The sequence below is a fragment of the Halopseudomonas salegens genome (assembly GCF_900105655.1).
GTDB classification, from domain to species: Bacteria; Pseudomonadota; Gammaproteobacteria; order Pseudomonadales; family Pseudomonadaceae; genus Halopseudomonas; species Halopseudomonas salegens.
On sequence record NZ_LT629787.1, the window covers coordinates 3,331,836 to 3,445,251 of the forward strand.

Annotated in this window: 115 protein-coding genes and 1 pseudogene (2 of these 116 only partly in view); 54 read left to right on the forward strand and 62 right to left on the reverse strand. The window is 57.1% G+C overall.

Annotated elements, in window-relative coordinates; translation table 11 throughout:
• The 5 genes from BLU07_RS15415 to BLU07_RS15435 all read right to left on the reverse strand — a co-directional run.
• Positions 1–213, reverse strand: the beginning of a protein-coding gene (locus tag BLU07_RS15415) for a hypothetical protein (protein WP_092388694.1). It extends 726 nt beyond the left edge of the window; the window shows 213 of its 939 coding nt (coding positions 1–213); the start codon lies at positions 211–213; its stop codon lies off the left edge, out of view.
• Positions 204–1,244: an isopenicillin N synthase family dioxygenase gene (locus tag BLU07_RS15420; RefSeq protein ID WP_092388696.1), complete on the reverse strand. Its 1,041-nt coding sequence runs from the start codon at positions 1,242–1,244 to the stop codon at positions 204–206. The genes BLU07_RS15415 and BLU07_RS15420 overlap by 10 nt, the downstream gene beginning before the upstream one ends.
• 218 nt (positions 1,245–1,462) lie before the next feature.
• On the reverse strand, positions 1,463–4,546 hold the full coding sequence (locus BLU07_RS15425; RefSeq protein WP_092388698.1) for an efflux RND transporter permease subunit: 3,084 nt from the start codon (positions 4,544–4,546) through the stop codon (positions 1,463–1,465).
• Entirely contained in the window at positions 4,543–5,634 is a 1,092-nt protein-coding gene (locus tag BLU07_RS15430) for an efflux RND transporter periplasmic adaptor subunit (protein ID WP_092388700.1), read from the reverse strand. Before BLU07_RS15430 ends, BLU07_RS15425 begins: the two co-directional genes overlap by 4 nt.
• A gap of 77 nt (positions 5,635–5,711) precedes the next feature.
• Positions 5,712–6,509 (reverse strand): TlpA family protein disulfide reductase, encoded by a 798-nt coding sequence (locus BLU07_RS15435; RefSeq protein WP_157719224.1) that lies wholly within the window; start codon positions 6,507–6,509, stop codon positions 5,712–5,714.
• A gap of 218 nt (positions 6,510–6,727) precedes the next feature.
• On the opposite strand from BLU07_RS15435, the gene BLU07_RS15440 reads away from it, so the two are divergent.
• Positions 6,728–7,768: an MBL fold metallo-hydrolase gene (locus BLU07_RS15440; protein WP_092388704.1), complete on the forward strand. Its 1,041-nt coding sequence runs from the start codon at positions 6,728–6,730 to the stop codon at positions 7,766–7,768.
• A 175-nt stretch (positions 7,769–7,943) separates the two neighbouring features.
• Here the strand turns inward: BLU07_RS15440 and BLU07_RS15445 are convergent, their stop codons facing one another.
• From BLU07_RS15445 to BLU07_RS15465, 6 genes are all read right to left on the reverse strand, one after another.
• Positions 7,944–8,330 (reverse strand): hypothetical protein, encoded by a 387-nt coding sequence (locus tag BLU07_RS15445; RefSeq protein WP_092388706.1) that lies wholly within the window; start codon positions 8,328–8,330, stop codon positions 7,944–7,946.
• A 321-nt stretch (positions 8,331–8,651) separates the two neighbouring features.
• The gene (locus BLU07_RS15450; protein ID WP_157719225.1) at positions 8,652–9,062 is read right to left on the reverse strand and encodes a hypothetical protein; all 411 of its coding nucleotides are present in this window, start codon (positions 9,060–9,062) and stop codon (positions 8,652–8,654) included.
• Between the two features lie 52 nt (positions 9,063–9,114).
• Positions 9,115–9,501: a hypothetical protein gene (locus BLU07_RS15455; RefSeq protein ID WP_092388710.1), complete on the reverse strand. Its 387-nt coding sequence runs from the start codon at positions 9,499–9,501 to the stop codon at positions 9,115–9,117.
• Positions 9,502–9,718: 217 nt separating this feature from the next.
• The gene (locus BLU07_RS17655; protein WP_157719226.1) at positions 9,719–10,114 is read right to left on the reverse strand and encodes a hypothetical protein; all 396 of its coding nucleotides are present in this window, start codon (positions 10,112–10,114) and stop codon (positions 9,719–9,721) included.
• Complete coding sequence (locus BLU07_RS15460; protein WP_092388712.1) at positions 10,105–11,130, reverse strand: LysM peptidoglycan-binding domain-containing protein; 1,026 nt, start codon at positions 11,128–11,130, stop codon at positions 10,105–10,107. Before BLU07_RS15460 ends, BLU07_RS17655 begins: the two co-directional genes overlap by 10 nt.
• 269 nt (positions 11,131–11,399) lie before the next feature.
• On the reverse strand, positions 11,400–12,377 hold the full coding sequence (locus tag BLU07_RS15465; protein WP_092388714.1) for an AraC family transcriptional regulator: 978 nt from the start codon (positions 12,375–12,377) through the stop codon (positions 11,400–11,402).
• 285 nt (positions 12,378–12,662) lie between these two features.
• On the opposite strand from BLU07_RS15465, the gene BLU07_RS15470 reads away from it, so the two are divergent.
• From BLU07_RS15470 to BLU07_RS15515, 10 genes are all read left to right on the forward strand, one after another.
• Positions 12,663–13,988, forward strand: coding sequence for a flavin-containing monooxygenase (locus tag BLU07_RS15470; protein ID WP_092388716.1), 1,326 nt, complete (start codon positions 12,663–12,665; stop codon positions 13,986–13,988).
• Positions 13,985–14,923, forward strand: a complete 939-nt coding sequence (locus BLU07_RS15475) for a bile acid:sodium symporter family protein (protein ID WP_092388718.1) — start codon at positions 13,985–13,987, stop codon at positions 14,921–14,923. The genes BLU07_RS15470 and BLU07_RS15475 overlap by 4 nt, the downstream gene beginning before the upstream one ends.
• Positions 14,920–15,852, forward strand: a complete 933-nt coding sequence (locus BLU07_RS15480) for an SDR family oxidoreductase (protein WP_092388720.1) — start codon at positions 14,920–14,922, stop codon at positions 15,850–15,852. Before BLU07_RS15475 ends, BLU07_RS15480 begins: the two co-directional genes overlap by 4 nt.
• Positions 15,853–16,047: 195 nt before the next feature.
• Positions 16,048–16,833 (forward strand): SDR family oxidoreductase, encoded by a 786-nt coding sequence (locus BLU07_RS15485; RefSeq protein WP_092388722.1) that lies wholly within the window; start codon positions 16,048–16,050, stop codon positions 16,831–16,833.
• Positions 16,834–16,923: 90 nt separating this feature from the next.
• Positions 16,924–17,667, forward strand: a complete 744-nt coding sequence (locus tag BLU07_RS15490) for a sulfite exporter TauE/SafE family protein (RefSeq protein ID WP_092388724.1) — start codon at positions 16,924–16,926, stop codon at positions 17,665–17,667.
• 43 nt (positions 17,668–17,710) lie between these two features.
• Positions 17,711–18,586, forward strand: a complete 876-nt coding sequence (locus BLU07_RS15495; RefSeq protein WP_092388726.1) for an ankyrin repeat domain-containing protein — start codon at positions 17,711–17,713, stop codon at positions 18,584–18,586.
• Positions 18,587–18,684: 98 nt separating this feature from the next.
• A complete protein-coding gene (locus tag BLU07_RS15500) occupies positions 18,685–19,014 on the forward strand; it encodes a hypothetical protein (protein ID WP_092388728.1) in 330 nt (109 codons plus the stop codon).
• A 92-nt stretch (positions 19,015–19,106) separates the two neighbouring features.
• The gene (locus BLU07_RS15505) at positions 19,107–19,685 is read left to right on the forward strand and encodes a pyridoxine/pyridoxamine 5'-phosphate oxidase (RefSeq protein WP_092388729.1); all 579 of its coding nucleotides are present in this window, start codon (positions 19,107–19,109) and stop codon (positions 19,683–19,685) included.
• Between the two features lie 49 nt (positions 19,686–19,734).
• The gene (locus BLU07_RS15510; protein ID WP_092388731.1) at positions 19,735–20,283 is read left to right on the forward strand and encodes a hypothetical protein; all 549 of its coding nucleotides are present in this window, start codon (positions 19,735–19,737) and stop codon (positions 20,281–20,283) included.
• 54 nt (positions 20,284–20,337) lie between these two features.
• Positions 20,338–20,661 (forward strand): hypothetical protein, encoded by a 324-nt coding sequence (locus tag BLU07_RS15515; protein WP_092388733.1) that lies wholly within the window; start codon positions 20,338–20,340, stop codon positions 20,659–20,661.
• Here the strand turns inward: BLU07_RS15515 and BLU07_RS15520 are convergent.
• A complete protein-coding gene (locus tag BLU07_RS15520) occupies positions 20,649–21,539 on the reverse strand; it encodes an alpha/beta hydrolase family protein (RefSeq protein WP_092388735.1) in 891 nt (296 codons plus the stop codon). The two genes, BLU07_RS15515 and BLU07_RS15520, sit on opposite strands and share 13 nt — an antisense overlap.
• Positions 21,536–21,970, reverse strand: coding sequence for a MarR family winged helix-turn-helix transcriptional regulator (locus BLU07_RS15525; protein WP_092388737.1), 435 nt, complete (start codon positions 21,968–21,970; stop codon positions 21,536–21,538). The genes BLU07_RS15520 and BLU07_RS15525 overlap by 4 nt, the downstream gene beginning before the upstream one ends.
• Before the next feature lie 184 nt (positions 21,971–22,154).
• Between BLU07_RS15525 and BLU07_RS15530 the strand changes: the two genes are divergently transcribed.
• Positions 22,155–22,931: an SDR family oxidoreductase gene (locus BLU07_RS15530; RefSeq protein WP_092388739.1), complete on the forward strand. Its 777-nt coding sequence runs from the start codon at positions 22,155–22,157 to the stop codon at positions 22,929–22,931.
• Positions 22,932–22,998: 67 nt separating this feature from the next.
• Positions 22,999–23,676, forward strand: a complete 678-nt coding sequence (locus BLU07_RS15535) for a cytochrome b/b6 domain-containing protein (protein WP_092388741.1) — start codon at positions 22,999–23,001, stop codon at positions 23,674–23,676.
• A gap of 146 nt (positions 23,677–23,822) precedes the next feature.
• Here BLU07_RS15535 and BLU07_RS15540 read toward each other — a convergent pair whose 3' ends face one another.
• Genes BLU07_RS15540 through BLU07_RS15565 form a run of 6 tightly spaced genes read right to left on the reverse strand, consistent with a single transcriptional unit; the run spans position 23,823 to position 27,476 of the window.
• Complete coding sequence (locus tag BLU07_RS15540) at positions 23,823–24,290, reverse strand: c-type cytochrome (protein WP_092388743.1); 468 nt, start codon at positions 24,288–24,290, stop codon at positions 23,823–23,825.
• 42 nt (positions 24,291–24,332) lie between these two features.
• Positions 24,333–24,527 (reverse strand): YgaP family membrane protein, encoded by a 195-nt coding sequence (locus tag BLU07_RS15545; protein ID WP_092388745.1) that lies wholly within the window; start codon positions 24,525–24,527, stop codon positions 24,333–24,335.
• Positions 24,524–26,275 (reverse strand): SulP family inorganic anion transporter, encoded by a 1,752-nt coding sequence (locus tag BLU07_RS15550; RefSeq protein WP_092388747.1) that lies wholly within the window; start codon positions 26,273–26,275, stop codon positions 24,524–24,526. Before BLU07_RS15550 ends, BLU07_RS15545 begins: the two co-directional genes overlap by 4 nt.
• Complete coding sequence (locus BLU07_RS15555) at positions 26,275–26,700, reverse strand: DUF6691 family protein (RefSeq protein WP_092388749.1); 426 nt, start codon at positions 26,698–26,700, stop codon at positions 26,275–26,277. The genes BLU07_RS15550 and BLU07_RS15555 overlap by 1 nt, the downstream gene beginning before the upstream one ends.
• 3 nt (positions 26,701–26,703) lie before the next feature.
• Positions 26,704–27,138: a YeeE/YedE family protein gene (locus BLU07_RS15560; RefSeq protein ID WP_092388751.1), complete on the reverse strand. Its 435-nt coding sequence runs from the start codon at positions 27,136–27,138 to the stop codon at positions 26,704–26,706.
• The gene (locus BLU07_RS15565) at positions 27,135–27,476 is read right to left on the reverse strand and encodes an ArsR/SmtB family transcription factor (RefSeq protein WP_092388753.1); all 342 of its coding nucleotides are present in this window, start codon (positions 27,474–27,476) and stop codon (positions 27,135–27,137) included. The genes BLU07_RS15560 and BLU07_RS15565 overlap by 4 nt, the downstream gene beginning before the upstream one ends.
• Positions 27,477–27,637: 161 nt before the next feature.
• Here BLU07_RS15565 and BLU07_RS15570 point away from each other — a divergent pair, with 161 nt between their 5' ends.
• The 6 genes from BLU07_RS15570 to BLU07_RS15595 are packed head-to-tail and all read left to right on the forward strand — an operon-like array spanning position 27,638 to position 35,545.
• The gene (locus tag BLU07_RS15570; protein WP_092388756.1) at positions 27,638–27,850 is read left to right on the forward strand and encodes a sodium/glutamate symporter; all 213 of its coding nucleotides are present in this window, start codon (positions 27,638–27,640) and stop codon (positions 27,848–27,850) included.
• 34 nt (positions 27,851–27,884) lie between these two features.
• Positions 27,885–28,658 carry an SDR family NAD(P)-dependent oxidoreductase gene (locus tag BLU07_RS15575; protein ID WP_092388757.1) on the forward strand — a complete coding sequence of 258 codons (774 nt, stop codon included), beginning with the start codon at positions 27,885–27,887 and terminating at the stop codon, positions 28,656–28,658.
• Positions 28,659–28,664: 6 nt separating this feature from the next.
• Positions 28,665–32,357 (forward strand): ATP-binding protein, encoded by a 3,693-nt coding sequence (locus BLU07_RS15580; RefSeq protein ID WP_092388759.1) that lies wholly within the window; start codon positions 28,665–28,667, stop codon positions 32,355–32,357.
• A gap of 44 nt (positions 32,358–32,401) precedes the next feature.
• The gene (locus BLU07_RS15585) at positions 32,402–32,788 is read left to right on the forward strand and encodes a response regulator (protein ID WP_092388761.1); all 387 of its coding nucleotides are present in this window, start codon (positions 32,402–32,404) and stop codon (positions 32,786–32,788) included.
• The gene (locus BLU07_RS15590; protein ID WP_092388763.1) at positions 32,781–34,427 is read left to right on the forward strand and encodes a diguanylate cyclase; all 1,647 of its coding nucleotides are present in this window, start codon (positions 32,781–32,783) and stop codon (positions 34,425–34,427) included. Before BLU07_RS15585 ends, BLU07_RS15590 begins: the two co-directional genes overlap by 8 nt.
• The gene (locus BLU07_RS15595; RefSeq protein ID WP_092388765.1) at positions 34,424–35,545 is read left to right on the forward strand and encodes a response regulator; all 1,122 of its coding nucleotides are present in this window, start codon (positions 34,424–34,426) and stop codon (positions 35,543–35,545) included. The genes BLU07_RS15590 and BLU07_RS15595 overlap by 4 nt, the downstream gene beginning before the upstream one ends.
• Here the strand turns inward: BLU07_RS15595 and BLU07_RS15600 are convergent.
• The 5 genes from BLU07_RS15600 to BLU07_RS15620 form a co-directional block, all read right to left on the reverse strand.
• Entirely contained in the window at positions 35,542–36,576 is a 1,035-nt protein-coding gene (locus BLU07_RS15600; RefSeq protein WP_092388767.1) for an NAD(P)H-dependent flavin oxidoreductase, read from the reverse strand. The two genes, BLU07_RS15595 and BLU07_RS15600, sit on opposite strands and share 4 nt — an antisense overlap.
• On the reverse strand, positions 36,567–38,516 hold the full coding sequence (locus BLU07_RS15605; protein WP_092388769.1) for an acetoacetate--CoA ligase: 1,950 nt from the start codon (positions 38,514–38,516) through the stop codon (positions 36,567–36,569). Before BLU07_RS15605 ends, BLU07_RS15600 begins: the two co-directional genes overlap by 10 nt.
• The gene (locus tag BLU07_RS15610) at positions 38,513–41,857 is read right to left on the reverse strand and encodes a bifunctional diguanylate cyclase/phosphodiesterase (RefSeq protein ID WP_092388771.1); all 3,345 of its coding nucleotides are present in this window, start codon (positions 41,855–41,857) and stop codon (positions 38,513–38,515) included. The genes BLU07_RS15605 and BLU07_RS15610 overlap by 4 nt, the downstream gene beginning before the upstream one ends.
• A gap of 124 nt (positions 41,858–41,981) precedes the next feature.
• Positions 41,982–43,010, reverse strand: a complete 1,029-nt coding sequence (locus tag BLU07_RS15615) for an aminopeptidase (protein WP_331457068.1) — start codon at positions 43,008–43,010, stop codon at positions 41,982–41,984.
• Complete coding sequence (locus BLU07_RS15620; RefSeq protein ID WP_092388775.1) at positions 42,998–43,888, reverse strand: LysR family transcriptional regulator; 891 nt, start codon at positions 43,886–43,888, stop codon at positions 42,998–43,000. Before BLU07_RS15620 ends, BLU07_RS15615 begins: the two co-directional genes overlap by 13 nt.
• A 99-nt stretch (positions 43,889–43,987) precedes the next feature.
• Between BLU07_RS15620 and trpB the strand changes: the two genes are divergently transcribed.
• Both trpB and trpA read left to right on the forward strand, forming a co-directional pair.
• Positions 43,988–45,196: a tryptophan synthase subunit beta gene (trpB, locus tag BLU07_RS15625; RefSeq protein WP_092388777.1), complete on the forward strand. Its 1,209-nt coding sequence runs from the start codon at positions 43,988–43,990 to the stop codon at positions 45,194–45,196.
• On the forward strand, positions 45,193–46,017 hold the full coding sequence (gene trpA / locus BLU07_RS15630; RefSeq protein WP_092388779.1) for a tryptophan synthase subunit alpha: 825 nt from the start codon (positions 45,193–45,195) through the stop codon (positions 46,015–46,017). The genes trpB and trpA overlap by 4 nt, the downstream gene beginning before the upstream one ends.
• A gap of 477 nt (positions 46,018–46,494) precedes the next feature.
• Here the strand turns inward: trpA and aroE are convergent, their stop codons facing one another.
• The 5 genes from aroE to BLU07_RS15655 all read right to left on the reverse strand — a co-directional run bounded on the left by aroE (position 46,495) and on the right by BLU07_RS15655 (position 51,109).
• Positions 46,495–47,301, reverse strand: a complete 807-nt coding sequence (gene aroE / locus BLU07_RS15635) for a shikimate dehydrogenase (protein ID WP_092388781.1) — start codon at positions 47,299–47,301, stop codon at positions 46,495–46,497.
• Entirely contained in the window at positions 47,301–48,224 is a 924-nt protein-coding gene (gene hemF / locus BLU07_RS15640) for an oxygen-dependent coproporphyrinogen oxidase (RefSeq protein WP_092388783.1), read from the reverse strand. The genes aroE and hemF overlap by 1 nt, the downstream gene beginning before the upstream one ends.
• A 20-nt stretch (positions 48,225–48,244) precedes the next feature.
• Complete coding sequence (locus tag BLU07_RS15645) at positions 48,245–48,802, reverse strand: L-threonylcarbamoyladenylate synthase (RefSeq protein WP_092388785.1); 558 nt, start codon at positions 48,800–48,802, stop codon at positions 48,245–48,247.
• A 74-nt stretch (positions 48,803–48,876) separates the two neighbouring features.
• Positions 48,877–49,992 carry a DNA-processing protein DprA gene (gene dprA / locus BLU07_RS15650; RefSeq protein ID WP_092388787.1) on the reverse strand — a complete coding sequence of 372 codons (1,116 nt, stop codon included), beginning with the start codon at positions 49,990–49,992 and terminating at the stop codon, positions 48,877–48,879.
• 91 nt (positions 49,993–50,083) lie between these two features.
• Complete coding sequence (locus BLU07_RS15655; protein WP_092388789.1) at positions 50,084–51,109, reverse strand: LysM peptidoglycan-binding domain-containing protein; 1,026 nt, start codon at positions 51,107–51,109, stop codon at positions 50,084–50,086.
• Between the two features lie 136 nt (positions 51,110–51,245).
• Here BLU07_RS15655 and def point away from each other — a divergent pair, with 136 nt between their 5' ends.
• The 5 genes from def to BLU07_RS15680 are packed head-to-tail and all read left to right on the forward strand — an operon-like array spanning position 51,246 to position 56,955.
• Positions 51,246–51,758, forward strand: a complete 513-nt coding sequence (gene def / locus BLU07_RS15660; protein WP_092388791.1) for a peptide deformylase — start codon at positions 51,246–51,248, stop codon at positions 51,756–51,758.
• Positions 51,759–51,815: 57 nt separating this feature from the next.
• Positions 51,816–52,775, forward strand: coding sequence for a methionyl-tRNA formyltransferase (fmt, locus tag BLU07_RS15665; protein WP_092388793.1), 960 nt, complete (start codon positions 51,816–51,818; stop codon positions 52,773–52,775).
• Positions 52,772–54,112: a 16S rRNA (cytosine(967)-C(5))-methyltransferase RsmB gene (gene rsmB / locus BLU07_RS15670; protein WP_092388795.1), complete on the forward strand. Its 1,341-nt coding sequence runs from the start codon at positions 52,772–52,774 to the stop codon at positions 54,110–54,112. Before fmt ends, rsmB begins: the two co-directional genes overlap by 4 nt.
• Positions 54,109–55,482, forward strand: a complete 1,374-nt coding sequence (gene trkA / locus BLU07_RS15675) for a Trk system potassium transporter TrkA (protein WP_092388797.1) — start codon at positions 54,109–54,111, stop codon at positions 55,480–55,482. Before rsmB ends, trkA begins: the two co-directional genes overlap by 4 nt.
• Positions 55,483–55,515: 33 nt before the next feature.
• Positions 55,516–56,955, forward strand: coding sequence for a TrkH family potassium uptake protein (locus BLU07_RS15680; RefSeq protein WP_092388799.1), 1,440 nt, complete (start codon positions 55,516–55,518; stop codon positions 56,953–56,955).
• A 31-nt stretch (positions 56,956–56,986) separates the two neighbouring features.
• Here the strand turns inward: BLU07_RS15680 and BLU07_RS15685 are convergent, their stop codons facing one another.
• The 3 genes from BLU07_RS15685 to BLU07_RS15695 all read right to left on the reverse strand — a co-directional run bounded on the left by BLU07_RS15685 (position 56,987) and on the right by BLU07_RS15695 (position 59,101).
• Positions 56,987–57,256, reverse strand: a complete 270-nt coding sequence (locus tag BLU07_RS15685) for a PilZ domain-containing protein (protein WP_092388801.1) — start codon at positions 57,254–57,256, stop codon at positions 56,987–56,989.
• Between the two features lie 22 nt (positions 57,257–57,278).
• Positions 57,279–58,166, reverse strand: a complete 888-nt coding sequence (locus tag BLU07_RS15690) for a lysophospholipid acyltransferase (RefSeq protein ID WP_092388804.1) — start codon at positions 58,164–58,166, stop codon at positions 57,279–57,281.
• An 80-nt stretch (positions 58,167–58,246) separates the two neighbouring features.
• Positions 58,247–59,101: an acyl-CoA thioesterase gene (locus BLU07_RS15695; RefSeq protein WP_092388806.1), complete on the reverse strand. Its 855-nt coding sequence runs from the start codon at positions 59,099–59,101 to the stop codon at positions 58,247–58,249.
• A 189-nt stretch (positions 59,102–59,290) separates the two neighbouring features.
• Here BLU07_RS15695 and glyQ point away from each other — a divergent pair, with 189 nt between their 5' ends.
• The 5 genes from glyQ to BLU07_RS15720 all read left to right on the forward strand — a co-directional run bounded on the left by glyQ (position 59,291) and on the right by BLU07_RS15720 (position 64,791).
• Positions 59,291–60,238 (forward strand): glycine--tRNA ligase subunit alpha, encoded by a 948-nt coding sequence (glyQ, locus tag BLU07_RS15700; RefSeq protein WP_092388808.1) that lies wholly within the window; start codon positions 59,291–59,293, stop codon positions 60,236–60,238.
• On the forward strand, positions 60,238–62,292 hold the full coding sequence (glyS, locus tag BLU07_RS15705) for a glycine--tRNA ligase subunit beta (RefSeq protein ID WP_092388810.1): 2,055 nt from the start codon (positions 60,238–60,240) through the stop codon (positions 62,290–62,292). The genes glyQ and glyS overlap by 1 nt, the downstream gene beginning before the upstream one ends.
• Positions 62,293–62,306: 14 nt before the next feature.
• On the forward strand, positions 62,307–62,840 hold the full coding sequence (gene gmhB / locus BLU07_RS15710; RefSeq protein WP_092388812.1) for a D-glycero-beta-D-manno-heptose 1,7-bisphosphate 7-phosphatase: 534 nt from the start codon (positions 62,307–62,309) through the stop codon (positions 62,838–62,840).
• Positions 62,841–62,842: 2 nt separating this feature from the next.
• Positions 62,843–63,580, forward strand: coding sequence for a lysophospholipid acyltransferase family protein (locus BLU07_RS15715; RefSeq protein WP_092388814.1), 738 nt, complete (start codon positions 62,843–62,845; stop codon positions 63,578–63,580).
• Positions 63,581–63,660: 80 nt separating this feature from the next.
• Positions 63,661–64,791 carry a PilT/PilU family type 4a pilus ATPase gene (locus BLU07_RS15720; RefSeq protein ID WP_092388816.1) on the forward strand — a complete coding sequence of 377 codons (1,131 nt, stop codon included), beginning with the start codon at positions 63,661–63,663 and terminating at the stop codon, positions 64,789–64,791.
• A 14-nt stretch (positions 64,792–64,805) separates the two neighbouring features.
• Here BLU07_RS15720 and BLU07_RS15725 read toward each other — a convergent pair whose 3' ends face one another.
• The 6 genes from BLU07_RS15725 to dnaA all read right to left on the reverse strand — a co-directional run bounded on the left by BLU07_RS15725 (position 64,806) and on the right by dnaA (position 72,016).
• Positions 64,806–65,114, reverse strand: a complete 309-nt coding sequence (locus BLU07_RS15725; protein WP_092388818.1) for an AzlD family protein — start codon at positions 65,112–65,114, stop codon at positions 64,806–64,808.
• The gene (locus BLU07_RS15730) at positions 65,104–65,820 is read right to left on the reverse strand and encodes an AzlC family ABC transporter permease (protein ID WP_092388820.1); all 717 of its coding nucleotides are present in this window, start codon (positions 65,818–65,820) and stop codon (positions 65,104–65,106) included. The genes BLU07_RS15725 and BLU07_RS15730 overlap by 11 nt, the downstream gene beginning before the upstream one ends.
• A 72-nt stretch (positions 65,821–65,892) precedes the next feature.
• Entirely contained in the window at positions 65,893–68,307 is a 2,415-nt protein-coding gene (gene gyrB, locus BLU07_RS15735) for a DNA topoisomerase (ATP-hydrolyzing) subunit B (RefSeq protein ID WP_092388822.1), read from the reverse strand.
• Positions 68,308–68,325: 18 nt separating this feature from the next.
• A complete protein-coding gene (gene recF, locus BLU07_RS15740; RefSeq protein WP_092388824.1) occupies positions 68,326–69,420 on the reverse strand; it encodes a DNA replication/repair protein RecF in 1,095 nt (364 codons plus the stop codon).
• A 9-nt stretch (positions 69,421–69,429) separates the two neighbouring features.
• Positions 69,430–70,533 (reverse strand): DNA polymerase III subunit beta, encoded by a 1,104-nt coding sequence (dnaN, locus tag BLU07_RS15745; protein ID WP_092388826.1) that lies wholly within the window; start codon positions 70,531–70,533, stop codon positions 69,430–69,432.
• Positions 70,534–70,576: 43 nt separating this feature from the next.
• The gene (dnaA, locus tag BLU07_RS15750; protein ID WP_092389925.1) at positions 70,577–72,016 is read right to left on the reverse strand and encodes a chromosomal replication initiator protein DnaA; all 1,440 of its coding nucleotides are present in this window, start codon (positions 72,014–72,016) and stop codon (positions 70,577–70,579) included.
• 595 nt (positions 72,017–72,611) lie between these two features.
• Here dnaA and rpmH point away from each other — a divergent pair.
• The 21 genes from rpmH to BLU07_RS15860 all read left to right on the forward strand — a co-directional run bounded on the left by rpmH (position 72,612) and on the right by BLU07_RS15860 (position 91,601).
• Positions 72,612–72,746 carry a 50S ribosomal protein L34 gene (rpmH, locus tag BLU07_RS15755; protein WP_092388829.1) on the forward strand — a complete coding sequence of 45 codons (135 nt, stop codon included), beginning with the start codon at positions 72,612–72,614 and terminating at the stop codon, positions 72,744–72,746.
• Positions 72,747–72,760: 14 nt separating this feature from the next.
• Positions 72,761–73,159, forward strand: a complete 399-nt coding sequence (gene rnpA, locus BLU07_RS15760) for a ribonuclease P protein component (RefSeq protein WP_092388831.1) — start codon at positions 72,761–72,763, stop codon at positions 73,157–73,159.
• A complete protein-coding gene (gene yidD, locus BLU07_RS15765) occupies positions 73,152–73,412 on the forward strand; it encodes a membrane protein insertion efficiency factor YidD (protein WP_231701651.1) in 261 nt (86 codons plus the stop codon). Before rnpA ends, yidD begins: the two co-directional genes overlap by 8 nt.
• A complete protein-coding gene (yidC, locus tag BLU07_RS15770) occupies positions 73,409–75,121 on the forward strand; it encodes a membrane protein insertase YidC (RefSeq protein WP_092388835.1) in 1,713 nt (570 codons plus the stop codon). Before yidD ends, yidC begins: the two co-directional genes overlap by 4 nt.
• A 66-nt stretch (positions 75,122–75,187) precedes the next feature.
• Entirely contained in the window at positions 75,188–76,555 is a 1,368-nt protein-coding gene (mnmE, locus tag BLU07_RS15775) for a tRNA uridine-5-carboxymethylaminomethyl(34) synthesis GTPase MnmE (RefSeq protein WP_092388837.1), read from the forward strand.
• Positions 76,556–77,028: 473 nt separating this feature from the next.
• A complete protein-coding gene (gene mnmG, locus BLU07_RS15785) occupies positions 77,029–78,927 on the forward strand; it encodes a tRNA uridine-5-carboxymethylaminomethyl(34) synthesis enzyme MnmG (protein ID WP_092388841.1) in 1,899 nt (632 codons plus the stop codon).
• A 5-nt stretch (positions 78,928–78,932) separates the two neighbouring features.
• A complete protein-coding gene (gene rsmG, locus BLU07_RS15790; protein ID WP_092388843.1) occupies positions 78,933–79,577 on the forward strand; it encodes a 16S rRNA (guanine(527)-N(7))-methyltransferase RsmG in 645 nt (214 codons plus the stop codon).
• Between the two features lie 9 nt (positions 79,578–79,586).
• On the forward strand, positions 79,587–80,390 hold the full coding sequence (locus tag BLU07_RS15795; protein ID WP_092388845.1) for a ParA family protein: 804 nt from the start codon (positions 79,587–79,589) through the stop codon (positions 80,388–80,390).
• Between the two features lie 23 nt (positions 80,391–80,413).
• Positions 80,414–81,283, forward strand: coding sequence for a ParB/RepB/Spo0J family partition protein (locus BLU07_RS15800; protein WP_092388847.1), 870 nt, complete (start codon positions 80,414–80,416; stop codon positions 81,281–81,283).
• A 193-nt stretch (positions 81,284–81,476) separates the two neighbouring features.
• Complete coding sequence (locus BLU07_RS15805) at positions 81,477–81,881, forward strand: F0F1 ATP synthase subunit I (RefSeq protein WP_092388851.1); 405 nt, start codon at positions 81,477–81,479, stop codon at positions 81,879–81,881.
• 14 nt (positions 81,882–81,895) lie between these two features.
• Positions 81,896–82,774 carry a F0F1 ATP synthase subunit A gene (gene atpB / locus BLU07_RS15810; RefSeq protein ID WP_092388853.1) on the forward strand — a complete coding sequence of 293 codons (879 nt, stop codon included), beginning with the start codon at positions 81,896–81,898 and terminating at the stop codon, positions 82,772–82,774.
• Between the two features lie 70 nt (positions 82,775–82,844).
• Entirely contained in the window at positions 82,845–83,084 is a 240-nt protein-coding gene (gene atpE / locus BLU07_RS15815; RefSeq protein ID WP_092388855.1) for a F0F1 ATP synthase subunit C, read from the forward strand.
• An 89-nt stretch (positions 83,085–83,173) separates the two neighbouring features.
• Positions 83,174–83,644: a F0F1 ATP synthase subunit B gene (locus tag BLU07_RS15820; protein WP_092388857.1), complete on the forward strand. Its 471-nt coding sequence runs from the start codon at positions 83,174–83,176 to the stop codon at positions 83,642–83,644.
• Positions 83,645–83,656: 12 nt separating this feature from the next.
• Positions 83,657–84,193 (forward strand): F0F1 ATP synthase subunit delta, encoded by a 537-nt coding sequence (locus tag BLU07_RS15825; RefSeq protein WP_092388859.1) that lies wholly within the window; start codon positions 83,657–83,659, stop codon positions 84,191–84,193.
• Positions 84,194–84,208: 15 nt separating this feature from the next.
• The gene (atpA, locus tag BLU07_RS15830; protein WP_092388860.1) at positions 84,209–85,753 is read left to right on the forward strand and encodes a F0F1 ATP synthase subunit alpha; all 1,545 of its coding nucleotides are present in this window, start codon (positions 84,209–84,211) and stop codon (positions 85,751–85,753) included.
• Positions 85,754–85,827: 74 nt separating this feature from the next.
• Complete coding sequence (gene atpG, locus BLU07_RS15835) at positions 85,828–86,688, forward strand: F0F1 ATP synthase subunit gamma (protein ID WP_092388862.1); 861 nt, start codon at positions 85,828–85,830, stop codon at positions 86,686–86,688.
• A gap of 34 nt (positions 86,689–86,722) precedes the next feature.
• Complete coding sequence (gene atpD / locus BLU07_RS15840) at positions 86,723–88,102, forward strand: F0F1 ATP synthase subunit beta (RefSeq protein ID WP_092388865.1); 1,380 nt, start codon at positions 86,723–86,725, stop codon at positions 88,100–88,102.
• A gap of 42 nt (positions 88,103–88,144) precedes the next feature.
• Positions 88,145–88,588 (forward strand): F0F1 ATP synthase subunit epsilon, encoded by a 444-nt coding sequence (locus BLU07_RS15845; RefSeq protein ID WP_092388867.1) that lies wholly within the window; start codon positions 88,145–88,147, stop codon positions 88,586–88,588.
• A 246-nt stretch (positions 88,589–88,834) separates the two neighbouring features.
• Positions 88,835–90,202, forward strand: coding sequence for a bifunctional UDP-N-acetylglucosamine diphosphorylase/glucosamine-1-phosphate N-acetyltransferase GlmU (glmU, locus tag BLU07_RS15850; RefSeq protein ID WP_092388869.1), 1,368 nt, complete (start codon positions 88,835–88,837; stop codon positions 90,200–90,202).
• An 86-nt stretch (positions 90,203–90,288) separates the two neighbouring features.
• Positions 90,289–91,143: a flagellar brake protein gene (locus BLU07_RS15855; RefSeq protein ID WP_092388871.1), complete on the forward strand. Its 855-nt coding sequence runs from the start codon at positions 90,289–90,291 to the stop codon at positions 91,141–91,143.
• A complete protein-coding gene (locus tag BLU07_RS15860; RefSeq protein WP_092388873.1) occupies positions 91,140–91,601 on the forward strand; it encodes a DUF192 domain-containing protein in 462 nt (153 codons plus the stop codon). Before BLU07_RS15855 ends, BLU07_RS15860 begins: the two co-directional genes overlap by 4 nt.
• Here the strand turns inward: BLU07_RS15860 and BLU07_RS15865 are convergent.
• The 7 genes from BLU07_RS15865 to BLU07_RS15895 all read right to left on the reverse strand — a co-directional run bounded on the left by BLU07_RS15865 (position 91,595) and on the right by BLU07_RS15895 (position 97,371).
• Positions 91,595–91,969, reverse strand: a complete 375-nt coding sequence (locus BLU07_RS15865) for a hypothetical protein (protein WP_092388875.1) — start codon at positions 91,967–91,969, stop codon at positions 91,595–91,597. The genes BLU07_RS15860 and BLU07_RS15865 overlap by 7 nt on opposite strands.
• Before the next feature lie 55 nt (positions 91,970–92,024).
• Positions 92,025–93,008, reverse strand: a complete 984-nt coding sequence (locus BLU07_RS15870; RefSeq protein ID WP_092388877.1) for a CobW family GTP-binding protein — start codon at positions 93,006–93,008, stop codon at positions 92,025–92,027.
• An 11-nt stretch (positions 93,009–93,019) separates the two neighbouring features.
• The gene (locus BLU07_RS15875; protein WP_092388879.1) at positions 93,020–93,397 is read right to left on the reverse strand and encodes a DUF3301 domain-containing protein; all 378 of its coding nucleotides are present in this window, start codon (positions 93,395–93,397) and stop codon (positions 93,020–93,022) included.
• Positions 93,384–94,952 carry a GGDEF domain-containing protein gene (locus BLU07_RS15880; RefSeq protein ID WP_092388881.1) on the reverse strand — a complete coding sequence of 523 codons (1,569 nt, stop codon included), beginning with the start codon at positions 94,950–94,952 and terminating at the stop codon, positions 93,384–93,386. The genes BLU07_RS15875 and BLU07_RS15880 overlap by 14 nt, the downstream gene beginning before the upstream one ends.
• 117 nt (positions 94,953–95,069) lie before the next feature.
• The gene (tsaA, locus tag BLU07_RS15885) at positions 95,070–95,783 is read right to left on the reverse strand and encodes a tRNA (N6-threonylcarbamoyladenosine(37)-N6)-methyltransferase TrmO (RefSeq protein WP_092388883.1); all 714 of its coding nucleotides are present in this window, start codon (positions 95,781–95,783) and stop codon (positions 95,070–95,072) included.
• Positions 95,780–96,709: an alpha/beta hydrolase gene (locus BLU07_RS15890; protein WP_092388885.1), complete on the reverse strand. Its 930-nt coding sequence runs from the start codon at positions 96,707–96,709 to the stop codon at positions 95,780–95,782. The genes tsaA and BLU07_RS15890 overlap by 4 nt, the downstream gene beginning before the upstream one ends.
• Positions 96,710–96,846: 137 nt before the next feature.
• A complete protein-coding gene (locus tag BLU07_RS15895; protein WP_092388887.1) occupies positions 96,847–97,371 on the reverse strand; it encodes a DUF3299 domain-containing protein in 525 nt (174 codons plus the stop codon).
• Between the two features lie 193 nt (positions 97,372–97,564).
• On the opposite strand from BLU07_RS15895, the gene arsB reads away from it, so the two are divergent.
• Positions 97,565–98,629 (forward strand): ACR3 family arsenite efflux transporter, encoded by a 1,065-nt coding sequence (gene arsB / locus BLU07_RS15900; protein WP_092388889.1) that lies wholly within the window; start codon positions 97,565–97,567, stop codon positions 98,627–98,629.
• Here the strand turns inward: arsB and BLU07_RS15905 are convergent.
• The 14 genes and pseudogenes from BLU07_RS15905 to BLU07_RS15965 all read right to left on the reverse strand — a co-directional run bounded on the left by BLU07_RS15905 (position 98,565) and on the right by BLU07_RS15965 (position 110,707).
• Positions 98,565–99,599, reverse strand: coding sequence for an HD domain-containing phosphohydrolase (locus tag BLU07_RS15905; protein ID WP_092388891.1), 1,035 nt, complete (start codon positions 99,597–99,599; stop codon positions 98,565–98,567). The genes arsB and BLU07_RS15905 overlap by 65 nt on opposite strands.
• Entirely contained in the window at positions 99,596–102,142 is a 2,547-nt protein-coding gene (locus BLU07_RS15910; protein WP_092388893.1) for a sensor histidine kinase, read from the reverse strand. The genes BLU07_RS15905 and BLU07_RS15910 overlap by 4 nt, the downstream gene beginning before the upstream one ends.
• Before the next feature lie 122 nt (positions 102,143–102,264).
• Positions 102,265–102,792: pseudogene (locus BLU07_RS15915) on the reverse strand (ATP-grasp domain-containing protein); the annotation flags it as partial.
• Positions 102,793–103,434: 642 nt separating this feature from the next.
• Entirely contained in the window at positions 103,435–103,914 is a 480-nt protein-coding gene (locus BLU07_RS15920; RefSeq protein ID WP_157719227.1) for a hypothetical protein, read from the reverse strand.
• A gap of 21 nt (positions 103,915–103,935) precedes the next feature.
• On the reverse strand, positions 103,936–104,502 hold the full coding sequence (locus tag BLU07_RS17660; RefSeq protein WP_157719228.1) for a hypothetical protein: 567 nt from the start codon (positions 104,500–104,502) through the stop codon (positions 103,936–103,938).
• Between the two features lie 116 nt (positions 104,503–104,618).
• Positions 104,619–105,014, reverse strand: coding sequence for a hypothetical protein (locus BLU07_RS15925; RefSeq protein WP_157719229.1), 396 nt, complete (start codon positions 105,012–105,014; stop codon positions 104,619–104,621).
• A gap of 34 nt (positions 105,015–105,048) precedes the next feature.
• The gene (locus tag BLU07_RS15930; RefSeq protein WP_092388898.1) at positions 105,049–105,264 is read right to left on the reverse strand and encodes an MHYT domain-containing protein; all 216 of its coding nucleotides are present in this window, start codon (positions 105,262–105,264) and stop codon (positions 105,049–105,051) included.
• Positions 105,265–105,328: 64 nt separating this feature from the next.
• Positions 105,329–106,432 (reverse strand): 5-(carboxyamino)imidazole ribonucleotide synthase, encoded by a 1,104-nt coding sequence (locus tag BLU07_RS15935; RefSeq protein ID WP_092388900.1) that lies wholly within the window; start codon positions 106,430–106,432, stop codon positions 105,329–105,331.
• Positions 106,433–106,442: 10 nt separating this feature from the next.
• Positions 106,443–106,934 carry a 5-(carboxyamino)imidazole ribonucleotide mutase gene (gene purE, locus BLU07_RS15940; protein WP_092388902.1) on the reverse strand — a complete coding sequence of 164 codons (492 nt, stop codon included), beginning with the start codon at positions 106,932–106,934 and terminating at the stop codon, positions 106,443–106,445.
• A 143-nt stretch (positions 106,935–107,077) separates the two neighbouring features.
• Positions 107,078–107,380 (reverse strand): P-II family nitrogen regulator, encoded by a 303-nt coding sequence (locus BLU07_RS15945; RefSeq protein WP_092388904.1) that lies wholly within the window; start codon positions 107,378–107,380, stop codon positions 107,078–107,080.
• A gap of 10 nt (positions 107,381–107,390) precedes the next feature.
• Entirely contained in the window at positions 107,391–108,323 is a 933-nt protein-coding gene (locus tag BLU07_RS15950) for a sodium-dependent bicarbonate transport family permease (RefSeq protein WP_092388906.1), read from the reverse strand.
• Between the two features lie 99 nt (positions 108,324–108,422).
• Entirely contained in the window at positions 108,423–108,614 is a 192-nt protein-coding gene (locus BLU07_RS15955; RefSeq protein WP_092388908.1) for a PA3496 family putative envelope integrity protein, read from the reverse strand.
• Positions 108,615–108,712: 98 nt separating this feature from the next.
• Positions 108,713–109,099: a diacylglycerol kinase gene (locus BLU07_RS15960; protein WP_092388910.1), complete on the reverse strand. Its 387-nt coding sequence runs from the start codon at positions 109,097–109,099 to the stop codon at positions 108,713–108,715.
• 18 nt (positions 109,100–109,117) lie between these two features.
• Positions 109,118–110,707, reverse strand: a complete 1,590-nt coding sequence (locus tag BLU07_RS15965; RefSeq protein WP_092388912.1) for an ABC-F family ATPase — start codon at positions 110,705–110,707, stop codon at positions 109,118–109,120.
• A 191-nt stretch (positions 110,708–110,898) separates the two neighbouring features.
• Between BLU07_RS15965 and pmrG the strand changes: the two genes are divergently transcribed.
• Positions 110,899–111,558, forward strand: coding sequence for a lipopolysaccharide core heptose(II)-phosphate phosphatase PmrG (gene pmrG / locus BLU07_RS15970; protein WP_092388914.1), 660 nt, complete (start codon positions 110,899–110,901; stop codon positions 111,556–111,558).
• Between the two features lie 6 nt (positions 111,559–111,564).
• Here the strand turns inward: pmrG and BLU07_RS15975 are convergent, their stop codons facing one another.
• The 3 genes from BLU07_RS15975 to hexR form a co-directional block, all read right to left on the reverse strand.
• The gene (locus BLU07_RS15975) at positions 111,565–112,761 is read right to left on the reverse strand and encodes an MFS transporter (RefSeq protein WP_092388916.1); all 1,197 of its coding nucleotides are present in this window, start codon (positions 112,759–112,761) and stop codon (positions 111,565–111,567) included.
• A 69-nt stretch (positions 112,762–112,830) separates the two neighbouring features.
• Complete coding sequence (locus BLU07_RS15980; protein ID WP_092388918.1) at positions 112,831–113,154, reverse strand: antibiotic biosynthesis monooxygenase family protein; 324 nt, start codon at positions 113,152–113,154, stop codon at positions 112,831–112,833.
• Between the two features lie 56 nt (positions 113,155–113,210).
• On the reverse strand, positions 113,211–113,416 hold the 3' portion of the coding sequence (hexR, locus tag BLU07_RS15985) for a transcriptional regulator HexR (RefSeq protein WP_092388920.1). Its footprint extends 670 nt past the window's final position; the window shows 206 of its 876 coding nt (coding positions 671–876); its start codon lies beyond the right edge, outside the window — the gene reads right to left on this strand; the stop codon is at positions 113,211–113,213.

The window sequence follows — 113,416 nt, forward strand, 5'->3', positions numbered from 1 at the left end:
AGCCCAGGCTTTGGCGGCCAAGGGTTCCGGACCCGGGGGCAAACGCAAATCCAGCGTAAAACCGCCGCACTGCAACCAGTACACTTGCGTCTGCTCATCGCTCAAACCATTGGCAAAGCTGATGCAACGGCGACGAAAGCAGCCGAGCATCCAATCCGGTACCTGGCTGTTGAATGCTGCCGGCAGTTCTTCCAGTAATTGATTCAGTCGCATATTCCAGCCTCCGGCCGCTGGCCAAAACTGGATACCGGGCGAGACGCTGCCGGTAATACCAGTTCACCACTGGCAAGACGCGACTTCAGATAAGTGAAGGTTTGCGCGGTCTGGGCAAACAGATGCTCTCCGCAGACCAGAGCCGGATAACGAGCTGGTCGGCTGGCACTGACAAACTCTGGCAAGGGTTCAATAACCGTGTCGTAGTCCAGATTACAGAACAGCGGAAAGGCGTAACGCTCTTCGGCAACCTTGCGCACGCGGTGCTGGGTAGCAACGAACTCGCCATTGCTCAGTGCCTCGAGCATATCGCCGATATTGATCACAAAGGCATCGGGCAGCACCGGTGCATCAATCCATTCGCCAGCACCGTTGAGCACTTCCAGACCCGGGGCGGTGGGCAGCAAAATGGTGAAGCACTCGTAGTCTGTATGGGCGCCGATACCGGGCTGATCAGCCGGCGCATCGGGATTGTACGGGTAATGGATCAGGCGCAACTGACTGGGCGGGGTACTGATGTGGCGGGTAAAGCGGTCTTCATCCAGCCCCAGCGCGAGGGCAAAACCGCGAAACAGCAGATTGCCCAACGCCAGCGCCGCGCGATAGTAGGCTTCAACATCGGTCCGGAAACCCGGCAACGCGGTCAGTTCCGGCCACTGGGTTCGGCCCAGCATGGGGCGTGGGTCATCACGGCCCAGGTCATAGTTGATGTCGTAAGCCTCTTTGTAATCAACCACCCCGGGATAAACCTCTTCCTCGCCCTGGGGCACATATCCACTGTGATTGCGTGACTGGCCCACATGAAAGCGCTCCTTGCTGGCCAGCGGCAATTCGAACAGGGCCTGCGCCTGACGGCGAAGGCCGGCGATCAACGCCGGATCAACGCCATGCCCGGTGACATAGAGAAAACCCGCCGCACGGGCAGCTGCACCGAGTTTGTCGGCAGTCGCCTGGCGTTCAGCCGGATCGGTGGAATACAGGCCGTGAATATCCACGACCGGGAGCTCGGTAAAAGCGGTATGTGCAGACAAGGCAACCTCCGGACAGCTTGGCTGAGTTGTCTGGTCGTCCAGAGACAGGCGCTGGCAGCGAATACAGCCAGCGGCCGGGTCGTCCCGGCAGCGTATGCGTCATACCATGTCTAGCGAAATTCATGCCAGCAGCCTGTCCCCTGCCACCGGGGCATAACGAGTTGAAACCGGGAAGCGGATGCACCAGAACAGGGACAACCGCACCCGGCTGGTGCTGCTCAGCCAGTCTCGCCGAGCGCATGTGCTTCGACATCAATGCCGTACAGCAGACTGTAAATCACCGGCAAGATCACCAGAGTCAGCAAGGTCGCAAAGCCAAGACCAAACATGATCACCACCGCCATACTCTGGAAGAAGGCATCGAACAACAGCGGTGCCATGCCCAGAATGGTGGTCAGCGCGGCCATGGCGACCGGCCGTGCCCGGCTGACTGCCGCATCGACCAGCGCCAGCCCGGGCTCCTTGCCGGTTTCCAGCTGTATCTTGATCTCATCGACCAGCACGATGCCGTTTTTCACCAGCATCCCGCTCAGGCTGAGCAGACCCAGCAAGGCCATAAAGCCGAAGGGAATGCCGGTGAGCAAGAAGCCGATGGTCACGCCGATGATCGCCAAAGGGACCACCAGCCAAATGGCCGCAGCTCGCTTGAACGAATCGAACAGCAAAATGGTGATCAGGAACATCGCCAGATAGCCAAGGGGCAGGCTGCCGAATACCGCTTTGCGGGCATCGCGGGAGCTTTCGAATTCACCGCCCCATTCCAGCTGGTAGCCACGCGGCAGCTCAATTGCTTCAATCTGCGGACGCAGGCGCTGGAACAACTGGTCGGCAGTCTGGCCACTGAGCAGACTCGGATCGGCCTGCACCGTCAGGGTACGCCGGCGATCCTGGCGCATGATCAAGGGGTCCTCCCATTCGGTAACAAAGCCGGTGACCACCTGTTCAATGGAGACATAGGTGTCCCGCGCTGTGCTCCAGACCATCAGGTCATTCAGGGTGCCCGGATTCAGCCGTTCCTCATCCGGAGTGCGGGCAACAATCGGCAGCAACCGGGTGCCGTCGCGGTATAGCCCCAGGGTCAGGCCACTGAAATTCATTTTCAGCAATGCATCCAGGTCACGCTTGTCGACCCCCAGTTCACGCGCCTGCGCCTCAGCGAACTGTGGGCGCACCAGCTTGGTCCGCTCCCGCCAGTCATGCATGACCGCGCTGGATACTGCATCAGCCCGCATGATGGTCTGGGCTTGCGCACCCAGCTGACGCAGCACCTGCGGATCAGGCCCCGTAAAGCGCGCTTCGATCTTGCTATCGGCTCCTGGCCCGAGCATCAGTTGCTTGAGTTTGGCCTGTACATTGGGGTGCTCTTGCTGCAAGTAAACTTCCAATTGCTCGATCAGGGGTACCACCTGATCCAGGTGCTCGGTGCGAACCAGCAACTGGGCAAAGTTGTTGTGCTGGCGCTGCGGGAAATAGGTCAGGATAAACCGCAACGCGCCCTGGCCAACGGTCGAGGTCACCGCCGTGACGCCGTCCTGCTCCAGTACGTACTGGTCGATTGTGCTGACTACCTGCTCGGTGTAACGAATGTCACTACCCTTGGGCAGCCAGAGATCGACAAAGAACATCGGGGTGTTGGACGGCGGAAAGAAACTCTGGCGTACCTGAGTAAAGCCCCAGGCACTGGCCAGCAGCAAGACCACCATCAAGGCCAGGGTCAGCGTACGCTGACGCAGAGCCGTGCCCAGCAACCGCCGATACAGGGTGAACAGCAGGCCCTGGTAGGGGTCCGAATCGCTTTGGCTATTGTTCTCAGGGGTATTCCCGAACAGCAAACTGGCAAAGAAGGGCGTCAGGGTAATCGCCGTAACCCAACTGAGCAGCAGGGAAATCAGCAACACCTGAAACAGTGACAGGCAATATTCCCCGGTCGCATCCTCGGACAGACCGATGGGCGCAAAAGCGATAATGGCAATTGCAGTGGCGCCGAGGAGCGGGAACTTGGTCTGGGTGACCACCGCGCGCGCGGCTTGCAGCGTAGACTGACCACGCTGCCGACCAACCAGAATGCCTTCGACAATCACGATGGCATTGTCCACCAGCATACCCAGGGCAATAATCAACGCGCCCAGGGAAATACGCTGCAATTCGATACCCAGAAGGTGCATGAAAATAAAGGTACCGAGCACTGTGAGCGCCAGAATCAGACCGATCAGCAGGCCGCTGCGCAGCCCCATGAAGAGCAACAGCACAACCACAACGATAACCACCGCCATGATAAAGCTGAGCACAAAACCACTGACCGACCCCTGCACCTCGGTGGCCTGATCGTAAAACACATCCAACTGCATACCGGCCGGGCGGTCGCCATCCAGTTCCGCCAGTCGCGCTTGTACCGCGTGGCCGACATCGACCACATTGACGTGATCAGCGAAGGCTACCCCCAGCGCCAGGGCGCGCTCGCCCTGAGCGTGATAGAGATTGCTCGGTTGATCGGTAAAGCCGCGCCGCACCTCGGCAATATCGCCCAGATAAATCCGTTGCGCGGTACCCGGATCGCTGATGATCAAGCGCTCCAGTTCGCCAATGTCGGTAAACTCACCGGTCGGGTGCAAACGCACTGACTCGCTGCCGATCCAGATGCTGCCGGCATCGGAGACGACGTTCTGGTTGCTCAACAGTTGCTGCAAGCGCACGGGCGCAACACCCAGGCTGGTCATGCGGGCACGGGATATTTCCAGAAATACCTGTTCCTGGGGTTCGCCCGCCAGCGCCACTTTGCCGACACCGGGCACCAGAATCAGCTCGCGGCGCAAATAATTGGCAAAATCGCGCAATTCCCGGTAACTATAGCCATCACCGCGCAACAGCAGAAAAGTGCCGTATACGTCGCTGAAGTCATCCTGAATCCGCGGTGCTTCCACCCCCGGTGGCAAATGCGGCCGAATATCATTGATCTTGCGGCGCATTTCATCCCAGATCTGGGGTAATTGATCCGCGCCATACTGGCTCTTCATTTCTACCGTGATCTGCGACAACCCGGCACCACTGATCGAGCGAATGCTGTCAACATACGCCAATTGCTGGATGGCATTTTCCAGCGGATAGGTCACCTCCTCCTCAACCTGTTGCGGCGAGGCGCCAGGGTAAGGGGTTACCACCATGGCCATTTTCAGCGTGAAGTCGGGATCTTCCAGGCGACCAAGATCAAGGAAGGCAATGATGCCGCCGATGCCCAGGAGCAGGGCGATCAGCCAACTGGTGACCTTGCGCTGAATGAAGTATCCGGCAATATCCGTACTCACAAGCCGCGCTCCCGCTCCCAGGGGCGTACCTGCTGCCCTTCCGACAACTCGGAGGACCCTACGGCAACAATCTGCTCACCGGGTTCCAGGCCACTGAGTATCTCGATGCCATTGGCCGTCAGCTGGCCAACGGTGACGTCGCGGGCAGTCACCCGCAAGGTCTCATCCTGCACCTCGGCAACCCAGACCTGACGGACCTCTGGTCCCTGTTCATCCGGGCTGAAAACAGCCTCCACCGGCACCAGCAAGGGTAAATCCCCGGTATTGCCAAGACGGGCAAAATCCACCACCACGGTAGCGCTCATCCCCGGCAACAGCACCACTCCCGGGGGCAGCGGCATACCCAGGGTGACCTCATAAGTCAGGGTGCGCGGATCAGGCTGACTGGCGTGTTCCTTGTAATGTGCCAACACATCCAGACCCGGCAGGCTGTCGATGCGAACTCTTGGTTGGTAGCTGGTTGGCGACGTATCCGGACGCAGATTGGCCAACAGGCTTTCCGGCAACTGAAACACCACATCCATGCTCTCGCCTGCATAGAGTGTGACAATCGGTTGATTGGGCTGGACCGTCTGATAACGCTCGACATGCGTACGTGCCACCAACCCGGCAAAAGGGGCCTTGAGTTGCGTGTACGCCAGCTCCTGGCGAGCCAGATTCAAGGCAGCCTCGGCGGAATTGAACTGTGCCTGGCGCTCTTCAAATTCGGCACGCGACACCACCTGGCGGTCAACCAGGGTGCGCATGCGTTCCAGCTGGCTACGGGTCAGCTCATAGGTCGCTTCACGGTCCTGCAGGCGCAGCCGATAATCGGTGTCATCCAGCTCGGCAATCAGGTCACCCGCCTCGACCTTGCGGCCCTCGCGCGCATGCAGCTCGCGCAATTCACCGCCAAGACGGAAGGACAGCTGCGCCTCTTCCGGCGCTTGTAGACGCGCCGGAAACTCGCGCAGCCGCTGGGCTCCGGGATCAGTGACGGTAAAGAGTTTTACCGGTCGCACCAGCTCGACCGGATCCGGCGCCGGATCGGCACACGCAGCCAACAACAACAAAACGGCCAACAGACCGGCGGGAAACAAAACGCGCATGGCAAGCACCCTGACAAGAGATTATGCAGGGATTATAGGGCTATCTGTTGCCCGTTGCCGAGAATCCACCCACAGCCTTAGCGCAAGCGCTGTATTGCCCGCTGCAGGCCAGCCGCTGACAGCTCGCCAAGATGTGCATCCGCCAGGCTACCGTCACTGTGATAGAACAAGGTTGTCGGCAGCGCGCGGGAGCCAACGGCCAGGCCGAGTGCATTGTCCGGGTCACGCCAGAGGTTATCCAGCTCCAGTCCCTGTGAGGTCAGAAAGTGGGCAATCTCGGCAGTACTCTCACCAGCGTTGACCAGTACGATGGTGACGCCATCCTGTTCCTGTTGCGCCTGTTGCAGTACCGGCATCTCCCGGCGACAGGGCGGGCACCAGGTGGCCCAGATATTCACCACCATGGGCCCTTCGATGTCAGTTAATTGCAGCGGCGCGCCAGCCAGGCTGTAAAAGCTCAACTCCGGCACTTGCTGGCTGTGTTGCAACTGCGAGAAGGCGACGAGACTGAGCAACCAGAAACCGCCACCGACCACTGAGGCCAGTAACAGGGGTCGCCGTACGGCCACCTGCTGCCAGGCGCGCCAACCCGCATAGATGGCTGCCGCCAACAAGCCCGGCCAGAGCAGAAAGCCTCCGTCGCGAATATCCAGCCAGCCCAGACTGAACAGCTGATAATGCTCATGATAGAACAGCACAAAACTCAATCGCGCTACCACCAGTGCCAGCAGCAACAGGCTGCTGAGCAGATCAACGATACTGACATTACGCCCGCGCCCGGCCAGCCAGCCGACCAGCAACGCCAGAGCAAAAGCCAGCGCCGCGAGAACACGCTCGGTGGATAACGCCAAAAAACCCAGTTCGGTAGACAGCACTCGAGCTCCCTCGCGGTAAAGAATGATTGGATCAGTCCATATTCTTAATCGTTCTATGCATAGACCATAAATATCTAATATGCTGGGCACCTAGATACCTATAGGGGTATTAAAGCTGCTATAGATTAAAGGCGCATCAAGCATACCGGGTAACGGCTCATCAAACCCGGCGCTTGTTGCCTCTGCCAGCTCCCCAGGCCGCTATTTCCGGAGGACTCATGCTATTTCGCCAACTGTACGATGCCACTTCTTCAACCTATACCTACCTGCTTGCCGACGAAAGCAGCCAGCAGGCGCTACTGATCGACCCGGTATTCGAGCAAGTGCAACGCGACCTGGCCCTGCTGCAGGAGCTGGGCCTGACCCTGAAGCTGGTGGTAGACACCCACGCGCATGCCGACCATGTCACGGCTGCCTGGCTGCTCAAGCAGAAAACCGGCTGCGCCATTGCCTCAGCAGCCGTGATCAATGCCGACCACGTCGACCTGCCCCTGAAGCATGGCCAGCGCTTCGGCGTGCAAGGGGTCGAACTCGAGGCCCGCGCAACGCCCGGGCACACCGACGGCTGCATGAGCTATATCTTGAGTGACCAGTCGATGGTATTTACCGGCGACACGTTACTGATTCGCGGCTGCGGACGCAGTGACTTCCAGCAGGGTAATGCCAGCACCCTGTATCACTCGATCACCGAGCAACTGTTCAGTCTGCCGGACACCTGTGCCGTGTTCCCTGCGCATGACTATAACGGACGTACCCAAAGCACCATCGGCGAGGAAAAACAGTTCAACGCCCGCGTCGGCGGCCAGGCCAACGAAACCGATTTTGTTGGCTACATGAAAGCCATGCAGCTACCGCACCCGAAAAAGATCGACGAAGCCGTACCGGCCAACCTGCGCAGCGGCTGCCCGGAAGACGGCAAGGTACCCGGCGAGGCCGACTGGGCCGACCTGCGCATTACCTTCGCCGGCGTGCCGGAAGTAGAGCCGGAATGGCTGATCCAGAATCAGCCCTCGGTCAGCGTGCTCGATGTACGCGAGCCCGATGAAGTCATCGAGGGTGAATGCCCGCAGGGTCTGCACAGCCAACATATCCCGCTGGGCCAATTGCGCGACCGCGTTGATGAAGTAGCACAGGACAAGCCCGTGATTACCCTGTGCCGCTCCGGCCGCCGCTCAGCGATGGCCGTCAGCATCCTGAAAGAACATGGCCGGGAAAAGGTGGCGAGCTTGCGAGGTGGGTTGTTGAAGATGAATGCCTGAGCGTCCCTGGACGATCAGTACCGCGACAAGTCAGACGAGCCAGCTGGCTCTGTATCAGTATCCAAGTGCAACAATCTATCCAAGTTGTTGCACTTGGACCTTGAGGCCGCAAGTCCAGCTCATTATTAAACCCTGTGCAAGCTGTAAAGACAGCCTTCATTCAATACGGCTTCAGCTATGTGTCAAGTACAGCCACAAGAGCAAAAAAAAGCCCCAAAACAACTATCGATGGAAACAGTACCAGCAAAATTCTGATCATGACTTTCGATATGCGGCGAAACCATATTGGCGCCAACAAGTAGGCTTCGGTCATCCCCCGTCGTTTTCCGCTACTCGGCCAGCCGGCTAGCCGCATAAACATGGCGACCCTGAAGAAATTAAGAGGAAAGGCACTAAACACCGCTATTTCAGTGCGAGAGAAATAAGGCTCTTTGAAGTACTTGTCAAACATGGCTTTAGGTATAAAAAAACTCATAACAAACATAATAAATAGCCATATAATGACTGCCAAAAAAACAAAAAATGATAGATATGCAAGATAACGGAGCAGCTCTATCGGCATATTGAATCCACCCCCATTCCAGATACAAAATCCACTTTAGTACCAGAAGTTGTATAAGCATATCGAAGACCGCTGCCAGCGCCATAACTAATCGCCGCACTACCCGCAGCCAAAACCAACGCCGCTCCCCAACCCAGAGGAGTTGATATCAAAAACAATGTGGCAACTGCGCCAGCAAATGCACCAACGGAAGTATTCACAATCACAGTCACACATATCTCATTATTGTCTTGGTGGCTGGCACAGCTTGCACACAGAATGGAGTCAGGCACATCGTCGCTGTGAAACACAAGACATCCCCCGTTAATAGCAATGACAAACTCAAAGCGCAATAGCTAAAATAAGCCCCAAAATAACTACCAACGGGAAGAGCACCAGCAAAATGCTAAACATGACTTTCGATATGCGGCGAAACCATATTGGCGCCAGCAAGTAAGCTTCGGTCATCCCCCGTCGTTTACCGCTATTGGGCCAGCCGGCTAGCCGCATAAACATGACAACCCTGTAGAAATTAAGTGGAAAGGCACTAAACACCGCTATTTCAGTGTGAGAGAAATAAGGCTCTTTGAAGTACTTGTCAAACATGGCTTTAGGTATGAAAAAGCTCATAACAAACATAATAAAAAGCCATCCAATGATAGCCAATATAATAAAAAAATACAGGTATGCAAGATAACGGAGCAGCTCTATCGGCATATTGAATCCACCCCCCAGGCCAGATACAAAATCCATGTCATTAAACCGGTGAAAACCATTAGCAAGCCTTGATAAAACACAGTTTCAGCTATTTATCAAGCACGGCTGCAATAGCAAAAACACCCCCCAAAATAACTACCGACGGGAAGAGCACCAGCAAAATACTAATCATGACTTTCGATATGCGGCGAAACCATATTGGCGCCAACAAGTAAGCTTCGGTCATCCCCCGTCGTTTTCCGCTACTCGGCCAGCCGGCTAGCCGCATGAACATGATGACTCTAAAAAAGGTGAACGGGAAAGCACTAAAAATCGCTATTTCAGTGTGTGAGAAATAGGGTTCTTTGAAGTACGCTTCAAACATGGCTTTAGGTAAAAATAAACGCATTACACACATAGCCGACATCAATATTATGAGACCCAACACAAGAAAAAATGATAGGTATGCAAGATAACGGATAAGCTCTAACGGCATATTGAATCTATCCCCATTCCAGATACATAATCTACTTTACTACCATATCGTGTGTAAGCATATCGGCCCCCATAACCAAGGTCATAGCTAACCGCCGATGCGAACGGAACGCAAGACATTGCCCCGGGTAGCATGTGCCACCTACGATGATTACAAGTAACCAAATTACCTTCGCCCTACAAGAAAATTTAGTTTCTGGGCGGGACAGGTAAACCACTCAACAACGACCGTGGAAAACACAAAAAGAAAAATACAAAAAAATTCCCAGCATAAACATTGGTACACTGACTGCCACAAAAATTAAAACGAAGATTATAGATGTGCGTCGAAACCAAGAAGGCGATAGCTTATAAGCTTGGGTTAGCCCCCGTTTTTTTCCGCTACTTGGCCAGCCGACAACCCGCATGAACATGACTGTTCTTATGTAACCAAAAGGAAATCCGGTAAAAAATTCAATTTCCTTGGGCGAAAAATAGGGCTCTTTGAAATAAGTAGCTATCAAAACTTTAGGTACAAAAAAATGTATTACAAATATCACAACAAAACATAACATGGCTGCTACAAAAAGTGCCGTCCATAAGTAAGACCATAAAATCAAAGTATCTATCGACATACCGCATCTACTCCCGCGCCAGATACAAGATCTACTTCGGTTCCAGACAGAGTGTAGACTGTTCCAGCTATCCGACCGCCGCCAAAACTTACCGCTGCACTACCTGCAGCTATAATCAAAGCAGTTCCCCAGCCCACCGGATTAGACGCCAGATATAAACCCACAATAAGACCTCCAACCAAACCAACCCCAGTACTCGCAATCGTCTCCACAAAGATCTCATTTTTCTCGTGACGGCTGCTGGCTGCAGCAATTTGCAGACAGGAGGCCGTCAGGCCGACGCCCGTAAGAAGATAGCCGCCATACCTGCCGTAGCTGGCCAGGCGCCTGAGACGATTGCGATGTTGAATGATGTTCTGGTTGGCGGGTACGCCACCACCACGGGCAATACGAATGGCCTGATGGGTTGTCTGATTGCCAAACAAGAGGCGCTCCATCGGGCCAATGTTGGCTCTCAATTGATTGAGCGCTTTTCGGCGCTGATAAGCGTACTGATTTTCCTGGATTTGACCGGTCTTGTATTTCACATACAGGTCATCAACCCGCTCAATCAAGGCGATGTTGGCCGGGCTTAGCAGATTGGTTTTGGCACCAAGAGCAACACTGCCAGGCACGACCAGGTAGTTTGTATTCTCTGCGAACCAGCTCAACACCCAGTAGTCGAGTTCGTCCTGAGGGGGAACATCCTCGAGCATGAAATTCCGGGGAGCCGTTTGAATCGGCCTGATCGGGATAATCGGCGTGAAGGCGGGTTCCACTATCGGCCGATGTGGCAAACGATCAAGAGGAATCGGCGGTGCAAAAGTTATCGGCCCTGGGCTGGTGGTCAAACGCAGAATCGATCCTGCGCGAATCAGGTCCGGATCTCTGATATGGGGGTTCATGGACAGTATTTGGTGGAGGTACCCGCTATAGCCGGGGCAGCGCGGGCTAACTGCATAAAACCGGCTCATAATCATCGACAGGCTATCGCCCGGTTTGACACGGTATTCGAGATAGTCCGTTGAGTTGACCATATAAAATCCCTTTCAAAAGTCGTTGCTATCGTTCAATGCTGCTGGAGGCTCATTCCGTTGCTCCATCCAGGCAGGTAAAGGCAGGCATCGCTGCAGGCAGAATCCTACGATAGCTTGTGAACCTGAACAATTGGGTTCTGTCTGTTATGTGAACCAGTTAACGAAATATATTGTTAGCCACTTCGCGGATACCTGGGGAGATGCCAACTGGATGGCTACTGTGGAACTGTAGACGACAGCAGAGGAGAGCTGAATACGAATAGTGCTCACTACCCATCGACACTGTTGCGAAAACGCGAAGGCGTCACCCCTTGCCAGCGGCGAAATGCCCGCACAAAGGCGTTCTCATCGGAAAAGCCCAACTGCTCGGCAATCTCGCTGATCCGCTGCGGCCCACGCAAGGCCTGGCAGGCCATCTGCTGCAGGACACTCTCACGCAGGCTCTTGAACGACAGCCCTTCCTCCGCCAACTTGCGGTTCAGGTGCCTCCCACTCAGATTCAACTGCTCCGCCACCCGCTCCTTGCCCCAGCGCGGGTTGCCCCGCACCAGCCGCTGCACTTCGGCACTCACACTGTGCTGGCCCATTTCCGCCAGGGTGAAGTCCGCCAGCTGTCGCAAGTGGTCACGCAGTGCCGCATTGGCCTGAATCTGCGGCAGTGACAGTTGTGAGGCGGCAAAGCCCAGGTGGTTACAGCCGGCATTGAACTGCACCGGGCAGCCGAGCAACTGTGCATACTCGGCCTCCGGCGCCTGTGGCGCATGGGCCAGACTGATGCCCGTGGTCTGAAACCGACCACCGGTCGCCCAGCGGGTCAAACTGAGCATGCTCGCCAGCACCGCCTCCACCCGCTCGGCGACCCGCACCTGCAGGTGCGGCTGATAGTCGATACACACCTGATCCTGCTCGCGGTGCAGATGAAACTCGCCGCCATCGCCAATGACCGGCGCGTATTCAATCAACTCCTCCAAGGCTTCGCCAAAGGTCTCGCAGGTCACCAGCAGCATGCCGACGCTGTCCAGATGGCCAATCTGTACCTGCAGGCCCAGCTTCAGGCCGATCAAGGGATCATCACTGGCCTGACAGAAGGCCTCCCACAGCTCATCCTGCCAGGCAATCGGCACCCGCTGCACACCCTGCAAACGCGCCACCAGCGGCTCCGGCAGCCGCAACCCCAGTTGCGTCGCCATCTGCACAATAGCCTGGCTGTAGCGCGGCGTTACGCTGTGTTCTGCACAATCATGCATGGCCTGAATTGCCGGCTCCCTGTCCCGTTTGAGCCGATACCACTGCTTGGCATTCGGCTAGACTGGGCATCATAAACTGCAACCTGGCTTGAGTGTTACGGGATGAGCGCACAATGTTCGCAGGCGCTGCTCCGTAGTCCCTTGGTCAGACCGTCGATGCACAAGGATGTGCATCGTCGAGCCCCAGGGATGGCTTGTAGCGTGTCTGACCAAGGGGCTACGGAGCAGCGCAGGCACTAAGACCGGCGCAAGCAGTGTTAAAACAAATATAAAAGAGGAACACCCATGTACGCAGTCATCGGTGCCGGCCCCATGGGCCTGGCCGCAGCACGCAACCTGCAAAAGCTCGATATCCCCTTTGTCGGCTTTGACCTGCACAGCGATGTCGGCGGCCTGTGGGATATCGACAACCCGCACAGCACCATGTACGACAGCGCACACCTGATCTCTTCCAAACGCATGACCGAGTTCGCTGAATTCCCCATGCGCGACGATGTCGCCGCCTACCCGCACCACAGCGAAATGCGCCAATACTTCCGCGACTACGCCGAGCATTTTGGCCTCAAGGAACACTACGAATTCAACACCCGTGTGCTCGACCTGGCCCCCGACGGCGACGGCTGGCTGCTGACCAGCGAACGCAATGGCGAACAGCAACAACGCCGTTTCGACGGCATTCTTATCGCCAATGGCACCCTGCATACCCCAAACCGACCCTCAGTGCCCGGCGATTTCAACGGCCAGCTGATGCATTCCGCCGAGTACCGCAGCCCGGAGGTATTCAAGGGCAAGCGTGTGCTGATTCTCGGCTGCGGCAACTCCGGCGCCGATATCGCCGTGGACGCCGTACACCAGGCTGCCAAGGTCGATATGAGCTTGCGCCGTGGCTACTACTTTATTCCCAAATTCGTCAAAGGCCGGCCGGTCGATACCCTGGGTGGCAAAATCAAACTGCCGCGCCCGCTCAAACAACGCCTGGACGCCGCACTGATCCGCTTCCTGGTCGGCAAACCCTCGGATTACGGCTTGCCCGACCCTGACTATCGCATGTACGAATCACACCCGGTGATGAACTCACTGATCCTGCATCACCTGGGTCATGGGGACATCACCCCGCGCCGTGACATCGCTCGCATCGATGGCCAGACCGTGCACTTTACCGATGGCGAAAGTGCCGATTACGATCTGATTCTGATGGCCACCGGGTACCAACTGGATTATCCCTTTATCCAGCGCCAGCACCTGAACTGGCCCTCGGAACAAGACGCTCCGCAGCTGTATATGAATGTCTTTCACCCCGAGCACCACAACCTGTTTATGCTCGGCATGATCGAAGCCTCTGGTCTGGGTTGGGAAGGGCGCAACCAGCAAGCACGTCTGGTGGCCCTGTATATCCAGCATCAGTTGGCGAAAAGCGCCGCAGCCAGCAGTTTCAACCACCTCAAGCGCGAGCGCGCCAGTCAGGCAATTGATGGTGGCTACGATTACATCAAGCTGGCGCGCATGGCTTACTACGTCAACAAGGATGCTTACCTGGCCACACTCAAGCACCACATCGACGAGCTGGAACAAGCGTTGCCCAACGAACAGGCGCAACCGGTGAGCGCATGAATGACGCGCTGCCAATCGCGTTCGATCCGGCCAGCCTGATTGCTCTGAACGTCATCATGGCCTGCATGATGTTCGGTGTGTCGCTGAGCTTGCGGCTGGACGACTTCAAGCGTATTGCCCTGGCTCCGGTAGCCCCGCTGGCCGGATTGTTCGCCCAGTTTTTGCTGTTGCCGCTGGCGACCTGCCTGCTGACCTGGGCGCTGGCGATTGAACCGGAACTGGCTCTGGGCATGCTGTTGGTTGCCTCCTGCCCCGGTGGCAGCTTTTCCAACATCATGACCTGGCTCGGCCGCGGCAGCGTCGCCGTTTCAGTCAGCATGACCGCCGTCTCCAGCCTGGCGGCCACGGTAATGACCCCTCTGAACTTTGCCCTCTACGGTTGGCTCAACCCCTACACCCGGGATTATCTGACCCAGATCAGCCTGGAACCAGGGAGCATTCTGCTGTTGGTTCTCCTGGTGCTGGCCGTGCCATTGATTCTGGGCATGACCGCCGGACGGCGTTTTCCGAGACTGGTGGCGCGCAGTGAAAAACCGCTGCGCATGGTGTCGCTACTGGTGTTTCTCGGCTTTGTCGCGATTGCCTTTTCCAACAACCTCGACCTGTTTGTCGAGCGTTTCCACAGCTTCTTCTGGCTGGTGGTCGGGCACAACCTGCTGGCGCTGTCGCTGGGCTACGGCATGGGGCGGTTGCTCAAACTGCCGGTCGCCGACCGCCGTGCCGTAACCATGGAGGTGGGTATCCAGAATTCCGGCCTCGGCCTGGTGATTCTGTTCACCTTCTTTCCCCAGGCCGGCGGCATGATGCTGATCACCGCCTTCTGGGGCGTCTGGCATCTGGTCAGCGGTATTACCCTGTCGCAGATCTGGGCCCGTTTGCCGGTGCCCGACACCCCGGTTTCCACTCTTTCCAGAGCACAAGAACAACAACCATGACCCAACGCATACTGATCACCGGCGCTGCCGGTTATATCGGCCATCAACTGGGCAACCGCCTGGCGGCAGACTTCCACGTCCTCGGCACGGACATTCGCCCCCGCGATGACCTCGCTTTCCCGGTCGAGCAACTGGATATCCGTGACCCGGCACTGGCCGGCCTGCTGCAACGCGAGCAGATCACTCATGTGGTGCATCTGGCTTCGGTGCTGCAAGCCTCGAAAGACCGTGCCCGGGATTATGATATTGACGTCAATGGCATGCGCAATGTGCTCGACTGTTGTCGACTGGCCGGGGTGCAGCATCTGACGGTGACCAGTTCCGGCGCCGCCTACGGCTATTACGCCGACAACCCGGCATGGATCGATGAGGATGACGCCTTGCGCGGCAACCGCGAGTTTGCCTATTCCGATCATAAACGCCAGATCGAAGAGTTACTCGTCGAGTACCGCCAGCAACACCCGGAACTCCAGCAACTGATTTTTCGCCCCGGTACCGTGCTCGGCAGCAACACGCGCAACCAGATCACCGGGCTGTTTATGGCACCGAAGATCCTCGCCCTCAAGGGCAGCGATTCGCCTTTTGTTTTTATCTGGGATCAGGATGTCATCGGTGCCATGGAAATGGGCATCCGTGAAAACAAGACCGGCATCTACAATATGGCCGGCGACGGCGCCCTGACCATGGCCGACATCGCCCAGCGGCTGAACAAACCACTGGTGCGCTTGCCCGTCTGGCTGGTCAAAGCTGGCCTTCAGGTCGCCAAATGGCGCGGTAAACCCACCGGGCCCGAGCAGATCAACTTCCTGCGCTACCGTCCGGTGCTGAGCAACCGCCGGCTGAAAGAGGAGTTCGGCTACCCGCTGGCCAAGACCTCGGCCGAGGTGTTCGAGTATTTTGTCGAGCAGAATGGGTTACGCAAGCCGTAAGATTATGGCTTGCGAAAGTAGACGGTTTGCTTGCGGGCCCGCTGGCGGCTGTTCATCCGCTGTGGATTGCCACCGGCCTGGAGCCCTGGCATTGACGATAGCGGTATCCCGCGTGTGGTGTCATCCCTGAACCGTCCTTGTGCAGAGCGCAGCGACCCATGGAGCAACCCGAATGACCAACCCAGGCAACACACTATGACCACTACCCTGATTACCGGCGCCGCCTCTGGCCTGGGCTGGGCCATGGCCCGGCACTGGTTTGCCGCCGGGCACAACCTGGTGCTGGCGGATATCGACACTGCCGGGCTGAGCCAGCGCGCCAGCGAACTGAACGACCCGCAGCGCGTGTTGACGGTCACCTGCGATATCACCCGGCCGGAGGATATCGGCTATCTGCTGGATGAAACCCGGGCCCAGTTCGGCGCTCTCGATCTGCTGGTCAACAATGCCGGCATTACCCACCGTTCTCCGGCTCACCAGACCAATCCGGCGGTGTTTCGCAAGGTCATGGCGGTGAACTGGCAGGGGCCGGTCGAACTGACTCTGGCAGCCTTGCCGCTGCTGCGTGAGTCCGGCGGCCAGATTATCTGCATCGGTTCCATGGCTGGCTGGATGCCGGTACCTGGCCGCGCCGCCTACTGTGCGGCAAAAAGTGCCCTGACCCAGTTCTTTGAAGTGTTGCGCCTGGAGCTGGAAGCCGACGGCATTCATATCCTGATGGCTTACCCGAGCTTTCTGGACACGCCGATCGAGCACCACGCCCTGGGCAAGGATGGCACCACGGCTCAACACGCGCGCTCCATGATTGGCAGGATGAAAAGTGCCGAATGGATGGCCACGCTGATTGACCAGAGCCTGCAAAAACGCAAACGCTGGCTGCTGCCCGAACCGGTTTCCCGTTTTGGCAGCCTGCTCTGGCGGATTGCCCCAGGCCTGTACTTGCGTCAAGTACGGAAGCGCTTCGCAGGCGAATTGCGCTGATAACAACAATCACCCCTCTCCCTTGAGCGGAGAGGGGGCGGGGGTGATACCCGAAGCCTGCATCCCCGCCAATGCCCGATAAGGACCACCATGCTTCTCGACCCCTGGCTCTGGCTCGCCGCGTTTATCCTGCTCGCCTATACCGTCGAAGCCATCACCGGCTTCGGCAGTCTGGTCATCGCGCTGTCACTCGGCGCCCTGCTGCTGCCCATCGATTCCCTGATGCCGGTACTGGTGCCACTGAATATCTGCATGACCGGCTACCTGACCTGGCGCCATCGCCAACATATTCACTGGCCAACCCTGCTCAGACTCATTCTGCCACTGATGCTCGCTGGCACCCTGGTGGGTTACGGGCTCCGCCCCTGGCTGGGCGACAACCTGCTCAAACTATTGTTCGGGTTGCTGGTCTTCTGGTTTGCCGCTCGGGAGCTTTGGCGCATGGCGCGCAAGCACGTAGCCACTCACCACCCCGTCTGGCTCAGCCGCAGCCTGACTTTTGGTGCCGGCCTGACCCACGGCCTGTTTGCCTCCGGTGGGCCTTTACTGGTCTATGCGCTGGCTGGCACCACGCTGGACAAAAGCCAACTACGCGCCACCCTGATCAGCGTCTGGTTCAGCCTGAATACCAGCCTGACCTTTCTTTTTCTGCTTGATGGCAGTCTGCTGCCCAGCCTGCACAAGGTGATCTGGTATCTGCCCATACTGGTGATTGGCGTCTGGGCCGGGGAATTCCTGCATCATCGCCTCAACGAACAACGCTTTCGTCAGCTGGTGTATAGCCTGCTGGTCGTGACCGGAGCCTTGCTGATGGTCAAGGCGGCAGCATGGTAGGCTAGGCCGATTTACAGACACCCGGTAGAAAGGAGCTCTACGCATGCCATTGCCACGAATGCTGTTATTGCTGTCAGTACTGTCAGCCTTGCTGATCGGCGGCTGCGGTCAGCGAGAGGACGCCGCCGCAGACGCGCTGGCCGAACTCACCCAGCGCAAAGTCAGCATTGATATTGATGGTTTGAAAACCGCCACCCAAAGTCGCAGCCTGGATGGGGCCTATCTGTTTGCTGCCATCGGTTTTTTCGACAGTATCAGTGATGCTGACTTGAAAGCAGCACTCAAGCACGCCGCCACCTCAAGCAACTACGGCCTCGCTGTAATGCTGGAGCGCCCCGGCAGCAACGTACAGTTCAGCAGTAGCGAACTGCAGGATAGTCTCGACCTATCCGTGCGACGCGGCTCCCGTCTTCTTGTTTCAGCCTTGATCAGACATGGTGCCCGGCCCGGTACGGATACCCTGTTTCGCGCTGCCTACGCCGATGACTTTGAGATGACCCGAATGCTGCTGCAGCACAATAACGATTTCAGCATCGGGCGCAATGGTGAAGCCCTGCGAATGGCCGCTCGCGTGGGCAACCTGCAAACCCTCAAGGCTTTCGTCGAGATTGGGGAAGCCCCCCAGGAACAGGTCAATCAGGCACTGCTGTATGCCGCCTTGACCGAACAGGTTGCGGTAGTCGAATACCTGGTGACCAGCGGAGTACCGGTGAATCATCCTGACAGTGATGGCTGCACGGCCTTGCATTACCTGGCAGCGGACGCGCCGGTTGAGAGTGTCCGCTATCTGGTCGAGCACGGAGCGCAGGTCAACCCCGTCTGTCGCGGCAAGGAAACACCCCTGAAGTGGGCGCACTACGGCGACAATCAACCGGTGATTGCCTATCTGCTCAGCGTCGGAGCAGAGCCGCTGCCGTAGTTTACTGGCGACGAAAGACGTTTTAACCCTTGGCAACTGATTGAAAAAATAGCAATATCCGGCAACCACCAACAGGCGACTCTTGCCAAGGAATAGCAATGCAAGCAGAAAAACACTCAGGGATAGGGATTGCTTCCTTTATCACCAGCATCGTTTCTACTCTTTCTCTTTTCATCCTGATCATCATTGCCGGTGTCATGGAAGTCTCGACACCCGGCGGTCTTGATGAAGATTCACTCGCTGCGGCGGTCATTGGCCTGCTGTTGTTTTTTTTCCTCGGTGGTGCGCTGGTGGCATTCGGCCTGGGTGTTGGCGGGCTGCTGCAGAAAGAACGGAAAAAGATCTTTGCCATTCTGGGTACGATTTTCTCGGCTGTTGCCCTGATCATTACCGGTTTCATCCTTTTTCTCGGGCTCGCATTGAGCTGAAACCGACCGGGCTATTCCAGCCCGGATTGCTGCTTGAATTGCCCGCTTCGGTGCCGCACCCTGACAGTTCGTCCTGAAACCGGTGAACGTTCATGGATAACCCGATAGCAAAATTTGAACAATGCTGGCAAGCAGCGCTGGCCGATAGCCCTTTGCAGCAGAAAAGCGCCATCTGCGTCTCAACCATTGATGCGCAGGGCTTTCCTGCCGGACGCTTTGTTGATCTGAAAGCCGTGACAAATGACGGCTTTATCTTTTGTACCAATCTCGACTCGGTCAAAGCCCGTCACTTGCAACACAATGCCAAAATCGCGCTAACCGCCTGGTGGGATCATGCCGGCTATCAGATACGGGTTGTTGGTCTGGCACAGGCTATAACTGCTGCCGAAGCGGATCGTTTCTGGCACGCCAGAAACCGTGAGGCTCAGTTGGCAAGCAGCGCCTTCAATCAGAGTGAGCCACTGTCCAGGGAAACAGAGCTGACGACGCGATTCAATCAGACCGCTGATGCCCACGCCGGACAACCCGTCCCCAGACCGGACAACTGGGGCGGTTTTTGTGTACAACCTGTATCGATAGAGTTTCTGACGTTTCAGAACGACCGATTACATCTGCGCGAATATTTTGCGCGAAGTGGCGACGGCTGGATCAAGCAGCTGCTGCAACCTTGAGAACTGACCCGATTCACTAATGAGCCTCTGAAAAACAAGGAAGACAACAATGACACAAGGAGTTACTCGTTCCACATTCGTTACCGTTCTGGCGTGGATTTTCATTGGACTGAGTGCGTTCACTACCCTGATTGCGATCGTGCAGAATCTGATGGTCTACCTGCTGTTTCCCAGAGAGGAAATGACGCAGGCGCTGCAGAATGATCCATCCATTCAGGAGCTTCCAGTCCCGGTACAGTTGATGATGAGTCATATGGAGTTCCTGTTCCTCGGGGTGCTGCTGGTTAGCTTGATTACCCTGCTCAGCGCCATAGGCTTGTTATTGCGCAAGAATTGGGCCCGCTGCATTTTCATCGGCATTCTCGGGTTTGGCATTCTATGGAACGCGGGCGGGTTCATCATGCAACAGACAATGATGGGTCATATGGTGCTGCCTGAAGACATTCCAGCGGATATGGCGGCCAACTTCACCACCATGACTCTGATCTTCCGCATCGTCAGTGGCATTGTCGCCCTGGTATTCTGCACACTCTTTGCCTGGCTGATCTGGCGCCTGATATCGCCGGGCATCAAAGCGGAATTCACCACAGCCGGTTAACTGGCGCCGGCTGAAACCATCCCGTCACCTACCAACGACCTGGAGCCCGGCAATATGCCTACCGATCCTTTGCAGCCACTTGCCGACATGGTCAGTGAGGCCCATACACGCATTCAGACCGCGCACGCGCATATCAATCCGGTGATTGAAGTGCGTCGCAGCATGCGCGATGGCGGCATTCCTGCTGATGTGGTGACGCTTGATTGCTTGCGCACCCGGCGGCGCATCACCTTGATCCTGCATGACGAGCAGCCGGGCTTTCTGCTCTATCAGTTTGTTACCTTGCAGGATGAAGTCAGCACCGAGTTCAAACAGATGGCTCTGAGCGGCGTCAGCACTGACCTGCTGTTTGACTGGATGCAGGATTACTTTGCCTGAGCCTGCAACAGCGGCAACAAGGTGCCTTGCCACAGGGTGTCGCGGTACTGTTCGCGGAACCAGCCGAGATGGCCAATGTTGCGTTCACCAATGTCTGCCGGATCGATCCGTTGCATGTTCACATCTGTTTGGGCAAAAAAACTGTGCATTGATTGCGTATTCGTCTCTGACATCATTTCATCATCGGTAAATGCAATCGCGCTGATCGGCACCTGTACGGCGGCGAACTGCTGGCGCAGGGACTCGCCTTCAACCCCCACTGCATACTCCGGATGCAGGCACCAGCGCCGCCACTGGCGCATGACATTGGGCGGCAGATCGCCCACCATATTCAAACGCTTGCCGGGGAAATACCCGCACAACTGCAAACTGGCGGGTGCCACCAGGTACCACAGCAACCAGGCGACACGCTTGGTCGGTGGCGAGTTCTGCCACCAATAGCCGCTACCGCAGGCGATGGTAATGGCATGATCCAGGCGATTGACTTCCGGGGTCATACCCAGCAACTGACCACCAACACTATGCCCCATCCACTGCAATTGCTGATCCGGGTACTGTTCGCGGGCATAACGGATGACTGCCGAGCAGTCCTCTGCACCCCAGTCGGTAACGCGCACCGGGCAGTCACGCAGATGGGTATGCAACGAGGCGCCCGAACCAAAGTAATCAAAGGTGATGACCGTAAAGCCCTGTGTTCGCAAAAACTCGGCAAAACGCGCATAGGCACGTTGGTTTACACCCATGGCGCCAGCCAGAATAACCACTGAGCGCGAGGCTTCAGCAGCAAACAGACGCAGGCTGATGCGATGCCCGCCAGGTGTTGTCAGCATGATGTCTTCGGCTGCTGGCAAGGCCAACGGGGTTTCTCGGCTGCTCATGTCGGTTCTCCGTTGACCGGGATGTCATTGGCCAGATGGTTGAGAAATGTCAGGATCACGTTGATTTCTTCAGTGCTGAAGCCGGCGGTCAGACGAGCATTCAGAGCGTCCAGCTGAGGTCGTGCCAGATCAATTTTTTCTTGCCCCAGTGCAGTCAGGTAAAGGCGTGTTGCGCGTCCATCCGCAGCACAGGTTCGCCGCTCGATCAGGCCCTTACCTTCCATCCGACCGGCCAGGCCGGTCAGGGCCGAGTTGTTCAGCTGCAGGCTATGGGCCAGATCTTTCTGCAGACACCCTTGATTGGCACTGATCAGAAGCAGGGCACCGAGCTGGGTAACGGATATGTTCAGTGTTTGCTCGGTATGCTGATCGGCATGCTTGTACACCCGATGACGGGCCATATTGAGCAAATAAAAAATGCGGGTATCCATACTGCCCACCAATTAGTTCACATGCGAATCAATATAATTGATATGTGAACTAATTGGCAAGCCCCGACAAGACAGTGCATAAGCGCCACTATGGCAGCTCAATCACTCTCACTAGTGCTTTGCTCTCAATCACGCACCTGCGTGCTAGGGTCATCGTCTATCTATCAGAAAGAGGTAATCAACCATGCCAGCAGCCGCAGGTCGTCAATCCATTTTTATCACCGGGGCCGCCTCCGGCATGGGCCGTGAAACCGCTTTACTGTTTCAGCAGCAGGGCTGGTTTGTCGGTGCCTTTGATCTGAACGAGCGCGGTCTGGTTGCGCTACAGGCTGAACTGGGTGCGGATAACTGCCTGATCGGACAGCTGGATGTCAGCGACAAGACCGCCTATGAGCAGGCAGTGCAGTCTTTCAGCGAGGCCACAGACGGGCGTATGGACATTCTGTTCAACAACGCCGGTATCGCCATGCGCGGTTTCTTTGACGAGATGCCCTTTGAGGAACAGATGCGCCAGATACAGGTGAATCTGGTCGGCGTCCTGAACGGCATCCACCTTGCGTTACCGCTGCTCAAAGCCACCCCCAATGCACTGTGCTTCACTACCTCGTCATCCTCGGCAACCATGGGAATGCCTCTGATTGCTGTGTATTCAGCAACCAAACATGCGGTGAAGGGGCTTACTGAGGCCCTGTCCAACGAGTTTCGTCGGTTCGACATCCGCGTGGCCGATGTACTGCCGGGCTTGATACGCACTGCTATGCCGGACGATGCCATGTTGGCAGCGGCAGCACCAACCGGCGCCTTCCGCATTATTGAAGCCGTCGAGGTGGCCAAGGTGGTATGGCAGGCTTACCAGTCCGATACGCTGCACTGGTATGTGCCGCAGGAGCTGGCGGATCTGGATAAGGCTGCGGGCAATGATCCGGAGAAGCTCCGCGACAAGTTGGCGCGGCAGATCTGATTCGACTTGCCGCAGACTTTGACTTGCGGTTAGCTTTGGCGGATGTTTGCGGTGGAGTGCTGTGCTGATGCGAGTCAAAGTCTGGGATTTGCCTTTACGTCTTTTTCACTGGCTACTGGTGCTCTGTGTCATCGGTGCGGTAGCCAGTATCAAACTGGGCGGAGAATGGCTGGTCTGGCATGAGCGCCTGGGGCTGAGCATCATCGGTTTGCTCAGTTTTCGTTTGGCCTGGGGTGTAGTGGGTTCTACCCATTCGCGCTTTGTCAGCTTTTTCCCTACACCACGGCGCTTTATGGATTATCTGCGCGGCGGCTGGCATGGGCTGGGGCACAATCCATTGGGGGCGCTGTCAGTGTTTGCCCTGATCGGCTTGTTTGGTTTTCAGGCAGTCAGTGGCCTGTTTGCCAATGATGACATTGCTTTCAGTGGGCCATTGCGCAACCTGGTCAGCAGCAGTCTCAGTAACGACATCAGCAGCCTGCACCGCCGCACAGAAGACTTTCTCTATATTCTGGTCGGGCTGCATGTGCTGGCAATTATCGTTTACCGCCTGCGCGGCAAGAAACTGGTCGGGCCCATGCTGCATGGCTACAAGCATGCTGCGCCGGAGCAATCTGAACCCGTGCGGGGTGGTGGCTGGATCGCGCTGCTGGTTGCGCTGATGATTGCCGGGGCCATGGTCTGGTTGGCCAGCGGTGTGTGGATCGAGATACCGCCACCGGCACCAGCCGCACCCGCCTGGTAAAGCCCCCGGACATCATCCCGGCATGGGAGTAAGCAGCCCAGCCATCTGGATTGCCACGCCGCACTGCTGCTCGCAATCAGGGTGTGCAGTTGACGATAAAAAGGGTGCCACCTGGGCCCCCTTTCTGCTTAACGCTGACCGAGCGATCAATCCATTCGATACTTGTCATGGCAGGCTTTGCAGCTCTTGCCCAACTCGGCAAAGGCGGCGCGTACATCGCTCTGCTCACCGTTCTCGGCCTGCTCGACCAGGTTGTCCGAAGCGGCGACAAAATCCTTGGACAACTCGGCAACCTCCGGAAAGTTGTCGAACAACGCCGGATCAACGCGGGTAGCCTGGTCGCCCACATCCGCCTCGGTACCCGGGCCGAAAAGAGCGCCCATGCCGGACTGGGCAATACCGTTGATGGCATTGGCGGCCGCCAGGATCTGCTGTTGGTCGTACTCCACCGCTTCATCAATGGCCATCGCCTTGATCTTGCCCATGTTCCAGCTCATGAAGCTGTAACCGGCCTGACGAAACTTGATCTGGTCTTCCGGGGGTAACTGGGCCTGGGCGGTCAGACTGGCACTAAGCACGGCAGCACCGAGCAGGCTGGCAATCAGGGTTTTCATCACGGACTCCTTGTTGACTGGTTATCTGGTTGTTGACCCGGCTCAGGCCTTGGGTTTGCCGCAGGTATTGATACCCAGCAGGGGATAAGCCGGACAAAAACGGAATACGCCCGTAGCCAACGGCACGACGCCGATATAACCCCACCAGCCAACAACGCCGGTAAGAGCCAGAGCGATCAGAACCAGGCCGACTACAATGCGCAATATGCGGTCGATACTACCTACATTCGGGGTCATGGGTTTACTTCCTCAGGGTTGGCCGATGGTCTATTTATACTGGATAGGGTATTAAATGCAATCAGGGTGCTGGGAAAAACTTCGTCAACCTGATGTTCCAGCCAATCGGTATTTTCCAGCTGATCCATCACCGGTCCTTTGACTTCTGCCAGGTGCAGGCGGATATCACGTTCGGCCAAGCCTTCACTGAGTTCACTGAGCATGTCCAGACCGGTGCTGTCGATATGGTTGACCGCCGACAGAATCAGCAACAACTCCCGGGTATCCGGATAGTCGGACAAGGCCCGCTGAATCGCATGCTCCACCGCTTTGGTATTGGCGAAAAAAATGCTTTCATCGATGCGCAAGGCCAGCAAATGGGGTTCGGTTTCAACCAGGTGACGCTTGGTATTGCGGAAATAATCCGTCTCCGGAACCCGCCCCAGTACGGCAACATGCGGCCGACTGCCACGCCAAAGCTGGGCTGCCAGCGACAATGCAATGCCGAGGATAATCCCTGCTTCCACGCCCATGAAGATCACCCCAAGGGCCGTCAGCAGCAGCGTCAGGCCTTCGGCACGATCATAGCGCCAGGCGCGACGCAGACTGGACAGATCAATCAGTGGGGTTACCGCCACCAGGATTACCACCGCCAGCACCACCAGTGGCAATTGCGCAAACAGGGGCGCCAGGGTAGCCAGTATCAACGCAATGATGAGGGCGGCCACCACCCCGGCCAGAGGGGTCTGTGCGCCGGCTTCATCATTGACCACCGAGCGGGAAAAACCACCGCAAACGGCAAAGCCACCACTCAGGCCGGCACCGACATTGGCCGCACCCAGCCCCAGCAACTCACGGTTGGCATCGATACTCTGGCGCTTGTGCCGAGCCAGGGACTGGGCAATGGACACACTTTCCACAAAACTGACCAGACTGATCAGCAACGCAGGCAGCAGCAGACTGTACAGCGTATTCCAGCCGGGAGTGGTCCAGACCAGGCTGGGCAAGCCCGCCGGCAATTCACCGACAACCGGCATGCCTCGATCGTGCAACTGCCAGACATCAGTGACCAGGATACCCACCACTACCACCAGTATCGGCGCCAGGCGGGCAAGAATTTTGGCCAGCGGCGCCGCCAGACCAATCTGCTCCAGGTGCCTGGCCATCAAGCTGCGCGCATAGAGCAACCAGAGCAGGCCTACCAGTCCCAAAAACAGAATCAGACTGTTGAGCGGTTGCCAGCCGGCCAACAATGCATCCGGACTGGCCGGCAACTCGCTCAACCCGAACAAATGAGGTATTTGGCTGAGCACTATCAGCACCGCCGCCCCGCTGATAAAACCGCTGATCACCGGATGGCTGAGAAAGTTGGCCAGAAAACCCAATCGCAGCAGACCAAACAGAAACAGCAGGGCACCGGACAGCAGCGCCAGCCAGATCGCCAATTGCAGGTACTCGCCACTACCGATCGCGGCCATGGGGCCGAGCAGGGCAGCAGTCATCAACGCAGTCACCGCTACCGGGCCGACCGACATCGTCATACTGCTTCCAAACAAGGCATAGCCGATCAAGGGCAGAATGCTGGCATACAGACCGACCTGAACCGGCAAACCCGCCAGCATGGCATAGGCCATGCTTTGCGGAATGATCATGACACTGACCACGACTCCAGCGGTCAGATCACCACTCAACCAGGCCCGCCGATAATGTCGTACCCAGGCCAGATAACCACTACCGCCCGGTGGTTGCAGATGCGCTTTCGGATCCATCAGTCGCGGGCCTGTAGTCGTCGGTTGTAACGCTCAAACCCGGCCATACCGATCAACATGGCCAGCACGAAAATCACTGCACCGGGCATGGCTGCGCCGAGGGCAACCACCGCCGGACCCGGGCAAAAACCGGCCAGCCCCCAACCGGCACCAAACAACAGGCTGCCACTCACCAGACGGCGATCAATCTGCCGTGTAGCCGGTAACTGCATGGGTGCGCCAGTGACGCAGGTTTGCGCACGCATGGCCCATTGCATGGGCAGGAACGCGGCAGCTATAGCGCCGCCCATGACCAACGCCAGTGACGGGTCCCATTGCCCGAACAGATCAAGAAATCCCAGTACTTTTGCCGGATTGGCCATACCCGCGATGATCAGGCCAAGACCGAACATCAGGCCACTGAGCAATGCAATCAGATTACGCATGGTTCAGGCTCCCATCACATGACGAACAATATAGACCATGGCAAAGCCACTCCCCATAAAACTCAGGGTGGCCACCAGCCCGCGCAGGGACAGCCGGGACAGGCCGCAGACCCCATGCCCACTGGTACATCCGGAACCCAGCCGGGCGCCAAAACCAACCAGCAAGCCGGCAACGACCAGCGCCACTGGGCCTGCCTCGATCACCACGGTCGGACGCGCATGGACCAGCCAATACAGCAGGGGCGCCAGCAGCATCCCCAGTACAAACAGCAGGTTTTCGCTTTTGCCCTGCCAGGGCCGGTTCAACAAGCTGCCAACAATGCCGCTTATACCGGCAATGCGGCCGTTCATGACCACCAGCAAGCCAGCGGACAAACCGATAAGGATGCCGCCGAGCAACGCACTCCACGGCGTGAAATTGGCCCAATCGATGCTCATACGGATGCCTCGTCACAGAACAGTTGATACAGAGTTTGCAGCACAGCCAGGGCTTCCGGGCTGTCGATGCGATAGAAAATCTGCTTTCCTTCGCGGCGAGTGGCCACCAGGCCTTCCCGGCGCAGCACGGCCAGCTGCTGGGACAGGGTCGGTTGCTGGATACCGACCGATGCTTCCAGTTCACTGACATTGCGCTCGCCAGCGACCAGCTGGCAGAGCAACAACAGGCGGTCACGGTTGGCCAGGGTTTTCAGCAACGCCTGTGCCTGATCGGCCGAGGCGCGCAGCCTGGCAATATCCAGTTGGTCAGCGCTAGGGGACAGGGCAGGGGCAGTCATGACGGCTCTCCAGATACTTAATGCACATACAATATATTAATTAATATATTATTTTCAAGTAAATTGATCTGAATCAAGCCGGTGCCTCTGCCGTGGTGCAGACAGCTGCTTTGCGGGTGACGAACTGCTAATCTCGGGGTTACCTTATACCGGGAAAGGCCATGGATACCCCCTCACTACTGATCAACACCCCGACCACGCTGGCATTGGCAATCATCGCCCTGTGGCTGGGCTATCAGATCAACCGTCGGGTAGTCTGGCTGGAGCGCTACAACATTCCTGCCGCCGTCAGTGGCGGCCTGTTGATCAGCAGCCTGATTGCGCAGTATTCAGCCCGCCGTTGTCACTGTTCAGGCTCTGCTATGCTGCGATAATGCCTGGCCACCCACCTGAATCTGGAACCGTCGCATGACCGCTTCGTCTTTTTCCCTGTCGCAACACACTGCCCTGATTACCGGTGCCTCCAGCGGCCTCGGTGCCCACTTCGCCCAGGTAATGGCGGACGCCGGCGCCCGCGTGGTGCTGGCCGCGCGGCGGGTCGAGCGCCTGCAAAGCCTGGTCAGGGAACTGCAAGGGCAAGGCCATCAGGCCATGGCCGTTGCCATGGATGTCACCGACGCCGACAGCGTCGAGGCGGGGTTTGCCGCTGCCGAACAGGCCTGGGGGCGGGTGGATATTCTGGTCAACAATGCCGGTATCGGTGACCCGGTGAAATTCCTCGATATGAGTGAAGGCAGCTGGCGCAGCATGCTGGATACCAACCTGGATGGCGCCTGGCGTGTCGCTCATCGGGCCAGTGTCGCCATGGCCAAAGATGGCAAGGGCGGCAGCATTATCAATATCGCCTCGATTCTCGGCCTGCGCGTGGGTACGGCCCTGAGTCATTATGCCGTGGCCAAGGCCGGGGTTGTACAGCTAACCAAAGCCATGGCGCTGGAGCTGGCGCGCGAGAACATTCGCGTCAATGCCATTGCCCCCGGTTACTTCCGCACCGAGATGAACGGCGACTATTTCGATACCGAGCACGGCCAGAACTATATCCGCAGCAAGGTACCCATGCGCCGACTCGGGCAGCTGGATGAGCTCACCGGGCCGCTCCTGCTCTTGGCCAGCCCGGCTGGCAGCTTCATGACCGGCAGCGTACTGACCGTCGATGGTGGCCATGTCACTAATAGCCTGTAGCCCCCTATGAACAAATTGCGCGCCAAGTCACGGGCATCCAGTCGCCTGATCATGCTGCTGGGTGGCCTGTCCCTGGCATTGTTTTTTGCCTTTCTCACGGCCTGGGGCTGGCAGCAGCGAGAAGCCCAGTGGGCGCAATACCTGAATACCCAGGCAGAAGTGCAACGCCTGGCAGTATTACAGGCGCAGTATGGTCTTGAACAGCAGGCCCTGCTGTTGGCTGAACAATTGGCTGCTGACTCCACTACCCAGGAGTGGGTGCGCACACTGGCGGAGCTGATTGACCGTTTCGGGCAGCAGGATCCTCGCGTACTCGAACAGCGCCAGGAACTGCAGCGACATTTACGTTCCCACTGGCTGTATTTGCGCAACAATGGCGCCAACCAGCTGCACATACATTTGGCGCCTGGCGTCGTCAGCCTGTTGCGCATGCACCAGCCAGAAAAGTGGGGTGACCGGCTGGATCACATACGTCCTCTGATTGATCAAGTGCAAAAGCAAGGCCATGCCCGCCATGGTATGGAGATCGGGCGTTTCGGTTCCGGTATACGCGGTGTGGTCCCTATTTTTTCGCAACCCAACAACCAGGGTACCGTGGTTGGAAGCCTGGAAGTCGGCTTCGGTATGCTACCGGAGCTACGCCAGCTGGACCGCGAACTCGATGCCGGTCTGGCCCTGCTGCTCTATGCACCAGCGCTTGAGAATGTCATTGCTGATTACCGAAATGCCGGGCTGATCGCCCAACCGAAGGATCGCTGGTTGCTGGATCAGCATTCGCGTCGTGAAGTGCTGCACTGGCATGCCCAGGGTCAGATTCCCGATCCGGATGAGCAAACCCGACACCAGGTCGTCAGTGCTGACGGGCGTGATTTTCTGTTGACCCTTATCCCACTCCACGATGTCGCTGGCGAACTGGACAGAGAGCGCCCGGCCGCTGCCGCCGCTCTGGTATGGAAAGACATCAGTGACGCCCTGGCCACGCATCATCAGGATCAGCGTGTGCTGGTACTGCGCTGGTCTCTGGCGTTTCTGGCTGCCATGGGCTTACTGCTGACCCTGCTGTTGGCCATGCGTCGGGTGGTAGAAAAACAGAACCGGCGCCATCGCAAGGCAATATGGGCAGAAAGCCAGCAACGTGAACAGGCACGGCAATTACTGGCGATCATTACCAGCACGCAATCAGCCTATATCAGCGCGCAAAACCCACAGGACAGTTTTGCCCGCTTGCTCGAACGCATTCTCCAGTTGACAGACAGTGAGTTCGGCTTTGTCGGTGAGGTATTCAACAACGAGCAGGGCGAGCCCTATCTGAAAACCTACGCCATCAGCAATATCGCCTGGGATAGCGACAGCCTCGACGTCTATCGCCAACAAGCGCCCCAGGGCATGGTATTCAGCAAGGTCGACACCCTGTTTGGCGAGGTTCTGACCAGCCAGCAAGCGGTGATCAGCAACAACCCGACGAACGACCCGCGCAGTGGCGGCTTGCCCCCGGGCCACCCGGCACTGCGCAGCTTTGCCGGTCTGCCGATCCTGTTTGGCGACACTATGGTCGGTATGATCGGGCTGGCCAATCGCGACGCCGGCTATGACAATGCACTGATCTCTTTTCTCGCACCATTGCAACGCAGCCTGGGACAGCTGATCCATGCCCTGCGTGAAGATCGCGCACGACACGACGAACAGACCAGACTGGAGCGTCAACGCCAGGCATTGCGGGCACTCAACGACATTGCAGCGGTACCCAACCCGGGCCTGTTGCAGCGTCTGCATCGCGTCCTGGAGCTTGGCTGCAGCTACCTGCAGGTAGAGATGGGTATCGTGACCGAGGTGCAGGGCACTCACTATCAGGTCATGGCTCAGCACGCGCCAGGGCAGGATTCACTGGAAGGCGTGCACTTTGAGCTCTCGCTCACCTATTGCAGCCTGGCATTGCAACATGGGGATATTCTGGCGATCCATCACATGGCGCAATCGTCGTTCAAAGACCAGCGTTGCTACAAACAATTTGGCCTGGAAACCTACATCGGTATACCGCTACTGGTTGATGGTGAAGTCTTCGGTACATTGGCCTTCAACAGCCGTACCCCGCGCGACAAGGTTTTCGATGATACTGACATGGAATTCATGCGTCTGTGCGCGCGCTGGATCGGCAGCCTGCTGGCAGAGTCACAGGCCGAGCAGGAACGCACTGCCCTGCTGCAACGCTTCAATAAACTCTCGCGCCATCTGCCCGGCGTGGTGTATCAATACCAACAGAATGCAGACGGGCATAGCTGGTTCCCGTTCAGCAGCGATGGCGTCAAAGAAATCTACGGCGTCACTCCGGAACAGGCACTAGTCAGCGCCGAAGCGGTGTTCAATCGCCTGCATCCGGAAGACGTGGAAGAGGTTGCCCGCTCGATTGAAGTATCCGCGACCAACTTGTCTGATTGGCAAGCGACCTACCGGGTTATTCACCCACACCGCGGTATTATCTGGGTCGCAGGCCACGCCACGCCGGAGCGTCTGGATAACGGTGACACCGTCTGGCATGGCTTTATTACCGACATCAGCGAAACACGCGCACGCGCGGATGAAATCAAGGAAGCCCGAGCCTTCCTGCGTGCGGTCATCGACTCGGCAACGGAAGTCGCGATCATTGCCACGGACGCGCAGGGCCTGATCACACTGTTCAATCCCGGAGCCGAGCGTCTGCTTGGCTACACGGCCGACGAGCTGATTGGTCGGCAGACACCGGCACACTTCCATCTTCAGAGTGAACTGCTGACACGCCATGTCGAGCTGTTCCCGACAGCGTCATCACGCACTCAACTGATGCAGGTCTTTTTGCACCCAGCCGGGCAAGGGGTGGTTCAGAGCCGAGTCTGGTCCTACGTGCGCAAGGATGGCGAGCAACGCCAGGTCAACCTGTCGGTGACCCCGATCAATGCCGCCGATGGCAGCCTCAATGGTTTGCTCGGGATGGCCACCGACATCACCGAGCAGCTGCGCGTGGAAACCCTGAAAAGTGAATTCATTTCTACCGTCAATCATGAGCTGCGCACCCCACTGACGTCAGTGATCGGGGCCCTTGGCCTGCTGCGTGGGGGTGCGCTGGGCGCAGTCCCCGACCCCATGCGCCGCTTGCTGGATATTGCCGAACAGAACACTCAGCAACTGAACGCATTGATCAATGACCTGCTTGACCTGGACAAGCTGAGTGCCGGACAGATGCCTTTTGATATTCAGTGGCTATCGGTGGAAGAAGCCTTGCAACAGGCAATTGCAGTCAATCAGAGCTATGCCGAGCGCTACCGGGTCAATCTGGTGCTGGTTCAACCTGTGCCCGCCGCCCGGATCGCTGCCGACCCCAGGCGCCTGGCCCAGATCCTGGCCAACCTGTTATCCAACGCCTGCAAATTCTCTCCTTCCGGAGCCAGCGTCAGCCTCCAGGCTGAGTGGCAGGCCGATAAAATGCGCATCAGTGTCACCGACTGTGGCATCGGTATTGCGCCCGAGTTTCATGCACGGATTTTCCGCCGCTTTGCTCAGGCCGATGGTTCCAGTACCCGGCAGCACGGTGGCACCGGCCTGGGCCTGGCCATCAGTCGCGAGCTGGTACGGCAAATGGGGGGTGATATCGACTTCAGGTCGACACCGGGGCAGGGATCCTGTTTCTGGTTTACCCTGCCAGCGCATAGTGCCCCTGAGGAATAAGCCATGCCATACTTGCCGGCAACACCGCTAGTGAAACAGAGCCCATGACCACATTGCAGCGCATTATGCATATCGAAGATGATCCGTCGATTCTGGAAGTGGCCAAACTGGCCCTGGAACTGGTAGGCGGTTTTGAGGTGTGCAGTTGCCCGTCCGGGGCTGCCGGCCTGGAAGCCGCGCCGGCTTTTGCCCCTCAGCTGATTCTGCTGGATGTGATGATGCCCGGCATGGATGGCCCGCAAACCCTGAAAGCCCTGCGGCATGTTCCGGGGCTTGAAAATACCCCGGTGGTATTCATGACCGCCCGCTCGCAGACCCGCGAAGTCGAAGCCTATCTGGACCTGGGCATCGCCGACATCATCGTCAAGCCATTCGACCCTATGCAGCTGGCAACGCAGATCACGCAAATCTGGGAGCAAAGCCATGCCTGACAACCCGTTGCAGGCGCAACTGGCACAATTGCAGGATGACTGGCTGCAGCGCTTGCGTATCGAGCTGCCACGCCTTGCGGAACAAGCCAACGCCCTGATCCGGCAGCCTGATATCGCTCCGGATGCGTTGCCGCTACTGCGTGACCAGCTGCACAAGCTTGCCGGCTCGGCCGGAACCTTTGGCTACCCGGCATTGGGGCAGGCAGCCAGAGAGCTCGAGAAGTGCTGTCAAGAGCTGCTGCGCCAGAGCCCGGCCGACCTGTCTGCCTGGCACAAGTTGGCCAGTGACGTAGACCATCTGCAAGCGCTGCTACAGCCAGAGGAATTTCAGGCAACCCCGATACTCGAGCCAACCACCGCCCCAGAGCGACTTCAAGTGGGCGTGCTGGTCATTGAAGATGACGGCGGTTTGTTAGCCGATATTGATCATACCCTGAGCAATTACGGCTACAACACCTTTGGCCTGAACGCCCCGGAGCAGTTGGCGCACCACCTGCAAAGCGCGCAGCTGAATGCCTTGCTGATCGATATCAGTCCCGGCAGTAGCGGCGCGCAACTGATGCCGGAACTGACCCGGCTGCAGGCGGAGCGAGCACAGCCTTTACCCCTGCTGGCGATCAGCAACCAACGCGACTTTGCCACCCAACTGGAGGCCATTCGTGCTGGTGCGGTTGGTTTTTTCCCCACTCCGGTAGACCTCATCGCACTGGAAGACTGCCTCAACCGTTATACCCAGCCCCATCAGGACGCCGCCTATCGCGTTTTGCTGGTGGATGATGACCAGGCTCTGGCGCAGCGATATTGTGCTGTGCTGCAGGCTGCCGGCATGCTGGTCGACTGGGTCCAGCGACCCGAGGCCTTGCTGGACCGGTTGCATGACTTCCACCCCGATCTGGTGCTGATGGATATCCATATGCCGGATTACAGTGGCATAGAACTGGCGCAGCTGATTCGACTGAACGATCACTGGTTGCGGATACCGATCATTTATCTCTCCGCAGAAACGGACAGCAGTCAGCAGCTGGCCGCCCTGCTCAAGGCTGGTGACGATTTCGTCAGCAAACCGATCAGCGATCAGACGCTGGTGGCGACTGTCTATGCCCGTGCCCAGCGCGCCCGCCTGGTCAGCCATGCGCTGACCCGAGACAGCATGACCGGGTTGCTCAAGCATGCCGACATCAAGGAACAGGTGGAGCTTGAAGTTGAAAGGGCCAGACGCCAACAACTTCCGGTGAGTATTGCCATGGTCGATCTTGATCATTTCAAACGGGTCAATGACAACTACGGGCACGCGGTAGGTGATACCGTGATTCGGGCCCTGGCCAGTCTGTTGCGCCAGCGCCTGCGACGTATCGATGGCATTGGCCGCTATGGCGGGGAAGAGTTTGTTGCCGTACTGCCCAATTGTACCAGCCAGGATGCACAGGACATCTTCGATCAGATTCGCGAAGCCTTTGCCGGACTGGTGTTCCGCACGGCTGATGGCAACTTCCAGTGCACTTTCAGTGCCGGTATCAGCGCCTGTGAGGCACCTGACTGGGAGTGTGAAGACCTGCTCGAAGTGGCCGACCAGCGTCTGTATCTGGCCAAGCGCAACGGTCGCAATCAGGTTATCTGCCGACATCAGGCCAGGACATGAAACATATCTGCATCATTGAGGATGACCCCTGGCTCGGCCAGCTACTTGAGCTCAGTTTGCAGCAGGTTTTCAGCAGTGCCGACATCAATCGCTTTGCCAAGCTGCAGCCGGCTCTCAATCATCTGCGCGGGCAACCGCTGGACCTGTTGATCAGTGACCTGAAACTACCCGATGGCAGTGGGCTGGACGCTCTGCAGCTGGCCGCCCAGCGACGCCCACACAGCCACCGTATTCTGGTTACCGCGCACATCGAGCGGCACAGCGTGCAAGCGGCACGCCGCGCGGGAGCCACTGACTTTATTGCCAAGCCCTTCACTATCGACAACTTGCTGAACCGTTTGCAACGGTTAGGCGCCAGCCCCGGACAAGCTCCCGTTGCCACCGATCTCGCTGATCTTGATCACTTTCTCGGCCAGCGGCTGCAGCAAACCCTGTACTTGCCCTGGACCCATCAAGCGCAGCACACCTTGATCAGTCAGTTGCCCGACGATGCGCCGGCACGCGAAATGGTTCGCCTGGCACGCCTGGAACCCATGTTGTGTGCCGAACTGATTGCTACCGCCAATCAGCTCAACCCGGATGACAAGGGTTATGACTGTCTGAGCGTGGAAGCTGCCCTGCGTCAGCTCGGGCCCGATAACAGTCAACGTCTGTTGCGTCAGCTGCTCAGCACCCGACCGGTTCTCACTGAACCCGTGCTGGTCGGCCTTGCCAGCAATCTGACGGAGCAGCAAAGTCAACTGGCCAAGTCCCTGATCCGGCTGGCCGGCAATTTACAGGCAGACCCCGGGGTGGTTCGCGCGGCCATCAGCCTGTGCCGCATCGGCGAGCTGTCGGTACTCTGTGCCATGCAAAACTACATCAATTACGGCCAGCATCCGGATGCCGCTGAATTGCCTGTCTTGTTGCACAAATACGCCAGTGAATTCGGCAATCAGTTGAAAATACGCCTGAAACTTCCCTTCCCGTTACGCCAGCTGATCGGTGCCTTGTTCGTCCTGCCGAAAACCCAGGTTCACAAGGATCAGATCATTATGCGCATTGCCGCACTGGAAACCGGACTGTCCGACAGTCCAAACGAACTGACACAACTCAAACGCCAGATCAAACTGGCTTAATCCAGTCCGGATGCCAACCATAGCGTCAGCTCAGCCGCCGAACGCGCCCTGTCGGGTATATGCTGCCCGGCCCATAGCGGTGAAAAATCACTACTGCCGTCTGCTTCTGCCGCCTTGCGCAATGGCGCCAAGGCATTGCCGGCCAGCGGAAAAGCCGGAACCTGCTGACTCATCGGCCCTTGCTCACGCATCAGGCGATTGACGATACCGCGTGCCGGGCGGCCACTGAACAGGTTGGTCAGGGCAGTATGCTCGGCACCAGGAGCCTGCAAGGCCGAACGGTGTAGCGCACTGGTATTGGCCTCGGGGCTCAACAGATAGGCAGTGCCGATCTGCACCGCCCTGGCACCGAGCCTCAGGGCGGCGTTTACTCCGGATGGATCAGCAATACCGCCCGCGGCAATCACCGGCACGGACACTGCCGCAACAATCTGCGGCAATAGAGCGAACGTCCCCACCTGGGTAGTTATATCACTGCTCAGGAACATGCCACGATGGCCACCGGCTTCCAGTCCCTGCGCAATAATCAGGTCCGCACCCTGTTGCTCCAGCCACTGCGCCTCGGCCACCGTGGTGGCACTGGCCAGCACCCGGCAACCCAGTGCTTTGACCTCGGCCAACAGGTCGGCCGCCGGCAAACCAAAATGAAAACTGACCATTGGCGGTGGGCTGGCCGCCAGCACCCCCAGTTGATCGCGACTGAAAGGCTGCCGACCAGCGCCAGCAGGAATCTGTCCGGCATCTACACTCAGCTCGGTGAAATAAGGGGCCAGGCAGTCGCGCCAGCTTTGCTCCACCGCTGCATCGGCAGGTTGCGGCTGGTGGCAGAAGAAGTTCACATTCCACGGGCCCTCGGCGGCCTGCATCCGCTGCAGCTCGGCGGCCAGGGCCTCGGCATTGAGCATGGCTGCCGGAATAGAGCCGACACCCCCGGCAGCACAGACCGCCAGCGCCAGTCGGCTATCCTGCGAGCCGGCCATGGGGGCCTGAATGATCGGTAAACGACTGCCGAGCGGGTTGCTTACTGCCATAACTGCTCCAATTGGCTGATCTGATCCAGCGCTTCCGGATTGGCCAGCGCTTCGCGGTTGTCCACGCTGTCGCCACGCAACAGGCGAGCGACCGCCAATTCAACCTTCTTGCCGCTGCGGGTGTAGGGCACTGACGGGATAGCTGCAATCACTGCCGGCACGTGGCGCGGGCTGGCATTGTCACGGATACGTTGGCGAATCTGTTGGCGCAGTGCGTCATCCAGCTCCTCACCGGGATTAAGCACCACCAACAGAATAACCCGCACATCCCCCTGCCAATCCTGGCCGACCACCAGGCTGTCGGCAATCGCCGGCAGGGTTTCCACCTGTCGGTATATTTCTGCGGTGCCGATGCGCACGCCGCCAGGATTCAGTGTGGCATCACTGCGACCATGAATAATACAACTGCCGTCGGCGGCAAACTCGACATAATCGCCGTGCGCCCAGACACCCGGAAAACGGGAAAAATAGGCCTGCTGATAGCGTTCGCCCTGTGGATCATTCCAGAAGCCCAGGGGCATGCAGGGTGCCGGCTGGGTACAGACCAGTTCACCGCGTTGGTCGATCACCGCCTGGCCGGTTTCATCAAAGGCCTCGACCGCCATGCCCAGCATCCGGCACTGGATACGCCCACGGCGCACCGGCAGCAGTGGATTGCTGCCCACGAAGCAGGACACGATATCCGTTCCACCGGAGATCGAGCCCAGCAACAGATCGGATTTAGCCGCCTGATAGACCCAGTCAAAATCTTCCGGCAACAGCGGAGAGCCGGTGGAGAGCAGTACCCGCATGGCACTCAGATCATGCTGCTGGCCCGGCACCAGGCCGGCATTGCGGCAACTGCCAAGAAACTTGGCGCTGGTACCGAAATGGGTAATGCCTTCCGCTTCTGCCAGTTGCCACAGCCGTTGCAGATCGGGGTAACCGGGATTGCCCTCAAACAACACCAGGCTGGCGCCGGTGAGCAGGCCGGAGGCCAGCCAGTTCCACATCATCCAGCCGCAGGTAGTGAAATAGAAGAGCACATCCGCCGGGCCCAGATCGGCATGCAGCATCAGCTCCTTGCTGTGCTGCAACAGGGTGCCGCCGGCACCATGCACAATGCACTTGGGCACACCGGTGGTACCGCTGGAGTAGAGAATATATAACGGGTGATCAAAGGGCAGGGGAGTGAACAGCGGCCGCGCACCGGCATGGGCTGTCAGTACATCGGCCCAGCTCAGACAATCGGCGGGCAACGGCAGATCCGGCAGCAGCTCGATCATCACCAGCTGTTCGACACTCGGCAACCGGGCGCGCAGTGCCTGCATCTCGGCGCGCCGGTCGTGCGTCTTGCCGCCATAACGGTAGCCATTGACCGCCAGCAGGAGTCGCGGCTCGATCTGGCCAAAGCGGTCCAGAATCCCGGCCTGACCGAAATCCGGTGAGGCCGAGGACCAGATGGCACCAAGGCTGGCACAGGCGAGCATGACAATGATGGCTTCTGCCGTGTTGCCCATCACCCCGGCAATCCGATCACCGGGCTGAATGCCCTGTTCCCGTAACCAGGCGCTCAAGGCTGCCACCTCGTCCAGCAAAGCAGCACGGCTCCAGCGCTGCACCGAGCGCGATTCCGCATAGGCAATCAGCGCTGGCTGGCTGGCATCACCATGCAGTGCATGCCGCAGCAGGTTCTCGGCAAAGTTCAGCTGTGCGCCGGGAAACCAGTGGGCGCCCGGCATACCGCCTCGGGCCAGGGGCTTGACCGGTGGTTGATGACTGTAGACGCCGGTGAACTCCCAGATGCTTTGCCAGAAACGACCCACATCAGCCACCGACCATGCATGCAGTGCGGCATAATCAGCGAATGGGCCATGCCCGGCAGCCTGCAAACCATCCCGATAATGGGCCATTTGGCTGTTGGCAGCCCCTGCGTCAGGTTGCCAGAGAACATCGTTCATGTGCTGAACACCTCATAGCTGGTGATATAGGTAGTGGCTAGCTCGGCTGGCAGAGGCCTGCTCAGCAGATAGCCCTGCGCGATATCGCAGCCTTGCCGACGCAGAAAGTCGAGTTGCTCACGGGTTTCCACCCCTTCGGCCAGGGTTTGCATCCCCAGGCTTTTGGCCAGGTTGATGGTCACATTGACAATGGCTGCGTCATCATTGGTTGCGCTCAGATAGCGGATAAACGACTGATCAATTTTCAGGGTTTGCAATTTATAGCGCTTGAGGTAGCTGAGGGACGAATAACCGGTACCGAAGTCATCCAGCGCCAGACGGATACCCTGTTGATGCAGTTGCTGCATGATACTGACGGCCAGATCGGGGTCCTGCATGGCAATGGTTTCAGTCAGTTCCAGTTCGATGCTGCCGGCAGGTAGCTGATACTGCCGCAGCAAGCTGGCTACCTGGACGGCCAGGTCCGGCGCATTGAACTGGGCAGCCGAGAGGTTGATCGCCATGCTCAACCAGGTATGTCCGGCAGCATGCCAGCGTCCGAGTTGCGCCATTGCCTGCTCGATCACCCAATCACCAATCGGCAGAATAAGACCGCTGTTTTCTGCAACCGGGATAAACTCGGCGGGTGATACCTGACCAAGTTCCGGGTGCTGCCAACGCAACAGGGCTTCAAAGCCAAGCAAGCGTCCCGTTGCCAGCTCATGTTGCGGCTGATAATTCAGGCTCAGCTGGTCCAGTTCAAGCGCCCGCCGCAACGCATTCTCGATTTCCAGGGTACGCACATAATGGGTCTGCAAAGCCGGGGTAAAGAAGCTGAAGGCATTGCGACCCAGCGCCTTGGCCCGGTACATGGCGATATCCGCCTTGGTGTGCAGACTGCCCAGATCCAGCGCATCGTCCGGATACAAGGCAATGCCAATGGAGGCGGTCACCACCAGCTCATGCCCCTGGGCCGCAATCGGATCGGCCAGCAACTGCAGAATATGTTCGGCGATCTGGCTGGCACCATTGGCGTCGACTTCCGGTAGCAGCAGCATGAATTCATCACCACCGGAGCGGGCCAGCGTATCTTCATCCCGCAGAATCCCCTGCAACCGTCTGGCAATGGCGACCAGCAGCGTATCGCCCACTTCATGGCCCAGCGAGTCGTTTACATTCTTGAAGTTGTCCAGGTCGATATACAGCAACGCCACCTGACTCTGGTGCCGTGCCGCCAGGCTGAAGGCCTGCGCCGCGCGCTGTTCCAACAAGGGGCGATTGGGCAATTCGGTCAACGAATCATAATAGGCCAGACGATAGATCCGCTGTTCGTCCTGCTTGCGCTGGGTGATGTCATTGATCACCGCCAGATAATGGCTGACCTGACCCTGCTCATCCAGCAAACTGCTGATGGTCAGCCATTCCGGATACAGGCTGCCATCCTTGCGCCGGTTCCAGACCTCACCCTGCCACTGGCCTTCAGCATCGATATCACGCCACATGCGCTGATAGAACGCGCGATTGTGCCGGCCGGAAGACAGGATGTTCGGGTTTTTACCCAACACCTCGGCTTCAGGGTAACCGGTAATCCGGGTAAACCCCTTGTTGACCATAACGATACGCTGCTCGGCATCGGTAATCAGAAAGCCATCAGTGCTTTGCTCGAAGGCGCGGGTGGTCAGGCGCAAACGTTCTGTGGCAGCCACCTGTTCGCTGAAGTCCATCACTGTGCCGACGAAACGCCCACTGCGCTCACCCTCGGCACTGGTGATATAGCGCCCGCGGACCAGTAGCCAGACCCAATGACCGTCCGCATGACGTACCCGTACTTGATCCTCATAGAGTGCCAGCGACTGGTCGCGCATGTAGCGCACAAAGCGGCGCACGGCTCGCGCCTGGTCAAGCGGGTGGATCAGACGCACCCAGACATACCAGATGTCGGATCGCTGCGCCGCCGACAGCGTCTGTGGATCCATTCCCAACAGAACAAAGTATTCATCATTGCAATACAGCGTATTGCTATGGGTATCGTATTCCCAGGCACCGGTATTGGTTGCCGACACCTGGGCTTCATAACGCGCGAGGTTATCCCGTGCCGTTTGTTCCGCTTCAATTCGCTGGGTAATATCCCGCGACAACACCACGAATACCGCTGGTTCACTACCCGGCTTGCGTGCTACCGACAATTCATACCAGCGCTCGCCACAGGTTGTCGGCAACTGAAAGTACTGCCCGGTGGACCAGCCCTGATCGTTGGCCTCGCGCAACGCAGCCATTACCCGGCTTGCCGACTCGGCTGGCATCACATCGCTGACGGTACGCCCGCGGAGTTGACCAAAGGGTGCTTCCAGTCGTTCCGGATGTGAGTAATACGCCAGGTAAGTACCGGCCAGATCCAGCTCGAACAGCAGGTCGGGGATGGCACGAATGATACCTTCCGTGCGTTGGCGCCCCTGCTCGATAGCAGCAGTGCGAAGCGCCACCTCATGCTCCAGGTGCTCGCGCTGCCAGCGCACCCGCAACATCGAGAGCATCAAATAAGCCAACAACAGGCTGACCAGCAAGGCGAGGGTCATGCGCATGGCCAGATAGGGCAAGCCGCCATCCGGCTCCTGTTCGATACGCAGCTGCCAGCGGCTGTTGGGTAATTCGAAGTTGCCTGTTATGTAGTTGTCTGCCAGTACTTCCCGGTTGCTCAGAACCGTCTCGTAGCGATCACTCAAGGAATCAAAGCGCAGCACGCGATAACCATAGCCACGATCCTGCAAATGCTGTAAATCAGCCGACTGGCTGAGTTCCTGTATACCCACCAGGACACTGACCAGCCCCCAGAACTGGCGCTGCTGATCATCTTCGACAAAGACCGGAACGCGGCCAACAATCACCTCGCGATTATCGGCCAGTGTGACCAGGGACGAGATCGTCAGGCTTTCCCGATCGACAGCCAGCCAGGCATCCCTTGCGGTTTGCGGGTCAGCAAACAGATCACGGCCCAGGTTGGCGGCATTTCCCTCCAGCGGTGCGATCATGTCAACCACGCCGCCGGGAGCCAGACCAACCATCAGTACGCCCGGATAATTGCGCAGCAACTCGGCACTGAAGCGTTCGAAGTCGTTGAACTCGCCGCGGGTAAAGCGCACTACCCCGGCAAGCGCATCGGCCACACTGAAAGCACGAATGAGGTGGTCCTGCAGACCCTGGGCATGCAGTTCAGCCAGCGAATCAGCCTCACGTTGCTGCACCTGCTGCTGGTAGTCATGCAGACTGAGCACGACGACCGTCGCCAATGCCAGGCTGAGACTGAACACCAGTCCGGCATAGGCCCAGTAGCGGGCGGGCAGTTTAAAGAATTGATCAACCATCGAGACTCACATACCGAGAGGCGCTGTTGTTGTTTGACGTCCCGGTCGGGTTACTGCTCGCGGCCTTTCAGCAGGGCAGTACCTGACCGACATTGTCGCATAAATCCCTGTAATACTTGTGGTTTCACTGGTGCTTGCGCAAAACCCGTAGCCGCTCCTCTGTTGTCAATCGCCCCACCTCTGCCACTCTGGCGTGAAAAGCAGACCAATCGTCACTGGCTTCGGCAAACAGTGCCGCAAAGGCTGGCACCCATTGATCATATAACCCAAAGGGTAGCAGACTGGCATTATTCAGCTCGCCGGCAAACCAGTGATCAAAGCGCGCGCTGCCCGCCCAGTGTTGATCGCGCCATTCAGCGTAATCGGTCCGCAACCGCGCAAAACGCTGATCGCGCTGACGACGCAAGGCCTCAGCTGCCAGCGGCTGGGCGTATATCCGCTGCAAATCTTCCCGAGCCGCCAGCATCAACTGGACAAACGCCTGATGCTGCTTTCGTTCTGTTTCTGTCGGTTCCGGCCAGCCTTTCAGTTTGCGCCACTCGCGCAATCCCTGCTGCTCGACAAAAGTGGCATAGGATTCATTGAATGCGGTGTCATCACGCACAAAAAAGTGCTGATGCGTCAATTCGTGAAATATCAAACCCACCAGTTCTTCGTCACTCCAATGCAACATGGAGCTGAGCACCGGATCGTCATACCAGCCCAGGGTCGAATAGGCCGGTACTCCACCGATATACACCTGTTTACCACGCGCCCGCCACTGCGATGCCGCTGCCTCGGCGTCCGCCTGGGCAAAATAGCCGCGGTACCCGACGCAACCCAGCCACGGATAGCACTGTTCGATGGCATCCACCGACAGCTCCGGGGTAACAAACAGATTCCATAACACAAAGGGTCTCGGCAATGCGCTATAACGGGTATAGCTCAGGTTGTCCGGCAGTGCCATTCGCGCACTGGCAAACTGTCTGGCTTCCAGGGCCAAAGCCAACCGCCGTTGCAACGCCGGGTCAGCCCCGGGATCATCCAGAATATCCTCGATCGGCACCGCCAGCCGCATTACCTCACGCTGCCCCTCCCAGGCCTGGTGCAGATAGCCCAGGCTGGTGCAGCCACTCAGCCCCAGCAGCATCACACCCAGGATCAGTCCGCGCACAGTGCCCCCTTGAGCCATTCCGCCAACTCCCGCGCTGCAGCTTGCGGCTGACGCGCCGGCACCCACAGGCTCAGTTGATTGCCGGTTGCGACAAAGCCCCAGGGCGCCAGCAAGCGGCCGGCCGCCAGGTCATCAGCTACCAGCAATTGCGGTGCAATGGCCACACCCAGTCCGGAAAGGGCTGCTTCGAGCAAATAGTACAAATGTTCAAAGCCCTGCCCCTGCTGAATCTGCGCCGGGTCCAGCCCACTGGCTTTGGCCCAGTCCGTCCAGGCCTGCGGCCGCGACTGGGTATGCAGCAAGGGTTCCTGCAAAAGCACTGCTGCTGGTTGGTTATGCAGGCCAGCCGCACGTGCAAAGCGCGGGCTGAATACCGGACCGATGCGCTCCTCGGCCAACGGATATACCTGCATATCCGCCGGCCAGGGTGGCGCAGCAAACAGCAGGGTAGCGCTGACGCCCGGGCGGCGGGGGTCCATTTCACCTTCACTGGCCGATAAATGCAGATTGAGCGCCGGAAGCTCAGTGTTCAGGCGATCCAGGCGGGGAATAAACCAGCGCGCCAGCAGGCTGCCCGGGCAGGCGAGCAGGAAGGGAGCAGCCAACTCGCTGGCGCGGACTTCGCCACAGGCCAGACGCAAACGCTCAAAGGCATCCTTGACGGCGCTCTGCAAATGTTGGCCGGCGGGGGTCAGACGAATACCGCGCCCCACCTTGTCGAACAGCGCCACACCCAGCTCCTGCTCCAGCAGGCGGATCTGGCGGCTGACGGCACCGTGCGTTACATGCAGTCTGGCTGCCGCCTGGCTCACACTTTCCAGCTCGGCAACACTCTCGAACACCCTGAGCGCATTGAGTGAAGGAAATTCTCTGGCCATAGAATATGTCAACTTTTCTCACAGGTTTCGGCCAGCATATCGCTTTTTTAACCGCTCGGGCAGGCCTATTGTGTGCGCATGCTTCCAGAGGAGGATGTCATGCAATCCACTACCTTTACCCAAGGCGCCGATGCCCAGGGCCAGTTCGGTCAATTTGGCGGCCGCTTTGTTGCCGAAACCCTGATGCCGCTGATTCTCGATCTGGAACAGGCATTCAATCAGGCCATGAGCGAGCCGGACTTTCTGGCCCAGTTGGACCGCTTCCATGCCGAGTTCGTCGGACGCCCCAGCCCGCTGTATTTCGCCGAACGCCTGACCGAACAATATGGCGGCGCCAAGATCTACTTCAAGCGTGAAGAGCTGAATCACACTGGCGCGCACAAGATCAACAATTGCATCGGCCAGGTCTTGCTGGCCAAGCGAATGGGCAAGACCCGCATCATCGCCGAGACCGGCGCCGGCATGCACGGCGTGGCAACCGCCACCGTGGCTGCCCGCTTCGGCTTGCCCTGTGTGGTCTACATGGGTGCCACCGATATCGAGCGCCAGCGCGACAATGTTGCGCGGATGCGTCTGATGGGCGCCGAGATCGTGCCGGTCACCTCCGGTCGCGGCACGCTGAAAGATGCCATGAACGAGGCCCTGCGCGACTGGGTCACCAATGTCGACAACACCTTCTACATGATCGGCACCGTCGCCGGCCCACACCCGTACCCGACCATGGTGCGTGATTTTCAGGCCATCATCGGCCGTGAGACCCGCCAGCAAATGCTCGCCCGCGAAGGCCGCCTGCCAGACAGCCTGGTTGCCTGTATCGGTGGTGGTTCCAACGCCATGGGGCTGTTCTACCCCTTTCTTGACGATGCCGACGTACACATCATCGGTGTAGAAGCTGCTGGCCACGGCCTTGAAAGCGGCGAACATGCGGCCAGCCTCAAGGGCGGCCAACCCGGCGTACTGCACGGCAACCGTACCTACCTGCTGCAGGATGACGACGGCCAGATCGCCGATGCGCATTCAGTGTCTGCCGGCCTCGACTATCCCGGTATTGGCCCAGAGCACGCGTGGTTGCATGAGCAGGGTCGAGTTGAATACGTCGCGGTAACCGATCAGGAAGCCCTGGATGCTTTCCATAACTGCTGCATGAAAGAAGGCATCATCCCGGCTCTGGAAACTGCCCACGCCCTGGCCGAGGTTGCCAAGCGCGCACCGACACTGCCCAGCGATCACCTGATGGTCGTCTGCCTGTCCGGTCGCGGTGACAAGGATATGCCCACCGTATTGCGCCTGATGGAGGAAGCCCAATGAACAACCCACGCCTGGCCAAACGCTTCGAACAATTGCGCAGCGAACAACGCGCTGCGCTGCTGACCTACATGTGTGGCGGCGACCCGAACTATGCCGACAGCCTGCAATTGTTGCTCGGCCTGCCAGCCGCCGGTGCTGACATCATCGAACTGGGCATGCCCTTCAGTGACCCGATGGCCGACGGCCCGACCATTCAGGCCGCTACCCAGCGTGCCCTGAAAAACGGCCAGACCCTGCACAAGACGCTGGAAATGGTCTGCCGCCTGCGCCAACATGACATGGAAACCCCGGTGGTGCTGATGGGGTACTACAACCCGATTCACCGCTTCGGCCCTGCCACTTTCCTCGGTGCTGCCGCCAGTGCCGGTGTTGATGCACTACTGATCGTTGACCTTCCCGCCGAACACGACAACGAACTCGGCCCGGTGGCCCGCGAGCTGGGCATCGATATGATTCGCATGACCACGCCGACCACGGATGCCAAACGCCTGCCCAATGTACTCAACGCGGCCAGCGGCTTTATCTATCACGTCGCCCTGAACGGCGTCACCGGTGTCGGCCAGGCCGAAACCGAGCAAGTCGCCCGTAACCTCGACGCCATCCGCAGCCAGACCGACCTGCCCCTGTGCGTCGGCTTCGGCGTCCGACGCCCGGAACAGGCCGCCGCCTTCGCCCAAATCGCCGATGGTGTTGTGGTGGGTTCAGCCTTGGTGGAGTGTTTGTTGGAACAGGGTGTTGAGGCAGCTTTGGCGCTTACCCGTGAGCTGGCTGAGGCTGTGCGTGGGGTTGATCCTTCATTCAAAAAAGCCCACGCAGGTTAATGTGTTATGCCTGTGCCGCAGCATTGCCGGGGAGCCCTATGGTGGACACGCCGTGAACCCTTCCATGGGGGCTCGTAGATGCCATCCATGGCATCTAACGGTCCACCATAGGGCTCCCCGGCAACACTGCTCTTACTGTGCATTCTGATAGTTTAATGAGTACCTACCTCAACTCAACTTTTTGCTTCAAACCAAAATATCGACTTCAACGGAAGTTTAAAGCAGAAGCTCCTGCCACTTTCGCGTTTGAGGGTTTCTATCGCCTAACTCTGATTCGACTTAACCTCAACATTGGGTAAAAGCTGGAAGGTGGGGGTGAGGTTAGAAGAATGCACGGACTACACTGCCGAGTTGGCGTACTGCCCGGCTGGACCGTTAGATGCCAGGGATGGCATCTACGAGCCTACAGGGAAGTATTTACGGCGTGTCCAGCCGGGCAGTACGCCAACTCGGCAACCCTGCACACATTAAATATTCCTATCGCAAAGCTTCCAAAACTGCTTGAGTCTCAGGCCGCACACCGCGCCAGAGCAAAAAAGCCTCGGCAGCCTGTTCGACCAGCATGCCCAGCCCATCGATACAGCGTGCCGCATCGTGCTCGGCAGCCCAGCGATTGAAAGCGGTGGGGGCTTTGGCATACATCATGTCGTAGCAGACCGTGTGGCCGGGCTTGATCAGGTGGGTAGAAATGGCTGGGACGCTGCCGCCAAGACTGGCTGACGTCGCATTGATGATCAGATCCACCGGCTCCTCGATCCACTCAAAGCCCGCCGCACTGATAGGCCCCAGATCAGCGAACAGGGTAGCCAGTTCCTCCGCCTTGCTCACGGTACGGTTGACCACGCAGAGTTGCTCCGGCCCTGCCGCCAACAAGGGCTGAATCACCCCGCGTGCCGCACCACCGGCACCCACCAACAGAATACGCAGCCCCTTGAGCGGCAGCTGGTTGTTTACCTCAATATCGCGCACCAGCCCCTTGCCATCGGTGTTGTCGCCCAGGAGCGTGCCATCGGGCAAGCGCTGAATGGTATTCACCGCGCCGGCGCGTTCCGCCGCCGGCGTGTGCTGGTCCACCAGCGACCAGGCCTGCTCCTTGAAGGGTACGGTAATATTGACGCCCAGACCGGTCGCCAGAAAATCACGCAAGGTGCCGGCAAAGTCATCCAGCGGTGCCAACAGGGCGCGGTATTCAAGATCCTGTCCGGTTTGTCGGGCAAAGAGGGCATGAATCTGCGGTGACTTGCTGTGCTCGATCGGGTTACCGATAACCGCATACTGGTCCATTATGTTGCCCCCTTGAGCCAGTCACGCGGCGGCAGGAACTCCTCGACCAGGCGCGCTTCTTCGCTGCCCGGCTCCGGTTCCCAGTTGTAAGCCCAGCGCACGGTTGGCGGCAGCGACATCAGAATCGACTCGGTGCGTCCGCCGGTCTGCAGGCCGAACAGGGTGCCGCGATCCCAGACCAGATTGAATTCCACGTAACGACCACGCCGGTATTCCTGAAAGGCTTTCTGCTCGGCGGTATAGGCCAGGTGGCGACGGCGCTCGATAATCGGCAGGTAAGCGTCAAGGTAGGCGTCGCCAATGGCGCGCAGGAACTCGAAGCAGCGTTCAAACCCCCACTCATTCAGGTCATCGAAGAACAGCCCACCAATACCCCGGGCCTCGTTGCGGTGCTTGAGGTAAAAGTACTCGTCGCACCACTGCTTGAAACGGGGGTAGACCTCGGCACCAAAGGGCGCGCAGGCGTCGTGGGCGACCTGGTGCCAGTGCACGCAGTCGTCTTCATTACCGTAGTAGGGCGTCAGGTCAAAGCCGCCGCCGAACCACCAGACCGGGTCGGCATCGGGCTTTTCGGCAATGAAAAACCGTACGTTGGCATGCGATGTGGGGATATGCGGGTTTTCCGGGTGCATGACCAGAGACACGCCCATGGCCTGAAAGCTGCGCCCGGCGAGTTCAGGCCGGTGCGCAGTGGCAGAAGGCGGCATGCCGTCACCAAAGACATGGGAAAAACCCACACCGCCTTTCTCCAGTACCGCCCCCTTTTCGATAATCCGCGAGCGACCACCGCCACCACCGGGGCGCTGCCACTCGTCCTCGCGGAAGTCTGCCGTGCCGTCAGCGGCGGCCAAGGCGCGACTGATACGCTCCTGCAGGTCCATCAAATAGCTTTTGACGGCGGCAACATCGGTGGGACTGGGCATATCCTTCACGGCAGACTCTCTCAGGCAGGGCGGATGACTTGTTCGGTACGCAGGTCCCTGATGATACTGGGGTTACGCTGGCGACCCAAGGACCCGGGTACGATGGCGTCCAGTTGCTGGTGAAAATACTGCTCTACGCGCAAGCGTGTGCGCGCCGCCGGGCGGCCGGAGGGGTTGGCTGACGTCGAAACCAGCGGCCCGGTGCGGGCACACAGCTGACGAATCAACGGGTGGTCACTGACCCGCAGGGCGACGGTAGCGTGCTCACCGGTGACCCAGAGCGGGAGGCGGCCCTGGTGCGGCACCAGCCAGGTATTCGGCCCCGGCCAGGACAGGCGCAATTTGGCCAGTTGGCCTTCCGGCAGATCCCAGAGCAGGAAATCGAATTCATCGATATCACCCGCGACCAGAATCAGGCCCTTGCTGACCGGACGCGCCTTCAGCGCCAGCAGATATTCCACCGCGTCTGCCTGCCAGGGATCGCAACCCAGGCCCCAGACGGCCTCGGTCGGATAGGCAATCACGCCACCTTCGCGCACGATCTGCGCCACTCTGTTACACCGCCAGTCCGCCAGCATGCCAACTCCTCAACATTCGCACCGGCAACAAGAACCGGCCTATGGGGCGACACTAGCCGGTTGCCAGCACAAGCTCAAGTAGCTTGCCGGCAATAACCCTGCGGGCTGTTGATGACCTGACCGTCGAGTTCCAGCTCCATCAGACGTTGCAACACCTGATGCACCGGCAAGTCAGTTTGCAGGCTGAGCCAATCGGCGGTTACCGGCTCGCTATCCAACCAGCGAAGCAAGGGATCTTGCCTGGCTGCGGGACCCGCTGCAGCGGCCTGACTGGCACTCAGGGCAGCGACCAGGGGTAGCTTCAAGACTTGCAACACATCCTGCACACACTCCACCAGGTGAGCGCCATCACGCAACAACCGGTGACAGCCGCGAGCCTGCGGGTTATGGATGGAGCCAGGCATGGCAAACAGCTCACGATTCTGCTCCAGTGCCAGCCGAGCGGTAATCAGGGAACCGCTGTTGAGGCTGGCCTCGACCACCAGCGTACCGAGGCTCAGCCCGCTGATAATTCGGTTTCGAGTGGGAAACTGTCCGGGTTGCGGTCCCATATCCGGCCAGAATGTCGACACCAGGGCTCCACCCTGCTCAACGATGCGTTCAGCCAGGTGCGCATGGCGTTTCGGATAGCAACGCTGCAAGCCGGTACCCCAGACAGCCACCGTCTGGCCACCGCCATCCAGTGCGCCCTGATGGGCGGCGGCATCAATACCTAATGCCATGCCACTGGTGACGGTCAGACCAGCCTGCGCAAAGGCCTCGGCAAAAGCGCGCGCCGTACCGCCACCGCGCGGGCTGGGATGACGGGTGCCAACCATGGCCAACTGCGGGTCCTCCAGCAACGCCCGATTGCCGCGGACAAAAAGCACCAGAGGCGGGTCGGCAATTTCGTTCAGTTGGGCAGGGTATCCGGGCTCATTCAGGCACAAAAGGTGATTGGTACTGTCTGCCAACCAGTTCTCAACAACCTCCAGCCGCTGGGGTAACGCACTGTTTCCCTGCTGTAATTCGAGCAGTGCGTCGACCGTGGCTGGCCGCAGCCCCAATGCACGCAGGCTGGCTGGTGCGAGATCAAACACAGCAGTGAGGTCAGTCAGTTGTTCACGCAGGCGCTGCAGCGATCGTGGCCCCAGACCGGGCAACAGGGCAAGCAGCAACCAGCGACGCTGACCGGGGGAAAGACAAGACATGGCAGATCATCCTTGATCGTTTAAAAGGAAAAAAGCCCGTCATCGGACGGGCTTTGCAGTACCACATGGCTGGCTGATGCCAGCCGATGACTCAGGGGTTGCGAACCTCATCCATGATCGCCATCTGGCGACTGGCGTTAACCACAACACCATAGCTCATCTTGTCATAGACGCGGAAAGCCATGAGCAGGCCGGCACGCTCGGCAGGCAGGCGTACACGCTCGTTCTGGATACGATCACGCACCAGTTCACCGGTCTTGTGGATAGCCAGAATATTGCCTTCTTCCAGGCCGTCACGGGCACCCTTGTTGATGATCACGACATCATACAGACCGATCTGGGTCACGCCATTGGGCACATCCAGAATCACGCCATCAATGCTGGTGTTCGGGTCACTGGGGAAAAAAGTCGAGGCCACCGGACGCTCTTCAGTCTCCAGCAGACGATCGCCAATGCGAACTTCCTGACGGCTGCGGCTAATATCCAGGGTAACGATATCCTCATCAATCGCACGTACATTGGCGTTGCCGATATCCTGAATATGCAGACCGAGGTATTCGCCGGTTTGCGGATCCGTGTAGCTGCTGCCACGACGGTAAATACCGAAGGCACGGCTGTTGTCGTCGACTTCGCCACGGGCATATACCCGACCACCAGCGCCCTGAATGACACTTTCCGCCTGGCCACCAATCACATAGGGAGCCTGCTCCATGGTCGCAGGATCGTCCAGAATGCGTCCGGCCTGGAGAAAGGCATTGATCGCTTCCAGGGGAATGGTCGGAATGGCTTCGGCAACCGGGGTGCTGCGAACACCTGGCGACAGTCGAATGGTTCCGCCCTGACCTCGCGCCACAGTCAGTCTCGGCTGACCATCAATGTAGACCAGTGAAACAACATCACCCGGGTAGATCAGATGCGGATTGTCTATTTGCGGATTGGCGTGCCAGATTTCCGGCCATTTCCAGGGCAGGCTGAGAAAGCGCCCGGCAATATCCCAGAGTGTATCCCCGCGCACCACGGTATACTGCTCCGGGTGACCGTCTCTAAAAACAGACTCCTGCGCCATGGCCCAAAAGCTCATTGACAGCAAAAGGAGGCCGACTAGTGTTTTCCTCATGACATGAATCCCTTTATTATAGAGGCCAGCATCCTGGTCCGAGACGACGCACTTTGCCGGACCTGTTGATTTCCTAGCTGCTAGCCATCTTAGCAGCACCCACTGGATTTATTCCACAAATGCAGTAAAAACCGCTATGGCTATTTTGACAATACTTGAATTTCCCGATACGCGCCTGCGTACCGTGGCCAAACCGGTGGCGGAAGTAGACGAGCGTATTCGCCAGTTAGTCGATGACATGTTCGAGACCATGTATGCTGCGCCGGGCATTGGCCTCGCGGCCACACAGGTCAACGTGCATGAACGCGTCATCGTGATTGACGTGTCTGACGACAACAGCGAGCCCCTGGTATTTATCAATCCGGAGCTTGAGCCACTGACTGACGAGCTGGAAGAAATGCAGGAAGGTTGCCTGTCCGTACCCGGCTTCTACGAGAACGTGGTGCGTCCGGAACGTGTTCGGGTCAAGGCCCTGGGGCGTGACGGCCAACCCTTCGAGCGTGTGCTGGAAGGCCTGCTCGCCGTGTGCATCCAGCATGAATGCGACCACCTGAACGGCAAGCTCTTTGTTGATTACCTGTCCAATCTCAAGCGCAATCGCATCCGCAAGAAGCTGGAAAAGATTCACCGTACCCAGGCCAGCGCTTGAGGCTTTCCAACCAGACAGCAAGGCTTGCTTCGGCAAGCCTTTTGTTTACGAGGCGCCATGAACGCTGCTGACCTACGTTTGATCTTCGCCGGCACTCCAGACTTCGCCGCCGCTCACCTGCAAGCCCTGCTTGACGCCAAACTGAATGTGGTTGCCGTATATACCCAGCCTGATCGTCCGGCTGGACGCGGCCACAAACTGGCCATGAGCGCAGTCAAGCAACTTGCACTCCAGCATGAACTGCCGGTGTCTCAACCCGCCAGCCTGAAGAGTCCCGAGGCGCAGGCCGAGCTGGCCGCGCTGAAGCCGGACCTGATGGTGGTCGTGGCATACGGGCTGATTCTGCCGCAATCAGTGCTGGATATTCCGCGCCTGGGCTGTATCAACAGTCATGCTTCACTGTTGCCACGCTGGCGGGGTGCAGCGCCCATCCAGCGTGCTATCGAGGCCGGGGATAGCCAAAGTGGGGTGACCATCATGCAGATGGAAGCCGGGCTGGATACAGGTCCCATGCTACTCAAACAACAGACCGCAATCAGTCCGGAAGATACCGGTGGCAGCCTGCATGATCGCCTGGCGCTGTTGGGCGCGACGGCCTTGCCGGAAGCGATCAACGGTCTGGCACAGGGGACGCTGTCAGTGGAAGTGCAGGATGATGCCCAGGCCTGCTATGCGCACAAGCTGAGCAAGGCCGACGGCCTGATCGACTGGCAACTGCCCGCTGCTGTTCTGGTTGATCGTATTCGTGCCTTCAATCCCTGGCCGCTGACCCAGGCACGCTTGCAGGACACAGTCATAAAGCTGTGGGCTGCCGAGCTGAGCGATAACCCATCCAGTGGCCAGCCCGGCGAAATCCTTGCTGCTGACCGTAATGGCCTGGTGGTCGCCTGTGGAGACGGTGCGCTGCGCCTGATCCGAATGCAGCTTCCCGGGGGCAAACCTCTGACCTTTGCTGATCTGTATAACGCGCGCCGCGACCAGTTTACTCCCGGCCTGCTGCTGGAAAACGGTCAGTGAGCCCCCGGCTGGCCGCCTGCCGCGCCCTACTGCCCGTCTTGCAAGGCAAAGCCTCACTGGGCAGCAGCCTGCCCGAGCAGCAAACCAGAGTTGCCGACCGTGACCGGCCGCTGGTCCAGGAGCTGGCCTTCGGCACGGCACGCTGGTATCCACGACTGATGGCGTTGACCAGTCGCTGTCTGGAAAAGCCGTTCAAGCCAGCCGATCTGGATATTCAGCTTCTGCTGCTGCTGGGTTGCTACCAGCTGCTTTACACCCGCATCCCGCCCCATGCCGCTATCGGGGAAACCGTGGATCAGGCCAGTGCACTGAAGAAATCCTGGGCCAAGGGGGTGATCAATGCCGTGTTGCGCCGGGTGCAGCGTGAACAAGGCGAGCTGCTGGCCAGTATCGATCAGCAACCTCATCTTCGTCTGGCGCACCCCCGCTGGCTCTACAAACGTCTGAGTGCTGACTGGCCTGAACAACTGGAAAGTATCTGCCAGGCCAACAACGGCCACCCGCCACTTATCCTGCGGGTTAACCCGCTGCGCCAGTCACGGGCTGACTATCTGGCGCAACTGACTGCCGTCGACATTGCCGCCAGCGCCTGCGAGCATGCTGCCCAGGGCATTCGCCTGGATACCCCGCAGGATGTCACCCAATTGCCCGGCTTCAGCGCCGGTTGTGTCAGTGTGCAGGATGAAGCTGCGCAACTGGCTGCGCCGCTGCTCGAACTGAAACCCGGCCAACGCGTGCTGGATGCCTGCTGTGCACCCGGTGGCAAAACCGGACAGATTGCCGAGCTGCAACCGCACCTGGGTCATTTACTGGCACTGGATCTGGAGCCGGCGCGCCTGCAACGGGTGGCAGACAATCTGCAACGCCTGGGCCTTTCGGCAGAGCTCAAAGCCGCCGACGGTCGTGATCTGGCTGCCTGGTGGGATGGCCAGCCATTTGACCGCATTCTGCTCGATGCCCCCTGTTCCGCCACCGGCGTGATTCGCCGCCATCCGGATATCAAGCTGACGCGCAAGGCGGATGATATTGCCGCCCTGGCCCAACTTCAGGGCGAACTCCTCGATCGCTTGTGGCAGACCCTGTCGGTTGGCGGCATTCTGGTCTATGCCACCTGCTCGGTACTGCCGGCAGAGAACCGTGACGTGATTGCCGCCTTCTTGCAGCGCCAGCCGGGCGCCCGGGAGTTGTCGGTGGCGGTTGGTGCCGGCCTGGCCGACCAGCATGGCCGGCAGTTATTTCCGCAGGAAAATGGGCATGATGGCTTTTATCTGGCCAAACTGGTAAAAATTGCCGCCAGTTCTACTTCCGCGCAGCGGCCAATGGAGTCTGCACCATGAAAATCATCATCCTGGGTGCTGGCCAGGTCGGCGCCAGTGTTGCCGCCGAGCTGGCCAGCGAAGCCAATGATATTACCGTGATCGACACAGACGGCCAGCGCCTGCGTGAGCTGGGCGACCGGCTGGATATTCGCACCGTTCAGGGTCGTGGTTCCTTTCCCACGGTGCTTCGCCAGGCCGGGGCAGATGATGCCGACATGCTGATCGCGGTGACCAGCAGTGATGAAACCAACATGATTGCCTGTCAGGTTGCTTTCACCCTGTTCAAGACGCCCACCAAGATCGCCCGGGTGCGTGAATCGGCCTACCTGACCCGCGGAGGCCTGTTCAAGAACGCGGCGGTGCCTATCGATGTGCTGATCAGCCCGGAGCAGGTGGTCACCAACTACATCAAACGGCTGATCGATAACCCCGGGGCGCTTCAGGTGCTGGATTTTGCCGATGGAAAGGTGCAGCTGGTGGCCGTGCGCGCCTATTACGGTGGTCCGCTGGTCGGTCAGGAACTGCGTTTTTTGCGCCAACACATGCCCGGAGTCGATACCCGGGTCGCAGCCATTTTCCGCAAGAACCGCCCGATTCTGCCGCAGGGCGATACCGTGATTGAAGCCGACGATGAGGTCTTCTTTGTCGCTGCGACGCCGGATATTCGCGCGGTCATGAGTGAGCTAAGACGGCTGGAAAAGAGCAATAAACGCATCATTATTGCCGGCGGTGGCAATATCGGCGAGCGTCTGGCCGAGGCCATCGAAAATCGCTATCGGGTGAAAATAATCGAAAAAAATCCGGCCCGAGCCGACTATCTGGCACAGAACCTGGATCGCACCGTGGTACTCAGCGGCAGCGCCTCGGACAAGGAGCTGCTGATCGAAGAGAATATCGAAGAAGTCGATATTTTCTGCGCAGTGACCGATGACGACGAAGCCAATATCATGTCAGCCATGCTGGCCAAGCGGCTGGGCGCACGCAAGGTGATGGCGCTGATCAACAACCCGGCCTATGTCGATCTGGTCCAGGGCGGCGAAATCGACATTGCCATTTCTCCCTCCCAGGCCACCATCGGTACTTTGCTGACCCACGTGCGCCGCGGCGATATCGTCAATGTTTACTCATTGCGCCGCGGGGCGGCAGAGGCCATCGAAGCGATCGCCCATGGTGATGCGCGCTCATCGCAGGTGATCGGCAAGCCGATCCGGGATATCAAGCTGCCACCAGGCACAACCATTGGTGCTATCGTGCGTGACGAAGAAGTGCTGATTGCACATGACTCGACGGTGATTGAGGCTGATGATCATGTGGTGCTCTTTGTGATCGACAAGAAACATATTCGCGATGTGGAACGCCTGTTCCAGGTCGGACTGACTTTCTTCTGAACCCTTTCCGACCGGCCTGAGGCTTGCAGCGGCATGCAATATTTTCAGATTCAGCGCATTCTTGGCATTCTGGTCATGCTGTTCTCCAGCAGCATGCTGCTGCCGGCGCTGGTTGGCTTCTGGTACGGCGAGCCGGCCCTTGAAGCCTTTACCACCTCCTTCCTGATTACCATCGTGGTCGGTTTTCTGATCTGGTTGCCGGTCAAGGGACAACGCAAGGAATTGCGTACCCGCGATGGCTACCTGATTACCGTACTGTTCTGGCTGGTACTCGGCCTGTTTGGCGCCATACCGCTGTTCCTGCTGGATATGAGCGTGCCGGACGCCGTGTTTGAATCCTTTTCAGGCATCACGACGACCGGGGCGACGGTGCTCACCGGGCTGGATGACCTGCCCCGCGCCATGCTGTTCTATCGGCAGATGCTGCAATGGATGGGAGGCATGGGGATCGTGGTTCTGGCGGTTGCCATCTTGCCGATGCTCGGCGTTGGCGGCATGCAGTTGTACCGGGCAGAAATGCCCGGCCCGCTGAAGGAGAACAAGCTCACGCCGCGCATCGCCGAAACCGCCAAGGTACTCTGGTTCATCTACGCCGGTCTGACCCTGGCCTGTGCCTTGGCCTACTGGGCCGCCGGGATGGAGCTCTTTGATGCTATCGGCCACAGTTTTTCCACTGTAGCCATTGGTGGTTTCTCCACCCACGATGCCAGCATTGGTTATTACGATAGCGCGCTGATCGAAAGCATCTGCATTCTGTTCATGCTGGTCTCGGGCATCAACTTTGCCCTGCATTTTCTCTCCTGGCGCCAGAAATCGATCAAACACTACTGGCAGGACCCGGAGTGCCGTGCCTATGTCAGTGTGCTGGGTGCCCTGTTTCTGGTGTGTACTGCCGTACTGATCCATTTCGAGTATTACGATACCTGGACGGTACTGCGCTACAGCGCCTTCCAGGTAGTATCGATAACCACGACTACGGGCTTTGGCGTCACCGATTTCTCGCTCTGGCCGACACTGCTGCCATTTCTGCTGCTGTATGCCAGTTTTATGGGCGCCTGTGCCGGCTCCACCGGCGGTGGCATGAAGGTGATCCGGGTACTCTTGCTGTACAAACAGGGCTCACGCGAAACCAAGCGCCTGCTGCACCCGCGCGGGGTATTTCCGGTCAAGCTGGGGGGGCGTGCGGTGCCGGACCGGATTGTGGAGGCGGTGTGGGGTTTCTGCGCGGTCTACGTGTTCACCTTTGCGGTGATGTTTCTGATGCTGCTCAGCAGCGGGCTGGATTTTGTCACTGCGTTTTCAGCCCTGGCGGCCTGCATGAACAATCTCGGCCCGGGTCTGGGCAAGGTAGCCACGCATTACGGTGATCTGGAAGCCGGGGTAAAATGGATTCTCAGTTTTTCCATGCTGCTGGGCCGGCTCGAGGTGTTTACCCTGCTGGTGATTCTGACACCGATGTTCTGGCGGCGGTAAGGGGACCTGCTGCACAGGGAAACTGAGTTGCCTATTCGTCATCCACAAACGCCAACCCGACACCATCCCCGGGCACCGAGCGCATCACTCGCATGCGCAGGATCGGCGCTTCGATTGGCATACCCTGCACCTGGCCTTCTACCTCGGTACCCGGCGGCAATGCAGCCAGTTCAGCGTTCTCAACGAAGACACCGCCGTCAGACAAATCCCGGGTAAAGCCGAAGACCTCACCCACGTCCGGGTGGGTGATCTTGATCCGTGCCTGCATCATGGTGCGGGGATATTGCCGCTGGTCAGCCATGTTTCACTCCTGAACGGTGGCGTTAATACCACTCTTCTTCGCCTTGCGGGCGCTTCTTGAAACGCTTCATGCTCCACATGTACTGACTTGGCCACTGGCGCACATAGCGCTCCAGGACACTGCTCATGCTGGCAACAGCGGTCTCGGCATCGGCGCTGTACATCGCCTCGGGTGCCGGCTCGACAATCACCTTGAATCCTGAATGATCTTCCAGCCGGACGCAATGCAAAAACACGCCACGGGCCTGGCCACCTTTTAACAGGTTGGGCACAAATTTGCTGGTTAACGCCTGAATAGCGAAAAAGGGTACGAACTCGCCGCTTTTGCGGGCCGGCTCCGGATCCACCGGAATACCGACCGCACCGCCCTGACGCACTTCACGCATGACCATACTGATCCCTTCGCGGGTTGATGGGGCCAAGCGGTTGCCCAGCTGGGCACGTTGCCGGCGCAGCAAGTCATCAATCGCCTTGAGCTTCGGCGGGCGATAAAAGCCGACCGGGGCGCAGTGCAGACTGTACCAGTGGTTGAGTACTTCCCAGTTACCCAGATGGCTGGTGATAAAGACCACGCCCTTGTCGCCGTCCAGTGCTTCATGCAGCAGATGCTCACCTTCCACCTGTTTGACCCGTTTCAGGGTTTTCTCCGGCTTCCATATCCAGGCGCAGGCGCTTTCGGCAAATGTACGCCCACTCTGGATCATGGTCTCGCGTACCAGGCGCTCACGCTCTGCAGGCTCCAGTTCAGGCATGCAATGCTGCAGGTTGATGCGGGTGACCTCACGCTCGCGATTCGGGAACTGATACATCGCCCAGCCAACCAGTGCACCCAGGCGTTGTGCCAGGGCAAATGGCAGGCAGGCAAACAGGCGCAGAAAACCGATCGCCACGGCACCCTTGAATTGCTCCACAGACCACTCCGTGCCAGATTGAAAGCTATGCAAAGGCCCTATTGTAAACAGGACACCCAAGTCGCGCGAGTCGCCCCCGGTTATATCGACCAGGCTTGCAGTTGTTCCCGCAGGCTTGCCGGAATTGGTGCAGGACGGTTGGTTTGCGGATTGATCACCACCATCACGCTGTTGGCCGCAGCCTGGACTTCATCCTTGTCCAGCGCACAGCCGGTAAAAACGAATGAGGTATTACCGATACGGCTGATGCCTGAGGCCAGCTCGACCGCGTGCCATCCCGGACGGAAGTTGCAATAACTGATATCGGCACGGGCAATCAGGATACCCAGGCCTTGCATATCGAGTTGGCGAATACCACCGAAGCGCGCCTGCTCCATGTAGCGGGCCAGACCCGCCTCGCTGCGCAGGCTGTCAGCATCCAGATCAGCGTAGCGCGGGGTCAGTTGCTGACGCACCGGAAAGTTGTGCGCCTGACTGGCAAGGCTCTTGTAATCGTTGTCCGGTAGCTGGTCGCGGGAAACCGGGGCAGAGCACTCAGACTGCAACTGTTGATGGATCGCAGCCGGCAGATCCACCCAGCGACCCTGATCGTACGCACCGATAAAGGCATCCTGGATGCCGACCAGCTCGCCGTTCTGGTACAGCTGGCTGCGCAGGTGGAACTGTTGGCGATCACACCCGAGCAAGGTCACTTCTGCCTCCAGCGGCTGGCCGTACCAACTGATTTGACGGTAATCGGTGAGACAGCGCTGTGGACGCAGACACAGGCCATCGGCAAACCAGGCATCCGGGCCGAAGCGGTGCATATGCGCCTGCATACGCGCTTCCTGATGGATATGATAGGCGCGGGTGTTATTCACATGCCGCCAGGTATCCAGATCGGTATAGCGCGGCATGATCTGACAACGAAAGGGGCGGGCAGTGGATTCGGTCATGACAAGGTTCCTGGTAACAATCAAGGCAGCCCTCAAGCATGCGCACTGCTGCCGGATGACGCAAGCCTGATTGCCCCGGATTGACCGGGGAAATAGTCAGGCATGCGGTTGCTGGCGGCGAGTCCTGTATGTCCACCGCGTCTGCTTGTATACTCCGCGTTTATTTCTCAGCCTGACCGGGTGAAATACGTGACTCAGACCAAGCCAGACATCAGCACCTTCCAGGGACTGATCCTAGCCCTGCAAAGCTACTGGGCCGAGCAGGGGTGCGTGATCCTGCAACCCTACGATATGGAAATGGGTGCCGGCACCTTTCATACCGCCACCTTTCTGCGCGCCATTGGCCCGGAAAACTGGCACGCTGCCTATGTACAGCCCAGCCGCAGACCAGCCGATGGCCGTTACGGCGACAACCCCAACCGCCTGCAGCATTACTACCAGTTCCAGGTCGTGCTGAAACCCAATCCGGAGAATATCCAGGAGTTGTATCTCGATTCCCTGCGGCATATCGGGCTCGATCCGCTGGTCCATGATGTGCGCTTTGTCGAAGACAACTGGGAATCACCGACTCTGGGTGCCTGGGGCCTGGGTTGGGAAGTCTGGCTGAACGGTATGGAAGTGACCCAGTTCACCTATTTCCAGCAGGTTGGTGGCATCGAGTGTTACCCGGTTACCGGCGAGATTACCTATGGCCTGGAACGTCTGGCCATGTACCTGCAGGGCGTGGACTCAGTGTATGACCTGATCTACTCCGACGGCCCGTTCGGCAAGGTCACCTATGGTGATGTATTCCATCAGAACGAGGTCGAACAATCGACCTACAATTTCGAGTACGCCCACGTCGACAAACTGTTTGAGCATTTCGATCATTTCGAAAGTGAAGCCAACCGGCTGATCGAGCTGAACCTGCCGTTGCCGGCCTATGAAATGGTGGTGCGCGCCTCGCATACCTTCAACCTGCTGGATGCCCGCCGCGCTATTTCGGTGACCGAACGTCAGCGTTACATTCTGCGCGTACGCAGCCTGGCCCGGGCAATTGCCCAAAGCTACCTGCAGGCACGCGCCCGTCTTGGCTTCCCCATGGCCACTGCCGACCTGCGTGATGAAGTCCTGGCCAAGCTCAAGGAGGCTGAATAATGTCGTCTGCCGATTTTCTGGTTGAACTGGGTACCGAAGAACTGCCACCCAAGGCGCTGAAAAACCTTGCTGAAGCCTTTTTGCAAGGCGTTACCAGTGGCCTGGATGAGCAAGGTCTGGAATACCAGAGCGCTCGCTATTACGCCGCGCCGCGCCGGCTGGCAATTCTGGTTGAGCAACTGAGCAGCCAGCAGCCCGACCGTAGCCAGCAGCTGGATGGCCCGCCACTGCAGGCGGCCTTTGATGCTGATGGCGCGCCTACCAAGGCGGCACTGGGTTTTGCCCGCAAGTGTGGGGTTGAACTGAGCGAGATCGACCAGTCCGGCCCCAAGCTGCGCTACAGCAAAAACATTCCCGGCCAACCTGCCGTCGAGCTGTTGCCCGCGATTGTCGATCAGGCCCTGGCGAAACTGCCGATTCCCAAGCGCATGCGCTGGGCGGCACGCAAGACCGAGTTTGTCCGGCCGACCCAATGGCTGGTCATGTTGTTTGGTGATCAGGTGATCCCCTGCGAAATTCTGGCGCAACAGGCCGGCAACCAGTCACGCGGTCACCGCTTCCATCATCCGGCAGATATCTCCATCAGCGCTCCGGCCAACTATGCCGAAGACTTGCGCCAGGCGTTTGTGGTCGCCGATTTTGCCGAGCGCCGGGACATGATTCGTCAGCGCGTTGAGCAATTGGCGGCTGAGCAACAAGGCACTGCCATCATGCCTGACAGCCTGCTGGATGAAGTCACTGCCCTGGTCGAGTGGCCGGTGCCATTGGTTTGCAGCTTCGAACAGCGCTTCCTTGATGTACCCCAGGAAGCCCTGATCTCGACCATGCAGGACAACCAGAAGTATTTCTGCCTGCTGGATGCCAACGGCAAGTTGCTGCCGCGCTTTATTACCGTGGCCAATATCGACAGTGAAGACCCGCAACAGATCATTTCCGGTAACGAGAAAGTGGTCCGTCCACGCCTGACCGATGCCGAGTTCTTCTTCAAGCAGGACCAGAAGCAGCCACTGGAAACCCGCAATGAGCGTCTGGCAAAGGTGATTTTCCAGGCTGAACTGGGCACCGTTCTGGACAAGGCCGAGCGTATCTCGGCTCTGGCTGGCTGGATTGCCGAACAGATTGGCAGTGATGCCAGCCTGGCTCGCCGTGCCGGCTTGCTGAGCAAATGCGACCTGGCCACGGAAATGGTTGGTGAATTCCCCGAGTTGCAGGGTATCGCCGGTTACTACTATGCCCGCCACGATGGTGAGCCGGGTGATGTCGCCCTGGCGTTGAACGAGCAGTATATGCCGCGTGGTGCGGGTGGCGAGTTGCCCACAACAACGACCGGTGCGGCCGTGGCGCTGGCTGACAAACTGGATACCCTGGTCGGCATCTTCGGGATCGGCATGCTGCCGACCGGCAGTAAAGACCCTTACGCCTTGCGTCGCGCGGCCCTGGGTGTTTTGCGTATTCTGATCGAAAAGGGTCTGGAACTGGACCTCGGCGCCACCCTGCAAATGGCTATCGCGCAGTATGGCGACAAGGTCAAAGCGGATGGCTTGCAGGCCCAGGTGCAGGACTTTGTATTCGACCGCCTGCGGGCGCGTTACGAAGACGAAGGGATCGACGTGGCCGTGTACCAGGCGGTACGCGCGGTCAACCCGGTCTCACCCCTGGATTTCGACCAGCGTATTCAGGCCGTGCAGGCCTTCCGCCGTTTGCCGGAAGCCGAAGCCCTGGCGGCGGCCAACAAGCGTGTTTCAAACATTCTGTCCAAGGCCGACAGCAGCGTCAGCGAGCAGATCAATACCAGTTTGCTGCAAGAAACGGCCGAGCAGGCACTGGCTGATGCGTTGCAAGCTGCTGAGCAGGCCGCTGTGCCGCTTGCCGCTGAACGTCAGTACAGGCAGAGCCTCGAGCAGCTGGCCGCGCTGAGAGCACCAGTGGATGCCTTCTTCGAGCAGGTATTGGTCAATGCCGAAGATCCGGCAGTGCGCACTAACCGTTATGCACTGCTGGCTCGCCTGCGAGGTCTCTTCCTGGGTGTGGCTGATATCTCGCTGCTCGGTTAAGCGAGGGTTCAGGAATGCAACTGATCATCCTCGATCGCGATGGCGTCATCAATGAAGATTCCGACGCCTTCGTCAAGTCACTGGACGAGTGGGTGCCCTTGCCCGGTGCAATCGATGCCATTGCGCGCTTGAGTCGGGCGGGGTGGACCATTGCGGTGGCAACCAACCAATCCGGCTTGGCGCGTGGGCTTTTCAGCCCGGCAACACTGGATCTGATGCATGCCAGACTGGAGAAGCTGGTGGCCGAGCAGGGTGGCAGGATCGACCTTATTCGTTATTGTCCCCATGGGCCGGATGCCGGTTGTGATTGCCGCAAGCCACAAGCCGGCTTGTTTCAGCAGATAGCCACTTACTTTGCCTGTGATTTGCACGGCGTGCCTACCGTGGGTGACAGTTTGCGCGACCTGCAAGCCGGCACCAGCGTTGGCTGCACCCCTTATCTGGTGCTGACCGGCAAGGGGCAAAAAACCGCCAGCCAGACGTTGCCAGCCGATACACGGATATTTGCCGACCTGGCCGCAGTCGTCGATCACTTACTGGAAGCCTGAACATGTCATGGTTGATGCCCTTGCGGGTCGTTCTGTTTTATTTTCTGCTCGCCTTAAGTGCCATTCTCTGGGCACCTGTGGCGCTGTTGATTTCTCCCTTGTTGCCCTTTCGTTGGCGCTTTCGTGTGGTTATCGAGTGGTGGACCCGATGGGCCATCGGCCTGGCCAGATATCTGGTGGGGATCCGCTACCGGATCAGTGGTCTGGAGAATATTCCCGCCCAACACGGTGTGGTGGTGGCCAACCATCAAAGCACCTGGGAAACCTTTTTCCTGCAGCAGGTGTTTGCCCCGCAAACCCAGTTGCTCAAGCGTGAATTGCTCTACGTCCCCTTTTTCGGCTGGGCACTGGCCCTGATGAAACCGATCGCGATTGACCGTGGAAATGCACGTGATTCGCTGAAACAGCTCAGCCGTATTGGCGGCCAGCGTCTGTCCGAAGGCTTGTGGATTCTGATTTTCCCCGAGGGTACGCGCAAACTGCCCGGCAGTCCGATCAAGTTTTCCCGCGGTGGCGCAGCTCTGGCCTGCGCCAATCAGGTGCCGCTGATCCCCGTCGCCCATAACGCCGGCTGCTTCTGGCCGCGGCATGGGTGGGGTAAAAAACCCGGCACCATCGATGTCATGATAGGCCCGGCCATGTATCCGCTGGGCACCGATCCACGTGCCATCGTCGAGCTGAACCAACGCGCAGAGAAATGGATCAGCGAAGCCTTGAGCCAGGTCAAGTCTTCGCTGTGAACTTTGCCTGATGGCCTTTACCCATAACGCTCCACACCCTACTCTGTGACAGACAACAACAAAGAATCGAGTCAACAACGATGGATGTCTTTCAGTATTTGCACAAGCTGGTCGAGCAGGGCGGCTCTGATCTGTTTTTCAGCGTGGGCGCACCGGTCAATATGAAACGTGAGGGCGAGTTTGCTGCCCTGGACGAAACACCACTGGGCAGTGCCGACCTCAAGCAGTTGGCCTATCAGTTGATGAGTCAGAAGCAGGCAGCGGAGTTCGAACGGGATCTGGAAATGAACCTGGCTGTCGGCCTGCCGGGTGTTGGTCGCTTCCGCACCAATATCTATTTTCAGCGTGGCGAAGTCGCCATGGTGATTCGTCACATCAGCAACAAGATTCCCCGTATTGCCGAGCTTGGCTTGCCTCGCAGTCTGGAAAAGCTGGTCATGCTTGATCGTGGCCTGATTCTGGTGGTCGGGGCTGCCGGTTCAGGCAAATCCACCACACTGGCGTCGATGCTCGATCACCGCAATAGCAATCGTGGCGGGCATATTGTCTGCATCGAAGACCCGATTGAATTTCTGCACGACCACAAACAATCCATCATTGATCAACGCGAAGTCGGTCTTGATACCCATAGTTTTCGCGAAGCCTTGCGCAACGTACTGCGTGAATCACCGGACGTGATCATGATTGGCGAAATCCGCGACCGGGAATCCATGCAGCATGCGCTGCATTACAGCGAAACCGGTCACCTGGTGCTGGCAACCCTGCATGCCACCAATACCGTTCAAGCAGTTGAACGCATGGTGAACCTGTTTCCGGAAGAAAGCAGAAATCAGGTTTTGAGCGATATTTCCATGAATATTGCGGCCATCATCGGCCAACGTCTGGTACCTGGCGTTGACAAGAAGCGCGTCGCTGCGGTTGAGCTGATGCTGCGTACCCCCTATGTGGTTGACCTGATTGCCCGTGATGAACTGCATGAAATCCGTACGGCCATGTCCCGCAGCCTGGAACACGGCCTGCAGACCTTTGACCAGCACCTTCATGCGTTGGTCAACCGCAATGCGATCACCCTCAAGGTCGCAGTCAAATTTGCCGATTCACGCACGGATTTCATGCTCAAGACCAAGCTGGACAAGGGCTTCTCGAAAGACGAAAACGAGGTCAGCAACAAATCCACTGGAGGTGAAGATCTGACCGATGATTTCAAATAAGCGGTTGCCTGGATTCATAGCTGCCTGAATAGTGCGGCCACCAGAATCCCGGCTGCAATCGCCGGCAGAGGACGCTTGAGAGCCAGCATGACGATAGCTGTGGCCAGCAAGGCCAGCCTGGCACCATGATCCCCAGTCACTGCGAGGGGGGCCAACAGGGCTATCAGAACCGAGCCTGACATCGCCTGGATAAACTGTTTGACCCGATAGCCGATCGGTATCCAGGACATGACAAAAACACCACCCCAGCGCGTCGCCAGCGTCACCACGGCCATCGCCAGAATAACCATGAATGCGCCTGTACCAGCGGTTTCAACCCACATGACCTGACTCCGTCCAGAGCAATCCGGCAATCCCTCCAGCCAGGGCGCCAACCACTACATGACTATTCTCTGGCAAATAGCGAAATGCCAGCAAGGATGCACCGGCTGCCACCGCCCAGATCACCAGAATGCGCAGATTCTTTTCGCCGCCAATAGCCAATGCCAGCAAAAAACAGCCCATGACCATATCCAGCCCCAGACTTTCCGGATCCTGTATCACGTTGCCGAAATAGATCCCCAGCCAGGTACCAAATACCCAGAACGCCCAGAGCGCCAGACCACCACCGAACAATACTCCCAATCCGGGTTGACCGCGCCCGAAGGCTTGCATCGACATCGCCCAGTTGGCGTCCGAAGCAACCATCATGATGCCGTAGCGCTGAGCCGGCGGTAAGGCCCGCAGCCAGGGATACAAGGTCGCCCCCATGAGCAAATGTCGAGAATTGATTGCAAACACCGTCAGCAAGAGAGTGAACAAGGGTACCTGGGCTCCCCACAGATCCAGCGCGGCAAATTGTGATGCGCCGGCAAACACCAGTGCACTCATGCCGATGCTGAGCCCATCACCGAGCCCGGCCTGGCTGGCCGCCAGCCCAAAGGCGGCACCAAACACAATCACAAACAGCGAGATCGGTGCCAATTGTTTGAATCCACTCCATACCAGCTTGAGATCGAGCCGGCTGAGTTCGCGTTGATCTGTGAACATGATCGCTCCCGTGCAAAAAAAAATCCCCCGTCACACCAGGCGACGGGGGATTTTGTCTGCCGTGGTAGACGGTTATACGTCGAGGTTTGCCACCGCCAACGCATTGCTCTCAATAAATTCTCGACGAGGCTCCACATGGTCACCCATCAGAGTATTGAAAATCTGGTCCGCCGCAATTGCATCTTCAATATTGACACGCAACATGCGTCGACTTTCCGGGTCCATGGTGGTTTCCCACAACTGATCCGGATTCATTTCACCCAGTCCCTTATAGCGTTGCACGCTATGGCGGCGGGCAGTCTCATTCATCATCCAGTCCAGCGCTTCCTTGAAGGTTTGCACCGGTTTCTTTTTCTCACCACGTTGCATGTAGGCGCCGTCTTCCAGTAGCGACTGCAGTTTTTCACCCAATTCCGCCATGGTGCGATAATCATTACTGGCAAACAGGTCACGGTTGAAGGTGAAGTAACTGGACAAGCCGTGGCTGATGGATTCAACTTCAGGCAACCACAGATGGCGCTCACTGTCTTCACGCAGATTGACGCGGTATTCCTGCCCTGATTTTTCATCCGTCTTGATGCGCTCTTCGAAGCCCTTTATCCACTCGGTCATAAAGACTTGATCGGCAAGATGCTCTACCGACAGCCGTGGCAGATAAATGAAGTGCTCCATCAGGTTTTCCGGGTAGAGACGTGCAAGGCGCTTGAGTGTTTTCATCACGCCTCGGAACTCCTGCACAATGCGCTCCAACGCCTCTCCGGTAATACCCGGAGCATCTTCGTTGACGAAAAGATAAGAGTCTTCCAATGCCGACTGGATCAGAAAATCTTCCAGCGCTTCGTCATCCTTGAGGTATTGTTCCTGCTTGCCTTTCTTGATCTTGTATAGCGGTGGTTGTGCAATGTAGATATAGCCGTTCTCGATCAGTTCCGGCATCTGACGGAAGAAGAAGGTCAGCAGCAGGGTACGGATGTGCGAGCCATCAACATCGGCATCGGTCATGATGATGATGTTGTGATAACGCAGCTTTTCGATATTGAATTCATCACGACCAATGCCGCAACCCAGGGCGGTAATCAGGGTGCCAACTTCCGCAGAGGACAGCATCTTGTCAAAGCGGGCTTTTTCGACGTTGAGGATTTTGCCCTTGAGCGGCAGGATCGCCTGGGTCTTGCGATTACGGCCCTGTTTGGCCGAGCCGCCAGCGGAATCACCCTCCACAATGTACAGTTCGGAGAGGGCAGGGTCTTTCTCCTGGCAATCTGCCAATTTGCCTGGCAGGCCGGCAATATCCAGGGCGCCCTTGCGGCGGGTCATTTCACGGGCCTTGCGTGCAGCTTCGCGGGCACGTGCTGCATCAATCATTTTACCGACCACTGCTTTGGCTTCGTTCGGCTTTTCCAACAGATAGTCGGTAAATGATTTGTTCATTTCCTGCTCAACAGCCGTCTTCACCTCGGAAGACACCAGTTTATCTTTGGTCTGCGATGAGAACTTCGGATCAGGTACTTTGACCGAAATAATTGCGGTCAAGCCTTCACGGGCATCATCACCGGAGGTGCTGACCTTGAGTTTTTTCAGCAAGCCTTCCTGCTCGATATAACTGTTCAGGCTGCGGGTCAGCGCACTGCGGAAACCGGCGAGGTGAGCACCGCCGTCACGCTGCGGAATATTGTTGGTAAAGCACTGGATGTTTTCATTGAAACTGTCGTTCCATTGCAGTGCCACCTCGACCCCAACGCCATCTTCGCGCTGGGTATCAAAATGAAAGACACTGTTGACCGTGCTCTTGTTCTGGTTCAGATAATCGACAAAGGCGCGCAAACCACCTTCGTACTTGAACAGCTCTTCCTTCCCGCTGCGCTCATCTTTCAGCTTGATGCCGACGCCTGAATTGAGGAACGACAGCTCGCGCAAACGCTTGGCCAGAATATCCCAGCTGAAGCTGATACTGGTGAAGGTCTCGTCAGACGGCTTGAAGTGGATCTGGGTACCGGTGCGATCAGTATCACCCACGGCCTTCAGCGGCGACTGTGGAACCCCGTGCTTGTATTCCTGCTCCCATACTCGCCCATCACGGCGAACGGTCAGGATCAGCAGTTCAGACAACGCGTTGACCACCGATACACCGACACCGTGCAGGCCACCCGAAACCTTGTAGCTGTTGTCATCAAACTTACCGCCAGCGTGCAATACGGTCATGATGACCTCAGCGGCTGACACCCCTTCCTCGTGGGTATCGACCGGAATGCCGCGGCCGTCGTCGCGTACCGTGATGGATTCGTCAGTGTGAATGATGATGTCAATATCACTACAATGGCCGGCTAGCGCCTCATCGATGGAATTATCCACCACCTCGAACACCATATGGTGCAGGCCGGTGCCATCATCCGTGTCGCCAATATACATGCCGGGGCGCTTGCGCACCGCATCCAGCCCCTTGAGTACCTTGATACTGGATGAATCGTAGGATGTTGTTTCGCTCATTATCAGTCACTCCAGACGTCAGTCGGTCTGCGCTATGTGTCCATGTTCCACGTGGAACAATTTTTTCGGCGTTTCACTCTGCCACAAGCCAGTCAGTTGTTCCGGCTCAACGCAGGTAATAAACACCTGGCAATCCAGCTGTTCCAACAAGCGACATAGGGCTTGTCGGTGGTGGGCATCCAGTTCACTGGGCAAATCATCGACCAGAAACACACAGGATTGCGGCCCATATTGTTGTTTAAGCAAATAGCCCTGCGCGATTTTCAGCGCACTGACCAGCAATTTTTGTTGCCCCCGAGAGAGTACATCAACTGCATTCAGGTTATTTACCCGAACCCGCAAATCAGCTCGCTGCGGTCCGGCTTGTGTATGACCCAACTGACAATCACGCTCGAATTGCTGCGCGAGCACATCAGCCAGCGGTTTTTCTTTGTCCCAGCCACGGAAGTAGCTCAGGGTTAAACCATCAATCGTCAGCATGTCTGCCAATACTTGCTCGAACACCGGCTTTAATCGGCCAATGTAGCTTTGACGATACGCGTCGATTTGATTGGCTGCCTGAACCAGTTCCAACTCCCAGGGAGCCAGCAGCAAGCTATCGATTCTACCACGTCGCAGCAATGAATTCCGTTGCTTGAGGCTTTTTTGCAGTCGTTGCCAGGCAGCAAGAAATCCATGTTCCACGTGGAACACACCCCAATCAAGAAATTGCCGCCGCTGTTTGGGCGCACCTTCAAGCAAACGAAAGCTATCCGGATTGATCAACTGCAATGGCATTGTTTCCGCCAACTGGGCAGCACTCCGCACATTCTGACCATTGATACGGATAACGAATTCACTATTTGCTGAACGCTGAACGCCGATTTGAGTTGTCTCGCCCTGATCAGATACCAGTTCCGCAAAAACAGTGCACTGGCTTTCTGCGTACTGAATCACTGGCTGCAGTTTATTGGTACGAAAGGAACGCGCGAGACCCAACAGATGAATGGCTTCCAGAAGACTGGTTTTTCCGCTGGCGTTGGCGCCGTAAACAAGATTGATGCGAGGGGCGGGGTGGAGCGTCACCGGATGCAGATTGCGCACACCGGTGACGCTCAGGCGGGTCAAAGGCATATTAGCGCATCAAAGGCGCATAGGCATGACGACATACAGGCTGTCATCGGAGTCGGCTTCCTGTACCAACGCACTGCTATTGGCATCGGACATAATCAGCTTGACCTGCTCACCGGTGAGCACGTTCATTACGTCCAGCAAGTAGCTGACATTGAAACCGACTTCCAGCGGAGCACCAGAGTAATCAACGCCAATATCCTCTTCAGCTTCTTCTTGTTCAGGGTTGTTGGCCTGAATTTTCAATTGCGCATCGCTAAGCATCAAACGAATGCCCCGATACTTCTCGTTGGACAAAATTGCAGTACGGCTGAAAGCGTCACGCAAAACATGCCGATCTGCCAGGACGATTTTGTCACCACCACGCGGCAACACGCGTTCGTAATCAGGGAACTTGCCATCAACCAGTTTGGAGGTAAACGTGAAATCACCCGTAGACACTCGAATATGGTGAGTACCAATTACCACGCCGACCTGCTCTTCGGTCTCGTTAAGCAAACGACTCAACTCGAGAATCCCTTTGCGCGGCACAATAATCTGGTGTTTTTCACTGCTTTCAACGCCGGCATCCAGAGTGCACATGGCCATACGGTGACCGTCAGTAGCAACTGAACGTAACTGGCCGCGATTGATTTCCAGCAACATGCCGTTGAGGTAATAGCGCACATCCTGCTGCGCCATGGCAAAACTGGTACGATCGATCAGGCGCCCGAGGGTCTTTTGGCTGACAGCGAACTGAACGGCACCCTGACTTTCTTCCACATTGGGGAAGTCAGCTGCCGGCAGCGTGCTCAGGGAGAAACGACTCCGCCCAGCCTTAATGCTGGCCTTGGTATCTTCCAGGGTAAAGGTGATGGTCGCGTCATCTGGCAAAGACTTGCAGATATCCATCAATTTACGAGCGGGTACGGTAATCTCACCACTGTCGGCAGCATCCTCCAGCGGAATCCGCGCAACCAGTTCGACTTCCAGGTCAGTCCCTGTCAACGACAGGGTGTTGTCATCCACTACCAGGAGTACATTCGACAACACCGGCAAGGTCTGCCGACGTTCAACCACTCCAGCCACTAGTTGCAGGGGCTTCAACAGGGCTTCGCGCTGTATGGAAAATTGCATAGTCTTCCTTCGACCTCGTGCAGGTTGCGCAGCACTGACACACTCAGGTGGTCAGAGTCCGCAGCAGGTTCTTGTAATCTTCACGGATGTCAGCATCCGCTTCGCGTAATTCAGCAATCTTGCGCGTTGCATGCAATACCGTAGTGTGGTCACGGCCACCGAAAGCATCACCAATTTCCGGCAAGCTGTGATTGGTCAATTCCTTGGCCAGCGTCATGGCAACCTGACGTGGGCGAGCTACCGAACGCGAGCGGCGCTTGGATAAAACATCAGAAACCTTGATCTTGTAATACTCAGCAACGGTACGCTGTATATTATCAATACTGACCAGCTTGTCCTGCAATGCCAACAGATCCTTGAGCGACTCACGTATCAGCTCGATACTGATATCACGACCCATGAAATGCGCGCTGGCGGTTACCCGCTTCAGGGCACCTTCCAGTTCACGAACATTGGAACGAATCCGCTGGGCAATGAAGAAAGCGGCATCATGCGGCAGATCGACCCGGGTTTGCTCGGCCTTCTTCATCAGAATAGCCACCCGGGTTTCCAGCTCCGGCGGCTCGACAGCGACCGTCAGACCCCAACCAAAACGTGACTTCAAGCGTTCTTCCAGACCATCGATTTCTTTCGGATAACGGTCACTGGTAAGAATTACCTGCTGGCCGCCTTCGAGCAAGGCATTGAAGGTATGAAAGAATTCTTCCTGTGAGCGTTCCTTTTTGGCAAAGAACTGAATGTCATCAATCAGCAAGGCATCCACTGAACGGTAATAACGTTTGAAGTCATTGATCGCGTTCATTTGCAACGCCTTGACCATGTCGGCGACAAAACGCTCTGAATGCAAATAGACAATTTTTGCAGCCGGATTCTTTTTCAGCAGATGATTGCCCACTGCATGCATCAAATGGGTTTTACCCAGGCCGACACCGCCGTAGAGAAAAAGCGGGTTGTAGCCATGTTTGGGATTGTCGGCGACTTGCCAGGCGGCGGCACGAGCCAACTGGTTGGATTTACCTTCGACAAAATTCTCGAAAGTAAAGCTGCGATTCAGATAACTGGTGTGCTTGATCAAGGCAGGCGACGGGTCGGACGGCGGCCGACTATTGATGGCTTCATCACGACTGCGCTCGGCATCCGGCACAAACCCCTGTCCGGTTGCCTGTGCTCTCGGAGTGACCGGCGCGGTAGCAGCTTGCGGTTGTGGGGTCGCAGGGGCACTGGCAGTTACTTGATGCCGGCGACTGCCGATAAGCAAGGCAACCATGGGAGCCTGGCCCTGGGAAAGATCGTCCAACAGTTCCTGGATACGGCTGAGGTATTTGTCATTCACCCAGTCGAGCACAAAGCGGTTGGGGGCGTACAGGCGCAATTCATCCCCATCACCATCCACCTGCAAGGGACGAATCCATGTATTGAATTGTTGCGATGGAAGCTCATCACGCAAAAAATCGACGCATTGCTGCCAGAGTGCAACAGACACAAACCCCCCAATGGCCAATCAGCCGTGAGTACAAAGTATCAACCGAGACGTCTGCACAGGGCAGGTTTTTTGCGTCCCGACAAGCTGATCATTCTAGCCCTTGGGGCTCAAGTTATCCACACCAACAACCATAAGATTGACTGATTGTCAGTCCGATCAGATACGGATAAACCAGAAAAAGTAGGCAATGAAAACGGCGTTCAACAACGCACATCGCCTCGTAAAGGCTGTGCACAACGTCCTTTGAGACCTGTGCAGAAGCTGGTTACCAAAACGGGGATAAATACCCTTGTGGATAAGTGCTCAAGTTACCCACAAGCTGTGCACAGCTATTGAGGGGTACCGTGCACCGTTGGTACACAAGGTTCAATCGGAATCCAGGCACCTGTTTGGCTGGGCTGTAGCCAGCTATCCACAGAAAATCCGTTCCTATTTACATTAACTATATCTATCTTTTTAACCCTTTGATTTATTTATGATGAATTATGCCTTGAGGGATACAAATCAAATTGACCTGAGGCCAGCATTTCTCTAGAATTGCCGGTCCCTTGAAAGGGCTCCTAGTCCTTGTTTGAACCACTCAGGTATCTGAATCATGAAAAGAACATTTCAACCCAGCGTACTGAAGCGCAAGCGCAACCACGGTTTCCGTGCACGTATGGCCACCAAGAATGGCCGTGCCGTTCTGGCTCGTCGTCGTGCCAAAGGCCGTAAGCGCCTGTCAGCTTAAGCACCGGTCACCAGGTGGGCTTGACGTTCAGCCGCGATCACAGGTTACTGACGCCTGCCGATTACAAAGCTGTATTCGATGGCACCACCTGCAAGGCCTCTGCGCCACTCATTCTGCTGTTGGCTAGAGTCAATACACTCAGCCAACCGCGTCTGGGTTTGGTCATTGCCAAGAAACATGTCCGCCGCGCCGTTGATCGCAACCGGATCAAGCGCATTGCCCGTGAGTCCTTTCGTCATCACCAGGACCTGCTGGGCAATCTGGATATCGTCATCCTCGCCCGCAAGGGCCTGGGTGACCTGGACAATGCCCAACTCCATGCCCTGTATCAGGACATGTGGCGCAGATTGGCCCGATCGGCCAGCAAACGCGCCCGCTCGCTCAACTCCGGACCGCCGTCATCCAATGCGTAACGCCGCAATCGGACTGATCAAGGTTTACCGCTACGCTATCAGTCCACTGATGGCCAATCATTGTCGTTTCTATCCCTCCTGTTCCTGCTATGCCCAGGAAGCCATCGAACAACATGGCTTGCTCAAGGGTGGTTGGCTCAGTGCCCGACGTCTGGGCCGCTGCCATCCCTGGCATCAGGGTGGGTATGATCCGGTTCCACCTGCTGCTGCAGATCTTTCATCCGCGCCTTCCGAGATGACCAACAAACCATGAACATGCAACGAAATATTCTCATTGCTGCCCTGCTTGTAATCACCTACATGATGGTGCTGCAGTGGAATCGCGATTATGGCCAACCAGATCTGAGCGAGACTGTCGCAGATACCCAACAACAGATTGAAACCGCTGATCTCCCCGCTATGGGAGTCACTGAAGACAATCAGACTGGTGGTACGGATGATGCCAATGGGGATGTCCCCGTTGCCATTGAACCGACTGAAGAAGGCATGCCGGCAACAGCACCGAATGAACCCGTCGCGACCAGTTCCAACCTGATCCAGGTTGAAACCGACACCTTTCGTCTGAGCATTGATCCGCGTGGTGGCGATATTGTCAGTATTGCACTGCCGCAATATCCACGTCATCGCGATCGTCCGGATTTGCCCTTCCAGTTACTGGAACAAAGCAATAACCATTTGTACGTCGCACAAAGCGGTCTGACCGGTCGCAACGGTCCGGATGCCAGGGAATCAGGTCGCCCGCTTTACTCTGCCGATGAGTCAGAATTTACCCTGCGTGACGGTGAAGATAACCTGCAGATCGATCTCACTTTCAGTGAAAACGATATTACCTATATCAAGCGTTTCACCTTCAATCGCGGTGATTACCTGATCCGGGTCGAGTATCTGATCGACAACCAGAGTAGTGAAACCTGGAGCGGTAACCTGTTCGGCCAAATCAAACGCGATGACAGCGCTGACCCCTCCAGTAGTGGCACTACGGGCATGGCTACCTATCTGGGTGCCGCTTACTGGGATGCTGACAGTTCTTATACCAAGATCAGCATGGGTGACATGGATGACAAGAATCTCCGCGAAACCGTGTCCGGGGGCTGGGTAGCCTGGCTGCAGCATTACTTTGTCTCTGCCTGGATTCCGAACAACGAACAGCGTCACGTCTACCAGACTCGAAAAGATCGAAACGGCAACTATATTGCCGGCTTCACCAGCCCGACCGCTCAGGTCGCAGCCGGAGATCAGGGTGTCATTCAGGCTGATTTCTACGCCGGGCCAAAAACACAGGACAGGCTGAAAGAGATTTCTCCTGGTCTGCATCTGACCGTGGACTACGGTTTCCTCTGGTGGATTGCCCAGCCACTTTTCTTTGTACTCAGCTTTATCCACGGCTTTGTCGGTAACTGGGGCTGGAGCATTATCCTGCTCACCATGCTGATCAAACTGATATTTTTTCCCTTGTCGGCAACCAGTTACCGTTCCATGGCCAACATGCGTCGTGTCAGCCCCAAGCTGCAAGCCTTGCGTGAGCAGTTTGGTGATGATCGACAAAAGATGTCCCAGGCAATGATGGAGCTGTACAAAAAAGAAAAAATCAATCCGCTGGGTGGCTGCTTGCCCATTCTGGTACAGATGCCCGTGTTCATTGCCCTCTACTGGGTACTGATGGAAAGTGTCGAGATGCGACAAGCCGAATGGATTGGCTGGATCACTGATCTCTCACTCAAGGATCCTTACTTCATTCTGCCAATCCTGATGGGCGCGAGTATGTTTATCCAGCAACTGCTCAACCCGACGCCTCCGGACCCGATGCAGGCAAAGATAATGCGCATGCTGCCAATCATCTTTACCTTCTTCTTCCTCTGGTTCCCGTCCGGTCTGGTGCTGTACTGGGTGGTCAACAACGTTCTGTCGATCGCACAACAGTGGTACATTACCCGACAGATTGAGAAGGGCGCCAAGGCATAAGCCACGGCCATACCCAGCAAACGCCCCGCCTCGCGGGGCGTTTTGCATTCTGCCTGTGGAGCCAGCATGAACCACACTGCTACAGATACCATTGCCGCCATTGCCACCCCACCCGGTCAGGGAGGGGTGGGTATCGTTCGTTTGTCAGGCCCCCAGGCCCAGGCGATCGGTCAACAACTGAGCGGGCTCAGATTGCGTCCGCGGCATGCCCACTATGGCCCTTTCACGGCAGGTGGGGAGGTGCTGGACCAGGGGTTGAGCCTGTTCTTTCCCAATCCGCACTCCTTTACCGGAGAAGATGTTGTCGAATTGCACGGTCATGGTGGTCCGGTCGTGATGGATCTGTTGCTCAAAGCCTGTCTTGACGCCGGTGCTCGGCCAGCACGCCCGGGTGAATTCAGTGAGCGCGCCTTTCTCAATGACAAGCTGGACCTGGCCCAGGCTGAAGCCATCGCCGACTTGATTGAAGCCAGCTCCGAGCAGGCAGCACGCAACGCCGTGCAATCACTGCAAGGGGCCTTCTCGCGGCGGGTAAAGGACCTCACCGAAGCACTGATTGCCTTGCGAATACATGTCGAAGCTGCAATCGACTTTCCGGAAGAGGAAATCGACTTTCTCGCCGATGGCCATGTCCTGCAGGAACTGCAACACGTACGTGAGCAACTGACCCGAGTGCAGCGAGAGGCCGGGCAAGGGGCACTATTGCGCGATGGCATGAACGTAGTCATTGCCGGCCGACCGAATGCGGGTAAATCAAGCCTGCTCAATGCCCTCGCCGGCAAGGACAGCGCTATCGTGACCGAGATTGCCGGTACCACGCGGGATATTCTGCGCGAACATATCCATATCGATGGCATGCCGTTGCACATCATTGATACCGCTGGTCTGCGGGATACCGATGATGTGGTGGAAAAGATCGGCGTTGAACGGGCCATGGCTGCCATTGCCGATGCGGATCGTATTCTGCTGGTGATTGATACCAACCAGCCCGAAGCCAACGACCCGGATCAATTGTGGCCTGAATTTCTGCAACAACACCCGGACCCTTCGAAAACCACCCTGATCTTCAATAAAACCGATCTCAGCGGCCATGCCATCGGCCTGCAGACCGATGCCAAGGGTCGAGTCGAGCTGCACCTGAGCGCACGCAATGGTGATGGCATCGAACTGCTGCGTGACCACCTGAAAGACTGTATGGGTTTTGAACAGACGGCTGAAAGTCTGTTCAGCGCCCGCCGACGCCATCTTCAGGCCTTGCAACTGGCCAGTGACCACCTGGACCATGGGTATCGACAACTGACCCTGATGGGCGCTGGTGAGCTGCTTGCCGAAGACTTGCGCATGGCCCAGCAGGCACTGGGGGAAATTACCGGTGAATTCAGTGCCGATGACCTGCTCGGGCGGATTTTTTCCAGTTTCTGTATCGGCAAATAATTATCACAACGGCTTTAATCGGTTGATGGCTACTACAGGAAGGAACTATCAACCGGTATCCGTCCCCTTGAACCCTGTGTACAAACGGGCCTGAGCCATGTCGATAAACAAGGGGCAAACCCGGTGGATAACCAGGCTGTGGATAAGCGCCTCGGTTATCCACAGGAACCCAGGGGTAATGCCCAGATGTTGTACGCAACTGCTGCACAGACTTTTGCTCTTCTGCATCCCCTGAAATAGAAGGGCCGGGGTTACTTTTCCACAGGAAACCGGCTGCTCATTAACATCATTAGTATTTATCCTTTAAAAACCTTTTCTTATTTATATGTTTAAACGCACCGTGTTGCACAGCAACCCGTCATGCCTTCATCCGGCTGTACAAAAAATATCCAGTCATGCTGCAATTTATTCCCCGAACGCCTATAATCAGTCCCTTTTTCCACGCTCGACACATTCGGGCAACGAGGTGACTGGTGGACTATCCCGAACGTTTTGACGTTATCGTCGTCGGTGGCGGCCATGCCGGTACCGAAGCTGCGCTGGCGGCTGCACGTATGGGCTGCAAAACCCTGTTGCTCAGTCACAATGTGGAAACACTTGGTCAGATGAGCTGCAACCCCGCCATTGGCGGCATTGGCAAAAGTCACCTGGTCAAGGAAATCGATGCGCTGGGCGGGGCCATGGCCCGTGCTACCGACCGTGCCGGTATCCAGTTCCGCATACTCAACAGCCGCAAAGGGCCAGCCGTTCGGGCCACCCGCGCTCAGGCCGACCGTGTGCTGTACAAAGCCGCCATTCGCGAGATCCTGGAAAACCAGGTGAACCTGTCCATCTTTCAACAAGCCTGTGATGACCTGATCGTTGAACAGGATCAGGTCTGCGGCGTCGTGACTCAGATGGGCTTGCGCTTCAAGGCGGATAACGTAGTACTGACTGCCGGAACTTTCCTCGGCGGCAAAATCCATATCGGGCTGGATAATTTCTCCGGTGGTCGTGCGGGTGACCCTCCGGCTATTGCCCTGGCTGATCGCCTGCGTGAACTGCCGCTGCGCGTTGACCGCTTGAAAACCGGTACGCCGCCGCGGATTGACGGCAAAACGGTGGATTACAGCCAGATGCAAGCCCAACCGGGCGATACACCTTTGCCGGTAATGTCGTTCATGGGGTCGGTCGAAGAGCACCCCGAGCAGGTCAATTGCTGGATTACCTATACCAACGAAAAAACTCACGAGATCATTCGCCAGAACCTTGATCGTTCCCCCATGTATACCGGGGTTATCGAAGGCATAGGCCCGCGTTATTGCCCGTCGATTGAAGACAAGATTCATCGTTTTGCCGACAAGAACCAGCATCAGGTGTTTATCGAACCGGAAGGTCTCAATACCCACGAGTTGTATCCCAATGGTATTTCCACCAGTTTGCCCTTCGATGTGCAATTGCAGATCGTGCGCTCGATAGAGGGGCTGCAAAACGCCCATATCCTGCGTCCTGGCTATGCCATTGAATATGATTATTTCAATCCACAGGATCTGAAGTACTCACTGGAAACCAAAGTGATTGGTGGCTTGTTCTTTGCCGGCCAGATCAACGGCACCACCGGATACGAAGAGGCGGCTGCACAGGGGTTGCTCGCGGGTATGAATGCCGCCCGTCGTGCCAAGGGGCTGGAAGCCTGGTGTCCACGCCGGGATGAAGCCTACATTGGTGTGCTGGTGGATGACCTGATCACCATGGGCACCCGTGAGCCCTATCGCATGTTTACCTCACGCGCCGAATACCGCCTGGTATTGCGTGAAGACAACGCCGATCTGCGCTTGACCGAACAGGGTCGCGAGTTGGGACTGGTCGATGATCACCGGTGGTCGGTATTCAGCAGCAAGCGTGAAGCCATCGAGCAGGAAACCCAGCGCTTGCGCAGCAGCTGGGTACAACCGAACAGCCCGGCAGGCCAGGCCTTTGCCAAGCTTTACGGCACCCCATTGACCCACGAATACAATTTGCTTGATCTGTTGCGCCGACCGGAGGTTGATTATGCCGGACTGTGCGAACTCAGTGGAGCCGGGAACGTGCCGGTGGATGCGGCCGAGCAGGTTGAAATCCAGTGCAAATACGCCGGGTACATCGAACGTCAACAGGAAGAGATCAACAAGCTGCGCCAGCATGAAGGGACGTTGCTGCCCGAAGATATCGACTACGCGGCACTCAATGGCCTGTCGAATGAAATCCGCCATAAACTGGCTGATGTACGTCCACAGACTCTGGGGCAGGCTTCGCGTATCCCGGGGGTAACTCCGGCAGCTATCAGCTTGTTGCTGATTCATCTGAAAAAACGCAACGCATTGGGCGATCGTCGCCTGGCCCGGGAGGCCTGAAGGGAATGACTGATCATGCGAGGGAGTTGCGTCAGGGCGCGAGCCAGCTCGGACTCAGTCTGAGCGACACACAGGTTGAACAGCTGTTGGCATACATGGGTCTGCTGAACAAGTGGAACAAGGCCTACAACCTCACCGCAGTGCGTAATCCGGATGAAATGGTCAGTCGCCATTTACTCGACAGCCTGAGCATTCTGCCCTTTGTCGAAGCGGGAAACTGGCTGGATGTGGGTAGCGGTGGGGGCATGCCCGGGTTGATTTTGGCCATTATGCAGCCGGAATCCAGTTTTACCCTGCTCGACAGTAATGGCAAGAAAACCCGCTTTCTGACCCAGGCAAAAATTGAGCTGCAGCTGCAAAACCTCACTGTAGTGAATACCCGGGTTGAAGCCTTTAGCCCTGAACAGCCATTCGATGGTATTGTTTCTCGAGCCTTCAGCGCGCTGAGTGATTTTGTCCAGCTGACACGCCATCTGGGTAAACCCGCTACGCGTTGGCTGGCAATGAAAGGGCAATATCCCGCCGATGAATTGGCCGCCCTGCCGGTAGATTTTCAGCTGCTCGCCAGTCATGCCTTGCAGGTACCGGGTTGCCAGGGCAGCCGGCATCTGTTGATACTGCAACGTCAGACGGACGAGCAGAACGCATAGGAGGTCAGAGTGGGCAAGGTATTGGCCATAGCCAACCAGAAAGGCGGTGTCGGCAAGACAACCACCAGTATCAATCTGGCCGCTTCACTGGCTGCCACCAAGCGCAAGGTACTGCTGATTGACCTGGACCCCCAGGGCAACGCGACCATGGGCAGCGGCATTGACAAGAGTGAGCTGGACAACTCGGTGTATGAGTTGCTTACCGGGCGCAGTGATTATGCCCGGACAGTGCTGGCTTCCGAACATGGCGGTTATGACTTGCTGCCGGCCAATGGCGACCTGACAGCCGCTGAAGTCGAACTGCTTGATATCAAGATGAAAGAAAGCCGTTTGCGCTATGCGCTGACCAATGTGCGCGATAAATATGATTACATCATTATCGACTGCCCCCCTTCGCTGAATATGCTTACCGTCAATGGTCTGGTTGCCGCCGATGGCGTCATCATTCCCATGCAGTGTGAGTATTACGCGCTGGAAGGCCTCTCGGCACTGATCACCACGATCAACCGCATTACCAGTGTGTTGAATCCCGGCTTGCAGATCGAGGGATTGCTGCGCACCATGTACGATCCGCGCAACAGTCTGACCCAGGATGTCTCGGCCCAGCTTAGCCAGCACTTTGCCGAGCAGCTGTATCAGACCGTGATTCCGCGTAATGTGCGCCTGGCTGAGGCCCCCAGTTTCGGCATGCCGGCACTGGTCTATGACAAACAGTCACGTGGCGCGGTGGCCTATCTGGCCATGGCCGGTGAATTGATTCGACGCAGCAAGCAGGCTGCCGGCAAACAGCAGCCGGCCCCGGTTACCGATTAATCAGAACGAAGGACATTAGCGCCATGGCGGCCAAGAAACGTGGCTTGGGACGAGGATTGGATGCCTTGCTGGGACAGAGCACTGCCCAGCACGGTGAACACGACGGTGAGTTGCAGCAGGATCATCTGCTCAAGGACTTGCCGGTTGATCTGATTCAGCGCGGCAAGTACCAGCCCCGCCGGGACATGGATCCACAGGCGTTGGAAGAACTGGCTGAATCGATCAAGGTCCAGGGCGTGATGCAACCGATCGTGGTACGTCCGATTGGCGGCGGTCGCTACGAAATCATTGCTGGTGAGCGTCGCTGGCGCGCGACCCAACAGGCTGGTCTTGATCATATCCCGGCAGTGATCCGGGAAGTCACCGATGAAGCGGCCATTGCCATGGCGCTGATCGAGAATATCCAGCGCGAAGACCTCAATCCTATTGAGGAAGCCATGGCGCTCTATCGTTTGCAGCAGGAATTCGAATTGACCCAGCAACAGGTCGCCAATGCGGTAGGCAAGTCGCGCGTCAGCATTACCAACCTGTTGCGCTTGATGGCGCTACCTGACGACGTCAAACTCCTGCTTGAGCGGGGCGATATCGAAATGGGCCATGCCCGTGCCTTGCTCGGGTTGCCGCAGGATGAGCAGACTGCGGCCGCTCGTCAGGTGGTGGCTAAAGGCTTGACCGTTCGGCAAACCGAAGCCCTGGTGCGACAATTGCTCAAGCCGCGGCAGGTGCAGCCCAACCAACGTCCCGATCCGAACATTGAAAATCTGCAGACCGACCTCTCCGAGCGTCTGGGTGCCGAAGTGAAAATTCAACATGGCGCGCGTGGAAAAGGCAAGCTGGTGATCAGCTATAGCTCGCTGGATGAACTGGATGGGGTATTGGCACATATCAAATAAGCCGATGAGAGCGTATGCAGGTTTGCGGGCAGTGACGCAAATGGGTGAAGACACTGAATTTTCAGCCTCTACGGTTGAACCTCAAGCCTATTCGCCCTATACTCCTCGCGCAATTTTAGCCTTGTAAATGCACCGGATTGTTGCAACAAAGTGTCCTTGGCCGGACGCATTATTTGACAGGCAGGCAGGGTAAATGGACGCCAGAACGCCCAATCGTACCCCTTTCCACCGCTGGCCTGGCTTTCCGGTATTGAAGTGGCAAGCCCTGTTGACCATCGGGATTGCTCTGGCTCTGTGGTTATTCCAGGGTCCGGTAGCCGGATATTCCGGTCTGTTGGGTGGACTTATTGCTTTGGTCCCCAACGCCTATTTTGTCTTTCGGGTGTTCCGTTACAGTGGAGCCCGGTCGACGCGGGCCATCGTCAGCGAAATGTTTTCGGGCGAGGCCGGCAAACTGATTTTGACCGCCGCACTTTTCGTGTTGGTGTTGATGAGCATAGATCCGCTTGGGGTAGAGCTTCTGTTTGCGGTTTACCTCGTGATTCTGGCCGTTGGAGCCAGTGCTCTGCTCATCGTCAGCAGGTTTCCAAAGTATTAGCATTTGAGGCGATTATGGCGAGCACATCAGCAGAATACATTCAGCACCATTTGCAAAATCTGACCTTTGGCAAATTGCCAGAGGGGTACGAACGCTACGACGGTTCTGTCATGCAGGAAACTGCCTGGACTTTCGCCAAGAGTGGTAGCGAAGCCGCTGATATGGGATTCATGGCTTTTCACGTCGATACGCTTGGCTGGTCTATCCTGATGGGTGTTATTTTCCTTGGTCTGTTCCGCATGGTCGCGCGGAAAATGAACCCTGACGCACCAAGTGGTCTACAAAATCTGGTGGAAATGAGCGTCGAGTTTGTACAGAACATGGTCAAGGATACCTTCCACGGCAGAAGCCCGGTGATTGCTCCGCTTGCCTTGACGATTTTTGTCTGGATCCTGTTGATGAACTCGCTGAAGTGGGTTCCAGTTGACTACATTCCTCAGCTGGCAACTCTCTTCGGGGTGCATGTTCTGGGCATGGAGCCACATCAAGTTTATTTCAAGATTGTCCCGACAGCGGATCCAAACGGCACATTCGGGCTTTCGATCGGCGTTTTCTTTCTGATTATTTTCTACAGTATCAAGATCAAGGGTGCAGGCGGTTTCGCCAAAGAGCTTTCCTTTACGCCCTTCAATCATTGGCTGGCGATACCTTTCAACCTGTTTCTGGAAATTCTCGGTTTGCTGACCAAGCCGCTGAGCCTGGCCTTGCGTCTTTTCGGCAATATGTACGCCGGTGAAGTGGTCTTTATCCTGATTGCGTTGCTGCCTTTCTATTTGCAGTGGATTCTGAATGTACCATGGGCTATTTTCCACATTCTGGTGATCCCGCTGCAGGCCTTTATCTTCATGGTGCTTACGATCGTGTATCTGAGTGCTGCGCATGAGGACCACTGAAGCAGTCAGAAGAACCTGTTCAATCAACGAAACCTTGTACTACAACCTTGAAACTTAGTTAGGAGTAATTATGGAACTCGTAATCATCGCCGCCTCTATCATGATCGGTCTGGGCGCTCTGGGTACTGGCATCGGCTTCGCCCTGTTGGGTGGCAAACTGCTTGAGTCTACTGCTCGCCAGCCGGAATTGGGGCCACAGCTGCAAACCAAGACTTTCCTGATGGCTGGTCTGCTTGACGCTGTTCCCATGATTGGTGTTGGTATTGCGATGTACCTGATTTTCGTTGTCGCCCCCGGCATGGCTGGTTGATCTGATGTTTTTCAGGACAGGCAGGCATCGGTCTGCCTGTCTCATCATGATCACCCAGAGAACAACGAAATAGCATGAGGTAAATCGCTGTGAACATTAATCTGACGTTATTTGGTCAAACGATTGCCTTCGCTATTTTTGTCTGGTTTTGCATGAAGTTTGTCTGGCCGCCGATTACGGCAGCCATGGCAGAGCGCCAGAAAAAAATTGCTGAAGGACTGGACGCAGCCGGCCGCGCCCAGCGTGACCTGAGTCTTGCTCAGGATAAGGCTGCAGATACTCTGCGCGAGACCAAGGAACAGGCGACCCAGATTCTGGACAAGGCGAACAAAAACGCCAACCAGATTATTGAGGAAGCCAAGCTACAGGCTCGTTCCGAAGGTGAGCGTCTGATCGAGTCAGCGAAAGCTGAAATCGACCAGGAGATCAACCGCGCCAAAGAACAACTCCGTGCCCAGGTTGCCGAATTGGCGGTCAAGGGTGCCGAGCACATTCTGGAATCGGAAATCGACTCCAAGGCCCATAGTGAGCTGGTCAACAAACTGGCCTCACAACTCTAAGCGAGGCGAGCGATGGCTACAATCAATACGCTAGCTCGGCCTTATGCCAAAGCCGCATTCGAACATGCCTCTGATGCTCATGCTCTGGATGCCTGGTCAAGCATGTTGGCCTTGGCCAGTGCTGCAATGGTCGATCCCGACATTGCTGAAAGGGTGCGTAATCCAGGTTTGACGCGGACGCGCAAGGCCGACGACCTGCTCATGGTGTGTGAAGGTCATATTGATGCAGGGTTTGGAAATTTTATCCGAACTTTGGCTGATCATGATCGTCTGCCCTTGATCCCGGTTATCGCCGAGCTTTTTGAGCAGCACAAGGCGGAGCATGATCGAAGCATTGCAGTCGAAGTCGAAAGTGCTTTCGAGCTGAGCGAAGATCAACAGAAAACGCTGATAACCGCACTTTCCAAGCGGTTGGACCGAGCAGTGACCCCGCAGGTGAAGATCAACCCCGCGCTGATTGGCGGTGTGGTCCTTCGGGCGGGTGACATGGTTATCGATGGTTCGGTCCGCGGCAAGCTGGAAAAGCTTGCCGAGGCGTTGAAATCCTGATTTGAGGGACATGGCATGCAGCAATTGAATCCTTCCGAAATTAGCGAAATTATCAAGAAGCGCATCGATAAACTCGATGTCACTTCTCAAGCTCGCAATGTCGGTACTGTCGTCAGTGTATCTGACGGTATTGTCCGTATCCACGGCCTGGCCGATGTGATGTACGGTGAAATGATCGAGTTTCCCGGTGGTGTCTATGGTATGGCACTTAACCTGGAGCAGGACTCGGTCGGTTCGGTAATTCTCGGTGACTACCTCGGCCTGGCCGAAGGCATGACCGCCAAGTGTACCGGTCGCATTCTCGAAGTACCTGTTGGTCCTGAGTTGTTGGGTCGTGTTGTTGACGCCCTGGGCAACCCGCTGGACGGCAAGGGCACAATCGATGCAAAAGAAACTGATGCGGTCGAGAAAGTTGCCCCGGGTGTGATCTGGCGTAAGTCGGTCGACCAGCCGGTACAGACCGGTTACAAGTCGGTTGACGCGATGATCCCGATCGGTCGTGGTCAGCGTGAGCTGATCATTGGTGACCGCCAGACCGGTAAGACGGCGATGGCGATCGATGCGATCATCAACCAGAAGAGTTCCGGCATCAAATGTATCTATGTTGCGGTTGGTCAGAAGCAATCGACCATTGCCAGCGTGGTACGCAAGCTGGAAGAGCACGATGCGATGGCGCACACCATCGTGGTGGCTGCTTCTGCCTCTGATCCGGCTTCCCTGCAGTTCCTGGCGCCGTACTCCGGCTGCACCATGGGTGAGTATTTCCGTGACCGTGGTGAAGACGCGCTGATCATCTTTGATGACCTCTCCAAGCAGGCCGTGGCTTATCGCCAGATATCCCTGCTGCTGCGTCGTCCGCCGGGTCGTGAAGCCTATCCGGGTGACGTCTTCTATCTCCACAGTCGTCTGCTTGAGCGCGCATCTCGCGTGTCGGAAGACTGGGTAGAGAAGCTGACCAATGGTGAAGTGAAAGGCAAGACCGGTTCTTTGACCGCTCTGCCTATCATTGAAACCCAGGCCGGTGACGTCTCTGCTTTCGTACCGACCAACGTGATCTCGATCACCGATGGTCAGATCTTCCTGGAATCGAACCTGTTCAACGCCGGTGTCCGCCCAGCGGTCAACGCCGGTGTATCCGTATCCCGGGTAGGTGGTTCGGCGCAGACCAAGATCATCAAGAAGCTGTCCGGTGGTATTCGTACCGCGCTGGCTCAGTATCGTGAACTGGCGGCCTTCGCCCAGTTTGCTTCGGACCTCGATGAGGCGACCCGCAAGCAGCTGGAACACGGTCAACGGGTTACCGAGCTGATGAAGCAGGACCAGTATGCGCCGATGTCGATTGCCGAAATGGCGATCAGCATCTTCTCTGCTGAGAAAGGCTTCCTGACCGACGTCGAGATGAACAAGATCGGCGCCTTCGAGAAAGCTCTGCTCGCTTACTTCAAGCGTGATCACGCCGATTTGTTGGCCAAGATCAACGAGAAGGGCGACTACAACGACGAGATCGAAGCCGGTATCAAGTCTGGCATCGAGAACTTCAAGGCAACCCAAAGCTGGTAAGCCGAGCGCGGGGCATGATGCAGTCGTGTCCCGCTTCGTGCGACCCGGCTACGGGCTAACCTGAAAGGTGTCATATGGCAGGCGCAAAAGAGATTCGCACCAAGATTGCGAGTATTAAAAGTACGCAGAAGATCACCAGCGCGATGGAAAAGGTCGCGGTCAGTAAAATGCGCAAGGCACAACAGCGCATGACCGCCAGCCGTCCCTACGCTGAGCGTATTCGCCAGGTAATTGGCCATCTGGCCAACGCCAACCCCGAGTACAAGCACTCCTTCATGCAGGAGCGCACGGTCAAACGGGTCGGCTACATCGTGGTGAGTACCGATCGTGGTCTCTGTGGTGGTCTGAACACTAATCTGTTCAAGGCCCTGGTTCAGAACATGAAGGAATGGCGCGATCAGAGTGTTGAAACCGACCTCTGTGTGATCGGTAGCAAGGGCGCCAGCTTCTTCCGCAGCTTTGGCGGCAATGTGGTAGCCGCGATCAGTAATCTGGGTGAAGCACCGGCCCTGAATGACCTGATCGGCAGCATCAAGGTGATGCTCGACGGTTACCATGAAGGCCGTATCGATCGCTTGTATCTGGTATCCAACGGGTTTGTGAATACCATGGTTCAGCAGCCCAAGGTCGAGCAGATGATTCCCCTGGTTCCGACCAGCAAGGAAGAGCTGCAGGGCCATTGGGATTATGTCTATGAGCCGGATGCCCAGATGCTGCTGGATGGTCTGTTGACCCGTTATATCGAGTCGCAGGTATACCAGTCAGTGATCGAAAACAATGCTTGCGAACAAGCGGCCCGGATGATCGCGATGAAAAGCGCGACTGACAACGCCGGTGAGCTCATCGACAACTTGCAGCTCATCTACAACAAGGCACGTCAGTCGGCGATCACCCAGGAAATTTCGGAAATCGTTGGCGGCGCCGCCGCGGTTTAACGGTCAGGTTTCAAACTTTTAGAGGAACCAACACATGAGTAGCGGACGTATCGTTCAAATCATCGGCGCCGTCATCGACGTGGAATTTTCCCGCGAAGACGTGCCGAAGATCTATGACGCGCTGCAGGTGGAAGGTCATGAAGACCTCACACTCGAAGTGCAACAGCAATTGGGTGACGGCGTAGTACGCGCCATTGCCATGGGTACTACCGAAGGCCTCAAGCGTGGCATCAATGTCAGCAACTCGGGCAGTGCCATCAGCGTTCCGGTCGGCATCAAGACCCTGGGTCGCATCATGGACGTCCTCGGTCGTCCGATTGATGAGGCTGGCCCCATCGGTGAGGAAGAGCGCTGGGAAATCCACCGTAAAGCCCCTTCCTATTCCGAGCAGGCAGGCTCCAACGAGCTGCTGGAAACCGGTATTAAGGTCATCGACTTGATGTGTCCTTTCGCCAAGGGCGGTAAGGTCGGTCTGTTCGGTGGTGCCGGTGTGGGTAAAACGGTCAACATGATGGAGCTGATCCGTAACATCGCCATCGAGCACAGCGGTTATTCCGTATTTGCCGGTGTGGGTGAGCGGACGCGGGAAGGTAACGACTTCTATCACGAGATGAAAGACTCCAACGTACTGGACAAGGTAGCCCTGGTGTACGGTCAGATGAACGAGCCGCCGGGAAACCGTCTGCGCGTGGCACTGACTGGCCTGACCATGGCCGAGAAGTTCCGTGACGAAGGTCGTGACGTACTGTTGTTCATCGACAACATCTACCGTTACACGCTGGCCGGTACTGAAGTATCCGCACTGCTGGGCCGTATGCCTTCAGCGGTAGGTTACCAGCCGACGTTGGCCGAGGAGATGGGTGTTCTGCAGGAGCGTATCACCTCGACCAAGACAGGTTCGATCACCTCTATCCAGGCGGTATACGTACCGGCGGATGACTTGACTGACCCGTCGCCAGCCACCACCTTCGCCCACCTGGATGCGACCGTGGTACTGTCCCGTGATATTGCTTCACTGGGTATCTACCCGGCAGTAGATCCGCTGGATTCCACCAGCCGTCAGCTGGATCCGCTGATCATCGGTCAGGAGCACTATGACATCGCCCGTAACGTGCAATATGTCCTGCAGCGCTACAAAGAGCTGAAAGACATCATCGCCATTCTGGGTATGGACGAACTGTCCGAAGAAGACAAGCAACTGGTAGCCCGCGCACGTAAGATGCAGCGCTTCCTGTCGCAGCCGTTCTTCGTGGCCGAAGTCTTTACCGGTGCGCCCGGTAAGTATGTGTCCTTGAAAGATACCATTCGTGCCTTCCAGGGCATCCTCAATGGCGACTATGACCACCTGCCCGAGCAGGCGTTCTACATGGTCGGGACCATTGATGAAGCGATCGAGAAAGCGAAGAAAATGTAATGGTAGCGCCCGCGCAAGCGGGCGCAGAACCGAGGCAAGATTATGGCTATGACAGTGCACTGCGATATTGTTAGCGCGGAAGAAGAGCTGTTCTCCGGCCTGGTCGAAATGGTTGTGGCCCATGGCAACATGGGTGATCTGGGTATTCTGCCCGGTCACACGCCACTGCTGACCGACCTCAAGCCGGGCCCGGTTCGGGTGATTCGTCAGGATGGCAGCGAAGAGGTGTATTACATCTCGGGTGGCTATATTGAAGTTCAGCCGAGCATGGTCAAGGTGCTTGCCGACACGGCTATCCGTGCCGGTGACATTGACGAAGCAGCTGCTGTGGAAGCAAAGAAAGCCGCAGAGAAAGCCCTCAACGAGAAAGGCGCCGAGTTTGACTACGGTTCGGCCTCCGCCCGTCTCGCCGAGGCCGCAGCCCAGCTGCGGACCGTGCAGGAAATGCGCAAGAAGTATGGTGGACCGCCGCTTAACAACCGGTAAGTCGCTAAAAAGGCAGCTTCGGCTGCCTTTTTTATTAATTACCGCGAAAATCGCCGGAAGCTGAATGCTTGAAGGTCTGACAGCGGTTAGTTGCTGTCTGGATGTGGCAGCCAAGGCTTGACGGGCAATCAACCACTCACACGCATTGTTGATTTCCCGCCTCCAGCAATAAGCAACAAGCAAACGCCAGCTAGCCGGTTTTGCTATCATCCCTCCCCAGTTATCCATTGTCGAAAAGGACCCGCCATGAATCTGCACGTCGTCATTCTTGCTGCCGGCCAGGGCACACGTATGCGCTCGGCATTGCCAAAGGTATTGCACCCGATAGCGGGCAAGCCGATGCTTGCGCATGTGCTGGATTGTGCGCGGGCCATGCAACCGGCCCGGATTCATGTGGTGATCGGACATGGTGCCGAGAGGGTTCGTGAGCAGTTGGCAGCAGCGGATATCAACTGGGTAGTCCAGGCCGAACAATTGGGTACCGGGCATGCTGTGGCTCAGGCTTTGCCGCAATTGATCGGGGCTGATCAGGTACTGGTTCTCTATGGTGATGTGCCCTTGCTGAAACCGTCTACGCTGCAGAAGCTCAGTGAACAGGCCGGATCAGCTGCGCTGGGATTGCTGACCGTAAAGATGCGCGACCCCACCGGTTATGGGCGGATCGTGCGCGATATCGCAGGCCGTGTTCAGTCGATCGTCGAGCAGAAGGATGCCGATGCAGAGCAGTTGCAGATCCGCGAAGGCAATACCGGCATCATGGCGTTGCCGGGCAGTCAGGTGAATAACTGGTTAAGCAGCCTGTCCAGCGATAATGCGCAAGGTGAATACTATCTGACTGATGTGGTGGCCCTGGCGGTAGACCAGGGGATAGCGGTTGAAGTTGCCCATGCAGCTGATGAAGAAGAAGTGCTGGGAGCCAATAACCGGCAGCAACTGGCGACTCTCGAGCGAATCTATCAAGGTCGTCAGGCCGAACGTCTGATGGCAGCGGGGGTGACATTGGCAGATCCGGCGCGACTGGATGTGCGCGGAGAGGTAAGCGTTGGCCAGGATATCAGTATCGACGTCAATGTCGTGCTGGAGGGCAAGATTGTACTGGCGAATGATGTTGTTATTGGCCCGAATTGCGTGCTGAAGGATTGTGTTATCGGCGCTGGCTCGGTGATCAGGTCCTTTAGCCATATCGAAGGCGCCGAGTTGGCCGAGCATTGTGAAGTCGGCCCTTACGCGCGCTTGCGACCAGGTACCAGTCTGGCCAGTGAGGCCAGAATCGGTAATTTTGTGGAAACCAAGAAGGCGGTTATTGGTCCGGGTGCCAAGATCAATCATCTGTCCTATGTGGGAGATGCCAGTGTGGGTGCCCGGGCCAATGTGGGCGCCGGTACCATTACCTGCAACTACGACGGGGTGAACAAACACCATACGCATATCGGCGCCAACGCCTTTATTGGCTCGAACACTGCCCTGGTAGCGCCGGTCAATGTGGGTGATGGGGCTACTACGGCAGCGGGATCAGTGATCAATCAGGATGTACCGGAAACGGCTCTGGGTGTTGCCCGCGCCCGCCAACGCAATATCAGTGGCTGGAAGCGTCCGGTCAAACCGGCGAATTAGGCAAAGGCTCACGCTGTCTTGTAATCCAGCGGTGGGTGTACTATGAGTACACAACAAATCCAACTACTGGTCACAGGATCCAGGCCGTGCCGCTGATTCCCCTGCAACATGACGATATACCGCTTGGCGTGCCCTTGCCCTGGCATGTGACTGACAGTGAGAGCAAGGTGATCTTTGAGCGTGGGCGGGTGGTCGACAATCAACCCATGCTTGAACAATTACTCAAGTTGGGGCTGTTTCGTATTGCCCCGGAAGCGCGCAATGAGCCGGGCCAGGGCAAACAGGGAGAGCGGACCACGACCAGCCTGACGCAGATTCAGCTGGCACCGGGAGATCTGGTCCAGCTGCAAACACTGAACAGTCATCAGACCGAGCGTTTTCAAGTCAAGGTTATTGGCTTCCATGCTCCGGTGAGTTTGCTTGTTACTGCCCCCACCAACGGTGGAAAGCTGGCTTTTGTTCGCGAAGGGCAGCAATTTCTGGTACGTGGCTTTGTTGGCAAGGATGCCGTTGCTTACAAGACCCGGGTGCTGAAAACCAACCTGTCGCCTTTTCCCTACCTGCATCTGGCCTACCCGGATTCGGTTCAGTCGATGCGAATTCGCAGCTCTGCTCGCGTATCCGTCGAGTTGATTACTGCGGTCAACCACGGGGGCAAACAGATTGCCTCGGCGAAAATGATCGACCTCAGTGTCGGCGGCGCCAAAGTGCTGTCGACGTCGACTTTTGCCGAGCTGGGTGAAGAAGTCGAACTGGCTTTCCGGATCAACCCGGCTGGTCTGGACGTTTATCTGAAAGTGGCCAGCAAAGTGCGGATGGTGAATACTGATGAACAAAGTGGCCAGGTAGCCACCGGTGTCGAATTTGTTGATCTGAGTGAACAGAATCGACTGTATCTGACCAATATGGTCTATCAGAACTTGCTCAAGGACAGTCTGTGAAGAATCTTCTGATCGTTGTTCTACTGGTTGTTAACAGCCTGTGGATAAGCCCGGTTGTTGCCAACCCCGAAGTGAGTGTGGTCATCGCCGGCAAACGCTTTCAACTGGAGTATGTCGCCGATCTGCAGAGTCGTCGTCAAGGCCTGATGGGACGGGAGTCTCTGCCGGATGACGGTGGTATGTTGTTTGATTTTCCGCAAGGCACTCAACCGCAAATCTGGATGCGCAATATGCAAATCAGCCTTGATCTGCTGTATGTGGACAACCAGGGGCATGTGGTGGATATCTTTGCGGCCGTGCCACCTTGCAGCGCCATGCCATGTCCGATCTATCCGGCCAGTCGTCCACTACGTTTCGTGGTCGAGCTACCCGCAGGCAGTGTCGCTGAACTGGGGTTGGAAAGTGGCATGCAATTGATCATGCCCGAGGTGTTGCAGCGTCCCGTTCCGCTTTACTGAGCAGGTACCTGCCACTCTCCATCACTGACATCCTCGCAATACACTTGCAGATATTTGGCGTCATCAGCGTCGGAGTAGTAGTAAATCGACTGTTGATAGCCGACGCCTTCAGTCCGCGCGCCGACACAGACCCCATAGGCGCCTGCCGGACAGCTCTCCACCTCGGTTATGCTGAAACTGCGCTCGGGAATCTGCGGCTGACAAAAACTGTCGTGGAACAGGTTGTCGGGGATGGTCATATTCTGCTGGCACAGACGAATCGGCAGTTGATCGTCATCACTTTCAATCAGACAGGCCCCAGCGAAGGCCGGATTGTTGGCAAGCAAAAAAAAGGGGACGAGAATAAGAGCGTATCGAATCGTGCGCATGCGAACCTGAATCTCCGGACAACCGCCGGAATGTGCAATCCTTGAGTCGGTAACCTTACCCTGTGATCAAGGTCTGTCGCAAGGTGGTAGTCAGTTGCTCTTGATCCTGGAGCTCAGCGAAGATCAATTCAATTCGCTGTTCCCTGGCCTCCGCTGCCGGATTCCACGCCAGCGCATGGTCTGGCAAGGCATTCAGGCTGTACCAACCCGCAGCCAACCGAACCATGGCTTTGGCTCGCAGCCACGGCGATCGGCTTAGCCATCGCTCCAACTGCTGCAGATCCAACGCCTGTTGCGGGTGTAAACGCCAGCTCAAACTGTGTCTATCCGCCTGACTCTGCTGATGGCTGTGTATTTCATCGCGGCTGCGCCATAACACTCCCATGGAGATATCGTTGGCCGCGTTGACCCTGGCCAACGGCTGCGGCTCAAGGGAAGAATCAGATCCGGGTAGCCTGAACCAGTCTATACCAGCCTGCTCAGTCCAATGCCAGGGCACCTGGGGTAACTGCGCAGCCAGTTGTTGACGTTGCCGCTGAGTCAGGTGGGCAGACTTGTTCATCAGCAGGCAACCGGCCAGAGGCAAGGCCGCTTGCTGGCTGTCGGGAAGCGCCTGACCTTTGCTCATGGCTTGGGCATCCAGCACCATGATCATGGGTTGCATAGCCAATACACCTGTCCAGGGTTCTGCCTCCAATTGCTGCAATAATGCAGCAGGATGACCCAGTCCGGAGGTCTCAATCAGCAAGCGCTGTGGCTGACTGCGTCGGAGCAGCCGTTGCAAGCCAACCTGAAAGGGCAAGCCGTTGACACAACACAGACAGCCACCGGGTATTTCCGCCAGGCTGACCCCGTCCCGGGTATCGGGTGCAAGCAAAGCGGCATCCAGGCCCAACTGGCCAAATTCATTGATCAGGATTGCCCAGCGTTCACCCTCAGGACGCTGACGCAGCAGGTTTTGCAACAGGGTGGTTTTGCCTGCGCCCAAGGGGCCGGCAATCAGGTGCGTGGGAATGTTGCTCAGTTTTGTCGGTTCCACGTGGAACTGCCTTAATGCAAGGTGCGTCCATTATCAGTCGCATGAATAGTATCATGCTCGCTGTCCGGTGCTCCGGGAAAGGGATGAGGGTCAAGGGCAATACGCTGAAACCGGGCGCCATGCAGGTCAATACAACCGTTATAGCGTCGCTCCCCAGTGACGGTAAACTCGAAACCGTAACGGCGGCCGATACCCCAACGCCCGCGACGATTGCGGGAAAGTCGCAAGCGACGCAAGACGATGCTTTCGTCAAGCAATTGCACGTCTGCCTTGCGACAGTGCTGTCGTACCTGACGCAGCGCCAGCTCCCGCAGCCCCATCCCTCGCCACCACCAGGCGGCGAGCAGAATAACCGGCAAGCTCAGGGCGATATGTTCAAGAGTCAGCATGGTTGAACGTCTCGGTAGCGGGTGGCCAGCAATGAATCTGGTCGCGCCCGGCGTTTTTTGCCTGGTAGAGCCCGCGATCGGCACGGCGAACCAGTGAGTCCAGGGTATCGCCGGGCTGCCACTGGGTAATGCCTGCGCTGAAGCGGACCATCAATTGGTTTGAGACAGATCCGGGTTGCAGCTGGTGGACCGATTGGCGTAAACGCTGCATCAGCTGCATTGCGGAATGACTGTCAGTATCCACCAGCATAATGATGAACTCCTCTCCGCCAAAACGGGCCAGGCGGTCACTGGCGCGCAAATGCGTCTGACAGCAGTGGGTGAAAGCCTGCAGCACAAGGTCACCCACGGCATGCCCGTGCCTGTCATTGAATTGCTTGAAGTGGTCAATATCCAGCAATGCCAGACTCAGGGCATGCCCTTGGCGCTCGCAGCGTGCCAGCTCTGGCTGAATGGCGTCGTCGAAGGCGCGGCGATTGAGAATGCCGGTCAGTGGGTCGCGCGTAGCCAGTGAATGCAGCCGGGCTTCAAGCGCCTTGTGATGGCTGATATCGCGCAGCTCCAGAATGTGATCGCCTTGCTGTTCCAGGGGTTCCAGACTGATTTCGGCGGTGAAACCGCCATGCTGTTGGTGCAACGCCTGCAGTTCAAGCTGACGGGTAGCACCGAGCTGGAGGCTGTTGTGTAGCTTGGCCTGACTGTTTTCGGCAAACAACAGGGATACTGCCTGGCCGATGAGTTCCACCCGTGGCCGTCCTGTCAGTTGCTCCAGACGCAAATTGGCATCGTGAATCAGGCCCTGACGAATAATGGCTACTCCGGAGCTGGTGGCGCTTAGTAAACGCTCAAAGCGTTGGGCACTGCGCTGTGCCGCCTGGGCATGGTATTCACTGCGGGCCAGAATTCGTTGCATGGTCATCAGGGTGACGCCGACAAAGCCCATCACCAGTGCTGGAATCGCAAAGTTGTAGGGCAACAGATAGCTGAAGGAATCATAGGGCATTTCATAGGGCTGCTGCTGCCACCAATCAAGATAGCCCAGTGCACCACGAACCAGGGTTACCAGGGAATATATCAACAGACTGACAGCCACCAGCAGGCGTGCCGGGCGGGTAACTGCATCATCTTTCGCGCGCAACAACAGCCAGATAGCTTGCAGCGGCAGCAGCCCGGCAATGGTGGAGTAGACGCCCATAAGAAAGTCCGAATTCCCATCGAATACCCAGTAATGAACATTGAACAGCACCATGATGCTGACACTGAGGGGGATTATCCACCAGGGTAACGGACGGCCCATGAAACGAAAAATGCCGAGCAGAAAAATCGCTTCACCGCCCAGTTGACCGGCATTGCCCAGCACGTTGAGCGTTGGGCTTCCGGTGATCATAAACCCGATAAACAGCAGGATGCCTGCAATCAGAGTCCAGATCCCCGCCATCCAGAAGCCGGGTCCGGCATAGGGTCGTGAAACCAGCCAGAGCGCCGTGGCCGCTATGGCTACAGCCAGCAACAGGCAAAGGCCCAGCAACATCGGGGAAAAGTACAGCGCGCTCATTGCATCACATTGTTTGGAGATGTAGGCATGCAGTATAGCGCCGGTTGCGCAGTAAATGCCCGGCCGAGATCAATCAAATGTCTTGCGATGGACAAGCCATACTGGAGCCTTGTCGGCTCAGGTCAGGTTATCCGTCCGGGTTGTTGGAGTGATGCCCAGTACCCTGATGTGATCGAGTTGCACATAATGAAAACGCACATTGAGGTCCCACAAGCGTACGCCGTATTCCCGTTCCGGCCCCGGTTGCTGATAAGCCGGCCTGGGATCCTGGGCCAGGCATTGGTCAATCAGTTCGACCACCGGCTCGCCGAGTCGTGTGGCTGCCTGCCGAGCTGCGGCAAGCGCCTCTGCTTGCCAGGACACCGTGATCAAGGGTGGTGGTGACGGCGCCAGGTGGTTGTGCGCGGCGGACACGATATCGGCATAGGGTACATAGGGTTTGATATCGAGGATCGGGGTGCCATCCAGCAGGTCAATGCCGGACACGGTCAGACAGCCGGGCGCAACCTGCTCCAGGCGGACCACGGATTGGCCCAGGGGATTGGGCCGGTGAGTCGCGCGGCTGGCAAACACGCCAATACGCTGGTTGCCGCCGAGACGAGGTGGACGTACCCGGGTGTGCTGCGGGCCGCTACCCGCCTGATGAAATACGAAGAGCAACCAGATATGGCTAACCTGTTCCAGGCCGGCCACGGCCTCCGCGGTGTCATAGGGTGGGTCAAGGAGAATCCGGCCCCGTGCAGCAGGGGCCAGACTCGGCTGACGCGGAATGGCGAATTTTTCGACAAAAGCGCTACGCATGACCCCGATGGGTTGCAGTTCAATGTTCATGCAGGCAAGGGCGGTATCGATTCCGGGTTGTCAGGGATGACAAAGTGACTGCCACCGGCAATCTCAATCACCTGCAGGTTTTCTGCCTGCTGAGCGCTGGCCAGCATGGCCCCGGGGTCGAGTACATGGTCATTGCCGGGAACCAGAATGGCCCCGCGTTTGACGTTCTGATAGATCTCGCTGCCCGTACCGGGCATCCAGCTGCCCATATCCTTGAGGTTGGCCATCAGGGTACTGCAGTGCCGGGGGTTGAACGGTAGCCCCATGATCAGCGAACGTTTGCGTCGGTCATCCAGTGGCCCCCAGATAGCTTTGTTACGCGGTGAAATCGGTTGCTGTTGCCAGAATGGCAAGACAAAGGGGACAAACCAGAGCAGGTGAGGGGGGATCTCGGCGCAGGGTTTGCCCTGGGGCAATACCGGGGCTTCCAGAATGACCTCTACCTGTTCAAACAGATCCGGACGACGGCGCGCTGCTTCAAGCACCACTGCGCCACCCCGCGAGTGGCCATGTACACGCACGTCCTGGCCCCTGGCCAGGTGTTCCAGCGCCTGGTTCAACACGTCGGCATCATAGGCGATAGTGCCCGGTCGAGCTTTCGGCACGGTGGCCCAGTCTGGAGTGATGGGCTTCAGACGGGTTACCGGGGTGTGATAATCGGCGCTGGTGAAAAGAATCAGTTCCAGCGCGGGGTCCTTGTAGAACTCCGTGAAATAAAGGAAATTTTCCACAAAGCCATGCACCGCTATCACGCTTTGCCGGGGTGTATCCGGTCCGCTGCGGGCCAGAGTGGCGGCGCCAACGGCAAACAGCTCTCCACTGTACTCAATTGCCTGTTGCTGTGGGATTTCCTTGCGCAAAAGCCACCTGCGCAAATAGAACACAACGAGTACAGCAAGGCCGATAAAGCCCAGAATCAGTTCCAAAACTACCTCCTGTCATACTGACGACTGCGCTGGCTTCCGTGCAGTAGGGTCGCCTCTGTCTTGCAGCTTAACCGAGAGCTGGCAATTTGACTCCACCCATTCGGGTGGAAGGTTGCACAGGGTACCCTCGCCGCATTTCATTCGCCATCATAGATACGAACGGAATGGGCTTGCAGGCGATAGCTGGCATCGGCCAAGGCGTTGCTGGTCTGCTCGATGTGCAGGCTGCCGCTGACCCAATAGGCTGTATAGATATCCTCGATCGGCAAACCTTCGGGGTAGTCGACCAGCACGATCTGGTTGGGTGGTGGTGGCGGTACATGAATGCAGGCACCGGCGTAAGGCACCAGGAAAAAACTCACGTAATGCCCGCGCTCATTGGTTTCCAGGGGTACCGGAAAGCCGGCAAGGCGGGCCTCGATACCATCCATCGCGGACACGACGCGGGTCGAGTACATGACGTCGGGCAGTTTCCGGTCGCGCTGACGCAGGCTTTGCTCAAAGGTACCTGGTGCTTCCTCGTCATAGTCATGCTCGATTTCCGGCATGTTCAGGATGGCTTCCAGGTCTTCTTCCGGCAGCAGATCCAGCCAGTCGATGGTTTGGGAGTTGGCTTGGGTCAGTAGCGGCAACAGCAGTAGCAGATAAAGCCAATAGCGCATGGACGCATCTCACGATAGAAAGCAGATTGACGGTGCTATGACCGGATTCTTGCGGGCAAGTTCGTCGTAGTGACAAGCTGGCTGCGTCAGTTGTTGACTGATGTGCATCATATCTCAGCTACCCTGGATACCCTATACTGCGGCGCACTGGCGCAGGATTCCAGGACGCCAGCCAATTGTTTGGAGAGGTCGCATGGTTGCAAAGAATGCCCCGATTTCCAGTTTTGAACGCTATCTGTCGGTCTGGGTAGCACTGGGCATTGCTGCTGGCCTGTTGCTGGGCAACTGGTTCCCCGGGTTGTTCCGGTTTCTGGCCGGGCTGGAATACGGGTCGGTGAACTTCGCTGTTGCTGTGCTGATCTGGTTTATGGTCTATCCGATGATGGTGTCGGTCGACTTCTCCAGCCTCAAGCGTATTCACGAACGCCCCAAAGGGCTGGTCATTACCCTGACCGTCAACTGGTTGATCAAGCCCTTTACCATGGCGGGCCTGGGTGTTCTGTTCTTCCATTACTTTTTTGTTGATCTGATTGATCCGGCCAACGCCAGTCAATATATCGCCGGCCTGATTCTGCTCGGCGCCGCTCCCTGTACCGCCATGGTATTTGTCTGGTCGCAATTGACCAGGGGCGATCCCAACTACACCCTGGCACAGGTGGCACTGAACGATGTCATCATGATCTTCGCCTTTGCTCCTATTGTCGCGCTGCTGCTGGGGATGACGGATATCGAAGTGCCCTGGGCAACTCTGCTGCTATCCGTTGGTTTGTATGTCTTGATACCGCTGATTGCCGGGGTTATTACCCGCATGAAGCTGGCTGCCGATGCGACGGATGCCACCAGCGCCAATGCGGCAGTGTCGCGCTTTACCGCCAGAGTAAAGCCGTTCTCGGTTATTGGTTTGCTGGCCACGGTAGTACTGCTGTTCGGTTTTCAGGGCCATGTGATTCTGGCGCAACCCTTGTTGATTGTGTTGATCGCCATTCCATTGCTGATCCAGTCCTATGGGATTTTTGCCCTTGCCTACGGTGCGGCCAGGATATGGAAAGTGCCATTCAACGTTGCTGCACCCTGCGCCATGATCGGCACTTCCAACTTTTTCGAGCTGGCGGTAGCTGTTGCCATTGGCATGTTCGGACTGAATTCGGGCGCTGCTCTGGTGACTGTGGTCGGGGTGTTGGTAGAAGTGCCGGTCATGCTGTCTCTGGTGGCTTTTGCCAACCGGACCCGGCACTGGTTTCCGCCCAGCGCTCCTTGATCTCCAGCACCGCAGGTAACTGGCTGAGGAAATGCTCGACCAGTTGCGGATCAAAGTGCTGGCCGGCCTCGCGCTTGATCAGGGCGATGGCGTCTTCCACTGACCAGGCCTTTTTGTAGGGACGTTCACTGGTCAGGGCATCGAACACATCGGCTATCGCGACGATGCGTGCTTCCACCGGAATCGCTTCACCGGCCAACCCGGCTGGATAGCCGCTGCCATCCCATTTTTCATGGTGACAGCGAGCAATGGCTTCAGCCATGTGCAGAAGGCCGGCCGGGTGCTCACCAATGATACGCGAGCCAATAGCGGGATGCTGGGCCATTACAGCCCATTCCTCGGCATCCAGGCGGCCCGGTTTGCGCAGAATGGCATCGGGAATACCGATCTTGCCAATGTCATGCATGGGGGCGGCATGCAGCAACAGCTCGCAATGATCGGCGCTGAAGCCGGCGGCTTCAGCGATCAGTCGCGAATAGTGGCTCATGCGGATGACATGCAGGCCGGTTTCATTGTCCTTGTACTCGGCGGCCAGGCCCAGACGCTGGACTATCTGCAGCCGGGTTTCGCGTAACTCTTCGACACTGACCAGAGACAGGTGAGTTCGCACCCTGGCTTTGACGATAGGCGCCCGTAGTGGCTTGCTCAGATAATCGACACAGCCGGCTTCAAAGCCGCGGGTTTCATCGGCTATTTCCGCCATGGCGGTGACAAAAATTACCGGTATGGCACTGGTTAACGGGTTCTGCTTGAGGGCGCTACAGGTTTCCAGTCCGGTCATGCCGGGCATCATGATATCCAGCAGGATCAACTCGGGCTGCTCGCTCTCCGCCAGTGCCAGTGCGCGCTCACCGTCGCGGGCAAAAAGTAGACGGTAATCAGCCTGCAGTATCTGGCGCAATATCTGCAAATTGGCGGGTTCGTCATCCACCAGCAAGAGACGCGGGCGGAAATCATCAGCCGGATTCATGGGGTGGTGTCCTCATTCAGAAGGTCCTGCATATGGCGATTGGCAAGCTCAAAGTCAAAATCGGCCAGAGCCTGTTCAATCGGCAGCCAGCGCGATCGCGGCAACAACCGAGCAAGGGCCTGAACGTGGGTTTCTGCAATTTCGCCCCGTTCAAGGCTGGCGATCAACGCTTGCAGATGCTGTTCGCTGCTGGCGCGTTCGAGTGGATTTCGGCTCTGCTTGCTTTCTGTCTGCTCAGCCTCCAGCCGATCTGGCTGGTGCGTTGAGCGGGTATTGCGGTCGATATGCAAAGGTATGCACAGGGTAAAGCAGGAGCCTGTGCCCGGTTCGCTCTGTACCTGAATATCACCCCCCATCAACCGAGCCAATTGCCGGGCAATGGTGGTCCCCAGGCCGGTGCCGCCAAAACGTCGGGTCATACTCGCATCAGCTTGCACAAAGGGGTCGAAGATGCGTTCGAGGCGTTCGGCGCTGATGCCGATCCCCGTATCGCTGACGCTGAAGCACAGACCTTGTTCATTGTGATACAGGTGCAGGCTGACCCGGCCGCTGGGGGTAAACTTGATCGCGTTGCCGAGCAAGTTGAGCAAAATCTGTCGGATGCGGAACGGGTCGCCTATGAAATGCGCAGGCGGGAGTTCATTGTCTAGCTGCAGGCGCAAATCCTTTTTCGCTGCTTCCAGACTCATCAGGTCGAGTGCGCCTTGAGCCAGCTCACGGGGTGAGAAAGGCTGCTCATCCAGCTCCACAGCGCCGCCTTCGAGTTTGGCGGTATCCAGAATATCGTTAAGCAACTGCAGCAAGGCCTGGGCAGAGAAATTCAGCGTCTGCAGATGGCGGCGCTGCTCTTCGTTCAAAGGCGTATCCAGCAGCAATTCGCTGAAACCCATGATGGCATTCATTGGGGTACGAATTTCGTGGCTCATATTGGCCAGAAATACTGTCTTGGCGGCAGCCGCCTGCTCGGCACGTTCCTTGGCCAGGCGCAGAGCCAGAACCATTCGACGGCGTTCGGTCAGATCAGTGGCCAGCAGCATGACTTTTCCGGGCAGACCGTCAGCCATCAGAATCGGATTGAAGTAGCCCTGAATCCAGCGCTCTTCGCCATGGGCTGTGTGCAAGGGAAATTCGGCCTGCTGGAAGTGTCCTGCACGCAGCTCTTCCCAGAGCATGGGAAAAGCCTCGCCTGCATCTACCAGGGATGTTGCTGGTTGCCCAATCAGCTCCGCTTCGGTGAAACCAGATAAATTCAGTAACTGGGCATTGGCTGCCGTTATTCGCCCATGCAGATCAAATTCGGCCACCGCTTGAGCGCGGCTGATGGCATTTACCGTGCCTTCGAACTCGGCGTTGCGCAGTTTGCTGTCGGTGATGTCGATCAATACGCCATCAATCCACAGCGGCTGACCTTGCTCGGAGTAAATGGCGCTGGCACTCTCGTTTACCCAGCGGATGCTGCCATCCCGGTGGATAAGGCGGTAATCGACACTGTATTTCTCGCCACGAGCAATATGCGCCATCACCTGTTCGTAGATGGGGTCATGGTCGTCCGGATGCAACAATTCGTCGGTACTTTTACCCCCTTGCATAAAAGCCTGGGCGCTCCAGCCGGTCAGCGGCTCAATCGCATCACTGATGAACAGCATCTGCCAGCCCTGCTGCGGCAGGCAACGAAAGGCTGCGCCCGGCAGATTGGCGATCAGCGAACTGTATTGTTCCTCGCTGGTACGCAGTGACTGTTCATGGGCACGCATTTTGTCCAACAGGTAACGGTAACGCAGAATACCGTTGGTTACTCCGACGGCCAGACCAACAGCCAGGGCCATCAGCGCAATACCCATGGCCATAATCCGTTGGTCGCCGGTAGCCACGCCGGCTGATCCATCGGTAACGGCGACAATGCGTGCTGCCGCCATGCCGGTATAATGCATGGCGGCAATGGCCAGCCCGATACCCAGGCCGCCAAGTACTATGCTGTTGATATGAGTGACACGCATATGTCGGCGCAAACCAAAGCGCAGCCAGAGTGCAACCATGGCCAGCATTACGGCAACCAGCAGAGAGGCCAGAAACCAGCCAGGGTCCATCATCAACCGGGCTTCCATTTGCATCGCGGCCATACCGGTATAGTGCATGGCACCAATACCACCCCCCATCAGCAGCCCACCGACAGCAATTTGCCGCAGTGTGACCTGTGCTTCTACCAGGACACGGAAGGCAATCCAGGAGGCCAGGATCGCCGGTACTACGGATAGCAGGGTTATGGTGGGATCGTAACGAACCGGAATCTCCAGCTGGAAGGCCAGCATGCCGATAAAGTGCATGGCCCAGATGCCGCCGCCAAGAGTCAGGGAGCCGGTAAGAAGAGCAATGTTGCGGGTCAGTGGGGTGGCGGCAATGCGGGCCAGACTGGCGACCTGCAAGGCAAAGCAGGAAGCCAGTACAGCGATAACTACGGAGAGCAGCATCAAGGCGAGGTCGTGCTGCCCGTGCAGAAGGTGGCTCTGTGCATTCTCTGGCAGGTAAAAGAAGCTGGGTATCATACAGCCTGCTCCGCCATGTCGGCCTGAATGGCCGCCGGGCAGTCTTCAGGCACTGTCAGCGATCAAAGCACCATAGCCTTGATCGAGCAGCCTCACATTGCCATCAGCCACTCAGTGTCATGTCAGTGTGCCGTCTGTTTGCCCTGTTTGGCAAGCAGCTCGTCAACGACAGCGATGGTGGCTTTCAGGCTGGCCTGGTCGGAGCAGCGCACAGTGGCATGGCCTACTTTGCGACCAACCTTGAACGCCTTGCCGTAATGGTGCAGGTGGCAATAGGGAATGGCGGTGAGCTGCTCGACCGGCGGCACGCTACCGATACAGTTGAGCATGGCGCTTTCGCCTACCTTGGCGGTGGAGCCCAGAGGCAAGCCGGCAATCGCCCGCAGATGGTTTTCAAACTGGCTGCACTCGGCACCTTCAATGGTCCAGTGACCCGAGTTGTGTACCCGCGGAGCAATTTCGTTGGCCTTGAGCCCGCCATCGATTTCGAAGAACTCGAAGGCCAGTACGCCGACATAATCCAGCTTGTTCAGCACCCGACCAACGTACTCTTCAGCCAGTGCCTGCAAGGGATGCGCGCTGCTGGCCACGGACAGGCGCAGAATGCCGTCTTCATGGGTGTTGTGCACCAGCGGGTAAAAGCGCGTTTCTTCATGCAGAATCTCCATGCAAACAGCTTACGCAAACCCCTGCATCTGATCACCGCTGTTTTTCGGGAGGATTAATACGTGAAGTCGTAGCAGAAGTTGAGATCTCCACGCTGTTCTTACCAGGGCGAGGAAACTCGTGGTAATCAAGAACAGTTTATTTGAAATCTTGAGACATGGTTGTTATATACAACTAAGGTTGTAAATGACGAACTAGCATCTCGCACCACCGACCGAGCGGTTCTGCGTAGGTGGTGTTAACAAGACATTCCTTACAATCGAGTATTAATGTTGACACAGAGATCGCACCAGAGTCCGAACACCCTGATCCTTGTTCATTTTATAACTATCATATATTTGCAAATCTAATTACAATTACAGACAAGCACTCAGACAATCATCTTCAGTTTCACTGAGTACAGATCAAACAATCAGCTAAGCAAAGCCAAAATGCTCACAATACTATTTATCGCAGGATACACTTTAGCTATTGGAGGATACTTGACGATCGTATCATCCGCCTTCAAGAAAAATCCAGCATGGGGGTTTGCCAGCATCCTACTCCCCCCAAGCGGACTTATATTTGCACTATTAAACTTGAAAGATAACTTCAAATCTTTAATAGCAATTGCCTGCGGATTACTGCTAATTTTTCTTTTGATAAATTCTTCTTAACACCGTTAGCATTAACAGAAAAACCCAGAAAGACAATAAAAAAACAGCACTCCAGTAAATGTTAAACTCATCAATTGAAACCAAAATGTTACTATCAAAAAACATGTTTTCTGAAGGAAGGGAGGAATAAAATTCCCAAATAAAAAAAAGACCTGCCGCATAAACCAGAGAAGACAAGATTATCATCTTGAAAAGTAATAAAACAAAGCTGCTCGCGCTTGGTTTCTGCAATGTGTCAAGCCAAATATATAGCACCATTACAAATCCTACCAAAGCAAAAACAAAGCCATTAATAAGTGTAAAATGCCAATATTTATCAGGACTATCAATAAATCCATTTTTTACGACAAAGCTAACCAGATCCCCGTAAGATAATAGTCCTACCATAAAAAAAAATACTACAACCACAAAGGCACAGGCGAAAAACCTTAAATCAAAAATTTCTTTCATACCCTTATTCACCCACCCTGTTTATAATCTACTACCTACTGCTGCCAGATCACGTATCAACTTTCTACGCTCCTCCAGATTTGCGATCTCTCTCAGGACCCCAGTGTTTTTATTATAAAAGGCTAACGCCGTAGGTGGCGGATTACCACCAGGCATCATGAAATGAATATCACTGCGCATCGACAGCTGCATTTCAAGAATAGGATCCGATCCGTATATAAACGGACTCATAGGAACACCAAGATCATAACTTGTAGCCAATACTCCAGTTATTTTTCCTTCAACATTAAGATTAGCAATGGGGCGCAAAGAGTTCCTGATCCCGGCATAGACTGTGTAAAGCCCATTTTTTCCAGTTGGATGAGTCGTAATTCTTCGGCCACCACTCAAAAAGTGTTTGATATACTGGATTTGACTGGGGATTCCAGCTAATGGCTTACCATCAAATCTGTATTCCTCATAATTACAATATCGAATCACCTGGCGATATACTTGGGTAACCTCTGAGACACGAAATAGATCAGATGAGTGAATGGACTCTATAATGACAAAGTCACCATTCTCTGGATTGCAGTACCTAATATCCATAGGATTGAACTTCCTTCCATACTTCTAAGTTTAGCTCAGCAGTAGAACAGATCTACCATACCGAGAGTCGGTACTTATGATGGTAAAAGCTACAGAAGGGACGCAGTGAGGTACTATCACTTTAAAATAACGGTCCTTGTTGGCAGTGCTTGATTTCCATATAAGCGTTTAAAATGTTGGCAAAATTGGCCTGGCAAGTCAAGTAATAGTCCTGTTAATTTAACACTGAAGCGCCCGGTTCTGGCATGACCGCCAGCGGATTTTCTGGCAAAAAAAGCCCCCATTGGGGTACGGATTTCATGGCTCATATTGGACAGGAAGCTGCTCATGGCTTCGGTGGCCTGTTCCGCGCGCTCCTTGGTCAGACGCAGGGCCAACGCCTTGTGCCGGCGTTCAGTAAGGTCGGTGGCCAGCAACATAACTTTATCCGGTATGCCATCAGCCATGAGGATAGGGTTGATGCATTCCATTACCGACTGATAAATAGGGACGACATCATCCGGATAGGGCAATCCAGGAAGCCAGCATGCCGATAAAGTGCATCACCTAGATGCTGCCAGCCAGGGTAATGGAACCAGACAAGAGGGAAAAATTGCGGGCCAAACGCGTACCGGCAACGCGGGCCAGGCTGGCAACCTGCAGGGCAAAACCGGAGGCCAGAACGGCGATCACCATCGACAACAGCATCAGGCCATGATCGTGCTGGCCGTGCAGTAACTGAGGGTGATCAGCACTCTCAAGGTAGAAAAAACTGGAGATCATACTACCTGATCCGCCTAGCTATTCGGTATGACCTTAAAAGGCGATCAAACGGAATCTGTGGTAGTCAGTGCGCAGCCGGATCGCCCTGTTTGGCAAGCAGTGTATCCACGGTCGCAATGGTGGCTTTCAGGCTGGCCTGGTCGGAGCAGCGCACAGTGGCATGGCCTACTTTGCGACCAACCTTGAACGCCTTGCCGTAATGGTGCAGGTGGCAATAGGGAATGGCGGTGAGCTGCTCGACCGGCGGCACGCTACCGATACAGTTGAGCATGGCGCTTTCGCCTACCTTGGTGGTGGAGCCCAGAGGCAAGCCGGCAATCGCCCGCAGATGGTTTTCAAACTGGCTGCACTCGGCACCTTCAATGGTCCAGTGACCCGAGTTGTGTACCCGCGGAGCAATTTCGTTGGCCTTGAGCCCGCCATCGATTTCGAAGAACTCGAAGGCCAGTACGCCGACATAATCCAGCTTGTTCAGCACCCGACCAACGTACTCTTCAGCCAGTGCCTGCAAGGGATGCGCGCTGCTGGCCACGGACAGGCGCAGAATGCCGTCTTCATGGGTGTTGTGCACCAGCGGGTAAAAGCGGGTTTCACCATCACGGGCACGCACGGCAATCAGTGAGACCTCACCGCTGAAAGGTACAAAACCTTCGAGAATGCAGGGTACATTGCCCAGTTCGGCAAAGGCGCCGCCAACATCGGCAGCCGTGCGCAGAACTTTCTGGCCTTTGCCGTCATACCCCAGAGTACGGGTTTTCATTACTGCCGGGAGGCCAATACTGGCTACCGCAGCATCCAGGTCAGCCTGTGACTGAATGTCGGCAAACGCGGGCGTAGGAATATCCAGCTCACGGAACAGGGATTTTTCGAACCAGCGATCACGGGCAATACGCAGTGACTCGGCGTTTGGATAAACCGGGACGTATTGCGAGAGGAAGGCAACGGTATCGGCAGGAACGCTTTCGAATTCAAAGGTGACCACATCGACTTCATCGGCTAATTGGCGCAGATGATCGCGGTCGCTGTAATCGGCGCGAATGTGTTCACCCAGTGCTTGCGCACAGGCATCCGGTGCCGGGTCGAGAAATGCGAATTGCTGGCCGAGCGGGGTGCCGGCCAGGGCCAGCATGCGGCCGAGTTGACCACCACCAATGACGCCGATTTTCATGCGTATTACCTCAGGCCTGACGCGGGTCAGGATTATCCAGGACGGTCTCGGTCTGGCGCTGACGGAAGTCCTGCAGCGCCTGATGGAATTGCGGGTGTTTGCCGCCCAGAATGCTGGCTGACAACAATGCGGCATTGATTGCCCCGGCCTTGCCGATGGCCAGGGTAGCCACCGGCACCCCGCCGGGCATCTGCACGATCGATAGCAGAGAGTCGACGCCGGAGAGCATGGAGGACTGCACCGGTACACCCAGCACCGGCAAATGGGTCTTGGCTGCGCACATGCCTGGCAAATGCGCGGCCCCGCCGGCCCCGGCAATAATCACCTCGATACCGCGCCCGGCAGCCTGTTCAGCATAGTCGAACAGCAAATCCGGGGTGCGGTGGGCCGAGACTACCTTGACCTCATGCGGGATGCCCAATTGTTCCAGCATATCTACCGTATGGCTCAGGGTCGACCAATCCGATCTGGATCCCATGATCACGCCTACCAGTGCGGTCATTGCAGTGCCTCGCTCAGGTGCTCCGCCAGCTGGCGGACAGGAAAAGCCGATCATTTTACAAGCTACAAGCTACAAGCTACAAGCTACAAGCTACAAGCTACAAGCTACAAGCTGTTAGCCAGCAGCTTTGGTTCGGTCCGTGGCTAGAACTTTTCCGCGCGCAGTACCTCGACGTTGCTCAGGTAACAGATCATGGCAAAGTTGTCGTAGTAGCGCTGCTGCACGAAATGAGCGATTTTTTCTGCCAGTTCACGGCTACAGACCACTTCCAGGCGAATATTGCCGTCATTGTCCCAGCCGGCGCTGCGTACGCCACGGGTGCCGGTGCCGCGCGCATCGGACAGGGTCCAGCCGGGGGCACCGAGATGTTCCAGGTCCTTGATCAGGCGTGGTTCCAGCGCGGCTTCGCAGATCAGCGTGAGCAGGGTGCGAGTAGGTAATTGCATATCGGGTTCCTCAACCGGCCAGCCATTGGGCGAACGACAGGTACAGCGGTATGCCGACCAGTATATTGAACGGGAAGGTAATCCCCAAAGAGGCGGTCAGCGATAGTGCCGGATTGGCCTCCGGCAGTGCCAGACGCATGGCCGCCGGCACGGCAATATAGGAGCCGCTGGCGCCGAGCGTAGCCAGCACGGTTATCCCGCCAACCGACAGGCCGATGGCGTGCCCGAGCAATCCGGAGAGCAATGCACCGAGCAGCGGGAACAGCAGAGCAAACAGCACCAGGCTAATACCGCTTTGTCGCAGGCTGCCCAGCTGGCGCGAGGCAATCAGCCCCATTTCCAGCAGAAACAGCGCCAGTACCGGTTTGAACATGCTGGTATAGAAGGGTTCCAGTGGCTGAATGGCCTCTTTGCCGGCGAGCACGCCGATGATCAGGCCGCCGAGCAGCAACATGATGCTCTTGCCGAGAAAGACCTCATGGCCGAGGGCTTTCCAGTCGGTATCGCGGCGAATGCCCTTGGCCAGCAGGATGCCGACGATGATCGCCGGGACTTCCAGCACGGCGACAAATAGCGGCATGTAGCTTTCAAACATGATGTCGCGGGCCAGCAGGTAGGCGATAACCACGGCAAAGGTACCGGCGCTGACCGAGCCATAGTGCGCGGCAATGCTGGCGGCATCAATACGGTTGAAGCGCAGGCCACGCAGCAGCGGGAAGGCAATCAGTGGCAGCACAATACCCAGCGCAAGTACCGCCAGTGTCTGGCCAAGCAGCGCCGGGCTGGCCTGGGCCGCCAATTCGACACCACCATGCAGACCGATGGCCAGCAGCAAAATGATCGACAGCGTGTCATACAGCGCCGCTGGCAACTTGAGTTCACTTTTGACCAGTCCGGCAAACAGACCGAACACAAAAAACAGTACAACCGGATCCCACCCCATGCTGTATCCCCCGTGGTCTTGGCCGATACAGGCTGGCAGATTGCCGCCTGCTTGTCGACTCAGACGCTGGGGATCAGCAACAGGGCACAGCTGACCGCTTCAATAGAGTCCGTAAGAAGAGCGGCTGGTGTGTCCGAGCAGTTCCGGAAAGTCACTCATTTGCGCTTGCAGCGCCTGGCTGTCGCGGTAATCTTCAATCGCCCGGCGATAGGCCATGCGTTTTTTGTCTTCTTCAAGGCGGCGTTGTTTGCGCACGCTGACACGCTCGGTTTGGCTTGCTTCAAGGTCCATGCTATGGCTCCTCAGACAGTTCAGGTTGCCTCAGGTTGCCGGTTTAATATGACCTCTTGGTGACATTTATTGCGCAGTACAGTTACGTGTGTGGTCAGTTACACCAAGACCAGTAGCCAGGTAATGGCTATCAGCAGCATGGCCAGCAGTTGAGCTGCGCTGCCCATATCCTTGGAGCGTTTGGACAGTGGATGCAATTCGAGGGAAATACGGTCGATGGCGACTTCAATGGCTGAGTTGAGCAGTTCGACAATCAGGGCCAGAAACACGACAGCAATCAGCAGGGCTTTTTCCGGTCGGCTGATATCCAGCCAGAGTGCCAGCGGGACCAGTACGACGGCCAGCAGGCCCAGTTGCCGAAAGGCAGCCTCGTGTCGCAGGGCCGCCTGCAGCCCTTGCAGGGAGTAGCCTGCAGCCAGCAGGACGCGCCGAAGACCGGTTTTTCCTTTCAGGCTGCTGGCATCCAGGAGATCTTTGGTTTTCATCGGGTCAAAGTGACGGCTTTACACCGCCACTCCCAGTTGGCGGAGATAATCATCATAGCTGCCGCTGAAGTCGGTGATACCGTCGGCGGAGAGTTCGATGATGCGGGTGGCCAGTGAGCTGACGAACTCACGGTCATGGCTGACGAAGATCAGTGTGCCGGGGTAGTTTTCCAGCGCCAGGTTGAGCGCCTCGATGGATTCCATATCCAGGTGGTTGGTGGGCTCATCCATCAGCATGACGTTGGCTTTCTGCAGGATCAGCTTGCCGAACAGCATACGGCCCTGTTCGCCACCGGAAATCACCTTGACCGACTTGTTGATGTCGTCATTGGAGAACAGCATGCGGCCGAGGGTGCCGCGCACCAGCTGCTCGCCACCCTGGGTCCACTGACTCATCCACTCAAACAGGTTGCAATCGGTCCTGAAATCGTCGGCATGATCCTGGGCGAAATAGCCGACATCGGCGCTATCCGTCCATTTGACGGTACCGGATTGTGCCGGTAGTTCACCGACCAGGGTGCGCAACAGGGTGGTTTTACCTACCCCGTTGGGACCAATAATCGCCACGCGTTCACCGGCTTCAATCTGCAGGCTGAAATTCCTGAACAGCGTCTCGCCATCAAAACCCTGGCTGACCTTGTCCAGGGTGACCGCCTGGCGGTGCAGTTTTTTATTCTGCTCGAAGCGAATAAACGGGCTGATCCGGCTGGAGGGTTTGACCTCGTCGAGTTGGATCTTGTCGATCTGCCTGGCGCGGCTGGTCGCCTGCTTGGCCTTGGAGGCGTTGGCCGAGAAGCGGCTGACAAATTGTTGCAGCTCGGCAATCTGGGCCTTTTTCTTGGCGTTGTCCGACAGCAGGCGGTCACGCGCCTGAGTCGCCGCCATCATGTATTCGTCGTAATTGCCCGGGAACAGGCGAATCTCACCAAAATCCAGATCGGCCATATGCGTGCACACGCTGTTGAGGAAGTGGCGATCGTGGGAAATGATGATCATGGTGCTGTTGCGCGCGGTCAGAATATCTTCCAGCCAGCGGATAGTGTGGATGTCCAGGTGGTTGGTGGGCTCATCCAGCAGCAACAGATCCGGGTCGGCAAACAGCGCCTGGGCCAGCAGTACGCGCAACTTCCAGCCGGGAGCGATTTCGCTCATCGGGCCGTTATGCTGGCTCAGCGGAATACCCAGACCCAGGAGAAGTTCACCCGCACGGGATTCGGCGGTATAGCCGTCCATTTCAGCGTATTCCGTCTCCAGTTCGGCGACTTTCATCCCTTCTTCTTCGCTCATTTCCGCCAGAGCATAGATCCGGGCGCGTTCGGCGTGCACTGGCCAGAGCTCAGCGTGGCCCATGATCACGGTGTCCAGCACGCTGAGGTCTTCATAGGCAAACTGGTCCTGCCGGAGTTTGCCCAGGCGAACATTCGGCTCAAGCATGACCTGGCCACCGGAAGGTTCCAGATCGCCGCCGAGGATTTTCATGAACGTCGACTTTCCGCAGCCATTGGCGCCGATCAACCCATAACGGTTGCCATTGCCGAATTTGACCGAGACGTCTTCGAACAGGGGCTTGGCACCAAATTGCATGGTGATGTTGGCAGTAGAGATCACGAAAAAACCTGCAAAGCGAGATGAAATGGAATGCTTGCCGATGGCGCGGCATTGCGGCCGCGCATTGTACGGGGTTTACCGAGGCGGGCATAGGGCAGCCGGTCGGAGTCACCCAGAATGGTGACACAGTAAACTTTGTGTCATTAACCCTGTCCATTATTAGTGAACGATGTCCTGTTCTGGAGAGGCTAATGGCCATGCAGTCCCAACAGTCCCGCGCCAGACCCTGGTGGCGCACCCTTTACCAACATAAATTCAAGGCTGGCGGCTTCTTGGTTGTCGTCGCGGCGGTGTTTCTGATTCTGGAAGCGCCGGCAATTGCTGATCTGTCGGAAGAAAACCGCCCTTACACAGCTGATTTGCTGGAAGACTGGCAAGCCGGTGAGGTCATTGTCGTCATGCGGCATCTGGAGCGCTGCGACAAGTATGACCTGCCCTGCCTGACGAATGAGAATGGCATTACCGCACGTGCAGCGGAGCACGGTTCCGAGTTGCAGGACAATTTCCGGCAATTGGGTTTGCAACGGGCGGATATTTTCAACAGCCCAGTGCTGCGTACTGCCGAAACCGAGGCGCTGGTATTTGCTGATCAGGGCGAGGACCGTGACTGGCTGATCAAGTGTAAAGACAACATGCTGGGAGATGTCATGGCCAACAAGCGCCAAGGGCGCAATCTGGTGCTGGTCACCCACAGCAGTTGCATCAAGCGTTTTCAGGACGCTCTGGATTATGCCGAGGAGACTCCCGATTATGGCACGGTGATGTTTTTTTCCACCGCCGATGACCCCAGATCGTTGCAAGTACTCGGTTTTCTCGATCAGGAAGACTGGGAAAGCGCTCTGGGTTTTTGATACCGGTTAACCCGTTTGCCGAATACGCAACGCCTGCCGGTAAACCAGTAACAGCGCCAGCACCACGCCTATCGCCGGCAGCATGGCCAGGTTCAAACCGATCCAGCCCAGACTGTGCAGCAGGGTGCCGGCAAGCAGCGAGGCCAGGGTAACCAGGCTGAAAATCAACAGGTCATTGATACCCTGCACCTTGCCGCGCTCGCTTTCATTATGGCATTGGGTGAGCAGGCTGCTGCCACCGATAAAGAGGAAATTCCAGCCGATGCCGAGCAATACCAGCGCGGCAACAAAGTGGCCCAACTGATTGCCACTGAGAGCCACCAGCACACTGGCGCCGAACAGCATGCAGCCGGCAAGCAATAGGCGCAGCAAGCCGAAGCGGGCAATCAGGTGACCGGTCACGAAAGACGGTGCGAACATACCCAGCACATGCCATTGCATCACTTGTGCGACATGGCTCATTTCCAACCCCTGCGCGGACATTGCCAACGGCGTAGCCGTCATTACCATGAGCATCACCGCATAACCGATGGCGGCGGCACTGACGGCGAGGATAAACGCTGGCTGGCGGGCAATCCTTGCCATCGGTCGCTGTACTTCGCCAGCTTGCGGCTCACCACTGGCGGGCACCCGCAAACGACTGAGCAAGACCACGGCGACCCCGGTCAGGATAGCTATCACCAGATAAGGACCGGCCAAGGGTTGGTCGGGGAACAGTTGCTGACTCAGGCTGGTATTCCATGGGCCGAGAAAGGCCGCCGCCACGCCGGCTGCCATCACCCAGGCAATGGCCTTGCTGCGCACTTCCAGGCGGGTCACATCGGCAGCGGCAAAACGGTGATACATGGCAAAGCCCTGATACAGGCCGAGCAGCAGATTACCCAGCGCAAACAGCCAGAAATTGTGCTGATTGATTGCCAGCACGCACAGCACGCTGCCGCCCAGGCCACCCACTGCCGTGCCCAACATAAACCCGGCGCGACGACCAATGGCTTTCATCAGCAAAGAGGCGGGCAAGGTCGTCAGCAAGGTGCCGAACATCATCGCTGCAATAGGAAGTGTGGCCCAGGCCGGGTCCGGGCTGAGCTGGAAACCGACCACGCCGCTGAGGGTGAGCACCCCGATAGAGGTGATCATGAAAATGATCTGGCATAGCACCAGAATGGTCAGGTTGTGCTTTTCCGCTGCCTGCAGCCGCTTCATGGCCGTCCCTTGTGAATCGATAAGGCTGCCATGCTAGCGCAGTTCAGGCTATGAGCTGAATAACCGGGCTCAGCTTTTCTCCTGCCCGGGGGGATAGACCACCCACTCCGGCTCGGCATATTCACCCAGCAGGCGAATCTCGACAAAGGGCGCGGCGCTCTGGATGATGTGCTTGACCCGAGGGTCAGGCGTAGCTTCCATGGCATCGCGTGCGGCCTTGCTGTCCCAACGGGCAATCGCTATCAACTGCGTGGGGTCATCCAGTTTGCGGTGCAGTTCAGTACCACGGGCACCGGGTGCCTGCTGGATAATAGCGCTGGCGCGTAACCAGGCATCAGCATAATCTTCCGCCTGGTAGCCGTCCTTGATCTTTACCTCAAAAATGAATTTCATGATTCAGGGCCTGTTTGTTTACTCTAGCTGAAAGCCAGCTGAACTGCAGTCTGATATCAATCAGCAATATCTGCATTGCGCTGGCTGACTTTTTGCGACAGTCGCAAACTGCGCAGGCTGCGCTTGACGTTCTTCAGGTGATTGACCAGCTCCGGCCCACGGCGCATGGCCATGCCCATAGCCAGCACATCGATCACCACCAGATGGGCGATACGTGACGACAGCGGTGTGTAGATGTCGGTATCTTCGGGTACGTCGATGG

What these genes read in the sequence shown, in the direction of transcription:
- BLU07_RS15430 (WP_092388700.1), bottom strand. Translation starts at nt 5,634, where the DNA reads ATGCGCGTTTTGTTTCCCGCCGGTCTGTTGGCCGTTTTGTTGTTGTTG.
- BLU07_RS15440 (WP_092388704.1), top strand. Translation starts at nt 6,728, where the DNA reads ATGCTATTTCGCCAACTGTACGATGCCACTTCTTCAACCTATACCTAC.
- BLU07_RS15445 (WP_092388706.1), bottom strand. Translation starts at nt 8,330, where the DNA reads ATGCCGATAGAGCTGCTCCGTTATCTTGCATATCTATCATTTTTTGTT.
- BLU07_RS15450 (WP_157719225.1), bottom strand. Translation starts at nt 9,062, where the DNA reads ATGGATTTTGTATCTGGCCTGGGGGGTGGATTCAATATGCCGATAGAG.
- BLU07_RS15455 (WP_092388710.1), bottom strand. Translation starts at nt 9,501, where the DNA reads ATGCCGTTAGAGCTTATCCGTTATCTTGCATACCTATCATTTTTTCTT.
- BLU07_RS17655 (WP_157719226.1), bottom strand. Translation starts at nt 10,114, where the DNA reads ATGTCGATAGATACTTTGATTTTATGGTCTTACTTATGGACGGCACTT.
- BLU07_RS15460 (WP_092388712.1), bottom strand. Translation starts at nt 11,130, where the DNA reads ATGGTCAACTCAACGGACTATCTCGAATACCGTGTCAAACCGGGCGAT.
- BLU07_RS15465 (WP_092388714.1), bottom strand. Translation starts at nt 12,377, where the DNA reads ATGCATGATTGTGCAGAACACAGCGTAACGCCGCGCTACAGCCAGGCT.
- BLU07_RS15470 (WP_092388716.1), top strand. Translation starts at nt 12,663, where the DNA reads ATGTACGCAGTCATCGGTGCCGGCCCCATGGGCCTGGCCGCAGCACGC.
- BLU07_RS15475 (WP_092388718.1), top strand. Translation starts at nt 13,985, where the DNA reads ATGAATGACGCGCTGCCAATCGCGTTCGATCCGGCCAGCCTGATTGCT.
- BLU07_RS15480 (WP_092388720.1), top strand. Translation starts at nt 14,920, where the DNA reads ATGACCCAACGCATACTGATCACCGGCGCTGCCGGTTATATCGGCCAT.
- BLU07_RS15485 (WP_092388722.1), top strand. Translation starts at nt 16,048, where the DNA reads ATGACCACTACCCTGATTACCGGCGCCGCCTCTGGCCTGGGCTGGGCC.
- BLU07_RS15490 (WP_092388724.1), top strand. Translation starts at nt 16,924, where the DNA reads ATGCTTCTCGACCCCTGGCTCTGGCTCGCCGCGTTTATCCTGCTCGCC.
- BLU07_RS15495 (WP_092388726.1), top strand. Translation starts at nt 17,711, where the DNA reads ATGCCATTGCCACGAATGCTGTTATTGCTGTCAGTACTGTCAGCCTTG.
- BLU07_RS15500 (WP_092388728.1), top strand. Translation starts at nt 18,685, where the DNA reads ATGCAAGCAGAAAAACACTCAGGGATAGGGATTGCTTCCTTTATCACC.
- BLU07_RS15505 (WP_092388729.1), top strand. Translation starts at nt 19,107, where the DNA reads ATGGATAACCCGATAGCAAAATTTGAACAATGCTGGCAAGCAGCGCTG.
- BLU07_RS15510 (WP_092388731.1), top strand. Translation starts at nt 19,735, where the DNA reads ATGACACAAGGAGTTACTCGTTCCACATTCGTTACCGTTCTGGCGTGG.
- BLU07_RS15515 (WP_092388733.1), top strand. Translation starts at nt 20,338, where the DNA reads ATGCCTACCGATCCTTTGCAGCCACTTGCCGACATGGTCAGTGAGGCC.
- BLU07_RS15520 (WP_092388735.1), bottom strand. Translation starts at nt 21,539, where the DNA reads ATGAGCAGCCGAGAAACCCCGTTGGCCTTGCCAGCAGCCGAAGACATC.
- BLU07_RS15525 (WP_092388737.1), bottom strand. Translation starts at nt 21,970, where the DNA reads ATGGATACCCGCATTTTTTATTTGCTCAATATGGCCCGTCATCGGGTG.
- BLU07_RS15530 (WP_092388739.1), top strand. Translation starts at nt 22,155, where the DNA reads ATGCCAGCAGCCGCAGGTCGTCAATCCATTTTTATCACCGGGGCCGCC.
- BLU07_RS15535 (WP_092388741.1), top strand. Translation starts at nt 22,999, where the DNA reads ATGCGAGTCAAAGTCTGGGATTTGCCTTTACGTCTTTTTCACTGGCTA.
- BLU07_RS15540 (WP_092388743.1), bottom strand. Translation starts at nt 24,290, where the DNA reads ATGAAAACCCTGATTGCCAGCCTGCTCGGTGCTGCCGTGCTTAGTGCC.
- BLU07_RS15545 (WP_092388745.1), bottom strand. Translation starts at nt 24,527, where the DNA reads ATGACCCCGAATGTAGGTAGTATCGACCGCATATTGCGCATTGTAGTC.
- BLU07_RS15550 (WP_092388747.1), bottom strand. Translation starts at nt 26,275, where the DNA reads ATGGATCCGAAAGCGCATCTGCAACCACCGGGCGGTAGTGGTTATCTG.
- BLU07_RS15555 (WP_092388749.1), bottom strand. Translation starts at nt 26,700, where the DNA reads ATGCGTAATCTGATTGCATTGCTCAGTGGCCTGATGTTCGGTCTTGGC.
- BLU07_RS15560 (WP_092388751.1), bottom strand. Translation starts at nt 27,138, where the DNA reads ATGAGCATCGATTGGGCCAATTTCACGCCGTGGAGTGCGTTGCTCGGC.
- BLU07_RS15565 (WP_092388753.1), bottom strand. Translation starts at nt 27,476, where the DNA reads ATGACTGCCCCTGCCCTGTCCCCTAGCGCTGACCAACTGGATATTGCC.
- BLU07_RS15570 (WP_092388756.1), top strand. Translation starts at nt 27,638, where the DNA reads ATGGATACCCCCTCACTACTGATCAACACCCCGACCACGCTGGCATTG.
- BLU07_RS15575 (WP_092388757.1), top strand. Translation starts at nt 27,885, where the DNA reads ATGACCGCTTCGTCTTTTTCCCTGTCGCAACACACTGCCCTGATTACC.
- BLU07_RS15580 (WP_092388759.1), top strand. Translation starts at nt 28,665, where the DNA reads ATGAACAAATTGCGCGCCAAGTCACGGGCATCCAGTCGCCTGATCATG.
- BLU07_RS15585 (WP_092388761.1), top strand. Translation starts at nt 32,402, where the DNA reads ATGACCACATTGCAGCGCATTATGCATATCGAAGATGATCCGTCGATT.
- BLU07_RS15590 (WP_092388763.1), top strand. Translation starts at nt 32,781, where the DNA reads ATGCCTGACAACCCGTTGCAGGCGCAACTGGCACAATTGCAGGATGAC.
- BLU07_RS15595 (WP_092388765.1), top strand. Translation starts at nt 34,424, where the DNA reads ATGAAACATATCTGCATCATTGAGGATGACCCCTGGCTCGGCCAGCTA.
- BLU07_RS15600 (WP_092388767.1), bottom strand. Translation starts at nt 36,576, where the DNA reads ATGGCAGTAAGCAACCCGCTCGGCAGTCGTTTACCGATCATTCAGGCC.
- BLU07_RS15605 (WP_092388769.1), bottom strand. Translation starts at nt 38,516, where the DNA reads ATGAACGATGTTCTCTGGCAACCTGACGCAGGGGCTGCCAACAGCCAA.
- BLU07_RS15610 (WP_092388771.1), bottom strand. Translation starts at nt 41,857, where the DNA reads ATGGTTGATCAATTCTTTAAACTGCCCGCCCGCTACTGGGCCTATGCC.
- BLU07_RS15620 (WP_092388775.1), bottom strand. Translation starts at nt 43,888, where the DNA reads ATGGCCAGAGAATTTCCTTCACTCAATGCGCTCAGGGTGTTCGAGAGT.
- trpB (WP_092388777.1), top strand. Translation starts at nt 43,988, where the DNA reads ATGCAATCCACTACCTTTACCCAAGGCGCCGATGCCCAGGGCCAGTTC.
- trpA (WP_092388779.1), top strand. Translation starts at nt 45,193, where the DNA reads ATGAACAACCCACGCCTGGCCAAACGCTTCGAACAATTGCGCAGCGAA.
- aroE (WP_092388781.1), bottom strand. Translation starts at nt 47,301, where the DNA reads ATGGACCAGTATGCGGTTATCGGTAACCCGATCGAGCACAGCAAGTCA.
- hemF (WP_092388783.1), bottom strand. Translation starts at nt 48,224, where the DNA reads ATGCCCAGTCCCACCGATGTTGCCGCCGTCAAAAGCTATTTGATGGAC.
- BLU07_RS15645 (WP_092388785.1), bottom strand. Translation starts at nt 48,802, where the DNA reads ATGCTGGCGGACTGGCGGTGTAACAGAGTGGCGCAGATCGTGCGCGAA.
- dprA (WP_092388787.1), bottom strand. Translation starts at nt 49,992, where the DNA reads ATGTCTTGTCTTTCCCCCGGTCAGCGTCGCTGGTTGCTGCTTGCCCTG.
- BLU07_RS15655 (WP_092388789.1), bottom strand. Translation starts at nt 51,109, where the DNA reads ATGAGGAAAACACTAGTCGGCCTCCTTTTGCTGTCAATGAGCTTTTGG.
- def (WP_092388791.1), top strand. Translation starts at nt 51,246, where the DNA reads ATGGCTATTTTGACAATACTTGAATTTCCCGATACGCGCCTGCGTACC.
- fmt (WP_092388793.1), top strand. Translation starts at nt 51,816, where the DNA reads ATGAACGCTGCTGACCTACGTTTGATCTTCGCCGGCACTCCAGACTTC.
- trkA (WP_092388797.1), top strand. Translation starts at nt 54,109, where the DNA reads ATGAAAATCATCATCCTGGGTGCTGGCCAGGTCGGCGCCAGTGTTGCC.
- BLU07_RS15680 (WP_092388799.1), top strand. Translation starts at nt 55,516, where the DNA reads ATGCAATATTTTCAGATTCAGCGCATTCTTGGCATTCTGGTCATGCTG.
- BLU07_RS15685 (WP_092388801.1), bottom strand. Translation starts at nt 57,256, where the DNA reads ATGGCTGACCAGCGGCAATATCCCCGCACCATGATGCAGGCACGGATC.
- BLU07_RS15695 (WP_092388806.1), bottom strand. Translation starts at nt 59,101, where the DNA reads ATGACCGAATCCACTGCCCGCCCCTTTCGTTGTCAGATCATGCCGCGC.
- glyS (WP_092388810.1), top strand. Translation starts at nt 60,238, where the DNA reads ATGTCGTCTGCCGATTTTCTGGTTGAACTGGGTACCGAAGAACTGCCA.
- gmhB (WP_092388812.1), top strand. Translation starts at nt 62,307, where the DNA reads ATGCAACTGATCATCCTCGATCGCGATGGCGTCATCAATGAAGATTCC.
- BLU07_RS15715 (WP_092388814.1), top strand. Translation starts at nt 62,843, where the DNA reads ATGTCATGGTTGATGCCCTTGCGGGTCGTTCTGTTTTATTTTCTGCTC.
- BLU07_RS15720 (WP_092388816.1), top strand. Translation starts at nt 63,661, where the DNA reads ATGGATGTCTTTCAGTATTTGCACAAGCTGGTCGAGCAGGGCGGCTCT.
- BLU07_RS15725 (WP_092388818.1), bottom strand. Translation starts at nt 65,114, where the DNA reads ATGTGGGTTGAAACCGCTGGTACAGGCGCATTCATGGTTATTCTGGCG.
- BLU07_RS15730 (WP_092388820.1), bottom strand. Translation starts at nt 65,820, where the DNA reads ATGTTCACAGATCAACGCGAACTCAGCCGGCTCGATCTCAAGCTGGTA.
- gyrB (WP_092388822.1), bottom strand. Translation starts at nt 68,307, where the DNA reads ATGAGCGAAACAACATCCTACGATTCATCCAGTATCAAGGTACTCAAG.
- recF (WP_092388824.1), bottom strand. Translation starts at nt 69,420, where the DNA reads ATGCCTTTGACCCGCCTGAGCGTCACCGGTGTGCGCAATCTGCATCCG.
- dnaN (WP_092388826.1), bottom strand. Translation starts at nt 70,533, where the DNA reads ATGCAATTTTCCATACAGCGCGAAGCCCTGTTGAAGCCCCTGCAACTA.
- rpmH (WP_092388829.1), top strand. Translation starts at nt 72,612, where the DNA reads ATGAAAAGAACATTTCAACCCAGCGTACTGAAGCGCAAGCGCAACCAC.
- yidD (WP_231701651.1), top strand. Translation starts at nt 73,152, where the DNA reads ATGCGTAACGCCGCAATCGGACTGATCAAGGTTTACCGCTACGCTATC.
- yidC (WP_092388835.1), top strand. Translation starts at nt 73,409, where the DNA reads ATGAACATGCAACGAAATATTCTCATTGCTGCCCTGCTTGTAATCACC.
- mnmE (WP_092388837.1), top strand. Translation starts at nt 75,188, where the DNA reads ATGAACCACACTGCTACAGATACCATTGCCGCCATTGCCACCCCACCC.
- rsmG (WP_092388843.1), top strand. Translation starts at nt 78,933, where the DNA reads ATGACTGATCATGCGAGGGAGTTGCGTCAGGGCGCGAGCCAGCTCGGA.
- BLU07_RS15800 (WP_092388847.1), top strand. Translation starts at nt 80,414, where the DNA reads ATGGCGGCCAAGAAACGTGGCTTGGGACGAGGATTGGATGCCTTGCTG.
- BLU07_RS15805 (WP_092388851.1), top strand. Translation starts at nt 81,477, where the DNA reads ATGGACGCCAGAACGCCCAATCGTACCCCTTTCCACCGCTGGCCTGGC.
- atpB (WP_092388853.1), top strand. Translation starts at nt 81,896, where the DNA reads ATGGCGAGCACATCAGCAGAATACATTCAGCACCATTTGCAAAATCTG.
- atpE (WP_092388855.1), top strand. Translation starts at nt 82,845, where the DNA reads ATGGAACTCGTAATCATCGCCGCCTCTATCATGATCGGTCTGGGCGCT.
- BLU07_RS15825 (WP_092388859.1), top strand. Translation starts at nt 83,657, where the DNA reads ATGGCTACAATCAATACGCTAGCTCGGCCTTATGCCAAAGCCGCATTC.
- atpA (WP_092388860.1), top strand. Translation starts at nt 84,209, where the DNA reads ATGCAGCAATTGAATCCTTCCGAAATTAGCGAAATTATCAAGAAGCGC.
- atpG (WP_092388862.1), top strand. Translation starts at nt 85,828, where the DNA reads ATGGCAGGCGCAAAAGAGATTCGCACCAAGATTGCGAGTATTAAAAGT.
- atpD (WP_092388865.1), top strand. Translation starts at nt 86,723, where the DNA reads ATGAGTAGCGGACGTATCGTTCAAATCATCGGCGCCGTCATCGACGTG.
- BLU07_RS15845 (WP_092388867.1), top strand. Translation starts at nt 88,145, where the DNA reads ATGGCTATGACAGTGCACTGCGATATTGTTAGCGCGGAAGAAGAGCTG.
- glmU (WP_092388869.1), top strand. Translation starts at nt 88,835, where the DNA reads ATGAATCTGCACGTCGTCATTCTTGCTGCCGGCCAGGGCACACGTATG.
- BLU07_RS15865 (WP_092388875.1), bottom strand. Translation starts at nt 91,969, where the DNA reads ATGCGCACGATTCGATACGCTCTTATTCTCGTCCCCTTTTTTTTGCTT.
- BLU07_RS15875 (WP_092388879.1), bottom strand. Translation starts at nt 93,397, where the DNA reads ATGCTGACTCTTGAACATATCGCCCTGAGCTTGCCGGTTATTCTGCTC.
- BLU07_RS15880 (WP_092388881.1), bottom strand. Translation starts at nt 94,952, where the DNA reads ATGAGCGCGCTGTACTTTTCCCCGATGTTGCTGGGCCTTTGCCTGTTG.
- tsaA (WP_092388883.1), bottom strand. Translation starts at nt 95,783, where the DNA reads ATGAACATTGAACTGCAACCCATCGGGGTCATGCGTAGCGCTTTTGTC.
- BLU07_RS15895 (WP_092388887.1), bottom strand. Translation starts at nt 97,371, where the DNA reads ATGCGCTATTGGCTTTATCTGCTACTGCTGTTGCCGCTACTGACCCAA.
- arsB (WP_092388889.1), top strand. Translation starts at nt 97,565, where the DNA reads ATGGTTGCAAAGAATGCCCCGATTTCCAGTTTTGAACGCTATCTGTCG.
- BLU07_RS15905 (WP_092388891.1), bottom strand. Translation starts at nt 99,599, where the DNA reads ATGAATCCGGCTGATGATTTCCGCCCGCGTCTCTTGCTGGTGGATGAC.
- BLU07_RS15910 (WP_092388893.1), bottom strand. Translation starts at nt 102,142, where the DNA reads ATGATACCCAGCTTCTTTTACCTGCCAGAGAATGCACAGAGCCACCTT.
- BLU07_RS15920 (WP_157719227.1), bottom strand. Translation starts at nt 103,914, where the DNA reads ATGAAAGAAATTTTTGATTTAAGGTTTTTCGCCTGTGCCTTTGTGGTT.
- BLU07_RS17660 (WP_157719228.1), bottom strand. Translation starts at nt 104,502, where the DNA reads ATGGATATTAGGTACTGCAATCCAGAGAATGGTGACTTTGTCATTATA.
- BLU07_RS15930 (WP_092388898.1), bottom strand. Translation starts at nt 105,264, where the DNA reads ATGATCTCCAGTTTTTTCTACCTTGAGAGTGCTGATCACCCTCAGTTA.
- BLU07_RS15935 (WP_092388900.1), bottom strand. Translation starts at nt 106,432, where the DNA reads ATGAAAATCGGCGTCATTGGTGGTGGTCAACTCGGCCGCATGCTGGCC.
- purE (WP_092388902.1), bottom strand. Translation starts at nt 106,934, where the DNA reads ATGACCGCACTGGTAGGCGTGATCATGGGATCCAGATCGGATTGGTCG.
- BLU07_RS15945 (WP_092388904.1), bottom strand. Translation starts at nt 107,380, where the DNA reads ATGCAATTACCTACTCGCACCCTGCTCACGCTGATCTGCGAAGCCGCG.
- BLU07_RS15950 (WP_092388906.1), bottom strand. Translation starts at nt 108,323, where the DNA reads ATGGGGTGGGATCCGGTTGTACTGTTTTTTGTGTTCGGTCTGTTTGCC.
- BLU07_RS15955 (WP_092388908.1), bottom strand. Translation starts at nt 108,614, where the DNA reads ATGGACCTTGAAGCAAGCCAAACCGAGCGTGTCAGCGTGCGCAAACAA.
- BLU07_RS15960 (WP_092388910.1), bottom strand. Translation starts at nt 109,099, where the DNA reads ATGAAAACCAAAGATCTCCTGGATGCCAGCAGCCTGAAAGGAAAAACC.
- pmrG (WP_092388914.1), top strand. Translation starts at nt 110,899, where the DNA reads ATGGCCATGCAGTCCCAACAGTCCCGCGCCAGACCCTGGTGGCGCACC.
- BLU07_RS15975 (WP_092388916.1), bottom strand. Translation starts at nt 112,761, where the DNA reads ATGAAGCGGCTGCAGGCAGCGGAAAAGCACAACCTGACCATTCTGGTG.
- BLU07_RS15980 (WP_092388918.1), bottom strand. Translation starts at nt 113,154, where the DNA reads ATGAAATTCATTTTTGAGGTAAAGATCAAGGACGGCTACCAGGCGGAA.